This window comes from Promicromonospora iranensis (assembly GCF_028994805.1).
GTDB lineage: Bacteria > Actinomycetota > Actinomycetes > Actinomycetales > Cellulomonadaceae > Promicromonospora > Promicromonospora iranensis.
Genome location: NZ_JAJQQP010000003.1, coordinates 315057 through 428721 on the forward strand (window position 1 = coordinate 315057; position 113665 = coordinate 428721).

Consider the following 113665-nt stretch of genomic DNA (forward strand, 5'->3'; position numbering starts at 1 on the left):
GGCCTCGGGGGGTTCACCGGGGAGGACCGGGTCGACCTGCTGCTGATCCACCAGCCCGCCGTCGGCGACCCCGCGCTGGAGTCGGGCTGCGTGCCGTTCCAGATCTCGGGGCACATGCACAAGCGGATCGGGCCGGACGTCGTCGGGTACGGCGTGCGGTACGTGAACGCGAGCACCGGCGGGGCGACGAAGGGCAACACGTCGGTGGGGCCCCTGCGGGACTCCTCGGAGATGACGGTGCTGCGGTTCGACCCGGAGCGGCGTCGGTTCGTGGACTGGCAGCTGGTCGAGGTCACCCCGGAGGGCGAGGCGTCGGTGAGCGAGCGGCAGCCGATCCCGCCGCCCGTCCCGCTGCCCGACGAGGTACCGGGCGACGACGGTGTGACGTCCGGCACCGGGTCCACGCCGTCGACCTCGCCGTCACCGACGGGCAACTAGGCTCGGGGTGTGGAGATCGCAACCGACCCGGCCGAGCTGACGCCCGTCGCCCAGGACTACCTGAAGGCGGTGTGGTCCGCCCAGGAGTGGTCGGACGAAAAGGTGACCACGAAGCATCTCGCCGACCGGCTGGGTGTGGGCGCCTCCACGGTGTCGGAGACGGTGCGTCGCCTGTCGGGCCAGGGACTGCTGGAGCACGAGCGGTACGGCGCGATCCGGCTGACCGACGACGGGCGCCGTCTGGCGCTGGCGATGGTGCGCAGGCACCGGCTCCTGGAGACGTTCCTCGTGGACCACCTCGGGTACGGCTGGGACGAGGTGCACGACGAGGCGGAGGTGCTGGAGCACGCGGTCTCGGACGTCTTCGTGGAGCGGATGGCCGAGCGGCTCGGCAACCCGACGCGTGATCCGCACGGGGACCCGATCCCCGCCGCGGACGGCACGGTGGTGCGGCCCGACGCGGTGCCCCTGTCGGCCATGCACGCGGGCGACGTCGGCACGGTGGTCCGCATCTCGGACGCGGACCCCGAGGCGCTGCGCTATCTCGCCGAGCTCGGCCTGGACCTGGACATGCGGGTCGAGGTGACGACGCGGCGCGAGTTCGCCGGCACGGTAGCGGTGTCCTGGACCTGCCCGGAGCCCGGGAGGCCGCAGGACGGCGCGGCAGGGACCTCGGGCACCGGTGAGCGGTCCGGCTCGGCCGAGCGGGTCGCCGATCTCGGTCTGCTGGCGGCCTCCCGCGTGTGGGTGGCGCAGGGGTAGTCTCCTCCCCGTTCCCTCGTGCTCGTCGCCGGTGTCGCCGACGGTCCCCCCGAATCGATACGACACTCCTGGAGACCCCATGGCGACCAGCTCCCCGCAGCACGCCCCGGAAGAGGTGTCCGGCCAGAGCTCGATGCGCCGCGCGGCGCCCGCGCTCGTCGCCCTGGCCGTCGGCGGCTTCACCATCGGCACCACCGAGTTCGCCGCGATGGGTCTGCTGCCCGACGTCGGCGCCGACCTCGGCGCGACGGACCCGCAGGTGGGGCACACCATCACGGCGTACGCGCTCGGCGTAGTCGTCGGGGCGCCGCTGCTGACCGTCGCCGCCGCGCGGATGTCGCGCAAGCGGCTCCTGCTCCTGCTGATGGGCGCCTACACGCTCGCGAACGTCCTGTCGGCGGCGGCGCCGGACATCGGGTGGCTCGTCGTCGGCCGGTTCTTCGCGGGCCTGCCGCACGGGGCGTTCTTCGGCGTCGGCGCGGCGGTGGGTGCCGCCGTGGCGGGACCGGCCCAGCGCGGTCGGGCCGTCGCGATGATGATGACGGGCCTGACCATCGCGAACGTCATCGGCGTTCCCCTGTCCACCTGGGTGGGGCAGGTCTTCGGGTGGCGTACGTCGTACGTGCTGATCGGGGCGCTCGGGATCGTCACCCTGCTCGGCCTGTGGCGGCTCGTGCCGGACGCCGCCGGCGGCCCCGGCCGTTCCGTGCGGACCGAGCTGGCGACCCTGCGGAACGCGCCCCTGTGGTTCGCGTTCGTGGCGGGGGCGATCGGGTTCGGTGGCATGTTCGCGGTCTACACCTACGTGGCCCCCACCATGACGGGAGTGACCGGCCTGCCCGGCGGTGCGGTCCCCTGGGTCCTCGCGCTGTTCGGCGTCGGCATGACCGTGGGCACGCAGATCGGTGGACGTCTCGCCGACCGCGGAGTGCTGCGCGCGGTCGTGATCGGCTTCGTCGCGACCGCCGCCTCGCTCGTGCTGTTCGCCCTGACCGGCGCCTGGGTGGTCCCCGCGCTGGCCTCGCTGTTCCTGCTCGGCGTCACGTCGCAGATGCTCGGCCTCGCGTTCCAGACCCGGCTCATGGATCTGGCGCCCGGCGCGGCCTCGCTCGGGGCCGCGCTGTGCCACGCAGGGCTCAACGTGGCCAACGGTGCCGGGGCGTTCCTGGGCGGCGTCGTCATCGACGCCGGCTGGGGCTACCTCGCTCCCGCCTGGGCGGGTGTCGTGGTCACCGTGCTGGGGCTGGTCATGATCCTGGCGTTCGGGCGGCAGCGAGTCGTGCACCAGCCCGCGGAGACAACTCTGTGACCCAGATTCCAGCAATGTCCCAGACTTCGCCGGTAGCGTGGGTCAGGTGACCGATACCGGGGCGACCACGACGTCGTCGGACAGCTTGATGAACGACGAGAACGACGTCGCCGTGCCAGGCCCCAGGCCGCTCAGTGGGCGGACCATGGGGCTGCTCCTGGTGCTGCTCGGTGGCATCGGGTTCGCGGCCTCGATGTGGCTGGCGGTCGAGAAGTACCTGGCGTTCGTCGACCCTGAGCGGACGGCGTCGTGCACCATCAACCTGTTCGTCACCTGCAGTGCCGCCATGGACTCGTGGCAGGGCGCGCTGCTCGGGTTCCCGAACCCCTACCTCGGCCTGGCGGCGTTCCCCGTGGTCATCACCACGGGCGTCGTGGTGCTGGTCGGCGCGCGGCTGCCCCGCTGGTACTGGACGTCGCTGCTGATCGGGACCGTGCTGGGCCAGGCGCTCATCTTCTTCCTGATGGCGACCAGCTTCTACGTCATCGTCGCGCTGTGCCCGGCCTGCATGATCGTGTGGACGATCATGTGGCCGCTGCTCTGGTACCAGGTGGTGCGGGGCGTGCAGTCGGGCGACCTTCCCGTGGGTGCCGGCCTGCGGAGCGCCATAGCCGGCAACCACGTCATCATCCTGGTCATCGGCTACGTCGCGGCCGTGGCGTGGCTGATGCTCGCGGTGGGTTCCGACCTGGTCGCGTCGTTCTGACGGCCGCGCTGCCAGGCGACCGGGGCGAGGCAGCCGCCGTGCCGTGCGGCTGCCTCGCGGTCGCCGTTCAGCGGCGCAGCGCCTCGCGGAGCGTCCTGCCCTCGCTGCCCGACGGCGGGGCGTAGCCCAGCAGCGCCGAGATCGTCGGCGCGATGTCGATGTGGCGCGGCGCGTGCGGACGCGCTCCCGGTCGTACGCCCGCGCCGGCCAGGACCAGCGGCACGTGCAGCTCCGTGGTCGCGCCGTGCCGCCCGACCGGTCCCGCCGGCGTCGCGCCGAACGACCAGCCCGGCCTCGGCTCGACGACCAGGTCGCCGTAGTTCGGGCTCATGTGCATGCGGGCCTGGTCCGCCTTGTCGAAGACGTTCCGCACCTGAGGCAGCGCCTCCAGCGCGGCCCGCAGCTGTCGGACGGCGGCAGGGTCGCCCGCCCGGTCGCCGATGATCCGCACGTCCGCGACGCCGCCGACGACGATCACGACGTCCGTGCCGGGAGCAGGGGACCGGCCGCTGGTGAGGATCTGCGGGGTGAAGCCGGCGGCCTCGATCGCGGCGAGCCCCTCGGCGCCGAAGCCCTTGTCGAACGTGGTCATGCCGTGGTCGCCCGTGAGGACGAACGCCGTGCGGCCGTAGATGCCGGCGTCCTTCGTGGCCTGCACGATGCGCCCGAGCTGCCGGTCGATCTCCGTCAGGGTACCGGGGATGCGCGGGTCGACGTCGCCGCCCTCGTGCCCGATCGCGTCCAGCGTGTCGCAGTAGACGGTCATGAGCTCGGGGACGCCGTTCGTGGTCACCATCTGTCCGCCGGAGCTGACGGGCTCGCCGCGCAGCACGGCCACGGCGTCGTCGGTACGGCGGGCGCAGTCGCCACCCGGCTGGGTGTAGAGGCCGTCGGGGTCACCGAAGGTGACGCCGTAGTTCTGCAGGATGAACCACTGCGCGGAGAACACGGAGCCGCCCTGCTCGCGGACCGACTGGGCGATGGTCGGCACGGCGAGGTCGCGCTGCTGGCCCCGCGCCGTGTTCGTCTCGGTGTTGAACCAGTAGGCGGTGTTGCGATGGGTCTCCGGCCAGGCGCCCGTGGCCACCGATGACCAGGACGGGTTGGTGATGGAGGTCATCGTGCCGGTCGAGGTGGTGACGCTGCCCCGGCGCAGCAGGCGCTGCAGGTTCGGCATCGGCGCCGACCCGTTCCGGACGTGGTCGAGGTACTCGACGTCGAACCCGTCGAGCGCCAGGAAGACCACATGGTCCGCGGGGCCGTGCCCGGTGGTCTCGGACGTGGTCTCGGACGTGGACTCGGAGGTGGTGGCGGAGGGGGAGCCGGCGTCGTCCGCGGGCAACGGCGCGGCGGCGGCGGTCGAGGCCGTCCACACGACGGTGGCGGCGATGCTGGCGGCGAGGAGCTTTCGCAACGAGGGCATCATGCGGGCAATTCGAGCACCCGGGCAGAGAACTTCGGGGGAGGCGCGGGCGAATGTCGGATGAACCTTCACCCTGTGGACGACCGAGGGCCATGCACCGGCACGGTCGGTAGACTCGGCCGGGTGACCATGCCCGACGCACCCGAGCGCACCACGTCCACGGACGAGCCCCGTTTCCGCTACACCCCGACCCTCGCGCAGCAGATCGAGCTGCGCTGGCAGGACATCTGGGAAGAGCGCGGAACCTTCCACGCGGCGAACCCGCAGGGGCAACTTACGGGGCCGGGCGAGAGCCCGGCGAGCGGCAACCCGTACTTCATCATGGACATGTTCCCGTACCCCTCGGGCGCGGGCCTGCACGTCGGCCACCCGCTGGGCTTCATCGCCACCGACGTCGTCGGCCGGTTCCGTCGCATGTGCGGCGACAACGTGCTGCACACCATGGGCTTCGACGCGTTCGGCCTGCCGGCCGAGCAGTACGCGGTGCAGACGGGCGAGCACCCGCGCCTGGTGACCGAGCGCAACATCGTCACCTACAAGCGGCAGCTCCGCCGGGCGGGCCTCGCGCACGACCCGCGCCGCTCGTTCGCCACGATCGACCCTGAGTACGTCCGTTGGACGCAGTGGATCTTCCTGCAGATCTTCGACTCCTGGTACGACGAGGACGCGCAGCGGCCCGACGGCGGGCGCGGGCGCGCCCGGCGGATCAGCGAGCTGCGCGACGAGCTGGCCTCGGGCGCACGGCCCGTGCCCGGCCACGAGGGCGACAACACCGGTGGCGCCGTGTGGGCCGCGCTCGACGAGGGGCAGCAGCGCGACGTCCTGGACACGCAGCGGCTGGCCTACGTGGACTCCTCGCCGGTCAACTGGGCGCCCGGCCTCGGCACGGTGCTGGCGAACGAGGAGGTCACCAGCGACGGCCGGTCCGAGCGCGGCAACTTCCCGGTGTTCACCAAGAACCTGCGCCAGTGGAAGATGCGCATCACCGCGTACGCGGACCGGCTGACCGACGACCTGGGGCTCATCGACTGGCCGGAGAAGGTCAAGTCGATGCAGCGCAACTGGATCGGCCGCTCCACGGGCGCCAGCGTGCGGTTCGACGTCGTCGGTACCGCCGAGTACGACCCGGCGGGTGCGGGCGGCAGCCTCGAGGTGTTCACGACGCGTCCGGACACGCTGTTCGGCGCCACCTTCATGGTCGTGGCTCCCGAGCACCCGCTGCTCGACGAGGTGCCGGCCGCCTGGCCGGAGGGCACGCGTCCGGCATGGACCGGCGGTTACGAGACGCCGGGCGAGGCGGTCGCCGCCTACCGGCGCGAGTCCGCGGCGAAGACGGCCGTGGAGCGGCAGGCAGACGCGGGAAAGAAGACCGGTGTCTTCACGGGCCACCTGGCCGTGAACCCCGTGACCGGTACGTCCGTACCGGTGTTCACCGCCGACTACGTGCTCATGGGCTACGGCACCGGCGCGATCATGGCCGTGCCGGGCGGCGACGAGCGCGACTTCGCGTTCGCCGAGGCCTACGACCTGCCGGTGATCCACACGGTGGAGCCGGAGGGCGGCCTGCCCGAGGGGCACGTCGGCGCCTACACGGAGGACGGCGTCGCGGTCCGCTCCTCGAACGACGAGGTCTCCCTGGACGGGCTCGGCGTGACCGAGGCCAAGGCGCGGATCATCGAGTGGCTCGAGGCCAAGGGCATCGGCGAGGGCACCACCACCTACCGCCTGAACGACTGGCTGTTCTCCCGCCAGCGCTACTGGGGCGAGCCCTTCCCCGTGGTGTGGGACGAGCAGGACCGCCCGATGGCGCTGCCTGACGCGATGCTGCCCGTCGAGCTGCCCGAGGTGCCCGACTTCTCGCCGCGCACGTTCGAGCCCGACGACGCGGCCTCCGAGCCGGAGGCGCCGCTCGGCCGCAACGAGGACTGGGTCAGCGTCGAGCTCGACTTCGGCGACGGGGTCAAGACCTACCGCCGCGACACGAACACCATGCCGAACTGGGCCGGCTCGTGCTGGTACTACCTCCGGTACCTGGACCCGACCGACACGGCGCACGCCGTGGACCCGGAGCTCGAGAAGTACTGGATGGGGCCTCGGCACAACCCGACGTCGGGCCCGGCGGGTGGCGTCGACCTGTACGTCGGTGGCGTGGAGCACGCGGTGCTGCACCTGCTGTACGCGCGGTTCTGGCACAAGGTCCTGTTCGACCTGGGCTACGTGACGAGCCTCGAGCCGTTCGGCAAGCTCTTCAACCAGGGGTACATCCAGGCGTACGCGTTCACCGACGCACGCGGTGTGTACGTCCCGGCGGCCGAGGTCGAGGGCGACGAGCAGACCGGCTTCACCTGGCGCGGCGAGCCCGTGAACCGCGAGTACGGCAAGATCGGCAAGTCGCTGAAGAACGTCGTGTCGCCCGACGAGATGTACGAGGCGTACGGCGCCGACACGTTCCGTGTCTACGAGATGGCGATGGGCCCGCTCGACCAGTCACGTCCGTGGAACACGCGCGACGTCGTCGGCTCGCAGCGGTTCCTGCAGCGGCTGTGGCGCAACGTCGTCTCCGAGGAGACCGGCGAGGTCACGGTGACCGACGACGAGCCCGACACCGACACCCTGCGGGCCGTGCACCGCACCATCGCCGACGTTCGCGTCGAGATGGAGAACATGCGGCCCAACACGGCGATCGCGAAGCTCATCACCCTGAACAACCACCTCACGGGGCTGTCGTCCGTGCCGCGTTCCGCCGTGGAGCCGCTCGTCCTGATGACGGCGCCCGTCGCGCCGCACATCGCGGAGGAGCTGTGGTCCCGGCTCGGGCACGAGGAGTCGCTGGCACACGCGCCGTTCCCGACCGCCGACCCCGCGTACCTGGTCCAGGACACCGTGACCTGTGTGGTCCAGGTCCAGGGCAAGGTGCGTGCCCGGTTCGAGGTCGCCCCGGACGTCTCCGCGGAGGACCTGGAGGCAGCGGCGCTGAGCGAGCCGAACGTGGTCAAGTTCCTGGACGGCCGCGGCGTCCGCAAGGTCATAGTCCGCGCCCCCAAGCTGGTCAACATAGTCCCGGCCTGACCCACCTCCGTTGAGTGCTGGGTATTTGTGGGTTCTAGCCGCTAGAACCCACAAATACCCAGCACTCAACGTTCGAGTAGGGCGCGACGCTTGCGGAGGGCGGCGCGGATCCTGGCGATCAGACGTTCGGGGTAGCGGATCACGTCGTCCGCAGTGGCCGTGATGATCAGCCATCCGGCGTCCTCAAGGAGCTGCCGGCGCTCCACGTCACGACGCCAGGTCGCCTGGTCTGTCCGGTGATGATCACCGTCGTACTCGACGGCGATCCGAAGACGCGGATACGACAGATCGGGGAGGGCGAGGAACCGGCCCGCGTCGTCGAACGCCGGAACATTCACCACCGGCTCGGGCAGCCCGGCGTCGATCACCAGCAGCCGGAGCTGCGTCTCCATCCATGAGTCGGTTCCTGGCCGGACAAGGTCGGCCGCTTCCCGGCACAGGCTGAGCCCTCTCATCTTGAAGGTCTCGTGCATCAGAAATCGCAGCGCACCCAAGGTGGTCGCAGGGTTCTTGCGGCGTGTCATGGCGTCCCCGAGCCCGACGACGCTGTCCCGGGTCAGCCTGTGCGACACCTGGAGCCAGGTCTGCGGCGCCGACGTGATCCGCAGGCCGAACCGCTCGATGACGTCGAGGCGCTTCTGCCCGCAGAAGTGTGCCGTGACCGCATATCTTTGGGCCCGCTCACCACGGCGTGGTGTCACGATATGAATCGCGTGATCGTCCTCGAGCTGCCACGGGACGTCGACGCCGAGGAGCCGTAGCGCCGTCGTACGAGCGAATGCCGCATTCGGGTGCACAACCCGCGCGATCGCCCGGCAACGATCGATGAGTGACGGGTTGGCGTCGCAGATCCGCACGCCGGACGTCGGGGCCAGGAACCGGCTGTGCCGCAGAGCGTGTCTGCTGACGCCACGCGCGGGCGCTTCAGAAACCGTGAAGATGTTGGATGTCACGCCTTCATAGTCGAACGCACCCGTAGCCCTTGCTTGCTATCCACAGCCCACGTCGCACGTCCTCGTTGAGTGCTGGGTATTTGTGGTTTTGGGCCGCTGGAGCGCACAAATACCCAGCACTCAACGAGGAATTGGTGGGTGGTGCGGGAGGGGCAGCGGCGGCGGGTACCGAAGAGCGAGCGGGTCAGCTCGGTTTCGCCGTCCGGTTCCCCGCGCGGATAGAGTGGCGCGGTCATGCGCACCCGACGTCGTCCATCCCGCCCGGCACCCCAGGAGGTGCGGGTCGTCACCGACTCGACCGCCTGCCTGCCCGCCGGTCTGCCGGGCGGCCCGGTCGTGGTTCCTCTGCGCGTCCTCGTGGGCGACGAGGTCTACGCGGAGGGTGAGGACATCACCCCCGAGCGGCTGGCCGAGCTGGTCGCCGAGGGCGCGCAGATGTCGACGTCCCAGCCGCCACCGGAGGCGTTCGCCGCCGTCTACCGCACGCTCGGCGAGGAGGGCGCCCGGTCGATCGTCTCCGTGCACCTCTCGGGGGCGTTGTCCGGCACCGTCGGCTCCGCGGGCACGGCGGCCGCACGGTCGCCCCTGCAGGTACGCACGGTGGACTCGCGGACCGGCGCCGCGGGCCTCGGCTTCGCCGCGCGGGCCGCGGCCGAGTGCGCCGCGGCAGGGGCCGACGCCGCCCACGTCGCCGCCCGGGCCATCGAGGTCGCCGGGACGGCGCACGCGGTGTTCGTCGTCGACACCCTGGAGCACCTCCGCCGTGGCGGCCGGCTGTCCGGTCCGGCGGCAGCGCTCGGGACGGTCCTGGGAGTCAAGCCCATCCTGAAGCTGTCCGACGGCGCCGTCGAGCTCTCCCAGCGGGTGCGGACCCGCGCGGTCGGTGCCGAGCGGCTCCTGGACCAGGCCGCTAGTTTTGTCGCCGAGGCGACTCGGCCCGTGGTGGCGGTGCACCACTTCGGCGCGCACGACCGGGCGCTCGCGCTCGCGGGGCGCCTGCACACGCGCACCCGGGTGGACGTCGAGGTCACGCCGTTGAGCGCCGTGCTCGGTGTGCACGTCGGCCCGGGCACGCTGGCGGTCGTCGTCGCGGACCTGGGCGACCACACGCACTGAGGGTCGTGAACCCGGTCTGATCGGCAGGTCGTCAGACGGTCGGCACCTCGGAGTGCCGACCATCTGACAACCTGCCGAACACGCCTACCGCGGTCAGCCGGCCAGGACCGTGCGCAGCGTGGTCGCGAACTCGACGGGCTTGTCCGCCGGCTGGCCGTACTCGCCGCCGCTGAACCCGCCGTGGCCGCCCGGGAAGACGACTGGTTCGGTGCCCAGCCGCCCGGCGGCCCCGCGAGCGGCCCGGCCCGTCATCTGCTCGCCCGTGTCCGCTCCGACGGCGATCAGGACGCGGGGCGTGCCCGACCTGAGCACCTCGTACCGGGGCTCGTACGGCGGCAGCACCAGCATGTTCACGCCGAACATCAGGTCGTCGCGCGAGCCGTCGTCCTCGGTCGGCAGGCCGAACGCCGCCGGGTCCGGGTCGGGCTGATCCGTGTGGTCCGCGGTGAGCTCGCCCTCGGCCATGAGCACCGTGATGAACTTGGCCATCGCGGCGCCGAAGCCCTTCGCCTGGTAGGTGTCGTGCATGTCCGTCATGGCGGCGGCCATCGCCTCGCGGTCAGGGAGCACGCTGGCCAGGGGCGGCTCGTGCGCGACGACGGTCCGCACGTCCTCCGGGTAGGTCGCCGCGAGCTCGAGTGCGACCACGGCCCCGCCGCTGGACGCGAAGAGGTCGACCGGGCCGCCGCCGACGGACTCGATGACACGGTGCACGTCCTCGGCGTGGGTTGCGATACCGGGCAGCTCCGTCTCGGTCTCCAGGTCCCTGGTGCTGCGCTCGACCCCGCGGGGGTCATACGTCACCACCGTCCGGTCCGTGAAGTGGCTCGCCAGGGTGGTGAAGCCCTCCGCTCCCATGGGGAGACCGATCAGCACCAGGGGCGGCTCGTCGGTCGGTGCCCCTGCCTCGCGCACGTCATAGGTGAGGACGCCGCTCGGTACCTCGAGGGTGAGGGTCTTCTTGTCGGTCATGGTGTCTGCTCCTGGTTCGGTGGCGCACGGACCGGTCCGCGCCGGCCGGCCGGGGTCCTTGTGCTCTCTGCCAGGTCCGACGACGACGCCGTGGAAAACTCATCGGTGCCGGCCGGTGGATCATGTCGGGCGCGCACGCAGCCTCCCGCAACGGCGCGGTGCGGGTGCGAGCACGACCACAGGGGACGCTTTCTCTCGGCTGTGCACAGGTAGGCCGGCGGCCCCTCCGGAACGCTGCGCTGCCCGCCTAGCGTCCTGAGCCATGCAGCCAGAGACCGCGCAACAGCGACTTCCCGACCCGTGGCCGTTCAGCCCTGTGCACGGGTCGAGCGGTCGGGCTGAACCCGCGGCGACGTCCGCGCCCGTCACGAGCCCGTCGGCAGTGAGCCTGCCGGCCACGGATCCGTGGTCCTCCGCCTCAGCGGCGACGGCGACGGCGGCCCCCGCCGAGCAGAGCATCCGGGACGAGGTCCGGGCGGACGCCGACGAGCTCGTGGCCCGGCTGCGTGCCCGACGGTCGGCCTCCGGGGTGGCCGCGGCCTATGCCGCCGCGCACGGTCACCCGACCGACCCTCGGCCGGAGCAAGGTGCGCGCAGGTGGGCGTTGACGGGGACGACCGCGATGGTCGCCGTCGTGGCGGTGCTCCTGCTCGGCGTGGGCGTGGCGGCGCTGTCCCTCCGCGGCGACGGGGTCGAGCCGCTGACGCAGGTGGAGGCCCGCGGGGAGGGCGCGGGCACGCCGGAGGGCGGACCGGGGAGCATCCCGGCCACGACCGGCGTGGCGCCGACCGCACCGGGCTCCGGCATCGCGGCAGGAGCAGGTTCGGCCCCGGGCGAGACGGGCGCCGCCGACGCGCCGGCGGGAGGTGGGCTGCTCGTGCACGTCGTCGGCGAGGTGGCCGACCCGGGCCTGGTCACCGTGCCTGACGGTGCTCGTGTGGCCGACGCCCTGGAGGCGGCCGGCGGCGCGACCCGCAAGGCCGACCTGACCGCCGTGAACCTGGCGCGCACGGTGGTCGACGGCGAGCAGCTGTACGTGCCCAGGCCCGGGGAGCCGGTGCTCGGACCCGCGGCACCCGGCGCCGGCGGTGCCGCGTCAGGTACGGGTGGACAGGGCGCTCCGAGCGGAGGGTCGGCGACGGGCGCCACCGTCGACATCAACACGGCGGACGCGGCGGCGCTGGAGGCTCTCCCCGGCGTCGGGCCGTCGATCGCACAGGCGATCGTCGAGTGGCGGGAGGCCAACGGGCCGTTCGCGAACGTGGACGAGCTGGAGGACGTGCCGGGTATCGGCCCGGCCACGCTGGCCGAGCTCCGCGACACCGCGCGGGTGGGGCCGTGATCGACCTCCGGATGGTGCCGGCGGCCCTGGCGGTCTGGGTCGGGGCATGGCTGCTGACCGGACCGGCGGCCGGCTGGAGCGGCACGGCGATGTGGGTGACCGCAGCGCTGGTCGCGGCAGCCTGCCTCCACCTGGTGCGCGCGGTGGTCCGGACACCACGCCCCAGCTGGCCTGCCACGGCGGGCGCCACCGTCGCCCACGTGGCCCTCGCCGCGGCCTGCGTTCTCACGGTCACGGTCTCCGCGCACGTCCAGCTGGCCGGTCGCGCTCCGCTCGCCGACCTCGCGGAGCAGCGCGTGACCGCGACGCTCACCGGTGTCGTGGTCTCCCAGCCGGAGCCGTTCTCGTTCGCACCGGGGCCCTCCGCTCCGGGTGCGGGTCAGCATCGCTGGGTGCTCGCGGCCCGCGCGGTCGAGGCTCGGGGTGTCGGCTCGGCGGCGCGCGCGCACGTCCAGGTGCTGTCGAGCACCGCGCCCCGCTACGGGGCGACGGTGGTCGTGGCGGGCGCGCTGCGCCCCGCCGAGCCCGGCGAGGCGGAGACCGCCCGCCTGACCGCCGACGGCGCGAGCGAGATCCGTGCCCCACCGTCCGGCCTGCGCGTGCTCGACACCCACCGCACGGCGCTCCTCGAGGTGACGGAGCCGCTGCCCGCGCAGGGACGCGGGCTGGTCCCGGGCGCCGCCATCGGCGACACCACACGGCTCCCGGACGACCTCGCCGAGGAGATGCGAAGCGTCGGCCTGAGCCACATCACCGCCGTCTCTGGTGGCCACTTCGCCGTGGTCGTCGCGGTCCTGACGCTGCTCTGCTCGCTCGCCCGGCTCCCCAGGCCGGCCAGGGTGGCCCTCGTCGCGTTCGCGTCGTTCGCCTTCGTGGCGCTCGTCCGCCCGGAGCCGGCGGTGCTCCGCGCAGCGGTCATGGCGGCATTCGCCCTGACGGGGGTCGCGGTCGGACGACCGTCGCAGTCGGTCCCGGCGCTCGCGGGGTCGGTGGTGGGGCTGCTGGTGGTCGACCCGTGGCTGGCCCGTTCGTTCGGGTTCGCGCTCTCCGCCGCGGCGACCGGAGGCCTGGTGCTGCTCGCCGCGCCGCTGGCGGCCCGGATCGCGCCCTGGACGGGCGACGCCCTGGCGTTCGCCCTGGCGGTCCCGCTCGCCGCGCAGGCGGCGTGCGGTCCGGTGCTGGTGCTGCTCGATCCGGCGGTGTCCACGGTGTCGGTCCTCGCGAACCTGCTCGCCGCGCCGGCGCTGGTTCCGGCGACGGTCCTGGGCCTGCTCGCCACGGTCCTCGCGCCGGGGCTGCCGGTTTTCGCCGGGTTCGTGGCCTGGGCGGCGAGCGGCGCAACGTGGTGGATCGCGGCGGTCGCGCACTGGTGCGCCGCACTCCCGGGCGCCGTCCTGCCGTGGCTGGGCGGACCGCCGGGCGCGCTCCTGCTGGCGGTGCTCACCGGTGCCGTCCTGTGGGCGGTGCTACGGACGCCCCCGCGCCCGGGCTGGCCCGAGTCCTGGCGTACGGCGACCCGGTCGAGCCTGCGCGAGGCGCTCGCCAGGCGCCGCAGGCGGCTCACGCGGGCGCGCTGCGTGGTGATCCTGGCGGCGGCCTCGGTGGCGGCACTGGTCGTCGCGCTCGCGGTGCCGCGCCTTGCTGCACGCTCCGGGATGCCGCAGGACTGGCTGGTGGCGGCGTGCGACGTCGGGCAGGGCGACGCGCTGGTGCTGCGCACGGGGCCGTCGTCGGCGGTGGTGGTGGACGTGGGGCCGGACGGGCCCGCGGCAGCCCGCTGCCTCGACCAGTTCGGCGTGGCCCGGGTGGACCTGCTCGTGCTCAGCCACTTCCACGCGGACCACGTGGGCGGGCTCGGGCCCGTGCTGGCGGGGCGGGAGGTGAGCGCGGCGCTCGTGTCACCGGTGCCCGAGCCCGCAGCCGGTGCCGCGGCGACGGGGGCACTGCTCGCCGCCGCCGGTGTGCCGGTGCGGGCCGCGCGAGCGGGGGACCGGGGCACCGCCGGCACGCTCACGTGGCAGGTGCTGCTGGCGGGAGCGGGCGAGGGGGCGAACGACTCGAGCGTCGTGCTCGCCGCCCGGACCGGTGGGCTGGACGTGCTCACGCTCGGCGACCTGGAGGACGCCGGTCAGGCGGAGCTCGTGCCGCTGGCACGTCGGACCGACGTCGTCAAGGTCGCCCACCACGGCTCGGCGGTGCAGTCGCGTGCCCTGGCGGAGCGGCTGCGTCCGGCCGTGGCGCTCGTGTCGTCCGGCCGGGACAACGACTACGGCCATCCGACCGACGAGGCGCTCGATCTTTACGCGGGGGTCGGAGCCGCCGTCGTCCGGACCGACGAGTGCGGCACGGTGGCGCTCGTGCTGCGCGGTCAGGAGGTGGCGCTGGCAGGTTGCTGAAGGCGGTCCGCCGCGCGGGCGCCGCCCGACCCGTTGAACCTCTTGTACCAGGTCACACCGATACCTGGCCGCAGGCTCGCCACACTTCGCGAAACGTTGCGGATCCCGTGGGCCGCTCTAACGTGGGTGGAGTCGGAGAGTTCCGTCATCACGTACGAGGGGGGCTTCGTGGCTGATCTCAGGCTGACCGTCCGGCGGTATCGCCGGACCATCGCGGTGACCGCGGCGGCGGCCCTGCTCGTCCCGCTCGCGGCGCTGAGCGCCACGGGGCGCGACCAGGCGGCCGCGCAGCTCCAGCTCCGACAGGAGCTCCTGGCCGAGTCGGTGGTGACCGACGTCTCGGAGTCGGAGCAGACCGTGCGGGTGGATGTCGCCAAGGACCCGGCGGCAGCGGACGCCTGGCTCGAGGAGTCGGCGGAGGTCCTGGACGGCTGGACCGTCGTCGTGGCGGGTATGGAGACGACCTCCGGCGAGGAGCGCGCACAGCTCGACGCCGAGGCGGTGGCGGACGACCCGCCGCCCTCCGCAGAGCCGTGCCCGGAGACTCCGGCGGGCCCTCGTTCCGCCGACGGCGCCACTACTCCCTACCTGGGCTGCGAGCCGCAGGGCGGCGTCCAGGCCACCGCGCGGTCCGTCACGAAGGGACCCGCGACCACCACGCTGGGCACGGCGGTCGACGAGGTCCTCGCGTCCTACCTGCCCGGTGCGGAGCTGGCGCCCACCACGGTGCAGATCGACCAGGGCGAGGCGACCGTCGACGTGGCCGCCGGGTTCGAGCAGGCGCTGTCCGACTCCGGGGTCTATCCCGGAGACGTCTGGCAGGCCCTCCTCTTCACGGCCCACAGCAACGGCACCATCGACTCGGTGCAGTTCACGCTCGACGGGGACTGCCTCGCCTTCGCGTACGCGACGGGCGGCGACATGTGTGCGTCGACCGATCTTCCGATCGACCTGGGCTGAGGGGAACGATGATGCGCACGACACTCCGCCGGCTCCTGTCCGGCCTCGCGGCCCTCGCGCTGGTCTCGAGCGGGTTCCTGGCGCTGGCCCCCAGCGCGGCAGCCGACGTCACCTATGTGCCGGAGAGCTGGAACGGCAAGGTGATCTACCTGTCCCAGGCGTGCCACGACCGGGGCGACACCGTCTGTCACACGAACGTCGGCTGTGACGGATTCAGCGAGAACGCGAACTCCGCCCTGGTTGCGATATCCGCTGCCACCGGTCAGGGCTCCGACAAGCTGAACCTGTTGGAGCGGGGCTACAAGGTGGTGCGCGGTAACGGCCTGACCAGGTCGAACATCGCCAACTCGAACCGTGTGGGAGCGGACGTGCACGTGCCCATCCACTCGAACGCGATCGACCGGTCGTGCGAGACCACCTTCTCGCCCGCCCGGTACGGCACCCACGTGATGTACGTGTCCTCGGCCGGCCAGAGATGCGCGCAGATCATGACGACGCGCCTCGGCGGGGTGAGCCCCGGCACCAACGACGCCCGCCGGTACCGCACCGACCTGGGTGAGCTGAACCAGACCAACGCCGTGGCCTGCTATCTCGAGCAGGAGCACCACGTGTGGAACCGCGGCGTGAGCTGGATGCGTGACCGCAGCGCCTGGAGCTGGCGCATCGGCCTCAGCATCGACGTCTTCCTGGGATACCCGTGATGCGGCCGCCACGGCTCCTCCCGGTCATCGCCGTCGTGCTCGCGCTGGCTGCCTGCACGTCGGCCCCACCGAGCGCTGGTCCGTCCGGCCCGGCGGCCGGGACCGGCTCGACGAGCACCCCGGGACCGACGGCGTCGGGCAGCCCGGAGGCGTCGAGCGACGAGCCGACCGTGACGGTTCGCGCCGTCGACGGCGCCTGGGTGGTGCGCGGCACGGGTTTCACGGGCGGCAACCAGTACCTGGTCCAGTGCGTCGGCGGCACGACGGCGGGCGCGAAGGCGCTCGACGACTGCGACATGTCGACCAGCGAGCAGGTGGTGGCGGACGAGCGCGGACGTATCTCGGCGACACGACAGGCCAGGGCGTTCGTCAACGTCGGCTCGGTGTCCGAGGTGGACTGCGCGGCGGACCCGTGCGTGCTGGCCGTCGCCGACCTGTCCGACGTGGTGCTCGCTGCGGCTGCCGCCCCGCTGCCCGACGGCGCCGAGCCGCCCGACGCACCCACGCTCCTCCTGTCCGAGCAGGTGCTCGGTCCGGACAGGGGGCGTGTCACGGTGTCCGGCGAGGGTTATGCGTCGGGTGCGGCCGTCCGGATAGCCCAGTGCGCCACCGCGCCGGACGGCGGCGTGGACGGCGACAGCTGCCTGTACGACGACGGCAAGCGCGTGGTCGCCGACCGCTCCGGCGCCGTGTTCGCCCGGCTGGTCGTGGAGCGCGAGATCGAGCTGGCCGGCGGAGGGGTGGTGGACTGCGCGGTGGACGGTGCGTGCGTGGTCGCCAACGCGTGGACCGACGGCGGGCGGATCGCGGTGGCCGATCTGCTCTGGGAGTGATTGTCGGTGGTGCGTGGCAGGCTGTGTCCGTGCCTCCAGCGACCAAGCGCCGTACCGCCACACCTCTTGCCGGCCGTCACTGGGACGAGCCGACGCTCGCCCCGGTCGTGCTCGTGCGCGGGGCCGAACCGCTCCTGACCGAGCGTGCGGTGGACGGCGTGGTCGGGCTGGCGCGTGCGCGGGAGCCCGAGGTCGAGAAGGTGGAGCTGGAGGGCAGCACGTACGGTTCGGGCCAGCTGCTGGTCGCCGCGAGCCCGTCGCTGTTCGGTGAGGCCAAGGTGGTGGTGGTCCGATCGGCGGAGGCCGGTACCGAGGAGCTGATGGCCGACCTCATCACCTACGTCGGCTCGCCGGACGAGGAGACGACCGTCGTGGTGGTGCACGGCGGCGGACAGCGCGGCAAGAAGATGCTCGACACCCTCACGAAGGCGGGCGCGCCGGTCATGGTGTGCGAACCAGTGACCAAGGACGCCGAGAAGGCGTCGTTCGTGATGGGGGAGTTCAAGGCGGCCCGGCGCCGGGCCGACGCCGAGGCGGTACGTGCCCTCGTGGACGCGCTGGGGAGCGACCTGCGCGAGCTTGCGTCGGCCTGCTCGCAGCTGATCTCCGACACGACCGGGACCATCACGGCGGCCACCGTGGACAAGTACTACGGCGGGCGGGTCGAGGCCACGGGCTTCCGCGTCGCGGACGCCGCGGTGGCCGGTGACGCCGGTGGTGCCGTCGCGCTCCTGCGGCATGCGCTCGACACCGGGCTGGACCCGGTGCCCATCGTCGCTGCGCTGGCGCTGCGCCTTCGCAACCTCGCGAAGGTCGCCTCGATGCGCGGCGGCGGGCTCTCCGCGCGCGACCTCGGTATGGCGCCCTGGCAGGTGGACCGCGCCCGCAAGGACCTGCGGAGCTGGACGCCGGAGGGCCTGGCGGCGGCGATCTCCGCCGTCGCGCAGGCAGACGCGGACGTCAAGGGCGAGGCCCGGGACACGGTGTTCGCCGTGGAGCGCGCGGTCATGACCATCGCGCGTTCCCGTCGCTGAGCACTCCCGCTCGACAGGCAAGGAGCCCCTCGAGATGGACACGGTCATCACCGCCGTGCTGGATGACACCTGCGGCAACCTGGTGCAGCTCCAGCAGCTCCAGCAGCTCCAGCAGCTGAAGTAGCCGCTCCGCGTCGCACTGTGCGGCGCGCCCGGGCACACGAAAGACGCCGTCCACCCGGAAGGGCGGACGGCGTCTGACGAAGTGTGCTCAGAGAGCCGCGACCGACTTTGCGAGAGACGACTTGCGGTTCGCTGCCTGGTTCGTGTGGATGACGCCCTTGGCGACAGCCTTGTCGAGCTTGCGCGACGCGGTGGCAAGGGTGACCGTGGCGGCCTCCTTGTCGCCGGCTGCGACGGCCTCGCGCACCTTGCGCACGTGGGTCTTCAGCTCCGACTTGACGGACTTGTTGCGCAGACGAGCCTTCTCGTTCGTCTTGATGCGCTTCATCTGGGACTTGATGTTTGCCACGATGGGACTTCCTGGTGTGTTCGCCTGATGGCGAGCGGATAGGTCGTAGAGGGCGGTCACAGTTCCGGGACTGGGGTGGGGACCCGTGGAGAGGAACTGAGACTGTGCCCGCCGACCTGGGCGGACACGCGACCTCCAAGGCTACCAGAGGCTCAGCCACCTCGGGCGAGGCGTCCTGTGTGACACCGGCGACGCCCGCCGTCGGCCATCCAGGGCCGCTGGGGCGACATCTTAGAATCCGACCCATGACTACCGCGACACTGAGAGGCCGTTTCCAGTGGACCGTGGTGGTTCCAGTCCTGGCTGCGCTGCTCCTCGTGGTGACATGGAGCAGCCACGAGCACCCGGTGACCCTGGCCGCGATCGGCGCCGCGCTGGTAGGGGCCGTGCTCGCGGCGGTGCACCACGCCGAGGTGGTCGCGCACAAGGTCGGCGAGCCGTTCGGCTCCCTCATCCTCGCGGTGGCGGTCACCGTGATCGAGGTCGGGCTGATCCTCATGCTGATGAGCAGCGGCGGCGACGCGGCCAGCACGTACGCCCGGGACACGGTGTTCGCCGCCGTCATGATCACGTTCAACGGGATCGTCGGCCTGTCCCTGCTCGTGGGTGCGAGCAAGCACCACCTGGTCAGCTTCAATGCGTCGGGCACCGGGTCCGCGCTCGCGACGGTGATCGCGCTGGCCGGGGTCACGCTGGTCCTGCCCCGCTTCACGACGTCAGCGGACGGCGGCGCCTACACCCCGTTCCAGCTGGCCTTCGCGGCGGTGGCGTCGCTGGTGCTGTACGGGGCGTTCGTCTTCACGCAGACCGTGCGGCACCGCGACTTCTTCCTGCCGGTCACGAGCGACAGGTACGGCCGCGTCACCGGTGTTATCCGGGACGAGGACGGCGACGACCACGCCGACCCGCCGGCCGCGAAGGATGCGTGGTTCAGCCTCGTCCTGCTGGTCGTCGCGCTCGTCTCCGTGGTGTTCCTGGCCAAGCTGCTCTCGCCCACCATCGAGTACGGGGTGGCGGCGGCCGGCCTGCCGTACGGCGTGGTCGGCGTCGTGATCGCGCTCCTCGTGCTGGCGCCCGAGTCGATCGCCGCGGTCCGCAACGCCCTCCGCAACCGCGTCCAGACCAGCCTCAACCTGGCCTACGGCTCCGCGATGGCGTCGATCGGCCTGACCATCCCGACCATCGCTGTCGCGATGATCTGGATGGACGGGCCGCTCACCCTCGGCCTCGAGCCGGTGCAGATGGTGCTCCTCGTGGTCTCCGTGGCGGTGGCGATGCTGAGCATCGCGCCCGGCCGGGCGAAGACGCTGCAGGGCGTGGTGCACCTGGTGCTGCTCGCCGCGTTCCTCGTGGTGTCGATCCAGCCCTAGCTCGCCGGAGGTGTCAGAGCGCGGCCGCCACCTCGTCGAAGACCGCCTTGTCCAGGATGGCGCCCTCACGGCGGACGGCGTCCGGGTGGATGCGGATCACGCGGTTCAGGCGCACCTCGGAGGGGCGCCCGGACCTGTCCCAGGCACCGGTGCCGATGTCCATCCAGACGCGGCCGGCGCGTGCCTCCTGCTCGGCGTCGCGGTCGTGGTCCTGGCTGGTGAGCTGCAGCGCGAGCAGCCAGGGGCCGTCGTTTCCGATGATGAGCACCGGACGGTCCTTGCCCTGGCTGTGATCTTCTTCATAGGGCACCCACGACCAGACGACCTCGCCGGGGTCGGGCTCGCCGTTCATCTCGGGCCGGTAGACGGGCTTGACCCGCCCGACGAAGTCACCGGGGTAGCCCTCGGTGTCGGGCAGGTTCCGGCTCGAGGCCGGGCGGCGGTCCCGGGGCGCCTGCCCCGGTGCCGGCCGGCCGCCGCCGGTCTGCCGGTCGCTCGGGCGGTCGCCCTGGCCGAAGGCGGCGCGCGCCACAGCCTCGACGACGTCGCCGAGCAGCTTGATCCACGGGTTCTGGTTCACGCACGGCAGGGTAGCCCGGTGCCGGCCCACGAGCAGGGCGGCCGACGCCGGTGACCGTGCCCCGACGTCGGTCCCGCCCTCCGCTCAGGTGAGGTCGAGCGCCCGGTCCATGTACTTCACGACGTCGTTGAAGATGTCCTCGGCGAGGATGTCGCCCTCACGGCGCACGTCGTCGGGGTCGATGCGGATGACGCGGTTGATGCGGACCTCCGAGTCGCGGCCCTCTCCGTCCCACGCGCCGGTGCCGACGTCCATCCAGATGCGGCCGGCGCGTACCTCCTGGAGCATGTCGCGGTCGTGGTCCTGGCTGGTGAGCTGCAGGCCGAGCAGCCAGGGGCCGTCCTTGCCCACGAGCAGCACCGGACGGTCCTTGCCCTGGCTGTGGTCCTCCTCGTACGGGACCCAGGTCCAGACGACCTCGCCCGGGTCCGGGTCCCCGTCCAGCTCGGGGTTGTAGATCGGGTGGACCTCACCCTCGAAGTCGCCGGGATAGCTGCTGTCTGATGCGAAGGTCACGGCCGAAACCGTACCGGACCGGGTGAACCGCTCATCAGAGACTTAACCGGCGCACGCCCGCGTGAACTCGGCCAGCTCGGCCGCCATCGGCTCGGGTTCCCAGCTGTGCATCGCTCCCGGCATCTCCTTCTCCGTGCCCTGGGGCACCGCCGCCACGATGCTCGCCGCCGCGACCGGCATCTCCGGGAAGGTCTCCACGCCGTACATGGCGAGCACGGGGACCCTCACGTCCAGCGTGCCGTCCTCCAGTGCGTGCTGGGCCCAGGCCAGCGACTGCGCGTCGGCGCGGTAGGTGGCGACGGTCCGGGCGATCATCGGCCAGGCCGGGGACGACTCCATCCCGGCGAGCCACTCGGGCGGCATGTCCTTCATGTAGTGCCGCATCGCGTCCTCGTGGTCGCCGGCGTCGAGGAGCCGCTCGATCTCGTCGGACCACGCCTGCGTCGTCGCGGCGGCGTCGCCCAGTGGGGCCTCCCAGAGGGCGAGGCCGGTGACGGGCAGACCCGCCTCGGCGGCCCGAAGGCTGACCGAGCACCCCGACGAGTGCCCGACCAGCACCGCGGAACCGCCCGCTACCTCGATCATCGCGGCGACGGCGGCGAGCTCGCGGTCGAGGTCGAGGCGGCCCTCGGCCGGGCTCTCCCCACGTCCGAGCCGGTCGAACGTGACGGCGGTCAGCCCGGCGTCGGCGACCTGCTGGGCGGTCTCCGCGGTGATCGGGTCGTCGGCCCGGGTCGGTCCGGCGCCGGTCACGAAGACGACGGCCGGTCCGGAGCCGCGCAGGTCGTAGGCGACGCGGTCGCCCTGGCTGGTGGTTGCGTATTCAGTCATACGGGTCTGACGACGCAGCCTCCGGCAACTCATCGCTGATCCCGGCAACCCGGTGCCGAACGTAGGCTTGGTCGCTCTTCGAACGCGAACGTAGGGCTGGTCGCTCCATGAGTGCCCACAGAACGACCAGCCCTACGTTCGCCCGCCCCGAGCCCACCGGGCCCCGAGCGCAGCGGGCGAAAAGCGCTCGCCCGGGCGGTCGCGACGGTGTCACGGTGTGCGGATGAGCCTGCATGACGACGAGGTCGTCTCCACCCCCGAGCTGGTTCAGCGCCTGGTCGCGGACCAGTTCCCGCGCTGGGCCGACCTGCCGGTGACGCCGGGGCCTGCGGGCGGCACCGACCACCACCTGTTCCGCCTCGGGGACGACCGGCTGGTCCGAATGCCGAAGATCAGCTGGGCGCAGGAACAGGCGGTCAGCGACGCGCGCTGGTTGCCGCGGCTCGCGCCGCAGCTACCGCTCAGGCTCTCGACGCCCGAGGCCGTGGGGGAGCCCGGCCAGGGTTTTCCGTTCCGCTGGTCGGTGACACCGTGGCTCGCGGGTGCCTCGCCCGCCGTCGGCGAGCTGGGGACGGGCGCCGCCCGGCAGCTGGGCGAGTTCGTCGTGGCGCTCCGGTCGGTGAGCACGGAGGGCGGGCCCGTCGTCAGCGGCACCTCCCGCGGCGTCCCGCTCGCCCGTCTCGATGGCGCCGTCCGCACCGCGATCACGGAGGCAGGGAACCGGATGGACGGCCCCGCCGCGACGAAGGTCTGGGAGCTGGCGCTCGATGCCCGTCCAGCAGCCGAGGCCGCCTGGATCCACGGCGACCTGGCGCCCGGCAACCTGCTGGCAGATGGCGGCAGGCTCACCGCCGTCATCGACTGGGGTGCCGTCGGCGTGGGCGACCCGGCCGCCGACCTCATCGCGGTCTGGACCCAGTTCCGGGGCGAGCAGCGTGACGTCTTCCGCGCCGTGGCGACCGACGGGCTCACCGATCCCGACGACGCCTGGGCGCGCGGACGCGGCTGGATGCTCGTCCAGGCGGTGATCGCACTGCCGTACTACTGGGACCGCTGGCCCGAGTTCGCGCTCGCGTGCCAGGAACGGGTGGCCGCGGTGCTGGCGGACTGACCGTTACGGCACGATCGGCTCTGCCAGCGCCGCCTCGAGGTCGGCGCGGTCGCCCTCGACGGTCAGCCCTGCCTCGACGGGCGTGAGCCGACGCCACAGCGTCAGCGCGAGCGCCTCGGCCGGCCCGGAGACGACGACGTCGGGCGCCACCTCGTCCGCGCGCTGCCCCGGGGCTCCGAGCACCCATACGGGCGTGCCGGAGACGTCGGTCGCCACGAGCGCGACCGGATGGCGCAGCGGTGCCATGCGGCCCAGCCCCACCTGCCGCGGCTGGAGCACCGTCACGACCTCGTCGACCGTGTCCGCCCACACGTCGGGCGCGGCCCCGGCCAGCCCGACCGAGCCGGCTCCGGCGGTGGCCGCCAGCAGGTCGTGCAGGTGCACGAGCGTCTCGTGGGTCTGCCGGCGGTGCCAGAACCGCACGGGGCCGGGGCCCATGGGCTGTGGATGGGCGAGCACCCGGCCCACGCTGACGGGATCGAGCTCGGCCAGCGCCTGTCGCAGGGCCGCGGCCTGCGCCGCGTAGTGGGGCGCCAGGTCGAACGGCCCGTCGCCGAGCGGTTCGCCCTTGGCACCGCGGACGTTGCCCGCCGCCCAGTGATGTACCTCCGCGAGGTGCTCCACCAGCCCACGGACGGTCCAGTCGCCGCAGGCGGGCACTCGTGAGCCGGGGTCGGCGTCGGGCACCGCGGCGAGGAACTCGCCCTGGAAGCGGGCCAGCAACGAGAGGTGGTCGAGGGTCATGAGCCGAAAGGTACCGCTCACCACCGACACCACCAGAGCAGGTCCCGCAGTGCAGGACCTGCCTACCGCCGCCTCAGGCCGTACGCGCCAGGTCCGCCACGGAGTATGACGACGTGATGGGCTCGTCGACGCCGGGGACGTCGATCTGGATGCGGACTCGGTCGCCGTATCGCTCGATCACTGTCGCGTCGTAGCGGCGGACGCCGAACGGCACGGTGAGATGAGAACCCACCGGAAATGTCTCCGTGGTCCGAGGCCGTCGGCCAGTCCGAGTCTTCTTGCGTGCAGACATCGCCAGCCTCCTCACCATGGTTCTTCCCCGTTCAAGTCTTTCAAGTATGCGGCCACGACCTCGTCGATGCCAGATGCCATCTGGTCCAGTCCCGAACGCCACGCGCGGAAGGTAGCGAGAGTCAGCGGTTGTTCGGCGTGGGAGGCCGCAAGTTGTGCTGCGTTGTCATGCGCTATGGCGTTGCGGGCGTCGTTGAGCCGCTCGAGCTTCTTGGTCCACGGGCCAGATCTCTTCGGATATCGGCTGCTCAACTCCGTCTTGATGCTCATGCCGAGGCGCGCGAAGTCGTTGTTCACGTTGGCCCAGCTCGCGTTGCCGGAGTCGAGCTTGCGGCCGCCGGTGAGCAAGCGGCGCACGATGGGGGCAGCGGCGTGGCCGGCGTCGAACGTGGAGGCGAGAAAGGCGTCGATCGCTTGGTCATGCAGTTCCCGGCAGTAACCCTGAAACTCCGAAGCGAGGCGCACGATCAGCGCATGGTTGACCTCGACCGTCAACCACCGGCGTCCAGCGCCGTCACCGGCGACGGCTCGGTGCGCGGCGGCGAGATTGTCGAGGCGGGACGCACGCGCACCACGCCACTTCTCCAGAGCATCAGAAGACACGCGCAGACTCTAGAGTTGTTCCGTGGGGTGTGCATCTTGAGCCTTCGCTGCTCGGTGTCGGATCCCGCTCCGGATGACGACTGCGCCACGTCGTGGAACTGTAGAACCGCGTTCGTCGTTCTCCACGCGATGTCCCGACCGGACATGCGGCCAGAGACCCTCGGGCCGCTTCCGACCCGCACCACCTCCAGCGAAGGATCATGGACGCAGACAGTCATAGACCCCGCCCGCAGGCACGTCGTCGTAGCGCCGGCTGGGGGTGGGGGCATTGAGCTGGGTGCTCACCCTCCTCCTGGGGGTGCTGGTGATCCTGGTGATCACGGCGGTGACGGGCTACTTCGTCGCGCAGGAGTTCGCGTACATGGCGGTCGACCGCGCCCGCCTCGCGACCCGTGCGGAGGCCGGAAGCGCAGGCGCGCGGCGCGCGCTCGGCGTGACCCGGCGCACCAGCTTCATGCTCTCCGGGGCGCAGCTCGGCATCACGGTCACCGGCCTGCTCGTCGGTTACGTCGCGGAGCCCCTGGTCGGTGAGTCGCTGGGTGAGGCGCTCGGCGGCGTCGGCGTGCCGGTCGGGACGGGGGTCGCGATCGGCACCGTCCTCGCGCTCCTGTTCTCGACGCTGGTCCAGATGCTGTTCGGCGAGCTCGTCCCGAAGAACCTGGCGATCGCGCGGCCGGAGCCGGTGGCGCTGTGGCTGGCCCGCTCCACCACCGTCTACCTCGCGGCCTTCGGCTGGCTGATCAAGGTGTTCGACGCCGCGTCCAACCTGCTCCTGCGGATGCTGCGCATCGAGCCGGTGCACGACGTCGAGCACTCGGCGACCGTTCGCGACCTCGAGCACATCGTCGCGGACTCGCGGGCCAGCGGTGACCTTCCCGGCGACCTGTCGGTGCTGCTCGACCGCATCCTCGACTTCCCGCGGCAGGACGTGGAGCACGCCATGATCCCGCGAGCGCGGGTCGGTGTGGTGCACGCCGAGGACACCCTCGCCCAGGTGCGCGAGCTGATGGCCCGCGGGCACTCCCGCTACCCGGTGGTCGACGACGACGGCGAGGTGGTCGGCGTCGTGCACCTGGCGGACCTGCTGTCCGCCGGTCCTGCGGCGACCACCGTCGCGGACCTGCTCCGCCCGGCGCTGGTGCTGCCCACCGCGATGGCGCTGCCCGACGCACTGCGTGAGCTGTCGGCGACGCGGAACCAGATGGCGTGCGTCGTCGACGAGTACGGCGGCTTCGCCGGCGTGCTCACCGTCGAGGACCTCGCGGAGGAGCTCGTCGGCGAGATCACCGACGAGCACGACGACGAGATCGACCCCGTGACGGCCGCCTCGGACGGCGTCTGGGTCATGGCCGGCGACGTCCACCTCGACGAGGTGGAGCGGTCCGTCGAACGTGACCTGCCCGAGGGCGACCACGAGACGATCGCGGGACTCGCGATCGCCGTCCACGGCTCGCTGCCTGCGGCGGGTGACGTGGTCGACGTGCCACTGCCCGCCGACCCGGCCGACCTGGTCGCCACGCAGCCGCACGCGGCCGAGGTGCTGCGTATCGAGGTGCTCGAGGTGGAGCGGCACGTGCCGTCCCGTGTCCGGGTCACCGTCGTCGACGCACCGGCACATACCGAGAACGAGCGCGAGGAGGCCCGATGAGCAACCCCTGGGTAGTGGTCGCGGCCACCGTCGCCATCATCGCGCTGAGCGCGTTCTTCGTGGCCGTGGAGTTCGCGCTGCTCGCGGCCAAGCGGCACCGGCTCGAGGACGCGGCGTCCACCAGCCGCTCCGCGCGGGCCGCGCTGCGCAGCGCGAGCGAGCTCACGGTGCTCCTGGCGGGATCGCAGCTCGGCATCACCGTCTGCACCCTGGCCCTCGGTGCGATCACCAAGCCGGCGGTGCACCACTGGCTGACGCCGCTCTTCGAGACGTGGGGCGCGCCGTTCTGGGCGGCCGACGTCGCGGGCTTCGTGCTGGCGCTCATCATCGTCACGTTCCTGCACCTGGTGGTGGGGGAGATGGCGCCCAAGTCGTGGGCCATCGCCCACCCGGAGACGAGCGCCACGATGCTGGCGCTCCCGATGCGGGCGTTCATGGTCGTGACCCGGCCGCTGCTCGTGGCGCTGAACGGCGCGGCGAACTGGTGCCTGCGGCGCGTCGGCGTCGAGCCGGCGGACCAGGTGGCGTCCGGGCAGGGCCCGGACGACCTGAGGCACCTCGTCGAGCACTCCGTCAGCGTCGGTGCGCTCGACGTCGCCTACTCCGACCAGCTCTCCGGAGCGCTGGACCTGCGCCGGCTCACGGTGCACGACCTGCTGGCCGCACGCACGACGCCGGCCGCCGTCAGCCACGGTGCGACGGCCGCCGAGGTGCAGGAGGCGTCCCGGACGTCCGGCCACCTGCGGATCCTCGTGGGGGCGGACGGACGCCTGCCGGACGGCGTGGTGCACGTGCGGGACACGCTCCTGCTGGCCGACGACGCGTCCGTCGCGGACGTCACGCGGCCGGTCTTCGAGCTGGCCCCCGACGTGCCGCTGCACAGCGCGCTGACGAGCATGCGGGAGTCGGGCAACCTGCTCGCGATCGTGGCCCGGCCGGAGGGCGGCACCGCCGACTACGGCGTGGTGACGCTCGCCGACGTGCTGCGGAAGCTCCTGCCGCGCACCACGGCGGGCCGGGTCGGCTGACCCGGTCGAGTGCGGGACCTTCGTCCGTCCGACGGGCTCGGAGGGCGAAGGCCCCGCACTCAGGCGGCGTCCAGGACGGCGTCGATCTCGCGCAGGAAGTCCGGGAGGTCCTTGGGGTTGCGGGACGTGATCAGCGGGAAGCCCGCGCCGCTGTCCCGGACCACCGGCTCGTCCACCCAGGTGCCGCCCGCGTTCCGGACGTCCGTGGCCAGCGACGGGTAGCTGGTGAGCCTCGCGCCCGAGACCTTGCCCGCCTCGACGAGGGCCCACGGGCCGTGGCAGATGGCGGCCACCGGACGGCCGGAGGACGTGAACGCCTCGACCACCGAGACCGCCTTGTCCTGCAGGCGCAGCGTGTCGGCGTTGATCGTCCCGCCGGGCACGAGCAGCAGGTCGAAACCGGCCGGGTCCACCTCGTCGATGGTGGTGTCCGGCGCGACCGCCTCGCCCGGCTTCTCGTCGCCCACCAGCGTGCGCACGTCGTCCCGCGACACCGCGGCCAGGGTGACGACGGCCCCGCGGTCGCGCAGGTGGCGCATGGGCACGAGGAGCTCGTCCTGCTCGACGCCGTAGTTCGTCACGAGCGCCAGCACTTGCTTGCTCTTCAGGTGCGGCATGGTTCTCTCCTCCGATCGGGTTCGCTGCTCCACGACAGTAGGCACGACCGTGCCTCGCTCGCACGGGACGTGGGACAATGAGAGCTGGCCCAACCACCCTGACGACGGAGCGAGAACGCTTTGCCCATCCCCGGTCCTGCGCTCACCGCGCGCATCCAGCCGAACGCCACAGCGCCCGAGCTGATCCGCAACTTCTGCATCATCGCGCACATCGACCACGGCAAGTCGACGCTGGCCGACCGCATGCTGCAGCTGACCGGCGTGGTCCAGTCGCGCGACATGCGCGCCCAGTACCTCGACCGCATGGACATCGAGCGCGAGCGCGGCATCACCATCAAGTCGCAGGCCGTGCGGATGCCGTGGGCGCTCGCCGACGAGGCGGGTGTGCTGACCCCGCACGCGCTGAACATGATCGACACCCCCGGACACGTCGACTTCACGTACGAGGTCTCCCGCTCGCTGGCCGCGTGCGAGGGCGCCGTGCTGCTGGTCGATGCCGCCCAGGGCATCGAGGCGCAGACCCTGGCCAACCTGTACCTGGCCATGGAGAACGAGCTCGAGATCATCCCGGTCCTGAACAAGATCGACCTGCCGGCGGCGCAGCCGGAGAAGTACGGCGAGGAGCTCGCGAAGCTGGTGGGCTGCGAGCCCGAGGACGTGCTGAAGGTCAGCGGCAAGACCGGCGTCGGCGTGGAGCCGCTGCTCGACCGCATCGTGCAGAGAGTCCCGGCCCCGACCGGTGACCCGAACGCCCCGGCGCGAGCCATGATCTTCGACTCCGTCTACGACACCTACCGCGGCGTCGTGACCTATGTGCGCGTGATCGACGGCGACCTGAACCCGCGCGAGAAGATCGCGATGATGTCGACGAAGGCCACGCACGAGCTCCTCGAGATCGGGGTCAGCTCGCCCGAGCCGCACGCGACCAAGGGCCTCGGCGTCGGCGAGGTGGGCTACCTGATCACGGGCGTGAAGGACGTGCGCCAGTCCAAGGTCGGTGACACCGTGACCAACGCGGCCAAGCCCGCCGCCACCGCGCTCGCCGGCTACAGCGACCCCAAGCCCATGGTCTTCTCGGGCCTGTACCCGATCGACGGCTCCGACTACCCGGTGCTGCGCGACGCCTTGGACAAGCTCAAGCTCAGCGATGCCGCGCTCAACTACGAGCCCGAGACGTCGGTGGCCCTCGGCTTCGGCTTCCGCGTGGGCTTCCTCGGCCTGCTCCACCTCGAGATCGTGCGCGAGCGCCTCGAGCGGGAGTTCAACCTCGAGCTGATCTCCACCGCCCCGAACGTCGTCTACGAGGTGACGATGGAGGACGGCACGAAGGTCGAGGTGACCAACCCGTCGGAGTTCCCCGGGGGCAAGATCAAGGAGGTCCGCGAGCCGGTCGTCAAGGCCACGATCCTCACCCCGAGCGAGTTCGTGGGCGCGGTCATGGAGCTCGCGCAGTCCAAGCGCGGCGAGCTGCAGGGCATGGACTACCTGTCCGAGGAGCGCGTGGAGCTGCGTTACCACCTGCCGCTCGGCGAGATCGTCTTCGACTTCTTCGACCAGCTCAAGTCCAAGACCCGGGGTTACGCGTCCCTCGACTACGACACGACCGGCGACCAGGTGGCCGACCTCGTGAAGGTCGACATCCTGCTCCAGGGTGAGCACGTCGACGCGTTCAGCTCGATCGCGCACCGGGACAAGGCGTACTCGTACGGCGTCATGATGACTGCCAAGCTCAAGGAGCTCATCCCGCGCCAGCAGTTCGAGGTGCCGATCCAGGCCGCCATCGGCGCGCGCGTGATCGCCCGCGAGACCATCCGCGCCATGCGCAAGGACGTGCTCGCCAAGTGCTACGGCGGCGACATCAGCCGGAAGCGCAAGCTGCTGGAGAAGCAGAAGGAGGGCAAGAAGCGCATGAAGAACATCGGCTCCGTCGAGGTGCCGAAGGAGGCGTTCATCGCCGCGCTCTCCTCCGACTCCGACACGCCGAAGGACAAGAAGAAGTAGGTGCCCGCTCTTCCCTCCGGCATCCCCGTGCCCGACGACGGCGGGCTGCCCGACTGGGTGCGCCCGGCCGGGCAGCGACCGCTCGCCGGGCCGTTCGGCGTCTACGTGCACGTCCCGTTCTGCACGGTGCGCTGCGGCTACTGCGACTTCAACACCTACACGGCGTCGGAGCTGGGCGGCGGCGCCAACCAGGCACAGTACGCCGGCACGGCGCTGCTGGAGGTCGACCTCGCGGCCAAGGTGCTGGCCGACGCCGGGCGCTCGCCCGCCGCGGTCTCGACGGTCTTCTTCGGCGGCGGCACCCCCACGATGCTCCCGGCGGAGGATCTCGCCCGGGTGCTCGGCGGGATCAGGGACGCGTGGGGGCTGGCCGCCCCCTCGACGGGCTCAGGACGGGCCGCCGAGGTCACCACCGAGGCCAACCCGGACTCCGTGACGCCCGAGTCGTTGCGGGTCCTGGCCGACGCCGGGTTCACGCGCGTCTCCTTCGGGATGCAGTCGGCGGTGCCGCACGTGCTCGCGACGCTGGAGCGGACCCACGACCCGCTGCGCATCCCCGACGTCGTCCGGTGGGCACGTGACGCCGGGCTCGACGTCTCCCTCGACCTCATCTACGGCACCCCCGGTGAGTCGCTGGACGACTGGCGCGTCAGCGTGGAGACGGCGCTGGCCACCGGCGTCGACCACGTGTCCGCGTACGCGCTGGTGGTGGAGCCGGGCACGAAGATGGCAGCCCAGGTGCGCCGCGGCGAGGTGCGGCTGCCCGACGAGGACGACCAGGCCGCCAAGTACGAGCTGGTCGACGACCTGCTCACCGAGGCGGGCCTGCGCTGGTACGAGGTGTCGAACTGGGCCCGCGCCGGGCACGAGTGCCGCCACAACATCGGGTACTGGCGCGGCGACGACTGGTGGGGCATCGGCCCGGGTGCGCACAGCTACGTGTCGGCGTCGGCCACGGCGGACGAGGCCCCGGCCGGGGTTCGCTGGTGGAACGTGAAGCATCCCCGCGCTTATGCCACCCGGCTCGAAGCCGGGCAGAGCCCTGGCGCGGGGCGTGAGCTGCTCACGCACGAGGAGGCTCACCTGGAACGCGTCATGCTCGGGGTGCGGCTGCGAGAAGGACTCGACCTGGGAGTGCTGTCGGCCGCGGGCCGCACGGCGGTGGCGGGTCTGGTGGCCCGCGAGCTGCTCGACGGGCGGGCGGCGGTCGGCGCCGGGGGAGCGGCTCCACGGGCGGTGCTGACCCGCCGCGGACGCCTGCTGGCCGACACCGTCGTGCGCGAGCTCACGGCCTGAGTCCCGGCGACCGGTAGGCGGTATCGGTGAACCGCCCAGTTTGTTTGCGTGGCGGGCGAAATCGTCGATACCTTGTGCCGATTCACACCGTTGCGAGGCGGCACAGGCACGCCTGACGAGGGGTACGCGCATGAGCAACACCTACGGCGGCTGGAACCCACAGGATCCCTACCGTGGGCAGAACCCCGAGTCCCGGCCTGAGCAGGACCCGGACCCAGGCCCGGCCTGGCCTCCGCAGCCCCAGCCGTTCGACCCGTACGGCCCGCGCGACCCCTACGGGCGGCCCGCCAACCCGTACGGCCGGCCCGACTACCAGCCCCAGCAGCAGCCGGAGCAGCGTGACGGGCAGCCGGGCGTGTGGGGACAGTTCCAGACCCGCCCGCAGGCCCCGCAGCCGCAGGCCGCACCCGGCGTCCCGCAGTACTCGCCGGTCTCCGGTGCGGAGCACCGCCCGGGCGCGGACGGCCCCCCGACGATCGGCGGCGCGTGGCGCTGGGGCTGGGGCGCCTTCGGCGCGAGCTGGGGCGTCTGGGTGCTGATGAGCCTCCTGCTCGGTCTGGCGCAGCTCGCCGTCGTCCTCATGTTCAGCCCGGCCACCGTGGACGGCATCAGGTTCGCGACCGACCCGGCGGCGGTCGACGCCGCACAGGCCGCCGGGCAGACGCTCGAGGCCCGCGGTCTGGCCGCCGCCGGCACAGCGGTGTGCTTCCTGCTGCAGGCGCTCCTGTACGCCGGCGCGATCGCTGCCACGCGCACCCGCAAGGTCCGCTTCCGCGACTTCTTCGTGCTCCGCGGCTTCGGCGGGCTCGTGGGGTACGCGGTGATCACCGGGGCGCTCGGCTTCGCCGGCAGCGTGGTGCCCGTGTTCGGCTGGCTGGTGCAGCTGGTGTTCACGCTGCTCCTGCTCCCCGTGCCCTTCCTGCTCCTCAAGGGAGAGGGCTTCGGCAAGGCGTTGGGCGGTGGCATCGGGCTCGTGCTCTCGCACCTCGGGACCGCTCTCGCGGTCTTCGGCATCTTCGCCGGGCTGGCGCTCGCGTCACTCTTCACGTGCGGCATCGGCCTGGTCGTCGTGGCACCCGCGATGCTGCTGGTGGGGGCGTATCTCGTCCAGCGCTGGACCGGAGAAACCGTCCAGGGCCGACCATCTGGTAACAACTCGGCAATTGCACATGCGTAGATGCGGAGAAGAGGTGAAGGTGGGGCTGGATCACCGACCAGACAAGGGGAGCACATGAGCGAGAACACGCCTCAGGACCCGTACGAGCCGAACCAGGGTGGGGCGAACCCGCCGGCGGGCGGCCCGACGCCGCCGAACCCGGCCGAGCCGACGCCACCGTCGGGCGCGGCCCTGCCGCCGAACCCCGCCGGGGCCACGCCGCCGCCGTCGGGCGGCCCGACGCAGCCTCCCGTCTACGGTGGCGCGAGCCAGCCCCCGGCCTACGGCGGACCGGCGGCGCCGTACGGCACGCAGTCCTCGAAGCCGTTCCAGGTCGGTGAGGCGCTGAGCTTCGGGTGGGGCCGGTTCAAGGGGAACTGGCTGTTCTGGGTGCTGTTCGTGCTGCTGACGTTCGTGGTCGGCGCGATCTTCAACTCCGGCTCGGTCGGCGACATCCAGGATCAGATCAATGCGTCCTCCGACCCGGAGGCGATGCAGGAGCTCGCAGGCAGCATGTCGGGCGCGAGCTCGCTGCTCCAGTTCATCGGCTCGCTGGTGCTCGGTGTGCTGCAGGCACTCGGGATCAACGCTGCGCTCCGCGAGGTGTCCGGGGAGAAGGCCACCTGGGGCACCCTGTTCAAGGTGAACAACCTCGGGATGGTCATCCTGGCGGCCCTCCTGCTCATGGTGGCGAGCTTCGTGGGCGTGCTGCTCTGCGGGATCGGGCTCATCGCCGTGGCGATCTTCGGCGTGTTCACCTACCACAACGTGGTCGACAAGGGCCTGAACGCCTGGGCGGCCTTCACCTCGTCGTTCTCCCAGGTGGGCAAGAACTTCGGCGCCGTGTTCCTGCTGGAGCTCGCGCTCTTCGGCATCAACATCGTGGGCGCGCTGCTGTGCGGGCTCGGCCTGTTCATCACGATCCCGCTGTCGGTGCTCACGCTCGCGTTCGCGTACCGCCGGATCACGGGCGGCCCGGTGAGCACCGCCCCGGCCGTCTGACGGACCGGCGGAACGAAACGAAGGGCACCCCGCCGAGGCGGGGTGCCCTTCGTGCGTGCTGGACCGTCGCCGTTCCGTCGGTCTACTTGATGAGGCGGATGTTCAGCGGGTAGCGGTACGGCGCTCCCTTGCTGTTCTCCACGGCGGCCAGGATCATGAAGACCACCGCGGCGATGAACACCACGTACACGATCGAGCCGAGACCGAACGTGACGACGGAGATGATCGCGCAGGCGATGTGCACGAAGATCAGCGTGATCTGGAAGTTCAGCGCCTCCTTGCCCTCCTGGTCCACGAACCGGCTCCGGTCCCGGAACACCAGCCAGATCACCAGTGGTGCGATGAACGACAGCAGGACCGGGCCGATCTGGGCGAAGACCGTCCACATGCGCTCGTCCGACGGGTTCAGCGGCTGGGGCTGGTACGGGGCGCCGGGACCGTAGGGCGGGCCGTACCCCGTACCGGGCTGGGGCTGACCGGCCTGACCGGGCTGGTCCTGGTGGGGCGGCTGGCCGGGCGGGGGCGAGCCATAGGCGGGGGCCTGCTCCGGCTGCTGTGGCGGCGGGCCGGGCTGCTGGGGCGACTGCGGCTGCTGCGGGTTCTCGGACATGAGCCCCACCGTAGAGGCTGGACCTTACGACGTGGTCACGAAATCGATAAGTTCCTCCACCCGGCCCAGCAGCGCCGGGTCAAGGTCCCGGAAATCGCGCACGGTGCCGAGGATCCGCTGCCAGCCACGGGCGACGTCGGCCTGCGTCTCGGCAGGCCAGCCCAGGGAACGCAGGATGCCGAGCTTCCACTCGGTACCGCGGTCGACGACCGGCCAACGGTCCAGCCCGAGCCGTTCGGCACGCACCGCCTGCCACACGTCGACGTAAGGGTGGCCCAGCACCAGCACGGTGCCCTTCGGGACGTGGCGCAGCGCCTCGTCGGTCAGCCGCTGCTCCTTCGAGCCGGGGACCAGGTGGTCGACCAGCACGCCGACGCGGCGCTCGGCGTCGGGCCCGAACTCGGCGAGGCGCTCGGCGAGGTGGTCGACGCCGTCGAGCATCTCGACCACCACACCCTCGATGCGCAGGTCGTCGCCCCAGACCTTCTCGACGAGCTCGGCGTCGTGCTTGCCCTCCACCCAGATGCGGCTGCCCCGCGCCACGCGTGCCTTGGCGCCGTGCACCGCCACGGACCCGGAGGCCGTGCGCGTCGGCTGGGCGGGCGCGCGGTGCAGCACGGGTGCGGTGAGCACCACGGGCTTGCCCTCCACCCAGAAGCCTGGGCCGAGCGGGAAGGTGCGGGTGCGACCGCGGCGGTCCTCCAGGACGACGACGTGCATGCCACCCGACTTCTCGACCCGCACGACGGCACCGACCCAGCCGGTCTCGACCTCCTCCACCACCAGTCCTGGCTCGGCGGGCACGGGCTGCGACGTCGGCCGGCTCCGCCCTCGCTGCGCGCCAGGAAACGCGGGGGACAGCACGTCGGGTCCATACCGTTCGTCGAACACTCCGTGAGCGTAGATCCGCCACGGCGCCGAGTGCCGGATCTTCGCCCGTTCGGAGTGTCAACCCGGGCGACGTGCAGTACCGGACGAAGGGCTCAGCGGGAGGCGCGCAGGGCCGCCTCCGTGCGGCTCGCCACGCCCAGCTTGCGCAGGATCGCGGAGACTTGCACCGACGCGGTCTTGGCCGAGATGAACAGCCGCTCGGCGATCTGCCCGTTGGTCAGGCCCTCCGCGACGAGAGCGAGCACCTGCTGCTCACGTGGGGTGAGCGCGTCCGGCCCGCTGCCCGACGACGCCGGTGCGGCGGCCGGCCCGGCCGCGGCGACGACGGCCTCGCGGCCGACGGCCTGGACGATGCCGGCCTCGCCGGCGATCACGAGGGTGCGGTTGCCGCCCGCGCGGACGGCGTCGAGGGCGGTCCTGAGCTCACCGAGCTCGCGGGCTCGACCCACCAGGCGGGCGCGGGGAACCGGCATGGGCACATCGTCCCATGCCGGTCCTGTCGTCGATCCGCTGCTCATCGTTGCTGGTCATGGCGGTCCGTCACGGCTCGCGCCGTGCGTCAGGCGACGCGGGGGCGGGTCGCGGAGGTGCTCGTGGTCCGGCCGGCGCGCTGGGTGGCACGCTCCGTGCTGCGGCGCTCGGCCGCCTGTCGACGCGCGGTGTCCTTCTGCTCACGTGCTACTCGGGACTGCTCCGCGCGGCGGTCGATCTCCTGCTCGTTCCTGCGGTACTCGGCGTGGTCGGTGAAACCGAACATGGTGTTGCCTCCTGGTCGTCGCCGGCCCTTCGCCGGCGATGGCTCAAGGTTCGTCCGTGAGGCGCACCCGGCGGATCGGGCGGTCGCCGCATCTTGCGGACCGGGTTTCCTGAGGTGCGCGGCGGTCCCTAAGTCATTGCCGTAGTCCGCCGCTCGCGAACGTGGTGCACGCCTCCGTCACCCGCGTGACCTGCGTGTCCGGTGCGATCGGGGAAGGTCGGTGGGGACCGGCGGCGGGTCGGGGACTTGGCCCCTGGCGTGTGCCGCGTAGGATTGGCACTCGGTTGGCGAGAGTGCTGGAGAGCGGACCGGAACCCGGGTGCAGGTCCCGGACGTTCTACCGGGGACGGAGGTGAGCGCGGTGAGCGAAGAACGCAGGCTCGATGTCTTGCGAGCGATCGTGGAGGACTATGTCCGGACACGGGAGCCCGTGGGGTCCCGCATACTCACCGAGCGCCACAAGCTCGGTGTGTCCCCGGCGACGGTGCGCAACGACATGGCGGCGCTCGAGGAGGCCGGGCTCATCGCCCAGCCGCACACCTCGGCCGGCCGTATCCCCACGGACAAGGGCTACCGCCTGTTCGTGGACCAGCTCGCCGAGGTGCGGCCGCTGACCGTGCCCCAGAAGCGCGCCATCGAGACCTTCCTGTCCGAGGCCGTCGACCTGGACGACGTCGTGGCTCGCGCCGGGCGGCTCATCGCCCAGCTGACGGGCCAGGTCGCCGTCGTGCAGTACCCGTCGCTGCGCCGTTCCGGGCTGCGGCACCTGGAGCTCGTGCCCACGGCCGAGGGGCGGCTCCTCGTCGTCGTCATCACCGACACGGGACGGGTGGAGCAGCGCTTCCTCGACGTGCCCGTCGGGATGGACGACGGGACGCTGGGCGAGCTGCGCGCCCGCTTCAACGCCGCAGCCGCGGGCCACCGGCTCACCGAGATCGGCCACGCCTTCGCGCGGGTCACCGAGGCGATGCCGGACGAGCACCGGGCGCTGGCCACGGCGGTGGCCGAGGTCGTGACGGCGGCGCTCGCCGAGGAGAGCGAGGAACGCATCGTGCTGACCGGCCAGGCCAACCTGGCGCGGACCGGCATGCGGTTCGAACAGGGCCTGCGTCCCGTGCTCGAGGCGCTCGAGGAGCAGGTGGTCCTGCTCGGTCTCCTCACCGACATGACCGACGACGCCGGGGTGGCCGTGAGCATCGGCCACGAGAACCGGCTGGCGGGCCTCTCGGAGACCTCCGTCGTGACGTCCGGCTACGGCTCGTCCGACGGAGACACCGTCGCGATCCTGAGCTCGATCGGCCCCACCCGTATGGACTATCCGGGCACCATCGCCGCGGTGCGCGCTGTCGCGCGCTACCTGTCGCGAGTGCTGCCCAGCTGACTACTCACCTCATCACGAAGAGAGACCTGTGACCGACTACTACGAGATCCTCGGTGTCCCGCGCGACGCCTCGCCCGAGCAGATCAAGAAGGCATACCGCAAGCTGGCCCGTGAGCTGCACCCCGACGTGGCCGGCGACGTGGGCGAGGACCGGTTCAAGGACGTCGCGCGCGCCTACGAGGTCCTGTCCAACCCGGACAAGCGCCAGCAGTACGACATGGGCGTGGACCCGACCTCGCCCGGTGGCGGCGCGGGCGGCGGGTTCGGTGCCGGGTTCGGTTTCCAGGACATCTTCGAGACCTTCTTCGGCGGCGGCCAGCCCACCGGTCCGGTGCCGCGCGCCCGGCGTGGCAACGACGCGCTCGTGCGGCTCGACCTCGAGCTCGCCGAGGCGGTCTTCGGCGCCAAGCGCGAGATCCAGGTCGACACGGCGGTGGTCTGCACCACCTGCAGCGGCGACGGCGCGCGGCCGGGTACCCACGCGCGCACCTGCGACGTCTGCCACGGGCGCGGCTCCGTGCAGCGCGTGGCCCGCTCGTTCCTCGGCCAGGTCATGACGAACCAGCCGTGCTCCGCCTGCGGTGGCTTCGGCACCGTGATCCCCGAGCCCTGCACCGACTGCTCCGGCGAGGGCCGCGTGCGCTCGCGCCGCACCGTCTCGGTGAACGTGCCCGCGGGTGTCGACACCGGCACGCGCATCAAGCTGACCGGGCAGGGCGAGGTGGGCCCCGGTGGCGGCCCCGCCGGCGACCTGTACGTCGAGATCCGGGAGCGCGCCCACGACACGTTCGTGCGGCGTGGCGACGAGCTGCACTGCACCCTCCAGGTGCCGATGACGGCGGCCGCCCTCGGCACCGTCCTCGAGCTCGACACGCTGGACGGCCTGCAGGAGATCGACCTGCGCCCCGGCACGCAGCCCGGCCAGGTCATGACCCTCAAGGGCCTCGGCGTGGGGCACCTCCACTCGACCGGTCGCGGCGACCTCAACGTGCACATCGAGGTCCACGTGCCGACGGCACTGGACGAGGAGCAGACGGCACTCCTGCAGCAGCTCGCGGTCCTGCGTGGCGAGGAGCGGCCCGAGTCGCGGCTCGCCTCCGTGCACGGCGGCGTGTTCTCCCGCCTGCGCGACAAGCTCAGCGGGCGTTGACCGCCCACCCATGAGCGCGCCGGTTTTTCTCGCGGAGGCGTCCACCGCCCATCCGCTGTCGGAGTACGCCACGGGCTCGGTCTACGTGCTCGACGGCGCGGAGGGCCGGCACGCCGGCGTGGTCCAGCGGCGCGGCCCGGGGGAGCGGCTCGACGTGGTCGACGGCGCCGGGGTGCGCCTGCGGACGGTCGTCGAGTCGGTGGACGGCGCCGAGGTGCGCCTGCGGGTCGAGGAGGTGGTCGTCGAGCCGGAGCCCACCGTCGTCGTGACGCTCGTCCAGGCCCTCGCCAAGGGCGACCGCGACGAGATGGCCATCGAGGCCGCGACCGAGGTCGGCGCGGACGCGATCATCCCCTGGCAGGCGGAACGGTCCGTCGTCGTCTGGCGCGGGGACCGGGCGGCGAAGTCGCGGGCCCGCTGGGTCAGCACCGTGCGGGCCGCGACCAAGCAGGCCCGCCGCTGCCGCCTGCCCGACGTCGAGGTGCCGCTGAGCACCAAGCAGCTCGCCGCCCGGACCCGCGACGTGGTCGCCGCGGGCGGGACGGTCGCCGTGCTCCACGAGGAGGCGACGGCAGGCATCGCGACGGTGCCGCTGCCCGACGCCGGCGAGGTGCTCGTCGTCGTCGGACCGGAGGGCGGGATCTCCGAGGCCGAGGTCGCCCTGCTGACCGAGGCCGGCGCGGTCACCGCCCGGCTCGGGCCGCACGTGCTGCGCACGTCCACGGCCGGCCCGGTGGCGATAGCCCACCTGAGCGAACGCCTGGGCCGCTGGACCTGACCACCCGCCCACCTGACCACCCACCCTGCCGAGGTAGTCACGCAGCCAGATGACTACCTCGGCGGAGTGGGGCGTCAGGTGCGGACGACGAACTCCACGCGGCGGTTCTTCTCCAGGTCCGCGAAGGTCTTCGGGACGACCAGCGGGTCCGACTCGCCGTAGCCCTTCGCCGTCAGCCGGTCCTCGTCGACGCCGAGCTCCACCAGTCGGTCGAGCACCACGTCAGCCCGGCGCTCGCTGAGCTGCCGGTTGTCCGCCCGGGTCCCGCGCGAGTCGGTGTGCCCCTCGATGCGGACCTCGACCTCAGGGTGCTCCCCGAGCACCTCGGCGGCCTCCCGCACGACCCGGCGGCCGTCCTTGGTCAGGCGCGCGCTGTCCGTGACGAACGTGATGTTCGGGATCTCGACCAGGTCGTCCTGGGCCTTCTCCCGCTCCTCGCGCGTCGGGTTGCGCACCGGCTCGTCGTTCTCGGTCTCCTGACCGTCTGCACCTCCGGGCTGTGGCGATGACGACGGCGACGGTGAGGGCGCGGCGCTCACCTCGATGTCGTCCCCGCCGGGGGCAGCGCCCTCGGCGGTGTCGGCCCCCGCTTCACCCGCGTCCGCCGACGCCGGGCCGCCCGGCCCGAACGCCGTCGCCACGCGGACGCCGGTCACACCGCTCACGACGTCGGACGCGATCAGGGCGTCCGTGTCGGTCGGGGCGGTCACGTCGGCGTCCCGGCCGGTGATCTCGACGTCGACCTCGTCGAGGCCCGCCTCGGCGAGCGCGCTCAGCGCGCGCTCCGTCAGGTCCGCCTCGATCCGTTCGCGGAACCCCGTGTCCTGGACGCCCGACAGCGCGCCCAGCCCGAGGACCGCGACGATCACCGGGGGAAGGGCCGACCTCAGGTTCATGCCTTCGCCTCGGAAGCGGTGGGCTCGGTCCCGCCGTCGGCCGCCGCCACCTTCGCCTCGTCCGCGGCGATGGCCGAGGCCTTGGCGGAGGCGCCCTCGATCTCGTCGACGTCGGCGTAGTCGACATCCTTCCTGAACTTCGCCGCACGGTCCTGCCCGCCGACCAGGTAGTCCTGGAACTCCTGGAAGCCGTCCTCGTCGCCGTCCACGAGGTACCGCGCCTGGTCGGCCCAGCTCGCGGCAGCGGGCGCGAACTTGATGCCGCCGGTGGCGAGCGCCGCGCGCAGCTCCGCCTCGGACGCGCCGGCGATCTTGGCGTACGTCGTGTACCCGGCTGCCTGGAGCGTCGCCTCGATCTTGGGGCCGATGCCCTCGATACGGCGCAGGTCCTGAGGCTCGGGCTCGGGCTCGGGCTCAGCGGCGGCGGCCGCTGCGGCCGCCTGCTCGTCCTCCGCGAGGGCCTTGGCCCGGACGTCGGCGTCCGTGATCTCGTCGACGTCGGCGTAGTCGACGTTCTCGTGGAACTTCGCGCGCCGCTCCTGGCCCCCGACCAGGTAGTCCTGGTACTCGTCCAGGCCCTTCGGGTCGCTGTCCACCAGGTACTGGGCCTGGTCGGCCCAGCTGGCGGCCGACGGCGCGAACCTGATGCCCTGGCTCGCGACGGCCTTGCGCAGCTCGTCCTCGTTCGCGGCGGCGATGGAGGCGTACGTCGGGTAGCCGGCGGCCACCAGCGCGGAGGCGATCTTCGGACCGATGCCCTCGATCCGCTGCAGGTCGTCGGCCTGCAGGGTCGCGCCCTCTCCGGCCTCGGCCTCGGTGGCGCCCGCGTCGGCCTGGACCGCCGCGCTCGCCTCGGCGGCCCTGCGTGCGACGGCCTCGGCCTCGGCGACGACGTCGGCCTCGGTGAGGCCGTCGGGCGTGGCCTCGGCCTCGCCGGTGCCGGCGGACGAGGCGTCCGGCGTCTCGGCGCCGGCCTTCGCCCCGGCGTCGGTGGACGCGACCGCGAGGGTGGGAGCGGGCTCGGCGCCGGCCCTCTCCTCCTCGTCCTCCTCGGTGACGGCCTCGGCTGAATCGACCTCCGCTGCCTCGGCCTCAGCAGAATCGGCCTCGGCGCCCGACGCCGGAACAGCGACCGCAGCTGTGCTCGCAGCCTCCGCCGTCTCCGCCGAGTGCTTGTCCGTGGCGCGCCGGCCCCAGACGAGCCAGCCGATCCAGATGCCGATCGCGAGGCCGATCAGGGCCGCGATGATGATGAATGCGAGCGATTGGGCGATGAACCAACCCACGCGAACCTCCAGGTGACGACTGCTGTGTGTGGTGTGAGGGTGACGACGGGACCTGCGAGGAGGGCGGCGACAAAAGGTGTCGCAGCACGCCAATCTCCATCGAATGCCGCAAACTCTCCCACATCCCTTTCACCCGGGCATTTCCAGCCGTATAACGGTATGGAAAAACATCGAGGCATCCCGTGCGGTCGTCCCGGCGGCCTCCGGGAGTCGTCCGCCGGCCCCCGCCGGTAGCCTGCAGAGCATGACGAGTACCGACAGCCCTGACTGCCTCTTCTGCAAGATCGTGGCGGGGGACATCCCTGCGGACGTCGTGGCGTCGTCGGACACGGCGATCGCGTTCCGCGACATCGCGCCCAAGGCGCCCGTGCACGTGCTCGTGGTGCCGAAGGAGCACTACCCGGACGTGTCGGCGTTCGCCGCGACGGACACCGAGGGCCTGGCGGGCGTCATCGGGCTCGCGGACGGCGTCGCGAGCGAGCTCGCCGACGGCCAGTACCGCCTCATCTTCAACACCGGGCCCAAGGCCGGGCAGTCGGTCTTCCACGTGCACGCGCACCTGCTCGCGGGCGGGGAGCTCCCGGGCTTCGCCTGACGGGTCGGACACGTGCGCGAGGGAAGGGCGGGAAAGGCCGTGGCGTCGCCCCCGCCGGTCGATAGGATGGGGACCATCGTCATCCCTACCGCACAAAGGAGCGGATCGGCCCCGCGGGCCGGCTCATGACAACTTCGCCCAGCACACAGTCCCAGACCCGGATCGAGCACAAGATCGTCGTTCCGGCCCACATCCCGACGGTCGCGCTCCTCGGGAGCCGGGACTCGGTGCTGCGGGCCGTCGAAGAGGGCTTCCCCGGCGTCGACGTCCATGCCCGTGGCAACGAGATCGCAGTGAACGGACCGGCGGGCGACGTCGCCCTGGTCACGCAGCTGCTCGACGAGCTGATCGAGGTCGTCGAGGCGGGCACCCAGCTCACCCCCGAGGTCGTGAAGCGCTCGGTGGCGATGCTGAGCGACGCGTCGGCGTCGCGTCCGGCCGAGGTCCTCACGTTCAACATCCTGTCCAGCCGGGGCCGCACCATCCGGCCCAAGACGGTCGGGCAGAAGGTCTACGTGGACGCGATCGACACCAACACGATCACGTTCGGCATCGGCCCGGCCGGCACCGGCAAGACCTACCTCGCCATGGCCAAGGCCGTGCAGGCGCTCCAGGCCAAGCAGGTCAACCGGATCATCCTGACGCGCCCCGCCGTCGAGGCGGGGGAGCGGCTCGGCTTCCTGCCCGGCACGCTGTCCGAGAAGATCGACCCGTACCTGCGGCCGCTGTACGACGCGCTGCACGACATGGTCGATCCCGAGCAGGTGCCCAAGCTGATCGAGGCGGGCACCATCGAGGTGGCGCCCCTGGCCTATATGCGGGGCCGCTCCCTGAACGACTCCTTCATCGTCCTGGACGAGGCGCAGAACACCTCGACCGAGCAGATGAAGATGTTCCTGACCCGTCTCGGGTTCGGCTCCAAGATGGTGATCACCGGCGACGCCACGCAGGTCGACCTGCCGGGTGGCACCACGTCCGGCCTGCGCGTGGTCGAGGACATCCTGCTGGGCGTGGACGACGTGGAGTTCTGCCGCCTCACGTCCTCCGACGTCGTGCGGCACCGGCTCGTGAGCGACATCATCGACGCGTACGCACGGTGGGACGTCCTCACCGACGACCGTCGTCCGGGCCGTCAGCCGCAGGACTTCCGTCAGGGCGGCAACCAGGGGAGCAAGAGGCAGCGCCGGTGAGCACCGAGGTCAACAACGAGTCCGGGTTCGAGGTCGACGAGGCGGAGTTCGCCGCGCTCGGCCGGTTCGTCCTGGACGCCATGCGGGTCCACCCGCAGACAGAGCTGTCGATCATCTTCGTCGACACCACCGTCATGGCCGACCTGCACGTCCAGTGGATGGACGAGCCCGGCCCCACCGACGTCCTGTCCTTCCCGATGGACGAGCTGCGCCCCGGGCGCGACGGCGACGTCACCCCGCCCGGGACGCTCGGCGACATCGTGCTGTGCCCGGAGGTGGCCGTCACCCAGGCCAAGGCCGCCGGCCACTCCACCACCGAGGAGCTCCTGCTCCTGACGACGCACGGGATCCTGCACCTGCTCGGGTACGACCACGCCGAGCCCGAGGAGGAGAAGGAGATGTTCACGCTCCAGCGCAAGCTTCTCCTGACCTTCCTCGCGACTCGGTGACCGGCGTGATCGCTCTGCTCCTCACCCTGGTCATGCTCGTCGGCCTCTCCCTGGCCGGGATGCTCTCGGCCGGCGAGGCCGCTCTCCTGCGGGTCACCCGCGCCTCCCTCACGGAGGCGCTCGCGGAGGCCGAGCTCGGGCGGTCGCCCGACCCGGACCGCGCGTCCCGGATCCGGCGGGCCCAGGCGCTCGTCGTGGACCCGACGGCGATCGTCGCCTCCTTCGCGCTCGTGCGGGTCATGTCGGAGGTCGTCGCCATCGCGGCCGGGACCCTGCTCGTGCAGCAGACGATCCCGGGCGAGGGCGTGCCCGACGAGCTCCCCGTGATGCTCGTCGCGCTCGTCGTGGGCGTCGTCATCGGCGTGCTCTTCGTGCGGGTGTCGCCCCGCGCGCTCGGTTTCCGCAAGCCGGTGTCCGTACTGCTCGCCCTGGTGGGCCCGCTGACGGCGGTCTCGCGCGCGGTCGCGTGGCTGACCAGGTTCTCGGTGCCGCGGTACGACCCGTCGCCGCCCACGGAGGCCGAGCTGCGCGACATCGCCGACCGGGTCGGGGAGAGCCTCTCCGAGAGCAGTGCGTTCGAGGAGTCCGACCGCGAGCTCATCCGCTCGGTGATCGAGCTGGGCGGCACCATCACCCGTGAGGTCATGGTGCCCCGTACCGACATGGTGACCGTCACCGCCGACACCTCCCTCGACCGGGTGCTGCGTCTGTTCCTGCGCTCCGGCTTCTCGCGGGTGCCCGTGGTCGGCGAGTCGGTGGACGACATCGTCGGCGTCGCCTACCTCAAGGATGTCGTGGCCGCGTTGCACTGGCCCGTGGGCGACGGCGACAGCGGTGTGCGTGAGCCGTCGCAGCGCCCGGCCTCGGACGTGGCGCGCGACGCCGTCTTCGTGCCCGAGTCGAAGCCGATCGACGACCTCCTGCGCGAGATGCAGGCGTCGGCCAGCCACATCGCGCTCGTCGTCGACGAGTACGGTGGCGTGGCCGGGCTGGTGACCATCGAGGACCTCCTCGAGGAGGTGGTCGGTGAGCTCACCGACGAGCACGACACCGTGCCCGTCCAGGAGGTGGAGGATCTCGGCGGCGGCGTGCTCCGCGTCCCGGCCCGCCTCCCGGTGGACGAGCTCGGCGACCTGTTCGACCTGCGCCTGGACGACGACGACGTGGACACCGCCGGCGGCCTGCTCGCCAAGGTGCTGGGCAAGGTCCCGCTCGCGGGCTCGTCCGTCGAGGTGGGCGGCGTCCACCTCGAGGCGGAGCGGGTGGAGGGCCGGCGCAAGCAGATCTCGACGATACTCGTGCACCGTACGGAGCCGGCCGCCGAGCCGGACGACAGCAACGGTGGTCCCGATCAGCACGACCACCGTGATCAGAAGCGTGACCAGAAGGAAGTGACCTCGTGAGCGACCAGCCCGCAGTGCAACAGACCGCCATACACCGGAGCGGCTTCGCCTGCCTGGTGGGCCGACCCAATGCCGGCAAGTCCACCCTGACGAACGCGCTGGTGGGGCAGAAGGTCGCGATCATGTCGGCACGGCCGCAGACCACGCGGCACACGATCCGCGGCATCGTGCACCGCGAGGACGCCCAGCTCGTGCTGGTCGACACGCCGGGCCTGCACCGGCCGCGCACCCTGCTGGGGGAGCGGCTCAACGACCTGGTGCGGGACACGCTGTCCGAGGTGGACGTCATCGCGTTCTGCCTGCCCGCTGACCAGAAGGTGGGGCCCGGCGACCGCTACATCGCGGCGCAGCTGGCCGAGCTGATGAGCGGGCGCCGGAAGGTGCCCGTCGTCGCCGTCGTGACGAAGGCCGACCTCGTCTCGCGCGACGCCCTCATGCAGCACCTCGTCTCGGTGGACCAGCTCGCGCGGGCCGTGGACCGGGAGTGGGACGACATCGTCCCCGTCTCCGCGAAGGACGGGTACCAGGTGGAGGAGCTCGAGGCGGTGCTCATCTCGCACCTGCCCGAGGGCCCCGACCTGTACCCGGACGGCGAGCTGACCGACGAGCCGGAGGCCGTCATGGTGGCCGAGCTCGTGCGCGAGGCGGCCCTGGAGGGCGTGCGCGACGAGCTGCCGCACTCCCTCGCGGTGGTCGTGGACGAGATGGTTCCGCGCGAGGGCACCGGTGATCCCGAGAAGGGCAGGCCGCCGCTCCTGGACGTGCGGGTCAACCTGTTCGTGGAGCGCGACTCCCAGAAGGCGATCATCATCGGGCGCGGCGGCTCCCGGCTGCGGGCCGTGGGCACCGAGGCGCGCCAGGGCATCGAGAAGCTGCTCGGCCAGCGGATCTACCTCGACCTGCACGTCAAGGTGGCCAAGGACTGGCAGCGCGACCCGAAGCAGCTGCGCAAGCTGGGCTTCTAGTGTCCTGCGTCTGAGGTTCGCCGTGCACGTGGTACCGCGAGATCGGTCAGTTGCAGGTCACCGGGCGTAGCATCCGAAGGTGTTCTTCCGAACCGTCGCCACGTCTGCCGCGATCCTCGTCGCCCTGGCCCTGACCGGCGCCGTCGCCGGCCCGGTCTGGGAGCCGGAGCCCGTGACCACGCACCTGCACCTCGCCACCGAGTCGACGGCGATCGGCGGTGCCCCGCCGGACGGCGGAGCACCCGGTGACCACGAGGTGCGCGAGACCGAGGTGACGATCCCGCTCGCCGACGGGATCGAGGTGGGCGGGCTGCTCCGTGAGCCGGCCGACGCCGGCGAGGACCGCCCCGGGATCGTGTTCGTGCACGGCGCGGGCACCGGCAAGGCCGCGGACGCGTTCACGCTGGCCGCCACGGCGCTGGCGAGCGCGGGGATCACCACGCTGGTGCCGGACAAGCGGCTGGACAACTACTCCACACGGCACCGGGACTACGAGGAGATGGCGCGGGACTACTCCTGGTCGGTGCGCTTCCTCCGCGACGTCCCGGGCGTCGACCCGGACGACGTCGGGCTGTACGCCGAGTCGGAGGGCGCGTGGGTGTCGCCGGTGATGATGGTGGACGACCCTCGGCTCGCGTTCCAGATCCTGGTCTCCGCCCCCGTGGTGCCGCCACGGCAGCAGGCCGCGTACGCCGTCGACAACTACCTGCGGAACACCGACGTGCCGACCGGCGTCTTCCGCGCGATCCCGCGCGCCGTGGGGATGAAGCTGCCCGGCGGCGGGTTCGAGTACGCGGACTTCGACGTCCGCCCGTGGCTCGAGCGGCAGGAGGACCCGATCCTCGCGGTGTACGGCACCGACGACGCGTCGATGCCGCTCGAGCAGGGCACACGAGAGCTCCTGGACGACGCCGACGACGTCACCGTGCGGTTCTACGACCACGCGAACCACGGCATCAACGTCGAGACGCCCGAAGGGCTGGTGCTGCACCCCGACTTCGCGACCGACGTCGCCGACTGGGTGCTCGGGCTCCCCGGGACGGCCTCCGCCCCGCCCCAGCTCGCGGGCGCCCAGCCCGAGCAGCTCTACCTCACCGCACCGGTGCCGCAGCCGCACTGGTACGGCGACGGCGACTGGTTGGTCGGGGTCGTGATCGCCGCGGGCGCGCTGCTGATCGTGGGCCCGCTGCTCATCGGCGGTGCGGTGCTGGCGGGCCACCTCGCCGGACGTCGCTCCGGCCGCCCGGGCGCGCGCCTCGGGCTGGGCCTGCGTGCGCCGCTGGCCGGGCTGGGCGTCGGTGCCGCGGTCACGACGGTCGCGCTGGTCGCGTACCTCGCGGCCGTCGCGCGGCTCGCCCTCGACTACGAGAAGGACGCGCTGGTGGTGCAGGGCGGCTGGATCGGGGTCCGGCTCCTCGGCATCGCCACGGTCGTCGCGGCGGCGATCCTGCTCAACCGGCTCCGGGGCCTGCGAGGCGGCGTGGTGGTCACCGTCGCGACCGGCGCGTCCTCCCGGATCACCGTCCTCGAGAACGCCCGCGCCGCGACCGCCGTCGTCTCCACGGGCTTCTGGCTGACGGTGCTCGGGGCGACGGCACTGCTCGTGACCCTGGCGTACTGGGGCGTCTACCAGCTCGGCATCTGACCGGACAGCTCCAGTGCACCGCGTGCCGTCGGGAGCGGGACGACGACGTCGGGCACCGCGTCCGGGAGGACCAGGTGCCGCACCTGGTCCACGTGCGTGGTCGTCGCCAGCGCCGCGCTGTGGTTCGCCGGGGCCGGCACGTGCGTCAGGTAGGGCCGGGGGTAGGGGAGCCGGACCGCCGGGTCCCGGGTCAGGAGGGTCGGCCGCGGTCCGGTGACGTCGAGGTCGCGCAACGGGATCGTCAGGCCGTGCCCGGTCAGCTTGGTCGTCGCCTCCTTGCGCGTCCAGTACGCCAGCAGCGCGTCGGCTCGTTCGCGGGCCGGCAGGCGGCGCCAGGAACGCCGCTCCGCGGGTGTGAGCGCCGCGGCGGCCAGGTCGTCCAGGTCGCCGTCCGCCGGGCGCGCGTCGAGGTCCGCGCCGACCCGCCCGTCGCCGACCACGGCGACCAGCACCCAGGCCCGCGTGTGCGAGACCGAGTAGTCGAGGGCCGCACCCGGCACCTGCGGCCGCCCGTGCTGCGGGTCGCCGCAGCGCTCGCACGTCCGGTCCACGGTGATCTCGTCGGGCGCGACGCCGAGGTAGCGCGACAGGATCAGCCGCTGCGCGGCGCGTGACGTCAGGTGCACCTCCGTGGCCACCTGGTCGAGTCCCACGAGATGCTCGCGATCCGGTACGGTCAGCAGGCGCGTCCAGGCTTCCCGGCGTCGGACCGGAACGAGCCAGACGTCGCAGGTGCGGGGTGCCGGTGCGGCGTGCAGGTCCACTGCGTTCTCCTGTGACCTCGGCGTGCTGTCGGCTGCCGCCGACGGTGGTGTTCTACCCACGTCGAATGTGATGGACGTGCGCAGAAATGCAGGTGTGACCGGACTCGCCGTGGTTCGGCCTGACAGGCTCCCTCCCCAGCGGGTACAAACGTCGGGGACACCGCGCCGCCAGCCACACTTCCCCAGTCTCGACCAGCGGCGTTATCGAGGAGTGAACGGATGATGGACCAGCACGCTTCCGAGCGTGACGAGAGGGATTCGGCCGACCGCGCGCAGGACGCGAACGGCGCGCCGACCGAACGTCTCGACCACGAGTACGTCGCCACGATCTCGCCCGAGATCGGGTCCGGGCACGCGCCCGAGAGCTCCGATGACGTCAGCCCCTTCGCGAACATCGCGGTCGCCGACTACGTGCGGGACGCCATCGCCGCGCTCGCCCTGCTCGTGTCGCTCGCCCTGCCGTGGAACCTGGCCGACCGAGGGTCGGACCGCGTAGAGGTCGTCCTGGCCGTCGCCCTCTCCCTCGCCTCGCTGACCCTTCCCTACCTCGCGCGCTTCGGCGTGCTGCCCGCGACGTGGACCGTGCACTCCACCCGCCGGGCGCGCCTGCTCGCCGGGCTGCCGCTGGCCGTGATCGGCTTGCTGCACCTCATCTTCGACGTCCGTAGCGGTGCGGGCGTCGGCACGGGCCTGGGCCTCGCACTGGCAGGTGCGGCGCTCGCGGCCACCCCGCGCGACAGCGAGCTCGGGCCCATCGAGGAGGACGGTGCCGTCGTGCGCGCCTGGCGCCTCGGGCTCGCCGGCGTCGGCGTGCTGATCGCGGCGGGCGCCGTCACCTCCACCGCGCTCGCGGAGTTCTCCGCCGACGCGACGCTGGGCGACCGCCTGCTGGCGCCCGTGTGGCTCGCGCTGGTCGTCGGCCTGGTCTGGCTCCTGATCGGCGGGACCGTGCGGCACGACCGCCCCTCGCGGCTCGTGCTGGTCGCCGCGGGCCTCGTCCTCGCCCTGCTCTTCATCTTCACGTCCGGTGACTCGCTGACCGGCCTGGAGTCCATGCGCCCCGGTGTGACCGACCCGAGCCGGTTCGGCCTGGTGCTGCTGCCGCTCGCGGCGGCCATCGCCGGTGCGCCCGCCGTGCGGCGCGACCCCCAGGCCGAGGAGGACCTCAGCACCGAACGCGCCGCCGGTGTGTGGGTACGTGTCGCCCTGCGCGCGTTCGACGTCATCGTGCTGCTCGCCGTGTGCAGCGCGCTCGCCGCGCTGGTCCAGCTCATCGACCCCGGCTTCATCGGGTCCGGCGCCGGCGTGACGCTGGTCGTGCGGCTCGTGCTCGGCGTCGTCGTCGCCGGCATCGCCTGGTTCGCTCGCCGCTCCCTGCAGCGCGACCCCAGCACGGGGCACGTGCCGGCGGTCGGCGCGGCGTGCATCGCGGGCGTGCTCGGGATCGTCGTGGTCATCGCGACGTCCGGCGCGAGCCTCGGCGTGAACCTCGGCGACCTCCTGATGGCCCTGGGCCTGCCGGTGGTCGCGGCGTCCGCGCTGATGGTCCCCAAGGCCGTGCGCGAGCACTTCCAGACCGTCGGCATCGGTGGCGACACCGACGTCGACCGCAGCCAGGCCTACCTGTGGGCCCCGCCGCGACCCAAGGGTGACAAGGCCCCGCCGGCCACGCTCCCCGAGCAGCCCGTGCGCTCCACGCCCGAGCTGCGCCGGCCCGCCGAGCCGCGCCGGGTCAGCTCGACGGGTGCGGTGCGTACCGTCGCGGGTGCCGCAGCGTCCCAGCGCGGGGTGGTCCCCGTCCAGGCTCAGGCTGCCGAGCCCGCGTCGGGCGAGGTCCCGCTCAGCTCGATGCGTACCGTCGAGGACATGCCGGCAGCGGGCCCGCCCGCCGGCTCCACGAGCGAGACGGTCTCGATGCCCCCGGTGCGCTCGGGTGCGACGCCGGTGGCGTCCGTCCAGCCGGTCTCGCCCCAGCCGGTGTCGCCCCAGCCGGCGGCGCACGTCCAGCGGGTGGCCTCCGGACAGCAGACGGCGCGCATCCGGCCGGCGACCGGTCAGCAGGCCGCTCAGGCCGACGCCGGCGCCGCCGCGACGTCGGGCTACGGCGCCGAGTCCGGCCACACGGCCGTGATGCCGCCCGTGGGCGGCAGGTGGACCCCCGCGGTCGCGCTCGACCCGGCCACCCCGCTCGCGGACCTGGCGAAGATCGTGCAGGAGGCGCCGCACCTGCGTCCGCAGGTCGCCGCCAACCCGTCGACCTATCCCGCCCTGCTGGACTGGCTGGGCGCCCTCGGCGACCCGCAGGTCGACGCGGCGCTGCGCAGCCGCCGCTGACCGGACTCCCTGCCGCACCGGACCTCTGGCCGAGCCCGTCGAGACCCTTCGACGCGCTCGACCAGCGGTCTTGGTGTCGATCGCCGGGTGTCGAGACGCGGCTCGACAAGATCGACCGTCGCGGTACAGTGACAGCGTGCGCATGACGGTGATCCTTCTCCTTCCCTGCCGCGACGAGGCCTAGACAGGTCGGTCCCTCGTCGCGGAGGCTTGGTGTGCCGGCCAACCTCACCGAGCGAAGGACACATGATGGAGAACAGCATCACCGCCACCACCCCCGGCGGAGTTCACGACGTAGACGTGGCAGTGCACGGCGCAGCAGGCGGGATCATCGACGACAACCCGCAGCAGACGTCCGGCATGCCGATCCAGAAGTACCGCCCGTTCCACGAGCAGATCACCGTGGACATCCCCGACCGCACCTGGCCCGCCCAGCGCATCGAGAAGGCTCCGCGCTGGTGCGCGGTGGACCTGCGGGACGGCAACCAGGCCCTCATCGAACCGATGGACCCGGAGCGCAAGCTCCGCATGTTCGAGCTGCTGGTCTCGATGGGCTACAAGGAGATCGAGGTCGGGTTCCCCTCCGCGAGCCAGACCGACTACGACTTCGTCCGGAAGCTCATCGACGAGAACCGGATCCCCGATGACGTCGTGATCCAGGTCCTGACCCAGGCGCGGGCGCACCTGATCGAGCGCACCTACGAGGCGATCACCGGCGCCAAGCAGGCGATCGTGCACCTGTACAACTCGACGTCCGTGCTGCAGCGGGAGGTCGTGTTCCGGTCCGACCAGGACGGCATCGTCGGCATCGCGCTGGACGGTGCCAAGCTGTGCCGCAAGCTCGAGGAGACCATCCCGGACACGCGGATCTACTACGAGTACTCGCCCGAGTCGTACACCGGCACCGAGCTCGAGTTCGCCGCGCGCATCTGCAACGAGGTCATCGAGGTCTTCGAGCCGACGCCGGAGCGCAAGGTCATCATCAACCTGCCTGCGACCGTCGAGATGGCCACGCCCAACATCTACGCCGACTCGATCGAGTGGATGAGCCGGCACCTCAACCACCGCGAGAACGTCATCCTGTCGCTGCACCCGCACAACGACCGGGGTACCGCTGTCGCCGCCGCCGAGCTGGGCTACCTGGCCGGTGCCGACCGCATCGAGGGCTGCCTGTTCGGCAACGGTGAGCGCACCGGCAACGTCGACCTGGTGACCCTGGGCCTGAACCTGTTCTCCCAGGGCATCGACCCGCAGATCGACTTCCATGACATCGACGAGATCCGTCGGACCGTGGAGCACTGCAACCAGATGCCCGTCCACGAGCGGCACCCGTACGTGGGCGACCTCGTCTTCACCGCCTTCTCGGGCTCCCACCAGGACGCCATCAAGAAGGGCTTCGAGCACATGGCCGGGCGCGCGCAGGCCGCCGGGGTCACCGTCGACGACCTCGACTGGGGTGTGCCCTACCTGCCGATCGACCCGCGCGACGTCGGCCGCTCGTACGAGGCCGTGATCCGGGTCAACTCGCAGTCCGGCAAGGGTGGCGTGTCCTACCTGCTCAAGAGCGAGCACAACCTGGACCTGCCGCGCCGCCTGCAGATCGAGTTCTCCCACGCGGTGCAGAAGGTGACCGACGCCCAGGGCACCGAGGTGACCGGGGCCGATATCTGGCGCATCTTCACCGACGAGTACCTGCCCATCGAGGAGGGGGCGCCGTCCGGCCTGGAGCACTGGGGGCGGCTCACGCTGCGCGGCACCCGTGCCGTGTCGGCGGAGGGCGAGCAGGACACTCTCGAGGTGGACGTGCTGGACCGCGGCCAGGAGCTGACCCTGACCGGTACCGGCAACGGCCCCATCGACGCGTTCGTCAACGCGATCGCGCAGGTGGGCGTCGAGGTACGCGTGCTGGACTACACCGAGCACGCACTGTCCGAGGGGGGCGACGCCAGCGCGGCCGCCTACGTGGAGTGCGCGGTGGGTGACGACGTCCTGTGGGGTGTCGGCATCGACCCGTCGATCACGCTCTCGTCGCTCAAGGCGATCGTCTCGGCCGTCAACCGCGCGGAGCGCACGACCGCCTGACCCGCCGCCCTGTTGAGTGCTGGATATTCGCCCCTGAACCGGTCGGGAAAGGGCGAATATCCAGCACTCAACGGAGCTTGGTGTAGGTGGCTTTGAAGCCGTCGGCCTGTTCCGTGTAGGTCGTGCCGTCGCAGGTGTACTTCAGCTGCTGGGTCGGGGCGTTGGGCTGCCGGTCGGCGCTCTCCCCGGCGAGCGCGATCGTCACCTCGACGTCCCGGAAGTCCGATCCCGACGTCGTGAGGGTGCCGTCGTCCGTCGAGACGATGTACCTCGCGGTCCCGGTCCAGGTCTCCGTGAGCTCCCCGATCGAGGTCTCCGCGCGGGCCGGCTGGGCGTCGTCGTAGTGGACCAGCTGGGTCCCGTCCGCGAGGAACTCCGTCACGCGGCCGTCGAAGCCGGTGGCCTCGACCGTCTCGTCGAGGGCGTTGATGCGCATCTGGGTGGTCATGCTGTCCAGGCGCCACTCGCCCACGAGGCACTCGTCGATGGCCGCCGCCGACGGCTCGGCGGACGGATCCGCGGACGGCGACGCCGAGGTGTCGGCGCCCGCCTGGGGGCTGCCGGACGGCATGCCGAGCGTGACCGCGGTGGCGACCGCACCGATGACCAGCACGCTCGCGGCGGCGACGAGCCAGGTCACCGGCCGGGACAGTGCGCTCCGGCGTTGCGCCGGCTCGGCGGCGGGCTCGGCCTCCGGCTCCGCCGGGGACGCGGTGCGCTCCGCCTTGAGCACCGTGGCGTCGTCGTCCCGCAGCGCGGTCTGGTCGTCGTCCAGGGCGCCGACGGCGGGCCCCGGCGTGATCTTCGTGATCGCGGTCCGGACCCCTGCCGGGACCTCGTTGAGGAAGTCGAGCACCTCCTGCAGGTCCGGCCGGGCCTCGGGATCCTTGTCGAGGCACGCCCGGACGAGCGGGAGCAGCCAGGCGGGGCACGCGCTGAGGTCGGGCTCCTCGTGGACCACGCGGTAGTAGACGACGGTGGTGTCACCCTCGCCGAACGCGCGCTGGCCGGTGGCCGCGTAGAGCGCCACGGCGCCCAGCGCCCAGACGTCGGCGGCCGGTGTCGCGACGCTGCCGCGGATCTGCTCCGGCGCCATGAAGGAGGGCGTGCCGACCTTGAGCCCGGTGCGCGTCAGCGACGTCGAGTCCGATGCCTGCGCGATGCCGAAGTCGATGACGAACGGGCCGTCCTGGCCGATCAGGATGTTGGACGGCTTGAGGTCGCGGTGCACGATGCCGACCTGGTGCACGGCCCGCAGCGCCTCCGCCACGCCGGCCAGCACGCGGCGTACGTCGGGCTCCGGCAGCGGGCCCTGGGACCGCACGACGGCGGTGAGGGACGGCCCCTCGACGTACTCGACGGCCAGCCACGGCTGGGCGCCGTCCGGGTCGGCGTCGATCAGGGTGGCGAGACATCTGCCGCGCACCTTCATCGCTGCCGCGGCCTCTCGGCGGAACCGGGTGCGGAACTCCGGGTCCTGGACGAACTCCTTCAGGATGGCCTTGAGAGCAAGCTTCCGTCCGGTGCGTGTTTCTGCGAGGTACACCACTCCCATGCCGCCCGCGCCGATTCTTCCGAGAAGCTGATAACCGCCCAGCTCCTGCGGGTCGGACGACTCGAGCGGGTGGATCTGCGGGGCTGCCCCTGAGCCTGGCACGATCATGGGGGAAACATACCCGATGTCCTTGAATTCACCCGACGTATCAGTAAGGTGATTGCGCCTCTGTTCACAGAGCGCCAAAACCCAGACTTATCAGACCCAGACTTACCAGTTCCAGGGGGACACATGAAGAGGAAGTTCGTGAGCCGCGCGCTCCCGTCCGCGCTCGTCGCGGGTGGCCTGATCATCGCGGGTGCGACCTCCGCGACGGCGGCCGACGCGGGCGCGTCGAACGCCGAGCAGTCCACGGGCGGGCTCGGCGGCCTTCTCACGGGCACGGTCGACGCCGTCGCCGGCAAGGGCGGCGCGGTCGACAGCACGCTGAAGCAGGTGACCGAGACGGTCGGCCAGGTCACCAAGGAGGACGGTGCCGTCGACGACACCGTGCAGGGCGTCACGGGCGTCGTCGACTCGGTGGCCGGCAAGGACGGTGCGGTCGACGACGTGGTGAAGGGCGTGACGGGCGGTGCCGCGGCGTCGACCGGCAAGGCACCGGCCGACGAGGTGGTGGCCACGAAGGCGGCCCCGGCCTCGGCCAACTCCGGCGGTCCCGTCGAGGACGTGCTGAACGGCGTGTCCGGCGCGGTCAACGCGGTGGCCGGCGAGAACGGTGCCGTGGACGACGTCCTGGGCGCCGACGCACCCGAGCAGGGCGTGACCGACAACCTGCCCTCCGAGATCATCGAGGACATCGGCTCCATCGGCGAGAACGTCGGCAACGTCGACGTGCCGGGCACGATCGGCGCGGTCGCCGGCCCGGACGGCGTGGTGGACGACCTGCTGGAGAGCCCGACCTACACCAGCAACCCCGGCGGTGGCGACCCGGGTGACGGTGGCCCGGGTGACGGTGGCTCCGGCGACGGTGGCTCGGGTGACGACGGCGGTTCGGACGGCGGCTGGGGTGACGGCGGTTCGGGTGACGGCTCCGGCGACGGTGGCACGGTCCCGGTCGGCTACCCGGGCGGCGGTTCGGCTGCCGGTTGGGGTACGGGCGTCGACTCCGCGGCACCGATCCAGTCCGCCGGTGAGGCGCAGGCGCCGGGCGTGCTGGCGCAGACCGGTGGTCAGGTCGTCGGCGCGGCTGCCGCCGGCCTCGCCCTCACGGCGGCCGGCGCGGCCATGATCCGTGCGCGGCGCCGCATGCTCGAGGTCCAGGACTGACCCGAAGCACGTCCCGCGTGCCGGACGCCCAGGTCGCCTCGGCGGCCTGGGCGTCTGACGTGGGTGGCCCGTAGCCGGGTTAGCCTCCGGTCATGAGCTGGCCGGTCACCATCAACTTCCACCCCGACCGGCTGGTCGCCGACGAGAGCGAGACCCTGATCGAGCGCCTCGCGCACGACCGGGTCTGGCGTTCCCAGTTCGAGACGGGCACGAGCAACGGTGGCCTCACAGCGCACCCGGGCGGGGACCGATGGCGCTGGGAGCGGCGCATGTTCGACGGGCGGTACGACGACGGCCCGCCGCACGACCGTCCCCGCTACGGCGCGCTGAACCACCGGCGCCGGGCAGCGGGCGGCGCCGTCCGCTTCGGCTCCGCCCACCTGCGGCTCCGCCCGCACGTGCTGGCGCGCACCACCTTCTGCTACCCCGACTCCGTCCTGGAGCCCGAGCACTTCGCCGCCGTCGACCCGGCTCCACTGGTTGCCCTGGCCGATGCCGACGCGGCGGCCGGCGTGCACGACCTCCTCGACGACTACGTCGAGGCGCAGGTGCAGGGCACGGTGGTCCTGCCGGACGACGTCGCCGCGCTCGTCCTGGACCCTTGCTACCGCGGCGCCCCCGTGGCAGACGCCGCCCGCGGGCTCGGTGTGGCCGTCGAGTGGCACCACGGGTTCCGGCTGCACGTGGACGAGCTGGCGACACGGCAGGCGTTCCGCGGGCCGGGGATCGTGGCGGTGGCACGTGCGGTCGCCGTCGGGCACACGGAGGACGGATGGCTGGACGCGCGGGTGGTGGGGGAGGCGGTGTGCGCCGGTGAGCACGACCCGCAGGACCTGAAGAAGGTCTGGCACCACGTGGCCCGCTGGGGCTACGCCTGGTGACGCTTCCGGCCAGGGCCTACAGGGTGCGGTAGTACCCGGCCAGCGCCGGGTAGTAGCCGCCGAAGTCGATCGCCGCGGGATCGCCACCCGTCTCAGCGGCCACCAGCCGGTCCAGGTAGTACTCCCATCCGGGCCCGACGTTCTCGGCCATGGCGGGGTCGTCCATCGACTGGGCGAAGGTGAGCGTGGTGACGCCGTCCGTCTCGGCCAGGTCGAGCTTCAGGTGCCAGGTCGCGGGTGTGTCCTCGCCGTACGTCCCGCGCGAGGTGAGCTCAAGACGACGGGGAGCGTCGCACGCGTCGATCGCGTATTCCTCGGGTTCCACGTCGTCGCCCTCGTAGAGCATCTCGACATCGATCTTTCCCGTGGCCGGATCTCCGCTCCAGCGACCGATCCAGCGGGCCAGGCGGTCCGGCTCGGTGATCGCCGCCCACACGTCCTCGATCGGGGCGCGGAACGTGCGGGTGAGCGCGATGTACGTGCCGTCCGGGCGTCGCTCCTTGCGGCCGGTGGCCGTGATGTGGGTGCTCATGCTGTCTCCTCGTCGTTGTGCTCGCTCTCGAAGTGCTGAGCGCTCGGGGCCGCTCGGCGGTCCCGCCCCACGCGTCGTACCTCCAGCTCCAAGCCGTCGAACGCCTGCTCGGCGATCGGCGGCGCAGGGGCGGGCGGTGCCGGCGCGAGCTCGGCGAGGAGCGCGGACACCGGGGCGAGCCCGGCCCGGTCGAGCCGGTAGTGCCGCTCCCGGCCGACGTCGTCAGCCACCACGAGTCCCGCCGAGCCCAGGGCGCGCAGATGCTTGCTGATGGCGGGACGGCTGATGGGGTGGGCGGACGCCATGTCGACCACCCGGGCCGGACCGGCAGCCAGCCGCAGCAGCAGGTCCCGGCGGACCGGGTCGGCCAGTGCGGCGAAGACGTCCATGAAACCATTGGTAACCTGCCGGTTACCAATGTGTCAAGGCGCTGTGGCTGGTTCTCGCGACCTGCCAGGGTCCTTCGTGTGCTCGTTGCGGGCGCCGGACGGACGGGTGACGAGTACCCCCGCCAGGCTGACCGCGAACCCGACCACCGTGAGCAGGGGGAGGCGCTCGCCGAACATGGCCCAGGCCCACGCCGCGGAGACCGCCGGCGTCAGGTACAGCCAGGTGCTCACTGCCACCGGACCCCGCGTGCGCAGCACGTACAGGTACATGCCGTAGCCGCCCAGGAACGCCAGCCCTACCAGCCACACGACTGCCAGCCAGAACGACCGGTCGGCCGGGGGCGCCGCCTGTCCGCCCGCGAAGGCCACCACCGTGAAGAACGCCAGCGCGACGACACCCTGCACCGCCAGGGAGTCCAGCACGTCGTGCTCCTCGTCGGGCGCCGGCCACAGGTCGCCGAGCACGGCGGCGGCCGAGAGCGAGAGCATGCCCGCCAGCGCCCAGAGCGCTCCCTCGGAGCCCGTCCCCGCGACGGCGTCGGGTCCGACGGCGAGCGCCACCCCCACGAACCCGACGGCGAGGCCTGCTGCTTGGCGGCGTCCGCCCCGCTGCCCGAACCCGGACAGGACGACCGCGACCAGGGCGGGCTGCAGCGAGGCGAGCAGGGCGGCGGTCCCGGCCGGCAGCCCTGCCTCGACCGCGCGGAAGACACCGTAGAGGTAACCGGCCTGGCCGAGGATGCCGAGGACCGCCTCGCGCCGCAGGTAGCGCTGTCCGTAGCGGCGGCGCAGCACCAGGACGATCAGGAGCATCAGCGGTGCGGCGACGACGTAGCGCCACAGGAGCGTGGTGATGGCTGGGGCGACCGGTGCCGCGAAGGTGGCGCCGACGAAGCCGGAGCTCCACATCACCACGAGCAGCGCGGGGGCGAGGTGTCGGGGAAGGCTCGTTCGCATGACTGCGAGGCAACCACACAGGTCGGTATACTCGCAGTGCACCAGCGACCTCGGCCGGACGGGAAGGACCACCATGCCGCGACGTAGCCCCAACCCCCACACGCCGGCCGGCGAGAAGGTCCTCGCCACGGCGAGCGAGCTGTTCTACGAGCGAGGGATCCGCGGCGTCGGGGTCGATCTGATCGCCGACCAGGCGGGGGTCACGAAGAAGACGCTCTACGACCGGTTCGGGTCGAAGGACGCGCTGGTCGCCGCCTACCTGACGCGCCGGCACGAGCGTTGGGAGGAGTGGTTCAGTGAACGGCTCGCTGCGCGCGCCGCCGCGGGGGCCGCGCCGGGTGTCGACCGGGTGCTGGCCGCGCTGGAGCTCGCGGAGGAGTGGGCGGCGGAGAACGAGCGGGGCTGCGCGTTCGTGAACGCCCACGCGGAGATCGGCGGGAGCGGGCACCCCGGCAACGCGGTGATCCTGGCCGACAAGCTGTACATGCTCGGTGTGTTCACCGGCCTGCTGCGCGACGCCGGGAACCCTGCCGCGGAGGAGCTGGGTGCGCAGCTCCACCTGCTGTACGAGGGCGCGATCGTCGCGCACACGACCCGGGCGCAGCCGGACGCGTTCGCCACGGCCCGGGCGGCGGCGCGGGCCGTGCTCGCGCCGTCCGCCTGAGCGACCCACCCGCGCTGTCCCGCGCCGTCGGTGGCCCGGTGCATGACCGGGTGGGCGACCCGGTGGATACAGTCACCCCGTGCACCAGCAGACCATCCTCCAGCCCGGCAGCAACGTCCCTGACGCGGCCACCTACCTGCCGACCTCCGCCGGGACCGCCTACTGGGGCCGTCTGCCCTGCGGGGCGGACCGCGCGGTGCTGTCGGTGGACCCCGGGCAGGAGGTGGTGATCGACACCCTGTCCCACGAGGGCATCCTCGAGGACCAGGGCGGGGACCCGCTCGCGTACTTCGCGCAGCACGGCGTCGCCGGGGACGCCGTGCTGGCCGACGCCGTCGAGCTGGCCACCGCCCGCCGCTCCCTCCTGGGCGACCGCAGGCCGGGCCTGCCGGGTGTGGTCGGCGCGCACGGGGGCCATGTCGTGACCGGGCCGATCGAGGTCCGCGGCGCCCGGCCCGGCGACCTCCTCGCGATCCGGGTGCTGTCCACCGAGCCCCGCGTCCCCTACGGCGTCATCTCCAACCGGCACGGTCGCGGCGCGCTGCCGGACGAGTACCCGGCCCGTCGCGCGGCCGCCGTGAGCGTCTTCGCTGAGGTGGACTCCTGGGCCGACGGCGCAGGCCGCGGCAGCCTGCCGCTCTTCGAGGGGTCGGACCGGACCGTGCGCTTCGACCTGCACCCGTTCCTCGGCATCATGGGCGTCGCCGCGGCGGGGGACGAGCGACCGCACTCGGTGCCGCCCGGTCCGTTCGGCGGCAACATCGACATCAACCTCCTGGGCGCCGGGTCCACGCTCTACCTCCCGGTGCAGGTCGCGGGTGCGCTCGCCTACGTGGGCGACCCGCACTTCGCGCAGGGCGACGGCGAGGTGGCGCTCACCGCCTTCGAGGCGTCGCTGCGGGCGGGGCTGCGGTTCGACGTCATCCCGGCGTCGGACGCCGTCGCGACGTTCGGGAGGCTGGTCGGGCCGCTCGCCGAGACCGCCGAGTTCCTGGTCCCGACCGGCCTCGACCGCGACCTCGACGTCGCCGTGCAGAACTGCGTGAGGGCCGCGATCGCGCTGCTGGAGGTCCGGTACGGGATGTCGCCGGCACACGCCTACGCGTACCTGTCGGCAGCGACGGACTTCGACATCTCGCAGGTGGTGGACGTGGTCAAGGGCGTGCACGCGAGGATTCGCAAGGCCGACTTCGCCGCACCGGGATAACCGGCGCCCGCTTGCTGTCGGTCGGCGGTCCCTGCCCGGGCGGGCTGGCAGCATGTGCGGATGACCTTCGACCCCAGCGTCTGGCGTGTCCGACCCGAGCCCGGCCCGCTGACGGCGCCGACCGGCTCCGGCGTGCTCGACGGAGAGACCGTGGCCGTCAAGGACCTGTTCGCCGTCGCCGGGCAGCGGGTCGGCGCGGGAAACCCGGCCTGGCTCGCGGGGGCGGCCGTCGCCGAGGAGCACGCCGTCGCGGTCGCGCGGCTGCTGGACGCCGGGGCCGCGCTCGCCGGGATCGCGCGGACCGAGGAGTTCGCCTACTCGCTGACCGGCGCGAACGCCCACTACGGCACCCCGCCCAACCCGCGGGCAGCCGGGCGCATCAGCGGCGGTTCGACGTCGGGCCCGGCGACGGCGGTGACCGCCGGCCAGGCCGGCATCGCTCTCGGGACCGACACCGGCGGCTCGATCCGGGTGCCCGCCGCCTATCAGGGGCTGTGGGGCATCCGCCCGACGTACGGCGCGGTGCCGGCCGGCGGGCTGCTGCCGCTCGCGCCCTCGTTCGACGCGGTCGGCTGGCTCACCCGCGACGCCGCGACGCTGGTCCGGGTGGGTGACGTGCTCCTCCCGGCCGACTCGGCCGCACTGCCGGACCCGACACCCCTCGTGCTGAGCGACGCCCTGCTCGCCCTGGCCGCGCCCGAGGTGCGCTCCGCCGTCGGGCGCCTCGGGCGGGACGCCGGGGCCGAACCGGTCGACTGGGTGCCCGAGCCGACATGGCTCGCGGCCTTCCAGACCCTCCAGGCCGCTGAGGCCTGGGCGGTGCACGGGACGTGGCTCACCGGCCGGATGGACACGCTCGGACCGGCGGTACGCGGGCGGTTCGAGCGGGCGCGCGCCGTCGGTGCGGCGGACGCGGAGGCGGCGCGGGCCGCCGTCGACCAGGCCAGGGAGCAGATCCGGGAGCGGCTGGGGGAGCGGGTGCTCGTGCTGCCGTCGACGGCGACCGTCGCACCCCGACCCGAGGAGGCCGAGGCGGCGCGCGAGGCGACCATGCTGCTGACGTGCCTCGCGGGGATCGGCGGGCTGCCGGCGGTGTCGGTGCCGGTCACCACCGCGTCCGGACTCCCCGCGGGCGCGTCCCTCGTGGGGCCGGCCGGCTCGGACCGGGCACTGCTGGAGCTGGCTGCAACGACCAGCGTGCGAGTGGTCCCGAACGGCGTGACGGTGGAGAACACGGCATGACATGGACGGGAGAAGCATCATGGCCCACTCCACAGCACCTCGGATCGCCCGCGGCCCCCACCAGTGGCTCGCCCTCATCGTCGGGGTCGTCTACCTGCTGGTCGGCGCCGTCGGTTTCGCGGTGACCGGCTTCAGCGGCTTCATGGAGCACGACCACACCCAGACCCTCCTGGGCTTCGCCATCAACCCGCTGCACAACATCGTGCACCTGGTGATCGGAATCCTGGGTGTCTGCCTCTGGCCCACGTCCGGCGGCGCCCGCACCTTCGGCGTGCTCCTGCTGATCGGCTACGGCGCCGCCTTCGTCTACGGGCTGTTCGCCGTCGACAACCCGGACATCAACTACCTGAACATCAACGAGGCCGACAACTGGCTCCACCTCGGCAGCGCCGTGGTCGGCCTGCTGATCGCGGTATGGCCCCACCGTCGGCACGTGGTGGAGCAGCCCGGCACCTCGGAGACCCTGCCGCGCGACGTGAGGTGAGCGCGCGACACCTGGCCGGGCGGGCACCGGTGCACCAGCGCCAACGCCCGCCCGGCCGCTAGCCTGCCCGGATGACGCGCATCGCTGTCCTCTCCGACGTCCACGGCAACACCCCGGCGCTCGCGGCGGTCCTGGCCGCCATCGACGCCGAGGGGGCCGACCTCGTGCTGAACCTGGGCGACATCGTCTCCGGCGCCGTCGACCCCCGCGGCACCCTGGACCTGCTCGCGACCCGGCCGGACATCGTCACCGTCCGCGGCAACCACGAGCGGCAGGTGCTGGCACGACCGTCCGACGAGCTGGGCGGCGTCGACCGGATCGCCGCCGGCGTCCTGACCGAGGCTGACCGCGCGTGGCTCGGCTCGCTCCCGCTCACCGCCGAGCCGGTCCCCGGGGTGCTGGCCTTCCACGCGGTGCCCGACCATGACGCCACCTACCTCACCCAGACCGTCGTCGGGCCGACGGCGGAGCACCCGGACGGCGTGCGCGAGGCGGCCGCCGACGAGCTCGTCGAGCGTCTGGGGGCCGCCTACGGCGCGCACGCCCTGTACCTGTGCGGGCACACGCACCAGGCCCGGACCCGGCGGCTCCCGGACGGGTCGCTGCTGGTCAACCCTGGCAGCGTGGGCTGGCCCGCCTACGCCGACGACGCCCCGCGCCCGCACCGGGTCGAGGTCGGAGCGCCGGAGGCCCGGTACGCGATCGTGTCGGACACGGCGGACGGCTGGGCGGCCCGGCTCCTCGCCGTCCCGTACGACCACGAGGCGGCCGCTGCCTCGGCGGAGCGGCTGGGCCGCCCGGACATCGCCCACATGCTGCGGACGGGCCGGCTGGCCTGACGGCCGAGACCTGTCCGAGACGAAGACCGGGCCAGGTTTTACGCGTCTGAAACGCATGTCTCACCGCGGACGACACTTTGAAACTAAGTTTGTCCCCGTGGACCTCGCGACCTTCAACGCCCTGCCTCCGGCCGACGCCGCTGCGGCTGTCCGCCCGTGCGCCGACATCGGCCCCTGGGTCGACGACGTCGTGGCCGGCCGTCCCTACCGGTGCCGTGACTCGCTCCTGCTGCGGGCCATGCGGGCCGCCGCCGACTGGACGTCCGCCGACGTCGACGCCGCGCTCGCGCACCATCCCCGCATCGGCGAGCGCGCGTCCGGCGACAGCGCCGAGGCGCGGCTGTCCCGCACCGAGCAGCCGACGGCGGCCGAGGCGACCGCTGCCCGGATCGCTGACGGCAACGCCGCCTACGAGGCCGAGTTCGGCCGGATCTTCCTGGTCCGGGCCGCCGGGCGGACGGCGGAGGACATCCTCGCCAACCTGAGCGAGCGCCTCGCCAACGCCCCGGCCACCGAGGCCCTGGTGACCGCCGAGCAGCTGCGTCAGATCGCGCTCCTGCGCCTGGAGACGGTCGTCGAGGAGTCGGCGGCGCCTGCGGAGGTGACGCCATGAGCACCGCGTCGACCCATGTGCTCGACGCCGCGCGCGGCCTCCCCGCCGCGGGGCTGGCGGTCACCCTGGTCTCGACGGGCTCGGCCCCCGAGCGGCACGCCGTGACCGATGCCGACGGCCGCATCAGCTGGGGCGAGGTCACGCCCGGCCGGCACGTCCTGGCCTTCGCCACCGGTGACTGGTTCGGGGAACAGGACCGGGAGACGTTCTTCGGCCAGGTGGTGCTCGACGTCGTGCTCGGACCCGACCACACCCATGTCGCCCTGCTGCTGAGCCCGTTCGCCTACACGACCTACCGGGGGAGCTGAATGTCGATAGTCCTGGGACCCAACCAGTACGGCAAGGCGGAGGTGCGGCTGGTGCGCGTCGACCGTGACACCGCACGGCACCGCATCACCGACCTCGGCGTCACCTCGCTGCTCCGCGGAGACTTCGGGGCCACGCACGAGTCCGGGGACAACACGGGCGTCATCGCCACGGACACCCAGAAGAACACGATGCACGCGTTCGCGCGGGACGGCGTCGGCTCGCCGGAGACGTTCCTGCTGCGGCTGGCGCGGCACTTCCTGGCGGCGCCGCAGGTCACCGGCGGACGCTGGCTGGCCGAGCAGCACGGCTGGGAGCGCATAGCGGTCGGCGACGTCGGCCACGACCACGCGTTCGTGCGGGGCGCCGCCGAACGGCGCACCGCGCTGGTGCATGCGGACGACGCCGGCCTGACCGTGCTCGCGGGGCTGCGCGACGTCACGGTGCTGAAGTCGACCGGTTCGGAGTTCTCCGGGTTCGTGCGCGACCGGTACACGACGCTGCCCGAGACCGACGACCGTGTCCTCGCGACCGACGTCAGCGCCTGGTGGCGGTACGAGACGTCGTTCACCGAGGCAGCCGGCCCGGCCGAGTACGACGCCCGGTTCGCGGCCGTCCGCTCGATCCTGCTGAAGACGTTCGCCGAGCTCCATTCCCTCGCGCTGCAGCAGACGGTCTTCGCGATGGGCCGGGCGGTGCTGGAGGCGTACCCGGACATCGCCGAGATCCGGCTGTCGTGCCCGAACAACCACCACTTCCTCGTCGACCTGGAGCCGTTCGGCCTGGACAACCCCGGCGAGGTGTTCTTCGCCGCGGACCGGCCGTACGGGTTGATCGAGGCCGCGGTCCAGCGGTCCGAGCGCGCCGGGGAGCATCCCGTGTGGGCGACCATCGGAGGGTTCGTATGACCGACCGGCTGATCGGGTCCGAGCGGGTGCTGGTCGAGGGGGAGCTGCGCCCGGCGGTCGTGCGCACCGAGGGCGACCGGATCGCCCAGGTGTGGTGGGGCACCTCCGACCCCGACAGGGTCACGGCGCAGGACGACGGGATGCTCGGCGCCCCGCCCGCGCGGTCGGCGGCGGTGTGGAACCTGGGCGACCGCATCGTCCTGCCCGGGGGCGTCGACACCCACGTGCACGTCAACGAGCCGGGCCGGACCCACTGGGAGGGGTTCACGGCCGCGGCGCGCGCAGCGGCGTACGGCGGTGTGACGACCATCGTGGACATGCCGCTCAACTCCATCCCGCCCACCACCAGCGTCGAGGCGTTGCGGATCAAGCAGGCGGCGGCGCGGGCGGCGTCGGCCCGGCTGCCCGAGGATGCGGACCGGGAGTGGGGCCGCCTGCCGGTCGACGTCGCTTTCTGGGGTGGTGCCGTGCCCGGCAACGCCGACGACCTGGAGCCGCTCTGGGAGGCGGGCGTGCTCGGCTTCAAGTGCTTCCTGGCCGACTCCGGCGTCCCCGAGTTCCCGCCGCTCGACCCGGAGGAGCTGGTGGTGGTGATGGACCGCCTCGTCCGGTTCGACGGGCTGCTCGCGGTGCACGCCGAGGACCCGGCGGTCCTCGCCGCGGCCCCGCGCAGGCCGTCGCGCGCGTACGCGGACTTCCTGCTGTCCCGCCCCGACGAGGCCGAGACGGCGGCGGTGCGCACCGTGCTCGACGCCGTCCGCGAGACCGGTGCGCGCACGCACGTGCTGCACGTGTCCTCGGCGAAGGTGCTCGACCTGCTCGCGGAGGCGAAGGCGGAGGGCCTGCCCGTCACCGCCGAGACGTGCCACCACTACCTGGTGCTCGCCGCCGAGGACGTGCCCGACGGGGACGCCGCCTACAAGTGCTGCCCGCCGATCCGTGACCGCGGCAACCAGGACGCCCTGTGGGACGGTCTGCGCGACGGGATCCTGGACTGCGTGGTCAGCGACCACTCGCCGTCGTCGGTGGCGGAGAAGGTCCTCGGCGGCCAGGTCGGCGAGACCGATCTGCAGGCGGCCTGGGGTGGTATCTCCGGCCTCCAGACAGGCTTTGTCGCCCTGGCCGACGCCGCCCGCTGGCGCGGCGTGCCGTTGTCCGAGGTGTCCCGCTGGACGTCGACGAACACCGCCGCCCTGGTAGGTCTGGATCGCGGCGACCGCCCCAAGGGCGTCATCGCCGAGGGCGCGGCGGCGGACCTGGTGGTCTACGAGCCCGACAGCGTCGCGACCATCGACGCCGCGCAGCTCGCGCACCGGAATCCGGTCAGTGCCTATCACGGCCTGACCGTCACGGGAGCGGTGACCTTCACGGTGGTCGGCGGGCAGGCCGTGCTGCACGCGTTCTCCGAGGGTGTCGTGCACGGCCAGCTCGACGGCGGCACCTGGCGGCCCGCCAACGACGTCGAGCACATCCGCGGCGACGGCCGCCTGATCGCCCGCCCCGGTAGCGCCGCGGCCCAGGCCAGGAGGCCCGCATGACCCAGATCCATCCCCCCGCCCGCCTGCTGATGGGCCCCGGCCCGATCGACGCCGACCCGCGCGTCCTGCGCGCCATGGCCGCACCCCTGGTGGGCCAGTTCGACCCGTTCATGACCGACACGATGACCGAGGCCATGGGCCTGTGGCGCACGGTCTGGGACACCGCCAACGAGCAGACCTTCCTCGTGGACGGCACCGCACGCGCCGGCATCGAGGCAGCCCTCGTGTCCCTGCTGGAGCCGGGGGACCGGGTGCTGGTCCCGGTGTTCGGCAGGTTCGGGCACCTGCTCGCGGAGATCTGCGGCCGCGCCGGCGCCGAGGTGCACACGATCGAGACGGAGTGGGGCACGGTCTTCGACCCGGGCCAGGTCGAGGACGCCGTGCGCCGCGTCCGGCCGCGCGTCGTCGCCGTCGTGCACGGGGACACCTCCACGACCATGGCCCAGCCGCTCGCCGAGCTGGGCCGGATCGCGCACGAGCACGACGCCCTGCTGTACGTCGACGCCACCGCCACGCTCGGCGGCAATGCGTTCCACACCGACGAGTGGGGCATCGACGCCGCGACGGCCGGGCTGCAGAAGTGCCTGGGCGGCCCGTCGGGCAGCGCGCCCGTCACGCTCTCGCCCGCGGCCGTGGCGGCGATCGACCGCCGCAAGCAGGTCGAGGCCGGCTTGCGTACTGCCGACGACGTCGCGCCGCGGGGCGCGCCGATCGTCTCCAACTACCTCGACCTCGCGCAGATCATGGAGTACTGGGGACCGCGCCGTCTCAACCACCACACCGAGGCCACGTCCATGCTCTACGCGGCCCGCGAGTGCGCTCGGCTGCTGACAGCCGAGGGCGTGGGCACGGCAGTCGCCCGGCACGTCCGCCACGGCGCCGCCATGCTGGCCGGGGTGCGTGGACTCGGCCTGGAGGTCTACGGCGACGTCGGCCACAAGATGCACAACGTGGTCGCCGTACGTATCCCCGACCGTGTCGACGGGGACGCCGTCCGCGGCGCGCTCCTGGAGGACTTCGGCATCGAGATCGGTACGTCCTTCGGGCCGCTGCACGGCGTGGTCTGGCGGATCGGGACCATGGGCTTCAACGCCCGCCGGGACGCCGTGCTCACCACACTGGCCGCCCTGGAGCACGAGCTGCGCCGGGCGGGCCACCCGACCGAGCCGGGCAGCGGAGTGTCGGCTGCCCTCGCCTCGTACGAGGCGAACCGGGACGTCGGACCGTGACCGTGATCGGGACCGCTGGGTGGGTGCTGGAGCGGTGCGACGACCTGACGCGGCACTCGTCCCGGTCCGACGCGCTCGAGCGCGTCTACCTGTCGCCCGAGCACTCCGCGGCCAATACCGCGGTCCGGGCCTGGATGCTCGACGCGGGCCTCGACACCGAGACCGACGCGGCCGGCAACATCTGGGGCCGCCGCGCGGCCGACGGCACCCCGCAGCAGCCCGGCACACCGGGCGAGCCGGCGCTCGTGCTCGGGTCGCACCTGGACACCGTGCCCGACGCCGGGCGGTACGACGGCATGCTCGGCGTGGTGCTCGCGATCGCCGTCGCGCACCGGCTGCGGGATGTCCCGCTGCCGTTCGCCCTGGAGGTCGTGGGGTTCTCCGACGAGGAGGGCACCCGGTTCGGCAAGGCGCTGCTGGGCAGCTGCGCGGCGTCGGGCCAGTGGGACCCGGCCTGGTGGGAGCAGACGGACGCCGAGGGCATCACCCTGCGCGAGGCGTTCGCCCGGTTCGGCCTCGCCCCGGAGCGGGTCGGCGACGCCGCCCGCCGCCCCGAGGAGCTCGTCGGCTACCTGGAGGCGCACATCGAGCAGGGGCCGGTGCTGGAGTCGGCGGACCTGCCGCTCGGCTACGTCACGACCATCGCGGGGGCCCGCCGGTTCGTGCTCACGATCACCGGCGAGGCCCGGCACGCGGGCGGCACCCCTTTCAGCCGGCGGCGGGACGCGCTGGTCGCCGCCGCGCACCTCGTCACCCGGATCGAGGACCTGGCCAGGGCGACCGACTGCCTCGCTACCGTCGGCGACCTCCGGGTGGAGCCCGGCGCCGTGAACGTGATCCCCGGCCGGGCCGAGCTCACGCTCGACCTGCGCGGCCGGACCGACACCGGGCGCGACGCGCTGTGGGAGCAGATCGCGGCGGTCGGGCACGCCATCGCGCGGGAACGGGGCGTGACGTTCGAGGCCGTCGAGACGCACCGGGCGCCGTCGACCGGCTGCGCCGAGCGGCTGCGGGCCGCGGTGGCGACGGGCATCACGGAGGCGACGGGAGCGCCGTCGGGATCCGTGCTCGGGCTGTGGAGCCCCGCCGGGCACGACGGCATGGCGATGGCCGCCGTGACCGACGTCGGCATGCTGTTCGTGCGCTGCCGTGACGGGATCAGCCACCACCCCGACGAGCACGTGGACCCCGAGGACGTCGCCGTCGCGCTCGACGCGTTCACGGCGGCGGTGCTGGCACGGGCAGAGGAGGCACGATGAAGAGGGCGGCCACCCCGCTCGAGGACCGGATCGCCGCCGGCTACGGCGACCTGTCACCGCAGGAGCGGCGGGCCGCCGACGCCCTGCTGGACCACCTCGGCGACCTCGGCACGTACCGCGCGACCGAGCTCGCCGCGCTCGCCGGTGTCTCGAAGGCGACGATGAGCCGGCTGTTCCGCAAGCTCGGCTACGAGGACTTCGAAGGGCTGCGCGAGCACCTGCGCGTCCAGCGCGGGCGCGGGCTGCCGATAGCGGTCGACCCGTCGCCCGGCCTGCGCGAGCGGCTGGAGCAGGAGGTCAAGAACCTGGAGAAGGTCTACTCGGCACTCGACGAGACCCTGCTCGACGAGGTCGCCGAGGCGCTCGCCACGGCGCGCGACGTCGTGGTCGTCGGACGCCGGGGCTCGCTCGGGCCGGCCACCCAGCTGCGGCGCAACCTGATCCAGGTGCGTGGTCGCGTGCACCTCGCGCCCGGCCCCGGCCAGTCGCTCGCCGACGACCTCGTGGGCCTCGGGCCCGAGGACGTCGTGGTGGTGGTCTCGATCCGCCGGCACGCGTTCCAGGTGGCCGCGATGGTCAAGTCCCTGCTGGCCGACGGCGTCCGCGTGCTCCTGCTCGCCGACTCCAGCCTGCGGCGCCTCGCCAGCGGCGTGACCTGGTGGATCGAGTGCCCGATCGCCACCGAGGGCGCCTTCGACTCGATGGTGGCGCCCGTCAGCGTGGTCGCGATCCTGTCCGACCGGGTGCACGAGGTGCTCGACGGCGCGGCCGACCGCGTCGAGGCGATCGACGCCCGGTACGCACTGCTGCGCGAGATCGACGAGAGGTGACCGGCGCCCCATGGACCTCGACATCGACACCGTCCGGACGGCGCGGACCCGGGCCGACTGCACGCTGCGGCCCGGCGAGGTGTTCCTGGGCGGGGGGACGTTCCTGTACTCCGAACCGGTGCCCGCCGGGGTGACCGGCCTGGTGGACCTCACCGGGATGGGGTGGGAGCCGTGGTCGGTGGACGGTTCAGGGCTGCGGGTCGCCGGGACGTGCACGCTGGAGGAGCTCGTGTCCGGGCCGGGCGTGCTGGGTGCGGACGCGAGCGGGCCGTATCGCGCGCTCGGCATCGTCGGGCAGTGCGTGTCGGCGCTGACGCTGTCGGCGAAGGTTGCCCGGACGGCGACCGTGGGCGGGAACCTGGCGCTCGGGCTGCCTGTCGGCTCGATGATCGGGCTGTTCGCGGCGCTCTCTGCCCGGGCGGTCATCTGGACGCCCGACGGCGGGTCGCGGGAGGTCGCGGTGTCCGACCTGGTCACCCGCGCGGGCGTCGTCGAGCTGGCGCCGGGGGAGGTGATCCGCGAGACACGAGTGACCGCCGCCGTGCTCGGGCAGCGCACCGCGTTCCGGCGGGTGTCGCTGACCCCGACCGGCCGTACGGCGGCGATGGTGACCGGGCGTCGGAGGGGTGACGGCGTGGCGCTGGTGCTGACGGCCTCGGTGCCGGCGCCGCATGTGCTCCTGGTCAGGGCGAACGATCACGACGGGCTCGACCGGCGTCTCCGGTGGATCACCGGTCTTGGCGACGGTACCTGGTACGAGGACCCGCACGGGAGCCGCGAGTGGCGCGCCGCGATGACACGACGGCTCGCGCACGAGGCGCTCGACGAGCTGGGCGGCGCATGAGGATCGACGGCACCGAGACCACGGCGGAGCCGCGCCCCGGCCAGTGCCTCCGCACGTACCTGCGCGAGCAGGGCGCCACGGCGGTGAAGAAGGGCTGCGACGCGGGCGACTGCGGCGCGTGCACGGTGCTGCTCGACGGCGCGCCCGTGCCGTCGTGCCTGATCCCGGCGCACCGCGTGGCCGGCGCCGAGGTGGTCACGGCTGCGGGCCTGGCCCGGTTCGGCCCTGGTGGCGACCCCGATGCCGAACCGGGAGCCCTGCACCCGGTGCAGCGCGCGTTCGTCGAGGCCGCGGGGTTCCAGTGCGGTTTCTGCACGGCGGGCCTGGTCTGCACGGTCGCCGGCACGCCCCCACCGCTGGTCGACCTCAAGGGCAACCTCTGCCGGTGCACCGGGTACCGGTCGATCCGGGACGCCCTCGCCGGTCGCGTGAACACCGAGGTCGCGGAGCCGGGCCAGGCGTTCGGCCGTGCCGTCGTCGCGCCGGCCGCCGCCCGGGTGGTGAGCGGCCGCGAGGCATACACGCTGGACGAGCCCGCCCCGCCCGGCCTGCTGCACGTCGCGGTGCTCGGCAGCCCGCACCCGCACGCCCGGATCACCCGCATCGACCCGGCGGCGGCCCGCGCCGCGCCCGGCGTGCACCTCGTGCTCACCCACCACGACGTCCCCGACACCCTCTACTCGACCGCCCGGCACGAGAACCGACTCGACGACCCCGACGACACCCGCATCCTCGACCCCGTCCTGCGGTTCGTGGGCCAGCGGGTGGCCGTCGCCGTCGCCGAGACACCACGGCAGGCCCGCGCGGCGCTCGCGCTCGTGGACGTCGAGTACGAGACGCTGCCCGCCGTCTTCGACCCGGAGGCCGCCCGGCAGCCGGGTGCGCCCCTGGTCCACCCCGGCAGGACGCCGGACGAGCACCGCGTCGCGGAGGCGAGCCGGAACGTCGTCGCGCAGCTGCACGAGGAGTACGCGGAGCCCGGGCACGACGGCGTCGCAGCGGCCCTCGCCGCGTCGGCCGCCACCGTGGAGGGCACCTGGACCACCGACCGCGTGAACCACGTGGCCCTGGAGACGCACGGCGCCCGGGCCTGGCTCACGCCCGGTCCTGCGGCGGGGACAGGGCAGCCCGTCCTGCACGTGCGCACCTCCACGCAGGTGCCGTTCCTCGTGCGGGACGAGCTGGCCCGGCTGCTGGACCTCCCCGAGGAGCGGGTACGCGTGGTGGCGGGCCGTGTCGGCGGTGGGTTCGGCGGCAAGCAGGAGCTGCTCGTCGAGGACGTCGTGGCGCTCGCGGCCCTGCGCACCGGTAGGCCGGTGCAGTGGGAGCTCAGCCGTGAGCAGCAGTTCACCCTGGTGCCGTGCCGGCACCCGATGCGGATCGGCGTCCGCGCGGGCGCCGACGCCGACGGACACCTGACGGCGCTCGCCATCGACGTCCTGGCCGACACCGGCGCCTACGGCAACCACGCGCCCGGCGTGCTGTTCCACGGCGTGCACGAGTCCATGGCCGTGTACCGCGCCCCGAACAAGCGCGTGGACGCCGAGTCGGTCTACACCAACAACGTGCCGTCCGGAGCGTTCCGCGGGTACGGGCTGGGACAGGTGCAGTTCGCCATCGAGGGCGCCATCGACGAGCTGGCCGCGCGGCTCGGCATCGACCCCGTGGAGATGCGGCGGCGGAACGTCATCCGGCCGGGCGACCCGTTCGTCGTCGGGCGGCCCGTGGACGGGGACCTGGAGTACGGGTCCTACGGGCTGGACCAGTGCCTCGACCTGGTCGAGAAGGCGTTGGCCCGGGGGCCGTCGCCGGCCGAGACCGGACTGAGCGGGGAGTGGTCGGTCGGCCGCGGCGTAGCGCTCGCGATGATCGCGACCATCCCGCCGCGCGGGCACTTCACGCACGCCCGGATCACGCTGGGAGCCGACGGCGACTTCGTGGTCGACGTCGGCACCGCCGAGTTCGGCAACGGCACCACCACTGTCCACGCGCAGATCGCGGCCACGGAGCTCGGCGTGCCCGTCGACCGGGTGCGGGTACGCCCGTCGGACACGGCCACCGCCGGCTACGACACGGGCGCCTTCGGCTCGGCGGGCTCGGTGGTGGCAGGCCTGGCGGTCGGCCGAGCGGCGTCGGCCCTCAAGACCGAACTGGATTCGTTGAGTGCTGGGTATTTGTCGGGTCGAACCGATACGACCGCGCAAATACCCAGCACTCAGCTGGCCGGGGTGGGGGCCGAGGCTAGCCATGACGGGTCGCCGCGGTCTGTCGCGTTCAACGTGCACGGGTTTCGGGTCGCCGTGCATCGTGGGACCGGCGAGGTGCGGATCCTGCGGTCGGTGCACGCCGCGGACGCCGGAGTCGTGATCAACCCCGAGCAGCTGCGTGGGCAGATCGACGGCGGCGTGGCGCAGGCGCTCGGCTCCGCGATGACCGAGCGGATGGTGGTGCGTGACGGCGTCGTCGTGACGCGCACCCTGCGGCACTACCGGGTGCCGCAGCTGTCCGACGTCCCGGTCACGGAGGTGCTGTTCGCCGACACCGTCGACCGGCTGGGCCCGCGCGGCGCGAAGTCGATGAGCGAGGCTCCGTACAACCCGGTGGCCCCGGCGCTGGCGAACGCGATCGCGGACGCCACGGGGGTGCGTCCTCGCGACCTGCCGATCCAGCGGGACCGCCTGTGGGAGCTGCTGGCAGCGGCGTCGGGCAGATGATCGGCACTCCGTCAGGTGGTCGGCAGCTCGGAATGCCGACCACCTGACGGAATGCCGACCGCGCTCCCGGCTCGCTCGGGGTTTTGGAACGAGTGTTTCGTGCGGGTGACCTGCTGGGAACGCAATTGAAATCCGGTGGTGCGAGCATCGAGGAGTGATCAGCCCCAGCGAGCAGCCCGGCACCCGGCTCGGGCCCTCTGCCGGCCCCGACGACGAGGCGTGGCTCGTCCGCGCCGTCGAGGTCGCCACCCAGAACGTGGCCGACGGCGGTGGCCCCTTCGGGGCCGTCGTCGTGCGCGCCGGTGTCGAGGTGGCGGCAGCCGGGAACCGGGTGACCCGCGACCTGGACCCCACGGCGCACGCCGAGGTGGTGGCGATCCGGACCGCGTGCCAGGCCCTGAGCACGTTCTCGCTGGCCGGCGCTACGCTCTACGCGTCGTGCGAGCCCTGCCCGCTGTGCCTGTCGGCGGCGCTGTGGGCCCGGGTGGACCGTGTCGTCTTCGCCGCGGACCGGCACGACGCGGAGCGGGCCGGCTTCGACGACCGCGAGTTCTACGAGCTCCTCGCGCGGGACCGGTCGACGTGGCCCCACCCCGTCGTCGAGCAGCGGATCGCGCGGGCGGGGGAGCCGTTCGAGGCGTGGCAGGCGCACACCGAGCGCACCCCGTACTGACCTGATCGTCCAGCACAGCCAGGAGAACCACACATGATGCCGTTCTGTCCCGCCCGCTGCGCCACCGGGGCGAAACGGTGAGGGCGGTCGGGGTGGTGCTGGCAGGTGGGGCCGGGACCCGGTTCGGTATGCCCAAGGCGCTGGCCCGGGCCGACGACGGCACCCCGTGGCTCGACCTGGCCTGCCGGGCGCTGCTCGACGGCGGCTGCGCGGACGTCGTCGTGGTGCTCGGCGCGCGCGCCGACGAGGCTCGGGGGCTCGTCCCCGCTGGTGCCAGAGCCGTGGTCGCGGCCGACTGGGCGAGCGGGATCGCGGCGTCGCTGCGCGCCGGCCTCGCGGCGGTCGGGGAGACGGGGGCCGACGCCGCCGTCGTCTCGCTCGTGGACCTGCCCGGCCTGCGGGCCGACGCCGTCCGCCGGGTGCTCGGTGTGTCCCAGGACCGCGGTGCGTCCCAGCAGCCGGACGCCGTCCGCCGGCTGCTCGGCCGCGCCGTCTACGACGGCATGCCCGGGCACCCCGTGCTGGTGGGGCGCGAGCACTGGCGGCCGCTGGCCGACGCGGTGCGGGGCGACACGGGCGCGGGTCCGTATCTGCGCGCGCACGATGCCGTCGCCGTCGACTGCACCGACCTGGGCGGCGGGGACGACGTCGACCGGGCCGGTCCGGAGGCGCCGTCGGGCAGAAGGTAGGGCCTGACCTACTGGGCCCTCGGGGTCATCCCTGACCTTTCCCCAGTTCCGCCCGAATCGTGTCGCCGTGACCGGTCCGGCTACGTAGTCTCGGGTGCGTGGAGGCCACGGAGCTCGCTCGTCCGCAGTTCGCGCTGCTCGCTGTTGTCCATTTCCTGTTCGTGCTGCTCCTGCGCGACGACGACGCCGGACCGGACGTCCTGCTCCGCTTCGGCGCCGCAACCGCGCGCAGGCACGACGGCGGCGGCCTGGTCGGAGTGCCGGACGACCGACCCGAGCCGGAGGTGGCCCGATGAACGCGGCGGCCTGGGCCGTTCTCCTGACCGTCCTGGTGGCGGGGTGGGTGGTGCTCGACGGAGCCGTCCAGGGTACGGGGGCGACCCTGCTGCAGGAACGCGACCACGACGGCGGCTACCGGCGGCGCGAGCCGGCGGAGCGGCGCGTGGTGCTGGGCGCGGTCGGGCCGCTGCTCCTGCCCGGTGAGGTGTGGCTCGTGGCCGCGATCGGGGTGCTGGTCGGCGTGTTCCCGCACGCCGAGGCGGAGCTGCTGAACACGGGCCGTCCCGTCGCGATCACGCTGATCGCGTCGTGGGTGCTGCGCGACGCCGGGATCTGGCTGCGCAGCAGGCGGCCCGGCCGCATCTGGCGGGACGGGTGGGACGTCGTGCTCGTGGTCGCGAGCATCGTGCTCGCGGGGAGCTGGGGTGCGCTCCTCGGCGCGGCCTGGGGGAGCGGCCTGGCGGCGCTGGCCCTCGGCATCGTGGCGGTGGTGGTGACCCGGCTGCACGGTGACGCCGTCGTCGCGTGGCGCCTGCGCCGTACGGGGCCGCTGCCGGCGATCGTCACCTCGGTGATGATCGTGGCCCCCGTCGTCGGCACCGCCGTCGCCGCCTGGCCCCGCCTGGTCGCGGGCGGGATTTCCCCGGAGGCCATGGCCTCGCTCGGGATCGTGGCGATGGTGGTGCTGCCCGTGATCCTCGCGCTCCAGGTCCTCGCGTGGCGGCTCGTCGCACGCCCGCTGGGCCGACGGGACACGCTGTTCTTCTGACCGGCAGCCGGACCTTCGCCACCAGCCAGGGTGAGATGCCGGTAAAGTCCTGCTCACCATGACCATGAAGAACCGCATCGTCTGCGCGCTGCTCGGCGCGCTGGCGTTCGCCACCGCGACCCTGCTCCTGCCGTGGCTCCCGGACGCGCTCGTGGGGCTGCTCGGGACCAGCGGTGTACTGCTGTTCCTCGCTGCGCTCGCGCTGCCGACCAACACGCGCCAGCCGCCCGTGCACAGCCTCACGATCCTCGACAAGGGCTACCTCACGCCCGCCGAGATCCACCAGATCCTCGGGATCTGGCTGCCGGCAGGCAGTTCCTCCCTCGACGCCCGCGACGCGCAGTGGACCGTCGCCCGGCACGTCGCCAAGTGGCGGGCGGACCACGTGGTCAACGTGATGGACTACCACGGCGTCGTCGCCGAACGCCGGATCGAGCTGCTCTCGGTGATGCAGTGGATCGGCGTGCACCTGCTGCCCGCGTTCCTCGGCCTGATGTTCCTGATCCCCACGCTCGCCCTCACCGGGTTCGAGAAGATCAGCAACAACTTCCTGCAGACGGTCCTGCTCTTCGCGATCTGGGGCACCGTCGCGCTCATCGTCCGGGGCGTGCTCGAGAAGCACGTGATCCACCGGTTCGTGTGGGAGCCGGAGCTGACGCCAGACGGTACGCGGTTCGTCGAGCGCTGACGCGGAGTGCAGCGTCAGCGCGACCAGAAGATGGAGAGCGCTGAGGCCACGCCTGTGGCAGGCGCGGAGTGTCGGACGCACCTGGGATGATGGTGCTGTGCCCCTGTACCGAGACGATGCGATTGTCCTGCGCACCCACAAGCTGGGTGAGGCGGACCGCATCATCACGTTCCTGACGCGGGAGCACGGCAAGGTGCGCGGTGTGGGCAAGGGCGTACGGCGCACGTCGTCCAAGTTCGGCGCGCGGCTGGAGCCGTTCATGGCCGTCGACGTGCAGTTCCACACCGGCCGCAGCCCTCGGCCCGGCATGGGGCTCGACACCGTGACGCAGGTCGAGACCATCGGGGCATACGCCCGCGCCATCAGCCAGGACTACAACCTGTACACGGCAGGCGCCGTGATGCTGGAGGCCGCCGACCGGCTGGTCGCGCAGGAGCACGAGCCGTCGGTGCAGCAGTACTGGCTCCTCGCCGGCGGGCTGCGGGCGCTGTCGGAGCGGCACCACGACGCCAACCTGGTGCTCGACTCGTACCTGCTGCGGGCGCTCGCGGTGGCCGGCTGGGCGCCGTCGTTCGAGGACTGCGCGCGCTGCGGCGAGCCCGGGCCGCACCACTCGTTCAACGTGGCGCAGGGCGGCGCCGTCTGCCCGCGCTGCCGGCCGCCGGGCTCCACCGCGCCGGCCCCCGAGACCTTCGCCCTGCTGTCCTCGCTGCTCGCGGGCGACTGGGTGACCGCCGACGCGTCCGACGCTCGGCACCGCAAGGAGGCGAGCGGCCTCGTCGCCGCCTATGGCCAGTACTACCTGGAGAGAACGTTGCGATCGTTGAAGATGGTGGAGCGCTGATGGCCCGGACCGCGAGCCGTGACCTGGTGGCGCCCTTCCCGCATCCCTCCGGCGCCCGCGCCCCCCGGATCCCCCGGGAGTTCGTGCCGCGGCACGTCGCGATCGTCATGGACGGCAACGGGCGGTGGGCCAACGCCCGAGGCCTGCCTCGCATCGAGGGGCACCGCGCGGGCGAGAAGTCGCTGCTCGACGTCGTCGCCGGGGCCGTCGACGTCGGCGTCGAGTACGTCTCCGCGTATGCGTTCAGCACCGAGAACTGGAAGCGCTCGCCCGAGGAGGTGCACTTCCTGATGAACTTCACCCAGGAGGTGATGCAGCGCCAGTGCGACGTCATGGCGTCGTGGGGCGTGCGCATCCGCTGGGCCGGCCGCCGTCCCAAGCTGTGGAAGTCCGTGATCAACGTGCTCCAGGAGGCCGAGGAGCGCACCAAGGACAACGACCTCTGCACCCTGACGATGTGCGTCAACTACGGCGGCCGGGCCGAGCTGGCCGACGCCGCGGCCGCCATGGCGCGCGACGCCGCCTCCGGCAGGCTCGACCCGAAGCGGGTCAACGAGAAGACCGTGCAGAAGTATCTGTACCTGGCCGACCTGCCCGACGTGGACCTGTTCCTGCGCTCGTCCGGCGAGCAGCGCACGTCCAACTTCATGCTGTGGCAGGCGGCCTACGCCGAGATGGTGTTCCTCGACGAGCCGTGGCCGGACGTCGACCGCCGTCACCTCTGGCGCGCCGTCGAGGAGTACGCACAGCGTGACCGCCGCTACGGCGGCGCCCTGGACGCCCCCTCGCCGAAGTAGTCACTCCGCGAGGTAGTCACCCGGCATGAGCCGGGTGACTACCTCGCCAGATGACTACCTCGGCGGGATGGGCTACTCGGTGATGGTCGCCGCCAGGGCCTCGATCAGCTTCGGCATGCCCTCGGGGTACTGGACCGAGAGCGCGGTGGGCGGCGAGACCGCGGAGACCGCGACGGTCCCGATCTGCTGCACCACCATGCCGTCCTTGACGGCGGGCAGGGCCTGCAGCTCCTTCTTGGTCGGCAGCGCCTCCGCCGCCTCCTCGGTGTACGTGTAGGCGACCACGACGTCCGACTCGAGCTTGTCGAGCTCCTCGTACGACAGGGTGTAGAAGAACTCGCCGTCGTCGGGCGCGAGCTCCTCCACGGCCGGGGCGGTCTCCATGCCGAGGCCCTCGAGGAATCCGGCGCGCGGGTCGTCGGCCCGGTAGACGTAGACCAGGCCCTCGTCGGGCGAGTCCACGATCGCGGCGAACGTCTTGTCCGCGAACTCCGGGTGCGCCTCGGCCTCGTCGGCCAGGTACTGGTTGATCTCCTCGACCTTGGCCTCACCCGCGGCGCTGCGGCCGAGACCGTTCGCCGTCGCGGTGATGATCTCGTCCCACGGCGTCTGCCACGGCGTCTCCGGGTAGGCGACGACCGGGGCGATCTCGCTGAGCAGGTCGTACTGCTCCTGCGTGATGCCCGAGTAGGTGGCGACGATGACGTCGGGCTCGGCGGCCGCGAACTCCTCGTAGGGCACGGACGCGCCGGCCTCGGCGTCGGTCAGCACGGTGGGGTGGTCGACGCCGGCCTCGTCGTAGGCCTCCTCGACCCACGGCAGGAGGTTGCCCTCACCGACGGTCCAGGTCTGCTCGGCGACGGCCACGGGGTAGACGCCTGCCGCGATCGCGGCCTCGGTCGAGCCCCAGCCCCACGTGGCGACGCGCTCGGGCGCTTCCTCGATGGTCGTCTCGCCGAGGCCGTGCTCGATGGTCAGGGGGAACTCGTCGGTCGCGCCGGAGGCGTTGGCCGACGGCGTCGCACCGTCCGCGGCCTGGGTCTCGGACGCGCAGCCCGACAAGGCGAGGGCGGACGCGGCGACAAGGCCGACGGCCGCCGCGAGGGATCGGCGAGGGCGCACGGTTACTCCTGGGTTCAGTCGAACGACCGGCGGGCGCCGGTCGATGTGAGGTTAGCCTAACCACATTTGGTCACGGCAATGTTTCGGAATTGAGGAGTTCCCGGGTGATGTGGGCCACTCCCTGGTCGATCGAGGGAGTCGATCGAGGGAGGAGCGGCCGCTGGACGGCTCAGCTCGCGGACGGCTCGACCGCGGACGGCTCGACCGCGGAGGAGTGGAAGCGGCCCACAGGCACCACGAGCGGCGAGCCGGCCACCGGGTCGGGCACCACCTGGGCGCGCAGCCCGAACGCCTCGCTCACCACCTCGCGGGTCAGCACGTCCGCCGGCGCGCCCTCCGCGACGATCCGCCCCGCCGACATCACGACCAGGTGGTCGGCGTAGCGCGCGGCGAGGTTGAGCTCGTGCAGCACCATCGCGACGGTGGTGCCGCGGTCCCGGTTCAGCTCCGTGAGCAGGTCCAGCAGGTCGAGCTGATGGCGCACGTCGAGGAACGTCGTGGGCTCGTCGAGCAGCACGATGTCCGTCTGCTGCGCCAGGACCATGGCGATCCACACCCGCTGCCGCTGCCCGCCCGACAGCTCGGCGACGGGGCGGTCCGCGAGCTCCGCGACGCCGGTGGACCGCAGCGCGGTGGTGACCACCGCGTCGTCGTCGGACGAGTGCCTGCCGAACCAGCCCTGGTGCGGGTACCGGCCGCGGCTGACGAGCTCGGCGACCCGGACGCCGTCGGGCGCGATGGACGACTGCGGCAGCATGCCGACCCTGCGGGCCAGCTCCTTGCGGGGCATGGCGGTGATGTCGGTGCCGTCGAGCGTGATCCGGCCGCCGTCCAGCGGGTGCAGGCGGGCCAGGCCGCGCAGGAGGGTGGACTTTCCGCAGGCGTTCGGCCCGACGACGGCGGTGATCTTGCCGTCGGGCAGCGTCAGGTCGAGGCCCTCGATGACACGCAGTCCGTCGTAGCCCAGGCTGACGCCTTCGGCGCGCAGGTTGGTCATCGGCTCCTCTTCTCGGTGGTGGCGAGCAGCCACAGCAGGTAGGGGGCGCCCACGAGCCCCGTGACGATGCCCACGGGGGCGGCGACGCCGAGCAGCGCGTGCTGCCCGGCGACGTCCGCCACCAGGGTCAGGGCGGCGCCGGTGGCGGCGGACGCGACGAGAGCCGCGCCGCCGTCGTTCACCAGGCGGCGGGCGATGGCGGGGGCGACCAGCGCGACGAAGGCGATCGGGCCGGCCGCGCTGGTCGCGAGCGCGACGAGCGCCACGGCGAGCAGCAGCGTGCCGATGCGGGCGGCGTCCACGCCCACGCCCAGGGAGCGCGCGTTGTCGTCCCCGAGCGAGAGCGGCCCCTGCGTTCGCGAGACGGCGGCGACGGCGACGGACAGCACGAGCGTGCCGGTGGCGACGAGCGCGAGCTGGTCACCGCGGATGTCGGACACGGAGCCGACCGTCCAGATCAGGACCCCCGCCGCCTCGTTCTCCTCCGCCCGGGCCATGGACCAGGCGACCAGGGACGAGCACAGGTAGGCGAACCCGACGCCGACCAGCACGAACCGGATCGAGTGCAGGCCCTTGCGCCAGGCCAGCAGCCAGATCGCGAGCGCGACGAGGCCGGCGCCCGCGAACGCCATGGCGGACAGCACCACGCCGCTCAGGCCCAGGGCGAGCAGGCCGGTCACGGCTCCGAGGCTCGCGCCGCTGGAGATGCCGAGGATGTCGGGCGAGGCGAGAGGGTTGCGCAGGGTCGACTGGAACAGGGCGCCGGCCAGGCCGAACGCGGCACCGACCACGACGGCCGCCTCGATGCGGGGCAGGCGCAGCTTCTGGATGATGAAGACGTCACCCTTGTCGCCGAGGCCGACGGCGCCCGCGATGGCCTGGCCCGGCGTCAGCCCGGCGGCGCCGACCAGGAGGGCTCCCGTCCCGGCGACGAGCACGACGAGAGTCATGCCGGCCACGACGAGGACCCGACGGCGGCGTCGGACGGCGCGCAGGTCGGCGACGGTGGTCTCGACGGCGTCGGTGGTCATCACGCTCCCACCACGTTCCTGCTGCGGGCGACGGCGATCAGCACCGGCGCGCCGAGGAGCGCGGCGACCACGCCGGCCTCGAGCTCCGACCGGGGCAGGATGAGGCGGCCGAGGACGTCGGCGGCCAGCAGCATCACGGGGCCCAGCAGCACGGCGATGCCCATGATCCAGCGGTAGTCCGTGCCGATCAGGCGGCGTGCGGCGTGCGGCACCACGAGCCCGACCAGCGCGATCGGTCCGGCGAGCGACGTCGCCGTGCCTGCGAGCAGCACGATGGCGATCGCCGAGAGGGCGCGGGTGGTGCCCACCCGCTGGCCGAGCGCCGTCGCGACGTCCTCGCCGAGGGCCAGCATGTTGAGCCGGTGCGAGAGCACGGCCGCGAGGACGATGCCGACCACGATGAACGGCCACAACCAGGCGACGGTGTCCAGGCCACGGCCCGTCAGGGAGCCGACCGCCCAGAACCGGTACAGGTTGAACGCCTGCTGGTCCTGCAGCAGGACGAGCGTGATGAGCGGCGTGATGAGGGCCGTCACGGCGGCGCCGACCAGGGCCAGGCGCACAGGCTGCCCACGCCCCACGGAGAAGACGATCGCCGCCGCGCCCGCGGCGCCGACGAAGGCGAACCAGACGTAACCGATCGGCGAGGTGATGCCGAAGAGCCAGACCGCGCAGACCACGGCGAGCGAGGCGCCCGAGTTCAGGCCCAGCAGGCCGGGATCGGCGATCGGGTTGCGGGTGACCCCCTGGATCAGGGTGCCCGCCGTACCGAGCGCGACCCCGGCCGCCAGGCCCACGATGGTGCGCGGCAGCCGCTGGTCCAGCACCACGTCGTGGTCCACGAACCCGGCGACCGGTGCGGTCAGGGCACGCCAGACCTCCGCGGGGTTGATGTCGCGGACGCCGAGCGCCAGGCTCGCGAGGACGACGAGCAGCAGGGCGACGAGCGCCGTTGCCAGCGCGAGCGTCCTGCGTCGGGCGCGGTGAGCTACGGCTTCCGCACCCTCACGGCGTCCCGCGGGCGCAGCCGCAGGTGAGGTAAGCATTGCCTAAGTGTTCCACAATGCCTGGAGTGGTCGGTACGGCGTCCGGCCGGTGAGCGATCAGGAGTAGGACTCGCAGCCCCAGCCGTCGTTGTCGTTCCCGTCGAGGCGGTGGTAGTCGTTCGTTCCCACCCAGACGCGCTGGCGGACGTCGTCACAGTCGAGGTCGGGGTTGGTGGGCGAGACGGGGCACTGCCAGCGGCCGGAGCCGTAGACGCAGACGGCATCGGCCGCGCTGTCGGCCCGGTTGAACCTGTTGCCCGCGTACTTCGCGGTCCACTTGCCCGAACGGGCCGCCGTGAACGTGCGGGTGTAGCTGCCGGTGCGCGTCGTCCGGACCATGGCCACCTTGCGGGACCGGTCGCTGCCGGCGGGGTCGAAGTGGACCGTGACCAGCTGCGCGCCCAGCGGGCGCCACTGCCCGTTCTTCTTGTGCTTCAGGGTTCCCGTGACGGTGATCGTCTTGCCCTTGGCGACCGGTTCGGGTTTGGCGTTGGCCGTGACGTTCGTGGGGTTGGCGATCACTGCCGGCGCGGGGCCGGGGGCGGGGGCAGATCCGGCGTGCGCGGGCATGGATGCCGTGAGGGCGAGCGCGAGAACGCTCACGAGGGTGATGACGGTTCGGCGGATCATGGGGCCTCTGGGGCTCGGGGTGCGCTGGTTGCGGCACGCTACGAGTGACAGAGCCCTGGGAAGGCGGAATCTGACCCCGTTCGGACCTTTCTCACCCGGGTGAGGAAGCCGCAGGCCGCACCACCGACCGGCATGCCGCGCGCGTCCTGCGCCTGCTGCGGGAGCAGGCACAGGACGCGCGACTGACGGCGGTCGAGCCCGTCGAGACTCTCAGGCCCCGACGAGGTGACCGGCCAGGTAGCCGACCACCTTGTCCAGCGCCACGCGCTCCTGCTGCATGGAGTCACGGTGCCGGATGGTGACCGCCTGGTCGTCGAGCGTGTCGAAGTCGACGGTGATGCAGAACGGCGTGCCGATCTCGTCCTGACGGCGGTAGCGCTTGCCGATCGCCTGGGTCACGTCGTAGTCGACGTTCCAGTACTTGCGCAGCTCGGTGGCCAGGGCCTCCGACGCCGGGAGCAGGTCCGCCGTCTTGGACAGCGGCAGCACCGCGGCCTTGACGGGAGCCAGGCGCGGGTCGAGACGCAGCACCGTGCGCTTGTCGACGCCGCCCTTGGTGTTCGGCGCCTCGTCCTCGGCGTACGCCTCGACGAGGAAGGCCATGAGGGACCGGGTCAGGCCCGCGGCCGGCTCGATGACGTACGGGTAGTACTTCTCGTTCGTCACCGGGTCGCGGTACGCCAGGTCCTTGCCCGAGCTCTCCGTGTGGGTCTTCAGGTCGAAGTCCGTACGGTTCGCGATGCCCTCGAGCTCGCCCCACTCACTGCCCTGGAAGCCGAAGCGGTACTCGATGTCCACGGTGCGGGTCGAGTAGTGCGACAGCTTGTCCTTGGGGTGCTCGTAGTGGCGCAGGTTGTCGGCCGAGATGCCGAGGTCCGTGTACCAGGCGGTGCGCTGGTCGATCCAGTACTGGTGCCACTCCTCGTCCTCGCCGGGCTTGACGAAGAACTCCATCTCCATCTGCTCGAACTCGCGGGTGCGGAAGATGAAGTTGCCCGGCGTGATCTCGTTGCGGAACGACTTGCCGATCTGGCCGATGCCGAACGGCGGCTTCTTGCGGGCCGCCGCCGCGACGTTGGCGAAGTTCACGAAGATGCCCTGCGCCGTCTCGGGGCGCAGGTAGTGCAGGCCGGACTCGTCCTCGACCGGGCCGAGGTGCGTCTTCAGCATCATGTTGAAGTCGCGCGGCTCGGTCCACTGGCCGCGGGTGCCGCAGTTGACGCAGACCAGGTCGGTCAGCGGCACGGAGTCGGGGTCGTCGATGCCCTTCTTCTCCGCGTGCGCCTCCTGCATCTGGTCCACGCGGTAGCGCTTGTGGCACGAGAGGCACTCGGTGAGCGGGTCGGTGAACACGCCGACATGGCCCGAGGCGACCCACACCTGGCGGGGCAGGATGACCGAGGAGTCGAGGCCCACGATGTCGTCGCGGCTCGTGACGGTCGCGCGCCACCACTGGCGCTTGATGTTCTCCTTCAGCTCCACACCCAGGGGGCCGTAGTCCCACGCCGAACGCGTTCCGCCGTAGATCTCACCCGACGGGAAGACGAAACCTCGTCGCTTCGCGAGCGAGACGACGGCGTCGAGCTTGGCGGTCTGCGCAGAGCGCACTGACTTGTCGGACACGAGGGCTCTCTCCAGGGGAACAGGTGGAAACAATGTTGGCCCAGCCTACCGTCCGGGCAGGTTGGGGCCCGCGCGATCAAGCCAGTGACCGACCTCTCCCCGCCGATCTTTGACATCCGTTCTCATCAGGCGTGAGAATCATTCTCATGAACTCGACTCGCGCCTCAGGTGCTGCCCTGGCCGGCCTCGCTCTCGTCGCCACGGCGACTCTCGCGGGCTGCTCGACCGAGGGGGCGAGCGGCTCCACCGACGAGTCCGACGGCGTCCGGGTGCTCGCCTCGTTCTACCCGCTCCAGTACGTCACGGAGCAGATCGGCGGGGACCTGGTCACCGTCGACAACCTCACGCCCCCGGCCGCGGAGCCGCACGACCTCGAGCTCTCCCCGGCGCAGGTCCGCGAGATCGGCACCGCGGACCTCGTGGTCTACCTGTCCGGCTTCCAGAACGCCGTCGACGAGGGTGTCGAGGCGCGCGCCCCTGAGCACGTGATCGACGCCGCCGACGCGGCCGGACTCGTGGAGCACGCGGAGGAGACCGAGGAGGAGCACGCGGAGCACGCCGGCGAGACCGAGGAGGAGCACGCCGAGCACGCTGACGAGCACGCCGACGAGCACGACCACGGCGCCACCGACCCCCACTTCTGGCTCGACCCGAGCAAGCTCGCCACCGTCGGCCAGGCCGTCGCGGACGAGCTGGCCGCGGTGGACCCGGAGCACGCCGACGAGTACGCCGCCGGTGCCCAGCGCCTCGGCCAGCAGCTCGACGAGCTGGACCAGGAGTTCGCGGACGGCCTGGCCGCCTGCCAGGGCGCCACGCTGGTGACGAGCCACGCGGCGTTCGGATACCTCGCCGACCGGTACGCCCTGGAGCAGGTGGGCATCTCGGAGCTCGACCCCGAGGTCGAGCCCTCCCCGGCCCGCCTCCGCGAGATCGGTGACGTCGTCGAGGAGCGCGGCGTCAAGACGCTCTACTCCGAGACCCTCGTGAGCCCGAAGGTCACCGAGACGCTGGCCTCCGACCTGGGTGTCGAGACCGCGGTGCTCGACCCGCTGGAGGGCCTGTCCGAGGACGCCACGGCCGCCGGTGACGACTACATCTCCGTGATGCGGGCCAACCTGGCCGAGCTGGAGGAGGGCCTGGTCTGCGAATGACGGACACTAGGCAGGTGACCGAGACGAGCGAACCCGTCATCGAGGCCCGCGGCCTGCACTTTCGTGCGGGCGCGAGCCACATCCTGCGCGGCATCGACCTGACGGTGGACCGCGGCGAGGTCGTCGCGCTGCTGGGCGCGAACGGCTCGGGCAAGTCCACCCTCGTGCGGGCACTGGTCGGCATCAACACGCCGTCCGCGGGCACCGTGCGCCTGCTCGGCGCGCCTCTCGGCACCGGCCGCCGCACCGCCGCCGTCGACTGGAGCCGCATCGGCTACGTGCCGCAGCGAGCGAGCGCCGGCGGCGGCATCCCGTCCACCGCACAGGAGGTCGTCGCGTCCGGTCTGCTGCACGGCCGCCGGCTGCGGCTGCCGCGCGGCTGGCGCGACCAGGTCGAGGCGGCCCTCGAACAGGTGGGCCTCGCCGACCGGGTACGCGACCCCGTGCACCTCCTGTCGGGCGGCCAGCAGCAGCGCATCCTCATCGCGCGCGCCCTGGTCCGCGAGCCCGACCTCCTCGTCCTGGACGAGCCAGTCGCCGGCGTGGACGTCGCCAGCCAAGAGGCGTTCGCCGCCACCATGGAGCGGCTCGTCGACGGCGGCCTCACCGTGCTCGTCGTGCTGCACGAGCTCGGCGAGCTCGAGCCGCTGGTGACCCGCGCCGTCGTGCTGCGGCACGGCAAGGTGGTGCACGACGGCGCCCCGCCGCCCGCCCGGCACGACCACGACCGCGTCGGACACCGGCACCAGCACCCGCACGCCGACGACAACGCCCTCGGCGCCGAAGCCAGGGTTCTCGACCTGGAGGTGCGCCCATGATGCTCATGCTGACCGACCCGTTCATGCAGCGCGCCCTCATCGCCGCGCTCCTCGTCGGCATCACCGCGCCCGTCGTCGGCACCTACCTGGTGCAGCGCAAGCTCTCCCTGCTCGGCGACGGGATCGGGCACGTGGCCCTGACCGGCGTCGCGCTGGGCTGGCTCGTCGGCGCGGGCATGGGGCTGACGCCGAACGACGCGCTCGCCATCCCCGGCGCCGTGGTCGCCGCGGTGATCGGCGCCGTCCTCATCGAGGTGGTCCGGCGCCGCGGCCGCACCTCGGGCGACCTCGCGCTCGCCATCATGTTCTACGGCGGCATCGCCGGCGGCGTCTTTCTCATCGGGGTCGCCGGCGGCTCCTCCGGAAACCTCATGCAGTACCTGTTCGGCTCGATCTCCACGGTGACCGACGGCGACCTCTGGCTCACCGTCGTGCTCTCCCTCGTGGTGCTGGCTGTCGGCGTCGGCCTGCGGCACGCGCTGTTCTCGGTGAGCCACGACGAGGAGTTCGCCATCGCGTCCGGGCTGCCCGTCTGGGCGCTGAACATCATCGTCGCGGTCGTGTCGGCCCTCACCGTGACGGTCGCCATGCGCGTCGTCGGCCTGCTCCTCGTCAGCGCGCTCATGATCGTGCCCGTCGCCGTCGCGCAGCAGGTCACGCACGCCTTCGGGCGCACCATGTTCACCGCGTGCGTCGTCGGCGTGGTGGTCTGTGTGTCCGGCCTGACCATCACCTACTGGTACAACGTCTCGCCGGGCGCGACTATCGTGGTCCTTGCCATCGCGGTCTACGCGGTGGTCTCACTGGTGGCGCCGTTCCTGACCCGGCGGCGTCCCGCGCACGACCCACATCCAGATCTGCCCGACGACGTCGACCTGCCGGCTGCCGCAACGGAACGTGCGGTGGCCGCCGCGAAGGAGTGCCGCTGATGGCCGCACGTATGACCCGCCAGCGGACGGCTGTCGTCGAGGCGCTCGACGAGCTCGCGGACTTCCGCTCCGCCCAGCAGCTGCACGAGACCCTGCGCGCCCGCGGCGAGTCCGTGGGCCTCGCGACCGTGTACCGGGCGCTGCAGGCGCTCGCGGACGCGAGCGAGGTCGACGTGCTGCGCGCCGAGGACGGCGAGAGCCTCTACCGCCGGTGCGCGCGCCGTGAGCACCACCACCACCTGGTGTGCCGGCACTGCGGCAGGACCGTCGAGATCGACGGTCCCACCGTGGAGGCCTGGGCCTCGAAGGTGGCGGCCGCCCAGGGCTTCGACGACATCGAGCACACGATCGAGCTCTGGGGCACCTGCGCGGACTGCCGCGCCTCCGCAGCGACGAAGTAACTACCTGACTACCTCGGCAGAGGGGGCGGGGCGGGGTTTTCCGTCGGCTCGGGGAGTTATCGCAGGAAGAGTTCCGGCGGGTGTCCGCATTCGCAGGACGGCGTGGCAGGATGCGTGCATGACCTCAGCACGGCACGCCGCGGACCGGCGGGGCAGGCTCCCCTCGCGGGCCGAGGTGGTCGTGGTCGGCGGCGGTGCGATCGGTGCGTCGGTGGCGTTCCACCTCGCCGAGGACGGCGTCGACGTGCTGCTCCTGGAAGCCGACGAGCTTGCCTCCGGCAGCTCGGGCAAGCCCATCGGGGGAGTGCGGGCGCAGTTCTCCGACCCGGCGAACGTCGACCTCGGCAACCGCAGCCTCGAGCTGTACGAGGACTTCGCGAACCGCCCCGGGGCGGACATCGGGCTGCAGCAACCGGGGTACCTGTTCCTCCTGCCGGACGCCGACGACGTCGCGCTGTTCGAGGAGTCGGTGGCCATGCAGAACGAGCGCGGGGTGGCGAGCCGCATGCTCGGCCGCGACGCTGTGCACCGCCTCAACCCGTATGTCGACGTCGACCGGTACCAGGGCGCCGCGTACGCCGCCCGCGACGGGTTCGCCCACCCGCGCGCCGTCGTCGAGGGGTACGCCGCGGGCGTCGAGCGCCATGGCGGAACGGTCCGCACGCACGTCACCGCCACCGACGTCGAGACGAGGGGCGACGACGTCGTCGCGGTGTGGACGAGCCAGGGCCGGGTGCGGACGGGCGCCGTCGTGCTGTGCGCGGGGGCGTGGACCCGCGACGTGGCCGCGAAGGCAGGGCTCGACCTGCCCGTCGACCCGTACCGGCGGCAGATCGGCTTCACCCCGGCGCTGGACCCGGCGCCGCGGCGGATCCCGTTCACCATCGACTACGGCACCACCTTCTACTTCCACAACGCCGCACCCGACGGGCTGCTGGTCGGCATCGCCGACCCGGCCACCCCCATCGCCTTCGAGCGCACCTACGACCCGGCCTGGCTGCCGCTGCTGCGCGGGGCGCTGGGGGCCTGCGCCCCCGAGCTGGTCGACGTGCCCGTCGCGCGCGGCTGGGCGGGCCTCTACGAGATGACGCCGGACCACAACGCGCTCATCGGTGAGGCCACCGGTGTGCCGGGCCGCGTGCTGTACGCCGCCGGCTTCTCGGGCCACGGGTTCCTGCAGGCGCCCGCCGTCGGCGAGGCGGTGCGCGACCTGTACGCGGGCCGTACGCCCCCGACCGACGTGTCCGGGTTCGGTGCCGACCGGTTCGCCGACGGCACCGCGGACACGACCACCACCGGCCCGGGGCGACGAGGCCCCGAGTCGAACATCATCTGACGGACAGGAGAGACCTATGTCGGCAGCGACATTCCTCGAGCCCTGGCAGCTGAGGGCCGCGTTCGCGCGCAGCCTCTCGGACATGTACGGCAAGGAGGTGCCCGCCTACACCACGCTGCTGGACGTGTCGCACGAGGTCAACGCCGACTTCGTGGCGAAGCACGGGGCGGACGCCGAGCGGCTGGGCTCGGTCGCGCGCGTCACGGCGGAGCGGCACGGCGCGATCCGGGTGGGCACGCCCACCGAGATGGCGCAGGTCGCCCGCGTCTTCGGCGCGATGGGTATGCATCCCGTCGGGTTCTACGACCTGCGCGACGCGTCGTCCAGCTCGGTCCCCGTCATCTCGACCGCCTTCCGCCCGATCGAGCGCGCGGAGCTGGCCCGCAACCCGTTCCGGGTCTTCACGTCCATGCTCGTCACCGCGGACCGCCGGTTCTTCACCGCGGACCTGGAGCGGCGGCTGGAGAGCTTCCTCGCCGCGCGCACGCTGTTCGGCCCGGAGCTGCTCGCCCTCGCCGACCGAGCCGAGGCCGAGGGCGGCCTCCCCGAGGACCAGGCAGCTCAGTTCCTGCGCCTGGCGACCCAGGCGTTCGAGCTGTCGAGCGAGCCCGTCGACCAGGCCTGGTACCGCGAGCTGGAGGCCGTGAGCGCGGTCGCCGCCGACATCGGCGGCATCGCGTCCACGCACATCAACCACCTCACGCCCCGCGTGCTCGACATCGACGACCTGTACGCCCGCATGGAGGCCCGCGGCATCACGATGATCGACGCGATCCAGGGCCCGCCCCGCTGGGAGGGCCCGGACGTGCTGCTGCGCCAGACCTCGTTCCGCGCGCTCGCGGAGCCGCGGACGTTCCGCACCGCCGACGGCGAGATCGTGCGGGACGCCCTGCGCGTGCGCTTCGGCGAGGTGGAGGCGCGCGGCATCGCGCTGACCCGCGAGGGCCGCGCCGCGTACGACGCCGCGGTGCTCGAGATCGACGAGAAGGCCGCCGCGGCCCGCGCCGAGGACCCGGGTCTGACCGAGACGCGGCGCCAGGAGATCGCTCGCGGCGTCTGGCAGAAGACCTTCCCGGCGACGGAGACAGGGCTCGCGGCCCAGGGCCTCGGCTGGTTCACCTACGAGGTCGACCCGGCCGGCTTCACCCCCGAGGTCCGCCGGGAACCCGTCGTCTACGAGGACTTCCTCCCGCGCTCGGCGGCCGGCATCTTCCAGTCCAACCTGACCTCGGACGGCGCCAAGGACGCGAGCCAGGAGGGCATCAACCGCGACGCGGACTGGATGTCCGGCGCGCTCGGCCGCGAGCTCAACGACCCCTTCGACCTGTACGCCGACCAGGTGGACAGGTCGCTCGCCGGCGCCGCCGAGACCCTCGGCGTCGACCCGGCAACCCTCACCACGACCGACCGCACCACGGGAGCACCGCGATGACCAGCACCACCACCCACACCCCGCTGACGACCGAGCTGCGGGACGCCGCCCTCGCCGCGCTGGAGCGGCTGGGCGCCACGACACCGGTGGTCGAGCCCGCCCCGGGCGTCGAGCCCTCCTCGGTGGACGAGGAGACCCTCTCCGTCGTCTCCCCGTTGTCCGGTCAGCCGCTCCTGCGCCTGCGCCGCGACGGCGCCGCGGAGACGGCCGCCGCCGTCGGGCAGGCCGCGGAGGCCTTCACCACGTGGCGCTCCGTGCCCGCTCCCGTGCGCGGCCAGGTGATCAAGCGCCTGGGCGAGCTGCTGACCGAGCACAAGGCCGACCTGGCGGAGCTTGTCACCATCGAGGCGGGCAAGATCACCAGCGAGGCCCTGGGCGAGGTCCAGGAGATGATCGACATCTGCGACTTCGCCGTCGGGCTGTCGCGGCAGGTGGGCGGCCGGACCATGCCGTCCGAGCGCCCGGGGCACCGCCTCATGGAGACCTGGCACCCGATGGGCGTGGTCGGCGTGATCAGCGCGTTCAACTTCCCGGTGGCCGTGTGGTCCTGGAACACGGCGGTCGCGCTCGTCTGTGGCGACACCGTGGTGTGGAAGCCGAGCGAGAAGACCCTGCTGTCCGCGGTCGGCGCCTCCGCGCTGCTCGACCGGGCGCTCGCCGAGGCCGGGTTCCCGGCCGGCGTCTCGCAGCTCCTCCTCGGCGACCGCGAGGCGGGCGAGGCGCTCGTGGCCGACCCGCGCGTGGCGCTCGTCTCCGCGACCGGCTCGGAGCGGATGGGCCAGCAGGTCGCGCCCGTCGTCGCGGCGCGTGGCGGGCGGTACCTGCTGGAGCTGGGCGGCAACAACGCCGCGGTCGTGGCGCCGTCGGCGGACCTGGACCTCGCGGTGCGTGGCGCGGTCTTCGCCGCCGCGGGCACGGCGGGGCAGCGCTGCACGTCGCTGCGGCGCCTGATCGTGCACGAGTCGATCGTGGACGACGTCGTCGCGCGGCTCGCCAAGGTCTACACGGGCCTCCCGGTCGGTGACCCCCGTACCGAGGGCACGCTGGTGGGCCCGCTGGTCGACGCCGGTGCGCGGAGGAGCATGCTGGCCTCGATCGACGAGGCGGTGGCCGCGGGCGGCGAGCTGGTGGTGGGCGGCACGGCGGTGACCGTGGCCGGCGCCGAGGACGCGGCGTACGTGCAGCCGGCCATCGTGCGGATGCCGGTGCAGGCCGACGTCGTCAAGCGCGAGACGTTCGCCCCGATCCTGTACGTGCTGACCTACTCGGAGCTCCCCGAGGCGATCGCCGTCCACAACGACGTGCCCCAGGGTCTGTCGTCGGCGATCTTCACGCTGGACGTGCGCGAGGCCGAGACGTTCCTGTCCGAGGTCGGCTCGGACTGCGGCATCGTGAACGTCAACATCGGTACCTCCGGCGCCGAGATCGGCGGTGCGTTCGGCGGTGAGAAGTCGACCGGCGGCGGGCGCGAGTCCGGGTCGGACGCCTGGAAGCAGTACATGCGCCGCGCCACGAACACGGTCAACTACTCGACGGAGCTGCCGCTGGCGCAGGGCGTCAACTTCGGCTGACGAGCCACCGCTGGTCGAGCCCCACCCGCGGGCGGGCTCGACCAGCGACGGCCGCTCGACCGACGGTCACTCTCAGGAACGACCAGCCCCGACCTTCGCCACCGAACCCGTCTCGGTGGTCGGCACGTCGGTGCTGGGGGCGTACTTGTTCACCGCGCTGACGGAGACCCCCACCCGCTCCGCGACCTCGTCGAGGCTGAGGTTCTGCTCCCACCGGAGCACGCGGATCTCGCTGATCTGGTGCGTGCTGAGCGTCGGCGCGACGTCCGTGACCGCGGGCGTCGTGACGTCGGCCGAGCGAGCCTCCCAGTCCGTCACGGTGGCCGGGCGGCTCGCGGGCTCGCCACTCTTCACCGGCTCGGCCGCCACCGTCTTCACGGGCGTGTACTTGCGTTCCAGCTGCACGCGCTCGATCTCTCCGGTCAGAGCAGGCTCGGACCGGGCCCGCTCGGGGTCGGGGCTGCCGGGCAGAGCAGGCTCGTCGTGCGCGGACCTGTCGTGCTCGCCCCCGTCGGTCACGGCCAGGCCGAGCTGGACGCCGGCGGGAAGCGTGAGGTCGGGCAGGTTCACGCGGGTCAGTGTGCGGTCGGACGCGGCCCGCTCGAGCTCGCTCTGATCCGGCATCCACTCGCCGGCCAACGCCGCGGCCTCCTGGACGACGTCGCGGATCGTGCGCTCCGACTCCAGGTGCGGGCGTGTGACCTCCGCGGTGACACCGGCGGGCACGTGGCGGTGGACCCGGGTCACCGCGGCGTTCACGTCCGCGATGCGTGCGTCACGCTCGTCCTCGGGGGCGATCTGGGCCAGCCGCACCGCGTCGAGCATGTCCAGCACGGCGGTCTCGCGGTCGGTCTCGATCTTGGCCAGCCGGTCGAGGTTGCGCGCACTCGACGCCGACTGGAAGAACAGGTGTACCGCTACCGCCGCCAGGACGGGGGCCACGGCGCGGGAGGCGGCAAAGATGCCCTCACCGAGCAGCCAGCCGTGCCAGGCGGCGAGCGCGCCGGACAGGACGCCGACGATGATCGCGCCGCCGAGCCAGCGTCCGTGACCGGACGGCGGACGGCCGCTCTCGAGAGCTCGGTCGGCTCGGCGCCGTCCCTCCCAGGCCAGGCCGATCACCAGTGCCTCGTAGGCGACGCCCAGCGCGTAGCCGAGCTCGGGCCCCTCATAGGCGGCGATGGTGTGTGACATGCCGATGTAGGCCCAGGCCGAGAGGCCGAAGGCCCCCAGGAAGAAGCCTGGGTTTCTGCGAATGTCGGCGATGACCGCAGGAACGCGTCGGGGGCGTTTCTCCGATGCCATGATGGGTGTATCCCTTTCCGTCGGTACGGGTGGGTGAGGCGGGGACCGCCGGGGTGTGGTCGAGCCCGACGGTTCGAGTGGTGCAAGGCTGATCCTGGACTACCTTGGGCCCTTTGTGCTCTTTACGCAGAAGATCGACCTGAATCTCTTCGAGTTATCACCCCGCTCGTCGATGCGGCGGGATCTGTCCGAGCGGTCGAGGCAGCAGCGAAAGCGCCCCTGAGTTATCCACAGATGAGCCACCTTGACGCTCTTCGGCGGCCTTTCGTGTTGAATCATAAGCGCTATGACCCGGACACCGACGCCCGTCGACCACCTTGACCCGGACCTCGCCCCCGACCCGCTCGCCGGGCTGCCGCTGCGCGAACGCCTGGCCCTCGCGACCCGGCTGGAGGCTCGGCTGGTCGAGCACGTGCTGCGGCCCGCCAACGCCGAAGCGGTCCGGCGCCAGGCCGAGTACGTCGGCTCGCAGGTGCTCACCCACGACCCGGACGCCGACGACGACCCCGAGCTGCGCGGCGCGATGGTCCTGGACGGCGCCGTCGACATGCTCGTGCACTCGGGGCCGCGGGGCGTGGGCGGTTCGCTGGTGCAGCGCCTGCTGGGCGCGGAGCCGCCCGCGGACGCCGTCGGCAGCGCCCCGGCCGGCCTGGTCCTGACCGCCGCGGAGCGGGCGCTGCTCGAACCGTGGCGCGACGGCGGGGTGCTGGGCTACTTCATGGTGACCGACCTGGTGGACGAGCACGCCATGCTGCACAACCTCGAGGACGACCTGGACTACCGGGTGTACACCGGCTGCTCCGAGATCCGGTCGGCGGCGCTGGCCCCCGGCCTGCCGCTGTCCGGGCGCGTGCTGCCGGTCGGGGCGGCGTGGATCTTCGCGGACACCCCCTTCGTGTTCCCGCCGAGCGCCATGGTCGACGTCGTGCGCGGCGTCGTCACGCTGCTGTCGTCCACCCCGTGCCCGGCCTACCGCAACCCGCGCACGCTGGCCCGCGCCCGGGAGCTGGTCGCCGACCACCACCGCGCGTTCCGCGACCTGTTCGGGGACGTGCTGGTGGAGGGCACCGCGTCGCACGTCATGGACTGCTACCTGCGGTTCAAGCACCAGGTCGGGGCGCCGGCGGAGGAGTTCGCGCTGCTGCCCGCGCTCCGCGACGAGCGCTGGCTGCCGGACGACGCCGCGGACCCCGACGACGCGTCGTTCGCCCTGGCGCACCATCCGGTCAAGGGCCTGCGCCTGCTCGACTGGTACGGCCAGCTCCGCGAGGTGCACACCGCGCCGTGGCAGCCGTGGAAGCCTCAGCGGCTCGCCCAGGTGCTCGCCGACCCCGACGTCCCCTCGTGGGTGCTGGCCCTGCTCGCCGAGCGGCACCCGGACCACCTGGACGGGCTGTACGGGACGGCGGCGGGCCGGCCGGGCTTCGCCTGGGCGGACGACGGCGCGGCGCTGCTCGCCACTCGGGAACCGGCGGCGGGCCACGACGAGCCGGGGCTCGTCATGGCGTCGTCGGTCATGGGGCGGGTCCAGCCGCCGGACGAGCTCACCGGCGTCCGGCCGACCGCGTGACCCGTGGAAGCCAGGAAGCCGGGCAGCGGGTCGACGGCCGGCGGATCATTCGCCCGGGACCCACTCGCTCGGCATGGTCGACGTGGTGCTGAACTCGGCGGGACGATAGCCCGATCGCTGTGCCTGCACCGTCACGGTCACGCGGTTTCCCTTGTGGCTGCCGCGGACCCACATGCTCGGACCGACCGTGTACCCCGCCTCTCCCTCCTGCGTGATCGTCTCGCCGGTGTCGATGTCGACCCAGGTCCAGGTGTAGGTGACGTTCGGGTCCTGCTCGATGCCGCAGTGGGCCAGCCAGCCCGCGTGCTTCACGCCCGAGCGCAGGGTGATCGAGCACGACGGCCGCGGCACCGACGGCTGCGGCACCGTGTCGGTGGGGTCGGAGAGCGCCACGGACCTGGCGTACCCCGGTCGGGCGGCGGTCAGCCGGACCTGGACGGCCTTGCCGACGTCGTCCAGCGCGACGGTGTAGGTGCACGACCCGAGGTTGTCCCGCTCCTCGCCACCGATGCTCCACCGGCACGCGGTGGTGGTCGGCTGCGGTGCCCAGCCGGTCGCGCTCGCGGTGATCTTCTGGCCTACCTGGATCTGTGCCGGGATCGTCACGGCGCCCGGCCGGAACCGGGCCGGGGCCGCGTCCTGCTCGTCGGCGGGCGGGGTGTCCTGCTCGGCGACGGGCGTGGCGGAGGGCGAGCTCTCGGGCGTCGCCGAGGGCTTCACCTTCCGCTTCTTCGCGGTCTGGCTGGGGCTGGGTTCGGCGGACGGCTCGGCCGACGGGGACGACTCGGCCCCGGCCGTGGTGATCGCGGCGGGCTCGTCGTCGGGATCCAGGAAATGCGCGACCGCCGCCGCGCCGCCGCTGCCGGCCAGCACCAGGGCTGCCGCGACCAGGCCGGCCAGGACCCTGCGACGCGTCCGGCCGGACGGCCTCGGCTCCTCGAGGGGGCCAGGGGCGCTCAGGGCGGCGGCCGACGCCGTCGCGCGCCGCACCGTGTCGTCGTCGCGCAGCATGGTGTCGTCGTCGGGCGTGCCGGTGGCCGTGAGGCCGGTGCCGATCAGCTCGACGCGCGGCGGTTCGGCGAGCGACGCCAGCACCGCCGCCGTGGTCGGGCGCGCGGCGGGGTCCTTGGCCAGGCAGGCGCCGACCAGGGGGCGCAGGCCGGGCGGCAGGGTGTCGAGGCCGGGCTGCTCGTGCACGATCCGGTAGGTGAGCGTCGCGAGGCTGCCGGTCCCGAACGGGGGCGTCCCGGCCGCCGCGAGGTGGGCCACGGCGCCGAGGGACCACATGTCCGAGGCGGCGGTGACGGCCTCGCCGCGGGCCTGCTCGGGTGACATGAACTGCGGCGTGCCCGGCTGCATGCCCGTGGTGGTCAGCGACGTGGCGTCCGAGTCGGAGACGATGCCCATGTCGATCAGCACCGGCCCGTCGGGGCCGAGCAGCACGTTGGCGGGCTTGACGTCGCGGTGGACGAGGCCTTCGCGGTGGATCACGTCGAGCGCCTCGGCAAGGCCGGCCACGAGCTCGCGGACGGCAGCCTCGGGGAGGCTTCCCACCTCGGCGATGGCCTGCGCCAGGGTGGGCCCGGGCACGTACTCGGTGGCGAGCCAGGGCTGCGGGGCGTCGACGTCGAAGTCGACGACGGCCGCCGTGTGCCGGTTGCGGACCTTCGTCGCGGCCGAGACCTCGCGGCGGAAGCGAGCCCGGAACTCGCGCTCGTCGGTGCGCTCGGGGTGGATGACCTTGATCGCGAGCAGCCGGCCGCTCCGCGTGGCTCCCAGGTACACCATGCCCATGCCGCCCCGGCCGAGCCGGCCGCGGACCTCGTACCCGCCGAGCTCGGGCGGGTCGTCGGCGGTGGCTGGTGTGATCTCAGGTGCGCGGACACGCCGCACCACGTCGGACAGCACGGGGGAACTCCCTCGGGTCGGGTGGGCTCACTCGGGGAAAGCCGGCCGAACGGCGTGCGCACCGGACGGCGGAAGGAGCGTATCGGAACCGGTCCGAGCGCGATCGCACCGTCACCTCCGCGGACCGGCCCTCGTCGGGCCGCGCGTCAGGCGGGCTCCCGGCCCTCAGCCGCCGCTGACGCTCAGCTCGGCCTCGCGCAGCTTGGCCTCGAACTCCTCCGACAGGTCGCGTGAGTCGAGCCACCCGTACGGCAGGTGCGGCGTCTTCGGCGATCCGGCGCGGCCGCGGGGGCCCTCGGCGTCGTCCCCGGGGTAGGGGGCGTCCAGGTCCAGCGCGTCGAGGCGCTCGCGCAGCTCGGCGAGCGTGTTGATCAGGGCGAGCTCGTGCCGCTTCTCGCCGCCGACGGCGTAGCCCTTGAGGTACCAGGCCATGTGCTTGCGCAGGTCGCGCATGCCCTTGCCCTCGTCGCCGTCGAAGTACTCGACCATGAGCGTGCCGTGCCGGTAGACCGTGTCGGCGACCTCGCGCAGGCCCGGCCGGACCCGCAGGCCGGAACCGTTGAAGGCGGCGGCGAGGTCGGCGAACAGCCAGGGGCGGCCCTGGCAGCCCCGACCGACGACGACACCGTCGGCGCCGGTCTCCTCGACCATGCGCACGGCGTCCTCCGCGGACCAGATGTCGCCGTTGCCGAGCACGGGGACCGTCCGCACGGCCTCCTTGAGGCGGGCGATCGCCTCCCACTCGGCCTGCCCGGAGTAGTGCTGCGCGGCGGTCCGCGCGTGCAGCGCGACGGCGGCGACGCCGAGCGACTCCGCGATCCGGCCGGCCTCCAGGTAGGTCAGGTGGTCGTCGTCGATGCCCTTGCGCATCTTGATCGTCACGGGGACGCCGTGCGGCGCGGCGGCGTCGACGGCGGCCTTGACGATGTCCGTGAACAGCTGCCGCTTCCAGGGCAGTGCGGCGCCGCCGCCCTTGCGGGTCACCTTGGGCACCGGGCAGCCGAAGTTGAGGTCGATGTGGTCGGCGCGCTCCTCGCCCGCGATGATCTTCACGGCGGCGCCCACGGTGGCGGGGTCGACGCCGTACACCTGGGCGGAGCGGGGCGTCTCGTCCTCGCCGAACGTCACGATGCGCAGCGCCTCGACGTTGCGCTCCACGAGCGCCCGGCTGGTCACCATCTCGGCGACGTACAGGCCCGGGTCGAACCCGGTCGACCGCCCCGCCTCGCGGCACAGCGTGCGGAACGCGCGGTTGGTCACCCCCGCCATGGGCGCGAGCACCACGGGCGTGGCGACGGTGATGGGGCCGATCTGCAGGGGCGCGAGCAGGGGAGCGCTCGACGCCCGGCCGGATGCGGCGGGCGCCTGCGTGGCGGTGTCGAGGACGGAGTTCACGCTCCCATTGTTCCATCGGTGCCGGTGCACGCAGGCGTGGTGTGGTGGCCCTCACGCAGCCCGCCTCGCGCGGACTGCTATGGTTCAATGACTCAATACATTGATCCAATGAATGGAGCGGCCATGCACGCGGTGGTACTCGTGATCGTTCTCGGCCTGCCGGCCCTGCTCATCACCCTGATCGTGCTGCTGGTCACGAACCAGGGCGGCCCGCCGCGCGACCACGAGGCGACGGTCGTCGCGGCCCGCCGCCACGAGACCCGCATCTCGGCGGCAGCGGCGGCGGCGAGCGTCTGCTCCGCGCTGGCGCTCGGCAACCCCGCCGTGGTGACCTGGGGCCCGCCCGGCGTGCTGCTCGGCCTGGCGCCGTTCGTCGCGGCCCTGACGTTCTGCCTGGCGCGTCTCAGCGGTGAGACGCGCTGGCCGCGCCCCACCGGTGAGGTCCGCAGCGCGCCCCTCGTGCGGCGGAGCGTGCGGGACCAGGGCGGGTGGCGACTGCCGCTGTTCGTCGGCACCGCCGTGGGGCTCGCCGTCGCCCTCGTGGTGTTCGGGCTCACTGCCGCCGACGACGGACGCAGCGTCGAACGTGTCGTCACGAGTGCCGGCGGCGTCGTCGTGGAGACGCACGCGGCCGGCCCCTACCCCGACTGGGAGCTCGGCGGCCCCGCGCTCGTGGCCCTGCTGCTCGTGGTGGGCACGACGGTCCTGGCGCTGCGGGCGGTGACGCGGCGGCCACCGATCGGGCTGCTGTCCCCGGCGCAGGACGACGCGATCCGGCGAACCTCCGCGGCGCGTGTGCTCGGCGGGGCGCAGGCGTGGGTGGGGCTGGGAGCAGCCGGCTACCTGGCGTTCGCGGCCGGCGCGCTGCTGAGGGTCGACGAATTGGCCGGCGGCCTCGCCTGCCTCCTCCTGGCCGTGGTGGCCTTCGTCGGGTCCCTGGTGGTCGCGACCACTGCACTGACATCCCGGCGGGCCGGTGCCGCGGACGGCGTGCCGCGCACCGCCCCGGCAGAGCCCTCGGCATGACGGCGCTGCAGGTCGACCTGGCCTCGCCCGTCCCGGTCTACGAGCAGATCCGTAGCCAGGTCTCGGCCCTCGTCGCCGTGGGCGGTCTGCGTCCGGGGGATCGGCTGCCGGCCTCGCGGGATCTCGCGCGCGACCTGGGGATCGCCGTCGGTACGGTGCAGCGGGCCTACCGGGAGCTGGAGGCGAGCGGCGTGGTCACCAGCCGGCGCCGGGTGGGCACCGTGATCGCGGAGCCTCCGGCGACGGCCGGGTCGGGCGAGGTCTCCGGGGACGCCGCCCGGCCGGGCGGGGTGTCGCAGGGCCCGGCCGGGAAGCCGGCGTCGGACCCGAGCGGGCTGGTCGGCGAGGCTCGCGCGCTCGTGGCCCGGGCGCGTGAGCAGGGGCTGAGCGACGAGGCGGTCCTTGCCCTCGTCCGGGGAGCGCTGCTGCCGGAGTCGCGCTGAGCTCAGGGCTGACGGGTGAGGCCGGTCACCGACTGCTCGTCCTGCCAGCACTGGACGCCGCTGAGGTCGGGCAGCAGGTCGCGGGTGAACACCGGGTCGCGCCCGGCGCGCCGCTGTCGCGTGTAGTCGCGCAGCAGCCGGAACGCGATGCCCGAGAGCAGTGCGATGGCCACGAGGTTCACCAGGGCCATCACGCCCATGATCCCGTCGGCGGTGTTCCACACCAGCGACGAGTCCAGCACCGACCCGGCGAACACGGCCACCACCACGAGCGTGCGGTACCCGGCCAGGACAGCGGGTGAGTTGGTGATGAACTCGACGTTCGACTCGCCGTAGTAGTAGTTCCCGAGGATCGAGCTGAAGGCGAGCAGGAAGATGATCACCGCGAGCAACCAGTTCGACCAGGCGCCGAGGTTCGCGACGAGCGCCGTCTGGGTGAGCTCGATGCCGGCGGTCGCGCCGCTGAGGTCGGGGTTGGAGACCAGGATGATGAACGCGGTGACCGAGCACACGAGGAAGGTGTCGAAGTAGACGCCGAGGGTCTGCACGAGGCCCTGCTTCACGGGGTGCGTCACCGCGGCGCTGGCTCCCGCGTTCGGTGCCGAGCCCAGCCCAGCCTCGTTGGAGAACATGCCGCGCTTGACGCCCTGGAGGATGACCGTGCCGACAGCACCGCCGAAGACCTCCTGGGCGCCGAAGGCCTCGGTGAGGATCACGGCGAACACCTCGGGGACGCGCTGGACGTTCAGGGCCACGATCACGATCCCGGCCGCCAGGTAGAGCAGCGCCATCGTGGGCACCACGGCCTGGGTCACGTGGGCGATCCGCCGGATGCCGCCGAACACGACGAGACCGGACAGCACGGCCAGGACCACGGCGACCACCCAGACGACCGGGCTCGAGCCGTCTCCGGAGCCGGTGCCGACGGCGGCGTCGAGCGTCGTGGCGATCGTGTTGGCCTGCAGGGACGAGAACGCGAACGGGAAGCAGACGATGAGGATGACCGCGAAGACGATGCCCATCCACCGGGCCTTCAGACCGTGCTGCATGTAGTAGGCGGGGCCGCCGCGGAAGCCGTCGGCGTCGCGCACCTTGTAGAGCTGCCCCAGGGTCGACTCGACGAAGGACGACGCGCCGCCGACGAACGCCATGACCCACATCCAGAAGACCGCACCCGGTCCGCCGAGCGCGATCGCGGTGCCGACCCCCGCGATGTTGCCGACGCCGACCCGCGACGCCGCCGAGACCGTGAATGCCTGGAACGCCGACAGCGACTGCGGTTCGCCGTCCGCGTCCTTCGGTGTCTTGTCGGTCAGCGTGCGGAACATCTCCGGGATCAGCCGGAGCTGCACCGCCCTGCTGCGGATCGTGAACCAGAGACCGAGCACCGCCACGACGGGAAGCACGGCGTTGGTCCAGAGGATGTCACCGGCGTCGAGGACCCAGGCGTCGAGCATTTCCATCAGGACAGCATGCGGCCCCGGCCCGCCGTCTGCCCGGTCAGAGCGGACCCGGGCGCGGCCCTATCTTTTGCCGACCTCCGCCGTGCGTGTCTGTAATGGAAGCCGCCGGGGCATCGAGGGACGCGAGGCTGCCGGACGTGTGGACCGGGAGGCCGGGCCATGCTCGACCGCTCTGGGGGTCTCACGATGCAGGCTGACGACCGCACGCAGGAACGCACGGCGAAGATCAGCGTCGCCACGCTCACCGCGATGGTGGTGGGCTCGATGGTGGGGGCCGGTGTCTTCTCGCTCCCGAGCCGGTTCGCGGGCGAGACCGGCGTGCTCGGTGCTCTCATCTCGTGGGCCATCGCGGGCAGCGGCATGCTCATGCTCGCCTTCGTGTTCCAGCGGCTCGCGATGCGCAAGCCCGACCTCGACTCCGGTGTCTACGCCTACGCGAAGGCCGGTTTCGGCGAGTACCTCGGCTTCTTCTCGGCCTTCGGGTACTGGGCCAGCGCGTGCGTCGGCAACGTCACCTACTGGATCCTCATCATGTCGACGGTGGGCGCGATCCTGCCCGTGCTCGGGGAGGGCGACACCCTCGTCGCGTTCCTCGTGTCGTCGGCGTGCGTGTGGCTGTTCTACCTGCTGGTGCGGCGCGGGGTGAAGGAGGCCGCGGCCATCAACCGCATCGTCACGGTCGCCAAGGTCGTGCCGATCGTCATGTTCGTGCTCATCGCGGTCTTCCTGCTGGACCCGCAGGTGCTCAGGGACAACTTCGAGGGCTACGGCAGCACCGGCCCGCTGTTCGACCAGGTGCGCGGCACCATGCTCGCCACGGTCTTCGTCTTCCTCGGGGTCGAGGGCGCCAGCGTCTACTCGCGGCACGCGCGCCGCCGCGAGGACGTCGGCCGCGCGACGGTGCTGGGCTTCCTCATGGTGCTCGCGATCTTCGCGTCGGTGACCATCGTGTCGTACGGCATCCTCCCGATGGAGGAGCTCGCCGAGCTGCGCCAGCCGTCCATGGCGGGCGTGCTCGAGGCGGCGGTGGGCGGCTGGGGCGCGGTGTTCGTGAGCGTCGGCCTGATCGTGTCGGTGCTGGGCGCCTATCTGGCCTGGACCCTCATGTCGTCCGAGGTCCTGTTCGTCGCGGCCAAGGACCGGGACATGCCGCGGTTCCTCGCCCGGTCGGACGCGAACGACGTGCCGCGGGCGGCGCTCCTGCTGACGACGGCGCTCATCCAGGTGGTCCTGGTCGTCACCCTGCTGTCCGAGGACGCGTTCACCTTCGCGCTGGACCTGACCAGCGCGCTCTCGCTCGTCCCCTTCCTGCTCGCCGCCGGCTACGCGCTCAAGCTGGCCCTCGGGCGCGGCGGGCCGGCGGCGGGCAGCCCCACGACGCGCGACCTCGTCATCGCGGTGCTCGCCGTGCTCTACACGCTGTTCCTGCTGTTCGCGGCCGGGCTGACGTTCCTGCTCCTGTCGTTCGTCGTCTACGCCCCGGCGACCGTCCTGTTCGCGATGACCCGCCGTGAGCAGGGCCGACGGGTGTTCAGCAGGGGCGAGCTGGTGATCTTCGTCGTGTCGGTCATCGGCGCGGTGATCGGCGTCGTCGCCCTCGCCACGGGCGCGATCTCCATCTGAGGAAGGGACCCCATGACCATCCAGAGCAGCGACATGTCACTCCCCTCGGCGGCCTACGGAGTGCACTCCGAGGTGGGCCGCCTGCGCAAGGTGCTCGTCTGCCGGCCGGGGCTCGCCCACCGGCGGCTCACGCCCACCACGTCGGACGACCTGCTCTTCGACGACGTGCTCTGGGTGGACCGGGCGATCGAGCACCATGCCGGGTTCGTCGCGGACCTGCGGGCCCGGGGCGTCGAGGTCGTCGAGCTGCACGACGTCCTCGCCGAGACGGTGCGGGTGCCCGGGGCGCGGGACTGGCTGCTGGACCGGAAGATCGTCCCGGGCATCGTCGGGACCGGGCTCATCGACGCGACCCGCGAGTTCCTCGAGGGCCTGGTCCCCGAGCAGCTCGCCGAGTACCTGATCGGCGGGCTCGCGACGCACGACGTGCCCGACCTGCCGGCGGCGTACCGGTCCTTGGCGGAGTACACGGCGGACTCCCGGGAGTACCTCATGGCCCCGGTGCCCAACACGCTGTTCACGCGCGACACGACCTGCTGGCTCTACGGCGGCGTGACGCTGAACCCCCTGTACTGGCCGGCGCGGCACGACGAGACGCTGCTGATGAAGGCCGTCTACGAGTTCCACCCGGACTTCGTGGGGTCCACCGTCTGGTGGGGTGATCCGGAGACCGACCACCAGCGGGCGACGCTCGAGGGTGGCGACGTCATGCCCGTGGGCAACGGCACGGTGCTCGTGGGCATGAGCGAGCGGACGTCGCGCCAGGCGATCACGCAGGTCGCGACGGCGCTGTTCGAGCGGGGCGCCGCCGAGCAGGTGATCGTCGCGGGCATGCCCAAGCTGCGCGCGGCCATGCACCTCGACACGGTCATGACGTTCGCCGACGTCGACACGGTGACCGTCTACCCGCGCATCGTCGGCGCCATCCACCCGTTCGTGCTGCGCCCGGGCTCCGGCGGCGGCCTGTCGGTCACCGACGAGGGCGGCACGACGTTCCTGGAGGTCGTGGCGCGCGAGACGGGGCTCGGTGCGCTGCACGTCATCGAGACCGGCGGCGACGTCTACGAGTCGGAGCGGCAGCAGTGGGACAGCGGCAACAACGCCGTCGCGGTGGAGCCGGGTGTCGTGTTCACCTACGACCGGAACACCACGACGAACGACCTGCTGCGCAAGGCGGGCATCGAGGTGATCGAGATCAACGGTGCGGAGCTGGGCCGCGGACGCGGCGGTGGGCACTGCATGACGTGCCCGATCATCCGCGACCCAGCCACCTGACGGTTCGTCAGGCGTGGAGCCAGACCGTCGTGTCCGACGAGAGGGCGACGGCGTCCGACGACGTGTCGAGGTCACCCGAGGCCACCAGCACCTCCGCCTCGGCGGGCAGCGTGAGCGGCGCGGCACCGAGGTTGCTGATCACGACGACGCCGGCCACCCGGAAGGCGACGACGTCGGGGGAGTCCGACAGTGCGTCGACCCAGGAGAGGGCGCCCGCGCCGATCCGCTCGCTCCGGCGCAGCTCGAGCGCCGTCCGGTACATCTCGTAGGTCGAGCCCTTGACGCCGTACTGCCGGTCGGCGGCGAGGTCGGCGTAGACGTCGGGCTGCGGCAGCCACGTCGTGCCGGTGGGGCCGAACCCGTTGCCCGGCGCCCCACCGACCCAGGGCAGCGGCACGCGGCAGCCGTCCCGGCCGGGCTCGGCGCCGTCGGTCCGGAAGAAGGACGGGTCCTGGCGTACCTCGGCGGGCAGCGCGGTGTGGTCCGGCAGGCCGAGCTCCTCGCCCTGGTACAGGTACGCCGAGCCCGGCAGGGCCAGCATGAGCAGCGTCGCGGCCCGGGCGCGGCGCAGGCCGAGCTCGGCATCGGGCTGCGGGTCCGTCGCGGCGATGCCGTTGAGCTGGCGGCCGCCGATCTCGGCCAGGCCGAAGCGCGAGGCGTGCCGCACGACGTCGTGGTTCGACAGCACCCAGGTGGTCGGGGCGCTGACCGCGTCCATGGTGTCCAGCGACACGTCGACGACCGCGCGCATCTTCGCCGCGTCCCACGGTGCCGTGAGGAACGAGAAGTTGAACGCCTGGTGCATCTCGTCGGGCCGCACGTAGCGGGCCAGGCGGCTCAGCGGCTCCACCCAGGCCTCGGCGACCAGGCAGCGGTCACCCGGGTACTCCGCCAGGACGCGGTGCCAGGCGCGGTAGATCTCGTGCACGCCGTCCTGGTCGAACATCGGGCCCGCGTGGCCGGCGCCCGTCGAGCCGTCCTCGGGAGCGCTCGGGTCGGTGACCTGCTCGTGGCCGTCGTCGACGGTGCCCTCGACCATGGAGACGTGGCCCTCCCAGTCGGGCAGGCCGGGCGCCTTGACCATGCCGTGCGCGACGTCGACGCGGAAGCCGTCGACGCCCCGGTCCAGCCAGAACCGCAGCACCGCCTCGAACTCCGCGCGGACCTCCGGGTTCTCCCAGTTCAGGTCGGGCTGCGAGGAGTCGAACAGGTGCAGGTACCACTGCGGTCCCAGGGGGCCGTCGTGCTCAGCCGGTGCCAGCCGCGTCCAGGCCGGGCCGCCGAAGATCGACTGCCAGTTGTTCGGCGGCTCGTCGCCGGCCGGGCCGCGGCCCTCGCGGAACATGTAGCGCTCGCGGGCGTCCGAGCCGGGTGCCGCGGCCAGCGCTTCCTGGAACCAGACGTGCTGGTCGGAGGAGTGGTTCGGCACGAGGTCGACGATGATCCGCAGGCCGCGCTCGTGCGCGCCGGCGAGCATCTCGTCGAAGTCCTCGAGCGTGCCGAAGAGCGGGTCGATGTCGCGGTAGTCGGCGACGTCGTAGCCCGCGTCCTTCTGGGGGGAGCGGTAGAACGGGCTCAGCCAGACGGCGTCGACCCCCAGCTGCTGCAGATGGTCCAGCTTGGCGGTGACGCCCGGCAGGTCGCCGATCCCGTCGCCGTTGCCGTCCGCGAACGAGCGCGGGTAGACCTGGTAGATCACCGCGTCGCGCCACCACTCACCGCTGGCGGCGGGGGTGTGGACGGGTGCTCCGGCGCTGAGGTCGTCGGTGGTGAGCGGGGCAGTACGTGGCACGTGTCGCGTCCTCGTGGTCGGGGGTATGTCGGATGTAACGCTTGCTGCAAGCGTACGGGAGTTATTCCGCCCCCTGTGCCGGATGTGACCCGTCAGACGCGAGGCGCGGGTGCGGCACCGGTCGAGCCGCGGACCACCAGCTCGGGGGTGAACAGCAGCTCCGAGCGGGGCGCTCGCTCGCCGTGGATCTCGGTGAGCAGGGCGCTGACTGCGGCGTGCGCCATGTCGGCGACGGGCTGGCGCACCGTCGTCAGCGGCGGGTCGGTGAAGGCGACCAGCGGCGAGTCGTCGTAGCCGACCACGCTCACGTCGTCCGGCACGGACAGGCCGCGCGAGTGGGCGGCCCGGACGGCGCCGAGCGCCATCAGGTCGGACCCGCAGACGACGGCGGTGTGGCCGGCGTCGAACAGGTCGCCCGCCGCTGCCTGGCCACCCTCCAGCGTGTAGAGGGTGAGGGCCACGTGCTCGCGCGCCTCCTCCTCGGTGGCGGCGAGGCCGTGCCGTACGAGCTGGGCCGCGAAGGCCTCGATCTTGCGCTTGGCCGGCACGAACCGGTCGGGACCGATCGCCATGCCGATGCGCCGGTGGCCCAGGGTCACCAGGTGGCGGACCGACAGCTCGACGCTGGCGGCGTCGTCAGGGGAGACGAACGGCGCGTCGATGCCCGCCGCGTAGCCGTTGATCAGCACGATCGGCAGGCCGCGGCCGCGCAGCCGCTGGTAGCGCTCGGTCGACGCCCGGGTGTCGGCGTGCTTGCCGGACACGAAGACGATGCCGTCCACCGCGTGGTCGATCAGGGTCTCGACGTACTCGTCCTCGGTGGTGCCGCCCGGCGACTGGGTGCACAGCAACGGCGTGTAACCGCGCGAGGCGAGCTGCGACTCGATGGCCTGCGCGAACGCGGGGAACACCGGGTTCGACAGCTCGGGGACCACCAGGCCGATGAGTCCGGCGGGCCGGGCGCGCAGCGCGGACGGGCGCTCGTAGCCGAGCACGTCGAGGGCGGCGAGCACCGCCTGACGCGTCTCGCCGGCGACGCCGGGCTTGCCGTTGAGCACGCGCGACACGGTCGCGGTGGAGACCCCTGCCTGTTCGGCGAGGTCGGTCAGTCGGGTGCGCACGCCTGGCAGCCTAAGTGACATGCGACTCCTTCGTCGTGAGTGATCGCCCCAGGGGCTGGAGCAGTGTTGCAAGCGATGCTGAAACTTTATCGCAACGGCTTGCAAGTTTGCCGGACCCGGCCTTACGGTTCGTGGCATCGAACCAGGCCCGGCGTCGGGCCGTGAACACCGGGAGTGACGATGCGACGGAGCATCCTGACCGCCGCCGCGCTGACCGCGACGCTGGCGCTGGCCGCCTGCGCGGGCGGCGCCGACCAACCAGCCGGCGAGGAGTCGTCGGCACCGCCGGACGGGACGGGCGCCACCCTCACCGTCTGGGTCGACGAGACCCGCCAGGCCGCCGTGGAGGAGGCGGCAGCAGGCTTCGAGGAGTCGACGGGCGCCGAGGTGGACGTAGTCCTGAAGAACTTCGAGGACATCCGCCCCGACTTCCTGGCCCAGGTGCCCACGGGCAAGGGCCCCGACATCACCGTCGGCGCGCACGACTGGCTGGGCGAGCTCACGTCCAACGGCGTGGTGGCCCCGATCGAGCTCGGCGACACCGCCGACGCCTTCGAGCCGGTCTCCGTCACGGCGTTCACGCAGGACGACCAGGTCTACGGCCTGCCGTACGCGGTCGAGAACATCGCGCTGATCCGCAACACCGAGCTCGCCCCTGAGGCCCCTGCCACGTGGGACGACGCCATCGCGGCCGGCGAGGACGCAGGTACCAAGTACCCGCTGCTGATCCAGACCTCGACCGAGGGTGACCCCTACACGTACTACCCGCTGCAGACGTCGTTCGGCGCCCCGGTCTTCGAGCAGAACGAGGACGGCACCTACGCCCCCGAGCTCGCGCTCGGCGGCGAGGGCGGCACGAAGTTTGCCCAGTGGCTGGCCGAGCAGGGCGAGGCCGGCGTGCTGAGCACCGACGTCACCTACGACATCGCGGTGGCGGCCTTCGCCAAGGGCGAGTCGCCGTACATCGTCGGCGGCCCGTGGATGCTGGAGCAGTTCGGGGACCTCGACCTGGCGATCGACCCGATCCCGAGCGCCGGTGGCGAGCCTGCCCAGCCGTTCGTGGGCGTGGCCGGCTTCTACGTGAGCGCACAGAGCGAGAACGCGCTGCTGGCCAACGACTTCCTGGTCAACCACATGGCGACCTCCGAGGCGCAGCTCGCGCTCTACGAGGCGGGCGACCGCCCGCCGGCCCTGATCGAGGCCGCCGACACGGCGTCGGAGGACCCGATCACCGCCGGCTTCCGTGAGGTGGGTGCCGAGGCCGTGCCGATGCCGTCGCTGCCCGAGATGGGCGCCGTGTGGGCGTACTGGGGCGTCACCGAGGCCGCGATCATCTCCGGCAAGACCGACCCGGCCAAGGGCTGGGACAAGATGGTCGACGACATCCAGGGCGAGATCGGCTGATGTCGTTGCCTGCGACCCGGGGCTCCGGTCGGACCGGCTGGAGCCCCGGGTTTCTCGTCAAGCTCGCCCTGATCGCGCTGGTCGACGCCCTCGGCGTCTACGCGGTCCTGGCCGCGTGGAGCGCCGAGTCGTGGGGCCTCCTGGCCGCCATGGTGGCGCTGCTGCTCGCGGCGAACTGGGCGTACTTCAGCAAGCGGGCCCTGCCGTGGAAGTACATCCTCCCGGGCCTCGCCTTCCTGCTCGTCTACCAGGTGTACGTCGTGGCCTACACGGGCTACGTCGCGTTCACCAACTACGGCGACGGGCACAACTCCACCAAGGAGCAGGCGATCGAGGCCCTCCTGGTGCAGAACGAGCGCCGGGTGGAGGGATCGCCGTCGTCACCCCTGACCGTGGTCGCCCAGGGCGACACGCTCGGCTTCGCGGTCGTCTCGCCCGAGGGCGTGGTCGAGGCGGGCACGGCCGACGAGCCGCTCGCGGCGGTCGACGGCGCCTCCGTGGAGGCGGACCGGGTCACGGCGCTGCCCGGGTACGAGGTGCTGGAGTACGCGGCGGTCCTGGAACGGCAGCAGGAGGTCACCGACCTGCGCGTGCCGGTCTCCGAGGACCCGAACGACGGCTCGATCCGCACCCAGGACGCCCGCACCGGGTACGTGTTCACGTCCACGCTCACCTACGACGCGGCGTCCGACACCATGACGGACACCACGACCGGGGTGACCTACACGCCCAACGACGACGGCCAGTTCGAGGCCGCCGACGGCAGCACCCTGCCCGTGGGCTGGCGCGTGCTGGTGGGGCTGGACAACTTCGTGACCGCCTTCGGCGACGAGCGGTACGCGGGCCCGTTCGGCAAGATCCTGCTCTGGACGTTCGCGTTCGCGGTGATCTCGGTGGCGTCCACGTTCCTGCTCGGTCTGTTCCTGGCCATCGCGTTCAACGACGCGCGCCTGCGCGGACGGCGCGTCTACCGCACGCTGGTGATCCTGCCGTACGCGATCCCGGGGTTCCTCGCGGCCCTGCTGTGGTCGGGACTGCTCAACCGGTCGTACGGGTTCGTGAACCAGGTGCTGTTCGGCGGCGCGGAGATCCCGTGGCTCACCGACCCGCTGCTGGCCAAGCTGGCCGTGCTCGGTGTGAACCTGTGGCTCGGCTTCCCCTACATGTTCCTGATCTGCACGGGCGCCCTGCAGTCGCTGCCGGGCGACGTGCTGGAGGCCGCGAAGATCGACGGCGCCGGGCGGTGGCGTACCTGGCGGTCCATCACCCTGCCGCTGCTGCTGGTCGCGACGGCGCCGCTGCTCATCTCGTCGTTCGCGTTCAACTTCAACAACTTCACGCTGATCTACATGCTCACCGGCGGCGGACCCCGGTTCGACGACGCCTCGGTACCGCTCGGGCACACCGACATCCTGATCTCGATGGTCTACTCGGTCTCCGGGCTCGACGGGACCGCGGCCAAGGACTACGGCCTGGCGAGCGCGCTGTCGATCGTCATCTTCCTGGTGGTCGCCACCATCTCCGCCGTGGCGTTCCGACGTACCCGCTCGCTCGAGGAGATCGCCTGATGAGCACGACGATTCCCCCGGCCCGTCCGGCGGCGCCGCCCCGCCGGACCGCCCTTCCTCGCCGTGTGACGCCCGCCCGGTGGTTCTCCGACCTCGGCTGGCGCCACCTGGTCGGCGTGCTCGCGATCGTCTACGCGGGTTTCCCGCTGGTCTACGTCGTCTCGGCCTCCCTGGCCGACGCCGGCACGCTCACGGGCTCCAACGAGCTCTTCGCGTCGGTCTCCGGCGCCAACTACGTCGCGCTCGGCGGCACGAAGTTCTGGACCTGGATGGGCAACACCCTCGTGGTGGCGGTCGCCACCGGCGCCGGGACCGTGCTCATGGGGGCCGCGGCGGCCTACGCGTTCTCGCGCTTCCGGTTCAGCGGACGCCGGGTGGGGCTCACCGCGCTGCTCGTGATCCAGATGTTCCCGCAGATGCTCGCGTTCGTGGCGATCTTCCTGCTGTGCATCTCGCTCGGCAACGTCGTACCGGTGCTGGGGCTCGACTCCAAGCTGTCGCTGATCTGCGTGTACCTGGGCGGCGCGCTCGGGGTGAACACGTTCCTCATGTACGGGTTCTTCAACACCGTGCCGCGCGAGATCGACGAGGCCGCGAAGATCGACGGCGCCTCGCACGCGCAGATCTACTGGACCATCGTGCTGCGCCTGACCGCGCCGATCCTGGCGGTGGTGGGGCTGCTGAGCTTCATCGCGACGTTCGGCGAGTTCATCATCGCGCGCGTGCTGCTGCAGTCGGAGGAGAACTGGACGATCGCCGTCGGGCTCTACGGCTGGGTGTCGTCGCTGCAGGAGGCCAACTGGGGCCTGTTCACCGCGGGCGCCGTCGTCTCGGCGCTGCCGGTGCTCGCGCTGTTCCTGTTCCTGCAGAAGTACATCGTGGGCGGCCTGACGGCGGGGTCGGTCAAGGGCTGACCAGCCGGGCGTGCAGCGCCAGCGCCGACAGGTCCGTCAGGGACGAGACCTGGTCGACCACCACGCGCAGGCGGGCGGCGTCGTCGGGCGCCGCCCGCCAGTCGGCGGCGAACGGCGTCTCCAGCTCGTCGGGGGCGCGGTCGGCGAGCACGTGCACCAGCTCGGCCAGGATCTCCCGCTCGCGCAGGTAGCGGGGTTCCTGGCCGCGCGGCGCCATGACGTACGTGACGGCGATGCCCTTGAGCGCGAGGATCTCGTGCTCGGTCTCGGCCGGGACCACGAGCCGGGCGGCGTACCGCGTGAGCGGGCCCTCGCCGTACACGGCCCGCGTGGCCACGATCGCCGCGCCGATGAACCGGCCGATGAGCTGGCTGGTCATGTCCTTGAGCGAGGCCAGGGAGCGGCGCGACCCGTCATAGGCGCGCACCAGGTGGCCCTCGCCACGCAGGTAGTCCTGCAGCCGCCCGATGGCCGCGTCGATGGCGTCCTCGGTGTACCACTCGCCGTACCAGGCACGCACGTACTCGGCGACCCGCTGCCGCTCCCCGGCGTCCGCCATGAGGTCGAGGTCGATCCGGCCGGCCACCACGCCGTCCTCGACGTCGTGCACCGAGTAGCTGATGTCGTCGGCGAGGTCCATGACCTGGGCCTCGAGGCACTTCACGCCGTCCGGCGCGTCCTGGCGGAGCCACTCGAAGACCGGTAGGTCGTCGGTGTAGACGCCGAACTTGCGGCTGGCGGTGCCGTCGGGGCGGGCCGGGCCTGCCCCGTATGCCCAGGGGTACTTGACGCTCGCGTCGAGGCTCGCGCGGGTCAGGTTGAGGCCGGCCGGGGTGCCATCGTCGTCGAGCACCTTGGGCTCGAGGCGGGTCAGGAGGCGCAGGGTCTGGGCGTTGCCCTCGAAGCCGCCGATCGGCTGCGCGATCTCGGCCAGGGCCGTCTCGCCGTTGTGCCCGAACGGCGGGTGCCCGAGGTCGTGGGTGAGGCAGGCGGTGTCGACCACGTCGGGGTCGCAGCCCAGCGACCGGCCCATGCCGCGGCCGACCTGAGCGACCTCGAGGGAGTGGGTCAGGCGCGTGCGCACGAAGTCGTCGTGGCCCGCGCCGAGCACCTGGGTCTTGGCACCGAGGCGCCGCAGCGCGGAGGAGTGGACCACCCGCCCGCGGTCACGTTCGAACGGGGTCCGGGCCTGCGACTTGGGGGGTTCGGTCACCCAGCGCTCGACGTCCTGCGCGCTGTACGACGGCGGGATGCTCTTCCCGGCGGGTTGCTCCACGCCACCACTCTAGCCACGCGGACCGACATCCCCGGAATCCGGCCTCGTCGTCGTCGGCCGGGCGGGCTCGGGCCGCCGGTCAGGGCGTGCGGAGGCAGGTGCTCGGACCTGCCTCCGCCGGGGCAGCCCTACTTGTTGTTGCTGTACCAGCTCAGGCCGCCGGGCAGGTTGATCGAGTGCTTCTTGGTGCGCGAGTTCCAGGTCCAGGGACCGATCTTGAAGCTCATGGACGACAACCCCTTCTGGGTGATGTTGAACTTGAGCGGGCCGAGCGACAGCCTCTTGCGATATCGGATTCCCATGATTCCTGACTTTCCTCCTCGGGTCGGGGCAAAGCGTACCGAACCTCGCCACTCCGGCAAACCGCCTTCGCCCCTCGTTGAGTGCTGGATATTTGTCGGTCCCGCGGGCGAGATCGCACAGATAGCCAGCACTCAACAGGTCGGGAGGGTCAGTCGCGGTCCGCTACCCAGGCGTCGCTCGCGCGCTGGACGTCCGCCGCCGTCACCGACTCCGCCACCGTGACGAAGTACCAGCGGTGGCCGAACGGGCAGCGCACGGCCGCCTGCCGAAAGCCCTCGAACCAGTCCGCCGGCTCGGCGACGCTGCTCGCGCCGGCACCGATCGCGCGGGCGTACGCGGCATCCGTGTCCTCGACCGGGACGGTGAAGCTCGCATGGGTGGGCTCGCCGGGCTCGGGGGCCACGGAGTCCGGCGGGAACGCGGCGGCGACGGTGAACGTCGACTCGCCGGCGGCCGACCGCAGGATCAGGTCCGAGTGGATCACGGCGCCGCCGGCTGTGATCACGTCGAGCGTCTCGGCGCCGAGCGCCGCCTCGTAGAAGTCGATGGCCGCGCGGGCGTCGCTCACGGAGATGTTGGGGTGCAGGGCTGAGTTCTTCATGTGCCCGATGCTTCCGTGGCCCGGCTGTGCCAGTCTTGGAGATATGCGACAGGTGTTCGACGGCGATCGCGCGGTCACGCAGGCGCTCGACTCCGGGCCCACGCTCGGGATCGTGAACCCCGCGCGTGCGCGCGACCGGTTCGTGCTCGCGCGCGTCGAGCCCGACCCCGACCTCGCCGACCTGGTCGACTGGCACTGGGTGATCACCTGGGACCTGCCACCTGGCACCGCGTTCACGCAGACCGTCATGCCGCACCCCGTCGGGCACGTCGTCGCGGAGGACACCGGGTTCCTCGGCTACGCCATGCCCGCCGGCCTCTTCGAGCGCACGCTCTCCCGGTCCGGCGCCGTGGTCGGCACCAAGCTGCGTCCGGGCGGGTACCGGGCGCTGCTCGGCCTCGCGCACCCGGGCGAGCGGGGCGCCGTCGAGCCGGCGGACTTCCTCGGCCCGACGGCGGCGGGCGCCGGCGCCGAGGCGCGTGCCCAGGCGGCGGCCGGGCGGCCGGACGAGGCCGTCCGGACCGTCACCCCGCTGCTCCGTGCCGCCGCCGAACGGTCCCGGACGCCGCGCTCCACAGCCGCTCTCGCCGCCCTCCGTGAGGCCTTCGCGGTGATCGCCGACGCCGTGCCCGGCACCACGGTCGCGACGCTCGCCGCACGGCTCGGCACCACGCCGCGCTCGCTGCAGCGCCTGTTCGCGGACTGGGTGGGCGTGAGCCCCAAGTGGGTGCTGCAACGGCACCGGGTACACCTCGCCGCCGAGATGCTGGGCCGCGATCCGGGGCTGGAGCTCGCAGGGCTCGCGGCCGCCGTCGGCTACTACGACCAGGCGCACTTCACGGGGGACTTCGTGCGCGCCGTGGGCGTCGCGCCGGGTGAGTACGCCCGCAGCTGTGCGGCGGCGCGTTGGGCTTGAGGGTCTTAGCGCGACTCGATCCGACCCAGAGGGCTGGCGCTCTGGGCCAGAGCGGTGCGGGCAGCCGTCCAGCTGTCCGACTCGATGTCGAGCGCGTCGCGCAGGTAGGCCCAGCTGAGCCGCTGGACCAGGGCCACCCGCTCGGGGTGCTCGTCGGTGGTCTCGCTGATCGCGTAGCCGCCGATCCCGCCCAGCGAGTGCTCGGCCCGGAACAGGGTGAGCA

Annotated in this window: 108 protein-coding genes (2 of these 108 only partly in view); 70 read left to right on the forward strand and 38 right to left on the reverse strand. The window is 72.5% G+C overall.

What is annotated here, in order from left to right:
* From LUM46_RS06435 to LUM46_RS06450, 4 genes are all read left to right on the forward strand, one after another.
* On the forward strand, window positions 1–438 hold the final stretch of the coding sequence (locus LUM46_RS06435; RefSeq protein ID WP_274992949.1) for a metallophosphoesterase family protein. The gene continues 1233 nt to the left of window position 1, outside the view; 438 of the gene's 1671 nt are visible here — the last part of the coding sequence; its start codon lies beyond the left edge, outside the window; its stop codon occupies window positions 436–438.
* A gap of 9 nt (window positions 439–447) precedes the next feature.
* The gene (locus LUM46_RS06440; RefSeq protein ID WP_274992950.1) at window positions 448–1200 is read left to right on the forward strand and encodes a metal-dependent transcriptional regulator; all 753 of its coding nucleotides are present in this window, start codon (window positions 448–450) and stop codon (window positions 1198–1200) included.
* 79 nt (window positions 1201–1279) lie between these two features.
* Window positions 1280–2509 carry an MFS transporter gene (locus LUM46_RS06445; protein ID WP_274992951.1) on the forward strand — a complete coding sequence of 410 codons (1230 nt, stop codon included), beginning with the start codon at window positions 1280–1282 and terminating at the stop codon, window positions 2507–2509.
* A 145-nt stretch (window positions 2510–2654) separates the two neighbouring features.
* Complete coding sequence (locus LUM46_RS06450) at window positions 2655–3215, forward strand: vitamin K epoxide reductase family protein (RefSeq protein WP_274992952.1); 561 nt, start codon at window positions 2655–2657, stop codon at window positions 3213–3215.
* A gap of 67 nt (window positions 3216–3282) precedes the next feature.
* Here the strand turns inward: LUM46_RS06450 and LUM46_RS06455 are convergent, their stop codons facing one another.
* A complete protein-coding gene (locus tag LUM46_RS06455) occupies window positions 3283–4629 on the reverse strand; it encodes an alkaline phosphatase family protein (protein ID WP_274992953.1) in 1347 nt (448 codons plus the stop codon).
* 138 nt (window positions 4630–4767) lie between these two features.
* On the opposite strand from LUM46_RS06455, the gene leuS reads away from it, so the two are divergent.
* A complete protein-coding gene (leuS, locus tag LUM46_RS06460) occupies window positions 4768–7707 on the forward strand; it encodes a leucine--tRNA ligase (RefSeq protein WP_274993086.1) in 2940 nt (979 codons plus the stop codon).
* A 65-nt stretch (window positions 7708–7772) separates the two neighbouring features.
* On the opposite strand, the gene LUM46_RS06465 is transcribed toward leuS, so the two are convergent.
* Window positions 7773–8660 carry an endonuclease domain-containing protein gene (locus LUM46_RS06465; protein WP_274992954.1) on the reverse strand — a complete coding sequence of 296 codons (888 nt, stop codon included), beginning with the start codon at window positions 8658–8660 and terminating at the stop codon, window positions 7773–7775.
* A 276-nt stretch (window positions 8661–8936) separates the two neighbouring features.
* Between LUM46_RS06465 and LUM46_RS06470 the strand changes: the two genes are divergently transcribed.
* The gene (locus LUM46_RS06470; RefSeq protein ID WP_274992955.1) at window positions 8937–9776 is read left to right on the forward strand and encodes a DegV family protein; all 840 of its coding nucleotides are present in this window, start codon (window positions 8937–8939) and stop codon (window positions 9774–9776) included.
* A gap of 93 nt (window positions 9777–9869) precedes the next feature.
* On the opposite strand, the gene LUM46_RS06475 is transcribed toward LUM46_RS06470, so the two are convergent.
* On the reverse strand, window positions 9870–10748 hold the full coding sequence (locus LUM46_RS06475; RefSeq protein ID WP_274992956.1) for an alpha/beta fold hydrolase: 879 nt from the start codon (window positions 10746–10748) through the stop codon (window positions 9870–9872).
* Window positions 10749–11010: 262 nt separating this feature from the next.
* Between LUM46_RS06475 and LUM46_RS06480 the strand changes: the two genes are divergently transcribed.
* The 6 genes from LUM46_RS06480 to holA all read left to right on the forward strand — a co-directional run bounded on the left by LUM46_RS06480 (window position 11011) and on the right by holA (window position 18014).
* The gene (locus LUM46_RS06480) at window positions 11011–12090 is read left to right on the forward strand and encodes a ComEA family DNA-binding protein (protein ID WP_274992957.1); all 1080 of its coding nucleotides are present in this window, start codon (window positions 11011–11013) and stop codon (window positions 12088–12090) included.
* Window positions 12087–14486 (forward strand): ComEC/Rec2 family competence protein, encoded by a 2400-nt coding sequence (locus LUM46_RS06485; RefSeq protein ID WP_274992958.1) that lies wholly within the window; start codon window positions 12087–12089, stop codon window positions 14484–14486. Before LUM46_RS06480 ends, LUM46_RS06485 begins: the two co-directional genes overlap by 4 nt.
* A 168-nt stretch (window positions 14487–14654) precedes the next feature.
* The gene (locus LUM46_RS06490; protein ID WP_274992959.1) at window positions 14655–15446 is read left to right on the forward strand and encodes a GerMN domain-containing protein; all 792 of its coding nucleotides are present in this window, start codon (window positions 14655–14657) and stop codon (window positions 15444–15446) included.
* 11 nt (window positions 15447–15457) lie between these two features.
* The gene (locus tag LUM46_RS06495; RefSeq protein ID WP_274992960.1) at window positions 15458–16147 is read left to right on the forward strand and encodes an N-acetylmuramoyl-L-alanine amidase; all 690 of its coding nucleotides are present in this window, start codon (window positions 15458–15460) and stop codon (window positions 16145–16147) included.
* Window positions 16147–16980, forward strand: a complete 834-nt coding sequence (locus tag LUM46_RS06500; RefSeq protein ID WP_274992961.1) for a neocarzinostatin apoprotein domain-containing protein — start codon at window positions 16147–16149, stop codon at window positions 16978–16980. Before LUM46_RS06495 ends, LUM46_RS06500 begins: the two co-directional genes overlap by 1 nt.
* Window positions 16981–17009: 29 nt before the next feature.
* Window positions 17010–18014 (forward strand): DNA polymerase III subunit delta, encoded by a 1005-nt coding sequence (gene holA / locus LUM46_RS06505; RefSeq protein ID WP_274992962.1) that lies wholly within the window; start codon window positions 17010–17012, stop codon window positions 18012–18014.
* A 211-nt stretch (window positions 18015–18225) separates the two neighbouring features.
* Here the strand turns inward: holA and rpsT are convergent, their stop codons facing one another.
* Window positions 18226–18486 (reverse strand): 30S ribosomal protein S20, encoded by a 261-nt coding sequence (rpsT, locus tag LUM46_RS06510; RefSeq protein ID WP_274992963.1) that lies wholly within the window; start codon window positions 18484–18486, stop codon window positions 18226–18228.
* Between the two features lie 245 nt (window positions 18487–18731).
* On the opposite strand from rpsT, the gene LUM46_RS06515 reads away from it, so the two are divergent.
* On the forward strand, window positions 18732–19856 hold the full coding sequence (locus tag LUM46_RS06515) for a calcium:cation antiporter (protein WP_274992964.1): 1125 nt from the start codon (window positions 18732–18734) through the stop codon (window positions 19854–19856).
* Window positions 19857–19869: 13 nt separating this feature from the next.
* Here the strand turns inward: LUM46_RS06515 and LUM46_RS06520 are convergent, their stop codons facing one another.
* From LUM46_RS06520 to LUM46_RS06530, 3 genes are all read right to left on the reverse strand, one after another.
* On the reverse strand, window positions 19870–20436 hold the full coding sequence (locus tag LUM46_RS06520) for a type II toxin-antitoxin system PemK/MazF family toxin (RefSeq protein ID WP_274992965.1): 567 nt from the start codon (window positions 20434–20436) through the stop codon (window positions 19870–19872).
* An 84-nt stretch (window positions 20437–20520) separates the two neighbouring features.
* The gene (locus LUM46_RS06525; protein ID WP_310243106.1) at window positions 20521–20952 is read right to left on the reverse strand and encodes a type II toxin-antitoxin system PemK/MazF family toxin; all 432 of its coding nucleotides are present in this window, start codon (window positions 20950–20952) and stop codon (window positions 20521–20523) included.
* A gap of 42 nt (window positions 20953–20994) precedes the next feature.
* Window positions 20995–21783: an alpha/beta fold hydrolase gene (locus LUM46_RS06530; RefSeq protein ID WP_274992966.1), complete on the reverse strand. Its 789-nt coding sequence runs from the start codon at window positions 21781–21783 to the stop codon at window positions 20995–20997.
* Window positions 21784–22006: 223 nt separating this feature from the next.
* Here LUM46_RS06530 and LUM46_RS06535 point away from each other — a divergent pair, with 223 nt between their 5' ends.
* On the forward strand, window positions 22007–22894 hold the full coding sequence (locus tag LUM46_RS06535; protein WP_274992967.1) for an aminoglycoside phosphotransferase family protein: 888 nt from the start codon (window positions 22007–22009) through the stop codon (window positions 22892–22894).
* A 3-nt stretch (window positions 22895–22897) separates the two neighbouring features.
* Here the strand turns inward: LUM46_RS06535 and LUM46_RS06540 are convergent, their stop codons facing one another.
* From LUM46_RS06540 to LUM46_RS06550, 3 genes are all read right to left on the reverse strand, one after another.
* Entirely contained in the window at window positions 22898–23638 is a 741-nt protein-coding gene (locus tag LUM46_RS06540) for a maleylpyruvate isomerase N-terminal domain-containing protein (RefSeq protein ID WP_274992968.1), read from the reverse strand.
* Between the two features lie 73 nt (window positions 23639–23711).
* Window positions 23712–23870 (reverse strand): hypothetical protein, encoded by a 159-nt coding sequence (locus LUM46_RS06545; protein ID WP_274992969.1) that lies wholly within the window; start codon window positions 23868–23870, stop codon window positions 23712–23714.
* A 71-nt stretch (window positions 23871–23941) separates the two neighbouring features.
* Window positions 23942–24532, reverse strand: a complete 591-nt coding sequence (locus LUM46_RS06550; protein WP_274992970.1) for a hypothetical protein — start codon at window positions 24530–24532, stop codon at window positions 23942–23944.
* 268 nt (window positions 24533–24800) lie between these two features.
* On the opposite strand from LUM46_RS06550, the gene LUM46_RS06555 reads away from it, so the two are divergent.
* Window positions 24801–26180, forward strand: coding sequence for a hemolysin family protein (locus tag LUM46_RS06555; protein ID WP_274992971.1), 1380 nt, complete (start codon window positions 24801–24803; stop codon window positions 26178–26180).
* On the forward strand, window positions 26177–27208 hold the full coding sequence (locus tag LUM46_RS06560; RefSeq protein ID WP_274992972.1) for a hemolysin family protein: 1032 nt from the start codon (window positions 26177–26179) through the stop codon (window positions 27206–27208). The genes LUM46_RS06555 and LUM46_RS06560 overlap by 4 nt, the downstream gene beginning before the upstream one ends.
* A gap of 59 nt (window positions 27209–27267) precedes the next feature.
* Here the strand turns inward: LUM46_RS06560 and LUM46_RS06565 are convergent, their stop codons facing one another.
* Entirely contained in the window at window positions 27268–27825 is a 558-nt protein-coding gene (locus tag LUM46_RS06565) for a type 1 glutamine amidotransferase domain-containing protein (RefSeq protein WP_274992973.1), read from the reverse strand.
* A gap of 120 nt (window positions 27826–27945) precedes the next feature.
* Here LUM46_RS06565 and lepA point away from each other — a divergent pair, with 120 nt between their 5' ends.
* The 4 genes from lepA to LUM46_RS06585 all read left to right on the forward strand — a co-directional run bounded on the left by lepA (window position 27946) and on the right by LUM46_RS06585 (window position 33280).
* The gene (lepA, locus tag LUM46_RS06570; RefSeq protein ID WP_274992974.1) at window positions 27946–29826 is read left to right on the forward strand and encodes a translation elongation factor 4; all 1881 of its coding nucleotides are present in this window, start codon (window positions 27946–27948) and stop codon (window positions 29824–29826) included.
* Entirely contained in the window at window positions 29827–31122 is a 1296-nt protein-coding gene (hemW, locus tag LUM46_RS06575) for a radical SAM family heme chaperone HemW (RefSeq protein WP_274992975.1), read from the forward strand.
* Window positions 31123–31252: 130 nt separating this feature from the next.
* Window positions 31253–32299 (forward strand): hypothetical protein, encoded by a 1047-nt coding sequence (locus LUM46_RS06580; protein WP_274992976.1) that lies wholly within the window; start codon window positions 31253–31255, stop codon window positions 32297–32299.
* A 54-nt stretch (window positions 32300–32353) separates the two neighbouring features.
* On the forward strand, window positions 32354–33280 hold the full coding sequence (locus LUM46_RS06585) for a DUF2189 domain-containing protein (protein ID WP_274992977.1): 927 nt from the start codon (window positions 32354–32356) through the stop codon (window positions 33278–33280).
* Window positions 33281–33362: 82 nt separating this feature from the next.
* On the opposite strand, the gene LUM46_RS06590 is transcribed toward LUM46_RS06585, so the two are convergent.
* The 4 genes from LUM46_RS06590 to LUM46_RS06605 all read right to left on the reverse strand — a co-directional run bounded on the left by LUM46_RS06590 (window position 33363) and on the right by LUM46_RS06605 (window position 35538).
* A complete protein-coding gene (locus LUM46_RS06590) occupies window positions 33363–33890 on the reverse strand; it encodes a DUF4870 domain-containing protein (protein WP_274992978.1) in 528 nt (175 codons plus the stop codon).
* A gap of 24 nt (window positions 33891–33914) precedes the next feature.
* Entirely contained in the window at window positions 33915–34781 is an 867-nt protein-coding gene (locus LUM46_RS06595; RefSeq protein ID WP_274992979.1) for a DUF3097 domain-containing protein, read from the reverse strand.
* Window positions 34782–34873: 92 nt separating this feature from the next.
* Entirely contained in the window at window positions 34874–35254 is a 381-nt protein-coding gene (locus LUM46_RS26615) for a helix-turn-helix transcriptional regulator (RefSeq protein ID WP_310243109.1), read from the reverse strand.
* A gap of 86 nt (window positions 35255–35340) precedes the next feature.
* Window positions 35341–35538 carry a hypothetical protein gene (locus LUM46_RS06605; RefSeq protein WP_274992980.1) on the reverse strand — a complete coding sequence of 66 codons (198 nt, stop codon included), beginning with the start codon at window positions 35536–35538 and terminating at the stop codon, window positions 35341–35343.
* Between the two features lie 361 nt (window positions 35539–35899).
* Here LUM46_RS06605 and hrcA point away from each other — a divergent pair, with 361 nt between their 5' ends.
* Genes hrcA through LUM46_RS06620 form a run of 3 tightly spaced genes read left to right on the forward strand, consistent with a single transcriptional unit; the run spans window position 35900 to window position 38847 of the window.
* Entirely contained in the window at window positions 35900–36919 is a 1020-nt protein-coding gene (hrcA, locus tag LUM46_RS06610) for a heat-inducible transcriptional repressor HrcA (RefSeq protein WP_274992981.1), read from the forward strand.
* 28 nt (window positions 36920–36947) lie between these two features.
* Window positions 36948–38069: a molecular chaperone DnaJ gene (gene dnaJ / locus LUM46_RS06615; RefSeq protein WP_274992982.1), complete on the forward strand. Its 1122-nt coding sequence runs from the start codon at window positions 36948–36950 to the stop codon at window positions 38067–38069.
* Window positions 38070–38079: 10 nt separating this feature from the next.
* Window positions 38080–38847: a 16S rRNA (uracil(1498)-N(3))-methyltransferase gene (locus LUM46_RS06620; RefSeq protein ID WP_274992983.1), complete on the forward strand. Its 768-nt coding sequence runs from the start codon at window positions 38080–38082 to the stop codon at window positions 38845–38847.
* 74 nt (window positions 38848–38921) lie between these two features.
* Here the strand turns inward: LUM46_RS06620 and LUM46_RS06625 are convergent, their stop codons facing one another.
* A complete protein-coding gene (locus LUM46_RS06625; protein ID WP_274992984.1) occupies window positions 38922–39743 on the reverse strand; it encodes an OmpA family protein in 822 nt (273 codons plus the stop codon).
* Window positions 39740–41029, reverse strand: a complete 1290-nt coding sequence (locus LUM46_RS06630; protein ID WP_274992985.1) for a helix-hairpin-helix domain-containing protein — start codon at window positions 41027–41029, stop codon at window positions 39740–39742. The genes LUM46_RS06625 and LUM46_RS06630 overlap by 4 nt, the downstream gene beginning before the upstream one ends.
* 244 nt (window positions 41030–41273) lie before the next feature.
* Between LUM46_RS06630 and LUM46_RS06635 the strand changes: the two genes are divergently transcribed.
* The 6 genes from LUM46_RS06635 (at window position 41274) to LUM46_RS06660 (ending at window position 47276) form a co-directional block, all read left to right on the forward strand.
* A complete protein-coding gene (locus tag LUM46_RS06635) occupies window positions 41274–41624 on the forward strand; it encodes a histidine triad nucleotide-binding protein (protein WP_274992986.1) in 351 nt (116 codons plus the stop codon).
* Between the two features lie 125 nt (window positions 41625–41749).
* Window positions 41750–42814, forward strand: a complete 1065-nt coding sequence (locus LUM46_RS06640) for a PhoH family protein (protein WP_274992987.1) — start codon at window positions 41750–41752, stop codon at window positions 42812–42814.
* Window positions 42811–43263 (forward strand): rRNA maturation RNase YbeY, encoded by a 453-nt coding sequence (gene ybeY, locus LUM46_RS06645; RefSeq protein WP_274992988.1) that lies wholly within the window; start codon window positions 42811–42813, stop codon window positions 43261–43263. Before LUM46_RS06640 ends, ybeY begins: the two co-directional genes overlap by 4 nt.
* Window positions 43264–43268: 5 nt before the next feature.
* Window positions 43269–44666, forward strand: coding sequence for a hemolysin family protein (locus LUM46_RS06650; RefSeq protein WP_274992989.1), 1398 nt, complete (start codon window positions 43269–43271; stop codon window positions 44664–44666).
* Window positions 44663–45631, forward strand: a complete 969-nt coding sequence (gene era, locus LUM46_RS06655; RefSeq protein ID WP_274992990.1) for a GTPase Era — start codon at window positions 44663–44665, stop codon at window positions 45629–45631. Before LUM46_RS06650 ends, era begins: the two co-directional genes overlap by 4 nt.
* A 79-nt stretch (window positions 45632–45710) precedes the next feature.
* Window positions 45711–47276: an alpha/beta hydrolase family protein gene (locus LUM46_RS06660; protein ID WP_274992991.1), complete on the forward strand. Its 1566-nt coding sequence runs from the start codon at window positions 45711–45713 to the stop codon at window positions 47274–47276.
* Here LUM46_RS06660 and LUM46_RS06665 read toward each other — a convergent pair.
* Window positions 47258–48040 carry a 4'-phosphopantetheinyl transferase family protein gene (locus LUM46_RS06665; protein ID WP_274992992.1) on the reverse strand — a complete coding sequence of 261 codons (783 nt, stop codon included), beginning with the start codon at window positions 48038–48040 and terminating at the stop codon, window positions 47258–47260. The genes LUM46_RS06660 and LUM46_RS06665 overlap by 19 nt on opposite strands.
* Window positions 48041–48259: 219 nt before the next feature.
* Here LUM46_RS06665 and LUM46_RS06670 point away from each other — a divergent pair, with 219 nt between their 5' ends.
* Window positions 48260–50374, forward strand: a complete 2115-nt coding sequence (locus tag LUM46_RS06670) for a DUF7937 domain-containing protein (RefSeq protein ID WP_274992993.1) — start codon at window positions 48260–48262, stop codon at window positions 50372–50374.
* Window positions 50375–50734: 360 nt separating this feature from the next.
* Window positions 50735–52456: a 2-isopropylmalate synthase gene (gene leuA, locus LUM46_RS06675; protein ID WP_274993087.1), complete on the forward strand. Its 1722-nt coding sequence runs from the start codon at window positions 50735–50737 to the stop codon at window positions 52454–52456.
* Window positions 52457–52523: 67 nt separating this feature from the next.
* On the opposite strand, the gene LUM46_RS06680 is transcribed toward leuA, so the two are convergent.
* Complete coding sequence (locus LUM46_RS06680; RefSeq protein WP_274992994.1) at window positions 52524–54119, reverse strand: serine/threonine-protein kinase; 1596 nt, start codon at window positions 54117–54119, stop codon at window positions 52524–52526.
* A gap of 123 nt (window positions 54120–54242) precedes the next feature.
* On the opposite strand from LUM46_RS06680, the gene LUM46_RS06685 reads away from it, so the two are divergent.
* Both LUM46_RS06685 and LUM46_RS06690 read left to right on the forward strand, forming a co-directional pair.
* Entirely contained in the window at window positions 54243–55277 is a 1035-nt protein-coding gene (locus LUM46_RS06685) for a hypothetical protein (RefSeq protein ID WP_274992995.1), read from the forward strand.
* 92 nt (window positions 55278–55369) lie between these two features.
* Window positions 55370–56158, forward strand: coding sequence for a DUF3626 domain-containing protein (locus tag LUM46_RS06690; protein ID WP_274992996.1), 789 nt, complete (start codon window positions 55370–55372; stop codon window positions 56156–56158).
* Window positions 56159–56174: 16 nt separating this feature from the next.
* Here LUM46_RS06690 and LUM46_RS06695 read toward each other — a convergent pair whose 3' ends face one another.
* From LUM46_RS06695 to LUM46_RS06705, 3 genes are read right to left on the reverse strand one after another with little or no spacing between them, the layout of a single operon-like run.
* Window positions 56175–56690 (reverse strand): SRPBCC family protein, encoded by a 516-nt coding sequence (locus LUM46_RS06695; RefSeq protein ID WP_274992997.1) that lies wholly within the window; start codon window positions 56688–56690, stop codon window positions 56175–56177.
* A complete protein-coding gene (locus tag LUM46_RS06700; protein ID WP_274992998.1) occupies window positions 56687–57079 on the reverse strand; it encodes an ArsR/SmtB family transcription factor in 393 nt (130 codons plus the stop codon). The genes LUM46_RS06695 and LUM46_RS06700 overlap by 4 nt, the downstream gene beginning before the upstream one ends.
* 33 nt (window positions 57080–57112) lie before the next feature.
* The gene (locus tag LUM46_RS06705) at window positions 57113–58036 is read right to left on the reverse strand and encodes a DMT family transporter (RefSeq protein WP_274992999.1); all 924 of its coding nucleotides are present in this window, start codon (window positions 58034–58036) and stop codon (window positions 57113–57115) included.
* A 73-nt stretch (window positions 58037–58109) separates the two neighbouring features.
* On the opposite strand from LUM46_RS06705, the gene LUM46_RS06710 reads away from it, so the two are divergent.
* The 21 genes from LUM46_RS06710 (at window position 58110) to LUM46_RS06810 (ending at window position 77452) form a co-directional block, all read left to right on the forward strand.
* Window positions 58110–58700 carry a TetR/AcrR family transcriptional regulator gene (locus tag LUM46_RS06710; RefSeq protein ID WP_274993000.1) on the forward strand — a complete coding sequence of 197 codons (591 nt, stop codon included), beginning with the start codon at window positions 58110–58112 and terminating at the stop codon, window positions 58698–58700.
* Window positions 58701–58779: 79 nt separating this feature from the next.
* A complete protein-coding gene (locus LUM46_RS06715) occupies window positions 58780–59907 on the forward strand; it encodes an acetamidase/formamidase family protein (protein WP_274993001.1) in 1128 nt (375 codons plus the stop codon).
* A 60-nt stretch (window positions 59908–59967) separates the two neighbouring features.
* Window positions 59968–61149 (forward strand): amidase family protein, encoded by a 1182-nt coding sequence (locus LUM46_RS06720; protein WP_274993002.1) that lies wholly within the window; start codon window positions 59968–59970, stop codon window positions 61147–61149.
* 19 nt (window positions 61150–61168) lie between these two features.
* Complete coding sequence (locus LUM46_RS06725; protein WP_274993003.1) at window positions 61169–61633, forward strand: DUF4383 domain-containing protein; 465 nt, start codon at window positions 61169–61171, stop codon at window positions 61631–61633.
* Between the two features lie 71 nt (window positions 61634–61704).
* Window positions 61705–62472, forward strand: a complete 768-nt coding sequence (locus LUM46_RS06730; RefSeq protein ID WP_274993004.1) for a metallophosphoesterase family protein — start codon at window positions 61705–61707, stop codon at window positions 62470–62472.
* 97 nt (window positions 62473–62569) lie between these two features.
* Window positions 62570–63085 carry a 2-oxo-4-hydroxy-4-carboxy-5-ureidoimidazoline decarboxylase gene (gene uraD, locus LUM46_RS06735; RefSeq protein WP_274993005.1) on the forward strand — a complete coding sequence of 172 codons (516 nt, stop codon included), beginning with the start codon at window positions 62570–62572 and terminating at the stop codon, window positions 63083–63085.
* Window positions 63082–63393 (forward strand): hydroxyisourate hydrolase, encoded by a 312-nt coding sequence (locus tag LUM46_RS06740; RefSeq protein WP_274993006.1) that lies wholly within the window; start codon window positions 63082–63084, stop codon window positions 63391–63393. Before uraD ends, LUM46_RS06740 begins: the two co-directional genes overlap by 4 nt.
* Window positions 63394–64299 carry a factor-independent urate hydroxylase gene (pucL, locus tag LUM46_RS06745; RefSeq protein WP_274993007.1) on the forward strand — a complete coding sequence of 302 codons (906 nt, stop codon included), beginning with the start codon at window positions 63394–63396 and terminating at the stop codon, window positions 64297–64299.
* Window positions 64296–65837: an allantoinase AllB gene (gene allB, locus LUM46_RS06750; RefSeq protein WP_274993008.1), complete on the forward strand. Its 1542-nt coding sequence runs from the start codon at window positions 64296–64298 to the stop codon at window positions 65835–65837. The genes pucL and allB overlap by 4 nt, the downstream gene beginning before the upstream one ends.
* Window positions 65834–67066: a pyridoxal-phosphate-dependent aminotransferase family protein gene (locus LUM46_RS06755; protein WP_274993009.1), complete on the forward strand. Its 1233-nt coding sequence runs from the start codon at window positions 65834–65836 to the stop codon at window positions 67064–67066. Before allB ends, LUM46_RS06755 begins: the two co-directional genes overlap by 4 nt.
* A 2-nt stretch (window positions 67067–67068) precedes the next feature.
* A complete protein-coding gene (locus tag LUM46_RS06760) occupies window positions 67069–68325 on the forward strand; it encodes an allantoate amidohydrolase (protein WP_274993010.1) in 1257 nt (418 codons plus the stop codon).
* A complete protein-coding gene (locus LUM46_RS06765) occupies window positions 68322–69155 on the forward strand; it encodes a MurR/RpiR family transcriptional regulator (RefSeq protein ID WP_274993011.1) in 834 nt (277 codons plus the stop codon). The genes LUM46_RS06760 and LUM46_RS06765 overlap by 4 nt, the downstream gene beginning before the upstream one ends.
* Before the next feature lie 10 nt (window positions 69156–69165).
* The gene (locus LUM46_RS06770) at window positions 69166–69999 is read left to right on the forward strand and encodes an FAD binding domain-containing protein (protein WP_274993012.1); all 834 of its coding nucleotides are present in this window, start codon (window positions 69166–69168) and stop codon (window positions 69997–69999) included.
* Window positions 69996–72713 carry a molybdopterin-dependent oxidoreductase gene (locus LUM46_RS06775; protein WP_274993013.1) on the forward strand — a complete coding sequence of 906 codons (2718 nt, stop codon included), beginning with the start codon at window positions 69996–69998 and terminating at the stop codon, window positions 72711–72713. Before LUM46_RS06770 ends, LUM46_RS06775 begins: the two co-directional genes overlap by 4 nt.
* Window positions 72714–72867: 154 nt before the next feature.
* Entirely contained in the window at window positions 72868–73386 is a 519-nt protein-coding gene (locus LUM46_RS06780) for a nucleoside deaminase (RefSeq protein ID WP_274993014.1), read from the forward strand.
* 77 nt (window positions 73387–73463) lie between these two features.
* On the forward strand, window positions 73464–74075 hold the full coding sequence (locus tag LUM46_RS06785) for a nucleotidyltransferase family protein (RefSeq protein ID WP_274993015.1): 612 nt from the start codon (window positions 73464–73466) through the stop codon (window positions 74073–74075).
* A gap of 98 nt (window positions 74076–74173) precedes the next feature.
* The gene (locus LUM46_RS06790; protein ID WP_274993016.1) at window positions 74174–74371 is read left to right on the forward strand and encodes a hypothetical protein; all 198 of its coding nucleotides are present in this window, start codon (window positions 74174–74176) and stop codon (window positions 74369–74371) included.
* Entirely contained in the window at window positions 74368–75123 is a 756-nt protein-coding gene (locus tag LUM46_RS06795; RefSeq protein ID WP_274993017.1) for a cytochrome d ubiquinol oxidase subunit II, read from the forward strand. The genes LUM46_RS06790 and LUM46_RS06795 overlap by 4 nt, the downstream gene beginning before the upstream one ends.
* A gap of 58 nt (window positions 75124–75181) precedes the next feature.
* Window positions 75182–75811, forward strand: a complete 630-nt coding sequence (locus LUM46_RS06800; RefSeq protein ID WP_274993018.1) for a hypothetical protein — start codon at window positions 75182–75184, stop codon at window positions 75809–75811.
* A gap of 97 nt (window positions 75812–75908) precedes the next feature.
* Complete coding sequence (recO, locus tag LUM46_RS06805) at window positions 75909–76655, forward strand: DNA repair protein RecO (protein ID WP_274993019.1); 747 nt, start codon at window positions 75909–75911, stop codon at window positions 76653–76655.
* The gene (locus LUM46_RS06810; RefSeq protein WP_274993020.1) at window positions 76655–77452 is read left to right on the forward strand and encodes an isoprenyl transferase; all 798 of its coding nucleotides are present in this window, start codon (window positions 76655–76657) and stop codon (window positions 77450–77452) included. Before recO ends, LUM46_RS06810 begins: the two co-directional genes overlap by 1 nt.
* Window positions 77453–77524: 72 nt before the next feature.
* Here the strand turns inward: LUM46_RS06810 and LUM46_RS06815 are convergent, their stop codons facing one another.
* The 6 genes from LUM46_RS06815 to LUM46_RS06840 all read right to left on the reverse strand — a co-directional run bounded on the left by LUM46_RS06815 (window position 77525) and on the right by LUM46_RS06840 (window position 83901).
* On the reverse strand, window positions 77525–78574 hold the full coding sequence (locus LUM46_RS06815) for an ABC transporter substrate-binding protein (RefSeq protein WP_274993021.1): 1050 nt from the start codon (window positions 78572–78574) through the stop codon (window positions 77525–77527).
* 169 nt (window positions 78575–78743) lie between these two features.
* Window positions 78744–79571: an ABC transporter ATP-binding protein gene (locus LUM46_RS06820; protein WP_274993022.1), complete on the reverse strand. Its 828-nt coding sequence runs from the start codon at window positions 79569–79571 to the stop codon at window positions 78744–78746.
* Window positions 79568–80602, reverse strand: a complete 1035-nt coding sequence (locus LUM46_RS06825) for a FecCD family ABC transporter permease (RefSeq protein ID WP_274993023.1) — start codon at window positions 80600–80602, stop codon at window positions 79568–79570. Before LUM46_RS06825 ends, LUM46_RS06820 begins: the two co-directional genes overlap by 4 nt.
* Window positions 80602–81648: a FecCD family ABC transporter permease gene (locus tag LUM46_RS06830; protein ID WP_274993024.1), complete on the reverse strand. Its 1047-nt coding sequence runs from the start codon at window positions 81646–81648 to the stop codon at window positions 80602–80604. The genes LUM46_RS06825 and LUM46_RS06830 overlap by 1 nt, the downstream gene beginning before the upstream one ends.
* 57 nt (window positions 81649–81705) lie before the next feature.
* On the reverse strand, window positions 81706–82278 hold the full coding sequence (locus LUM46_RS06835; protein WP_274993025.1) for a hypothetical protein: 573 nt from the start codon (window positions 82276–82278) through the stop codon (window positions 81706–81708).
* A gap of 210 nt (window positions 82279–82488) precedes the next feature.
* Window positions 82489–83901: a glycine--tRNA ligase gene (locus tag LUM46_RS06840; RefSeq protein ID WP_274993026.1), complete on the reverse strand. Its 1413-nt coding sequence runs from the start codon at window positions 83899–83901 to the stop codon at window positions 82489–82491.
* A 146-nt stretch (window positions 83902–84047) separates the two neighbouring features.
* Between LUM46_RS06840 and LUM46_RS06845 the strand changes: the two genes are divergently transcribed.
* The 7 genes from LUM46_RS06845 to amaB all read left to right on the forward strand — a co-directional run bounded on the left by LUM46_RS06845 (window position 84048) and on the right by amaB (window position 91539).
* Window positions 84048–85052: a metal ABC transporter substrate-binding protein gene (locus LUM46_RS06845; RefSeq protein ID WP_274993027.1), complete on the forward strand. Its 1005-nt coding sequence runs from the start codon at window positions 84048–84050 to the stop codon at window positions 85050–85052.
* Window positions 85053–85066: 14 nt separating this feature from the next.
* Window positions 85067–85870, forward strand: a complete 804-nt coding sequence (locus LUM46_RS06850; protein ID WP_274993028.1) for a metal ABC transporter ATP-binding protein — start codon at window positions 85067–85069, stop codon at window positions 85868–85870.
* Window positions 85867–86799, forward strand: a complete 933-nt coding sequence (locus LUM46_RS06855) for a metal ABC transporter permease (protein ID WP_274993029.1) — start codon at window positions 85867–85869, stop codon at window positions 86797–86799. Before LUM46_RS06850 ends, LUM46_RS06855 begins: the two co-directional genes overlap by 4 nt.
* On the forward strand, window positions 86799–87200 hold the full coding sequence (locus LUM46_RS06860; RefSeq protein ID WP_274993030.1) for a Fur family transcriptional regulator: 402 nt from the start codon (window positions 86799–86801) through the stop codon (window positions 87198–87200). Before LUM46_RS06855 ends, LUM46_RS06860 begins: the two co-directional genes overlap by 1 nt.
* Window positions 87201–87318: 118 nt before the next feature.
* Window positions 87319–88536, forward strand: a complete 1218-nt coding sequence (locus LUM46_RS06865) for an NAD(P)/FAD-dependent oxidoreductase (protein WP_274993031.1) — start codon at window positions 87319–87321, stop codon at window positions 88534–88536.
* Window positions 88537–88552: 16 nt separating this feature from the next.
* Window positions 88553–89968 (forward strand): 2-oxoadipate dioxygenase/decarboxylase, encoded by a 1416-nt coding sequence (gene hglS, locus LUM46_RS06870; protein ID WP_274993032.1) that lies wholly within the window; start codon window positions 88553–88555, stop codon window positions 89966–89968.
* On the forward strand, window positions 89965–91539 hold the full coding sequence (gene amaB / locus LUM46_RS06875; RefSeq protein ID WP_274993033.1) for an L-piperidine-6-carboxylate dehydrogenase: 1575 nt from the start codon (window positions 89965–89967) through the stop codon (window positions 91537–91539). The genes hglS and amaB overlap by 4 nt, the downstream gene beginning before the upstream one ends.
* 72 nt (window positions 91540–91611) lie before the next feature.
* On the opposite strand, the gene LUM46_RS06880 is transcribed toward amaB, so the two are convergent.
* Window positions 91612–92844 (reverse strand): helix-turn-helix domain-containing protein, encoded by a 1233-nt coding sequence (locus tag LUM46_RS06880; protein ID WP_274993034.1) that lies wholly within the window; start codon window positions 92842–92844, stop codon window positions 91612–91614.
* Window positions 92845–93130: 286 nt separating this feature from the next.
* Here LUM46_RS06880 and LUM46_RS06885 point away from each other — a divergent pair, with 286 nt between their 5' ends.
* On the forward strand, window positions 93131–94414 hold the full coding sequence (locus LUM46_RS06885) for a hypothetical protein (protein ID WP_274993035.1): 1284 nt from the start codon (window positions 93131–93133) through the stop codon (window positions 94412–94414).
* A 45-nt stretch (window positions 94415–94459) separates the two neighbouring features.
* On the opposite strand, the gene LUM46_RS06890 is transcribed toward LUM46_RS06885, so the two are convergent.
* Together LUM46_RS06890 and dusB are read right to left on the reverse strand one after the other, a co-directional pair.
* Window positions 94460–96322: a serine/threonine-protein kinase gene (locus tag LUM46_RS06890; protein WP_274993036.1), complete on the reverse strand. Its 1863-nt coding sequence runs from the start codon at window positions 96320–96322 to the stop codon at window positions 94460–94462.
* Between the two features lie 165 nt (window positions 96323–96487).
* Window positions 96488–97651, reverse strand: a complete 1164-nt coding sequence (gene dusB / locus LUM46_RS06895; protein ID WP_274993088.1) for a tRNA dihydrouridine synthase DusB — start codon at window positions 97649–97651, stop codon at window positions 96488–96490.
* 189 nt (window positions 97652–97840) lie between these two features.
* On the opposite strand from dusB, the gene LUM46_RS06900 reads away from it, so the two are divergent.
* Window positions 97841–98743, forward strand: coding sequence for a hypothetical protein (locus LUM46_RS06900; protein ID WP_274993037.1), 903 nt, complete (start codon window positions 97841–97843; stop codon window positions 98741–98743).
* Window positions 98740–99186, forward strand: coding sequence for a GntR family transcriptional regulator (locus LUM46_RS06905; RefSeq protein ID WP_274993038.1), 447 nt, complete (start codon window positions 98740–98742; stop codon window positions 99184–99186). Before LUM46_RS06900 ends, LUM46_RS06905 begins: the two co-directional genes overlap by 4 nt.
* Window positions 99187–99188: 2 nt before the next feature.
* Here the strand turns inward: LUM46_RS06905 and LUM46_RS06910 are convergent, their stop codons facing one another.
* Window positions 99189–100649, reverse strand: a complete 1461-nt coding sequence (locus tag LUM46_RS06910; RefSeq protein WP_274993039.1) for an alanine/glycine:cation symporter family protein — start codon at window positions 100647–100649, stop codon at window positions 99189–99191.
* A gap of 186 nt (window positions 100650–100835) precedes the next feature.
* On the opposite strand from LUM46_RS06910, the gene LUM46_RS06915 reads away from it, so the two are divergent.
* Both LUM46_RS06915 and LUM46_RS06920 read left to right on the forward strand, forming a co-directional pair.
* A complete protein-coding gene (locus LUM46_RS06915) occupies window positions 100836–102272 on the forward strand; it encodes a basic amino acid/polyamine antiporter (protein WP_274993040.1) in 1437 nt (478 codons plus the stop codon).
* Window positions 102273–102284: 12 nt separating this feature from the next.
* Entirely contained in the window at window positions 102285–103547 is a 1263-nt protein-coding gene (locus LUM46_RS06920) for an arginine deiminase (protein ID WP_274993041.1), read from the forward strand.
* A 7-nt stretch (window positions 103548–103554) separates the two neighbouring features.
* Here the strand turns inward: LUM46_RS06920 and LUM46_RS06925 are convergent, their stop codons facing one another.
* Window positions 103555–105339 carry a glycoside hydrolase family 13 protein gene (locus LUM46_RS06925; RefSeq protein ID WP_274993042.1) on the reverse strand — a complete coding sequence of 595 codons (1785 nt, stop codon included), beginning with the start codon at window positions 105337–105339 and terminating at the stop codon, window positions 103555–103557.
* Window positions 105340–105431: 92 nt separating this feature from the next.
* The gene (locus LUM46_RS06930) at window positions 105432–106481 is read right to left on the reverse strand and encodes a LacI family DNA-binding transcriptional regulator (protein WP_274993043.1); all 1050 of its coding nucleotides are present in this window, start codon (window positions 106479–106481) and stop codon (window positions 105432–105434) included.
* A 159-nt stretch (window positions 106482–106640) separates the two neighbouring features.
* Here LUM46_RS06930 and LUM46_RS06935 point away from each other — a divergent pair, with 159 nt between their 5' ends.
* From LUM46_RS06935 to LUM46_RS06945, 3 genes are read left to right on the forward strand one after another with little or no spacing between them, the layout of a single operon-like run.
* A complete protein-coding gene (locus LUM46_RS06935; RefSeq protein ID WP_274993044.1) occupies window positions 106641–107864 on the forward strand; it encodes a sugar ABC transporter substrate-binding protein in 1224 nt (407 codons plus the stop codon).
* Window positions 107864–109432 carry an ABC transporter permease subunit gene (locus LUM46_RS06940; protein ID WP_274993045.1) on the forward strand — a complete coding sequence of 523 codons (1569 nt, stop codon included), beginning with the start codon at window positions 107864–107866 and terminating at the stop codon, window positions 109430–109432. The genes LUM46_RS06935 and LUM46_RS06940 overlap by 1 nt, the downstream gene beginning before the upstream one ends.
* Window positions 109432–110346: a sugar ABC transporter permease gene (locus tag LUM46_RS06945; RefSeq protein ID WP_274993046.1), complete on the forward strand. Its 915-nt coding sequence runs from the start codon at window positions 109432–109434 to the stop codon at window positions 110344–110346. The genes LUM46_RS06940 and LUM46_RS06945 overlap by 1 nt, the downstream gene beginning before the upstream one ends.
* Here LUM46_RS06945 and LUM46_RS06950 read toward each other — a convergent pair.
* The 3 genes from LUM46_RS06950 to LUM46_RS06960 form a co-directional block, all read right to left on the reverse strand.
* On the reverse strand, window positions 110336–111622 hold the full coding sequence (locus LUM46_RS06950) for a deoxyguanosinetriphosphate triphosphohydrolase (RefSeq protein ID WP_274993047.1): 1287 nt from the start codon (window positions 111620–111622) through the stop codon (window positions 110336–110338). The two genes, LUM46_RS06945 and LUM46_RS06950, sit on opposite strands and share 11 nt — an antisense overlap.
* Window positions 111623–111750: 128 nt before the next feature.
* Complete coding sequence (locus LUM46_RS06955; protein WP_171104560.1) at window positions 111751–111924, reverse strand: DUF4236 domain-containing protein; 174 nt, start codon at window positions 111922–111924, stop codon at window positions 111751–111753.
* A gap of 149 nt (window positions 111925–112073) precedes the next feature.
* A complete protein-coding gene (locus LUM46_RS06960) occupies window positions 112074–112526 on the reverse strand; it encodes a VOC family protein (protein WP_274993048.1) in 453 nt (150 codons plus the stop codon).
* Between the two features lie 43 nt (window positions 112527–112569).
* Between LUM46_RS06960 and LUM46_RS06965 the strand changes: the two genes are divergently transcribed.
* Window positions 112570–113442: an AraC family transcriptional regulator gene (locus tag LUM46_RS06965; protein ID WP_274993049.1), complete on the forward strand. Its 873-nt coding sequence runs from the start codon at window positions 112570–112572 to the stop codon at window positions 113440–113442.
* A gap of 5 nt (window positions 113443–113447) precedes the next feature.
* On the opposite strand, the gene LUM46_RS06970 is transcribed toward LUM46_RS06965, so the two are convergent.
* On the reverse strand, window positions 113448–113665 hold the final stretch of the coding sequence (locus tag LUM46_RS06970) for an alpha/beta hydrolase family protein (RefSeq protein WP_274993050.1). Its footprint extends 745 nt past the window's final position; the window shows 218 of its 963 coding nt (coding positions 746–963); its start codon lies beyond the right edge, outside the window; its stop codon occupies window positions 113448–113450.

Excerpts from the sequence above, each read along its gene's own strand:
- LUM46_RS06820 (WP_274993022.1), bottom strand. The coding sequence starts at position 79,571 with ATGACCAACCTGCGCGCCGAAGGCGTCAGCCTGGGCTACGACGGACTG.
- LUM46_RS06880 (WP_274993034.1), bottom strand. The coding sequence starts at position 92,844 with ATGGCATCGGAGAAACGCCCCCGACGCGTTCCTGCGGTCATCGCCGAC.
- LUM46_RS06845 (WP_274993027.1), top strand. The coding sequence starts at position 84,048 with ATGAACTCGACTCGCGCCTCAGGTGCTGCCCTGGCCGGCCTCGCTCTC.
- LUM46_RS06705 (WP_274992999.1), bottom strand. The coding sequence starts at position 58,036 with ATGCGAACGAGCCTTCCCCGACACCTCGCCCCCGCGCTGCTCGTGGTG.
- LUM46_RS06475 (WP_274992956.1), bottom strand. The coding sequence starts at position 10,748 with ATGACCGACAAGAAGACCCTCACCCTCGAGGTACCGAGCGGCGTCCTC.
- LUM46_RS06930 (WP_274993043.1), bottom strand. The coding sequence starts at position 106,481 with ATGTCACTTAGGCTGCCAGGCGTGCGCACCCGACTGACCGACCTCGCC.
- LUM46_RS06450 (WP_274992952.1), top strand. The coding sequence starts at position 2,655 with ATGGGGCTGCTCCTGGTGCTGCTCGGTGGCATCGGGTTCGCGGCCTCG.
- LUM46_RS06515 (WP_274992964.1), top strand. The coding sequence starts at position 18,732 with ATGACTACCGCGACACTGAGAGGCCGTTTCCAGTGGACCGTGGTGGTT.
- LUM46_RS06535 (WP_274992967.1), top strand. The coding sequence starts at position 22,007 with ATGAGCCTGCATGACGACGAGGTCGTCTCCACCCCCGAGCTGGTTCAG.
- LUM46_RS06865 (WP_274993031.1), top strand. The coding sequence starts at position 87,319 with ATGACCTCAGCACGGCACGCCGCGGACCGGCGGGGCAGGCTCCCCTCG.
- LUM46_RS06910 (WP_274993039.1), bottom strand. The coding sequence starts at position 100,649 with ATGGAAATGCTCGACGCCTGGGTCCTCGACGCCGGTGACATCCTCTGG.
- LUM46_RS06855 (WP_274993029.1), top strand. The coding sequence starts at position 85,867 with ATGATGCTCATGCTGACCGACCCGTTCATGCAGCGCGCCCTCATCGCC.
- LUM46_RS06940 (WP_274993045.1), top strand. The coding sequence starts at position 107,864 with ATGTCGTTGCCTGCGACCCGGGGCTCCGGTCGGACCGGCTGGAGCCCC.
- LUM46_RS06480 (WP_274992957.1), top strand. The coding sequence starts at position 11,011 with ATGCAGCCAGAGACCGCGCAACAGCGACTTCCCGACCCGTGGCCGTTC.
- hglS (WP_274993032.1), top strand. The coding sequence starts at position 88,553 with ATGTCGGCAGCGACATTCCTCGAGCCCTGGCAGCTGAGGGCCGCGTTC.
- LUM46_RS06770 (WP_274993012.1), top strand. The coding sequence starts at position 69,166 with ATGGACCTCGACATCGACACCGTCCGGACGGCGCGGACCCGGGCCGAC.
- LUM46_RS06945 (WP_274993046.1), top strand. The coding sequence starts at position 109,432 with ATGAGCACGACGATTCCCCCGGCCCGTCCGGCGGCGCCGCCCCGCCGG.
- LUM46_RS06670 (WP_274992993.1), top strand. The coding sequence starts at position 48,260 with ATGATGGACCAGCACGCTTCCGAGCGTGACGAGAGGGATTCGGCCGAC.
- LUM46_RS06585 (WP_274992977.1), top strand. The coding sequence starts at position 32,354 with ATGAGCGAGAACACGCCTCAGGACCCGTACGAGCCGAACCAGGGTGGG.
- LUM46_RS06700 (WP_274992998.1), bottom strand. The coding sequence starts at position 57,079 with ATGGACGTCTTCGCCGCACTGGCCGACCCGGTCCGCCGGGACCTGCTG.
- leuS (WP_274993086.1), top strand. The coding sequence starts at position 4,768 with ATGCCCGACGCACCCGAGCGCACCACGTCCACGGACGAGCCCCGTTTC.
- LUM46_RS06625 (WP_274992984.1), bottom strand. The coding sequence starts at position 39,743 with ATGAACCTGAGGTCGGCCCTTCCCCCGGTGATCGTCGCGGTCCTCGGG.
- LUM46_RS06580 (WP_274992976.1), top strand. The coding sequence starts at position 31,253 with ATGAGCAACACCTACGGCGGCTGGAACCCACAGGATCCCTACCGTGGG.
- LUM46_RS06530 (WP_274992966.1), bottom strand. The coding sequence starts at position 21,783 with ATGACTGAATACGCAACCACCAGCCAGGGCGACCGCGTCGCCTACGAC.
- LUM46_RS06640 (WP_274992987.1), top strand. The coding sequence starts at position 41,750 with ATGACAACTTCGCCCAGCACACAGTCCCAGACCCGGATCGAGCACAAG.
- LUM46_RS06680 (WP_274992994.1), bottom strand. The coding sequence starts at position 54,119 with ATGATCGTGCCAGGCTCAGGGGCAGCCCCGCAGATCCACCCGCTCGAG.
- LUM46_RS06835 (WP_274993025.1), bottom strand. The coding sequence starts at position 82,278 with ATGATCCGCCGAACCGTCATCACCCTCGTGAGCGTTCTCGCGCTCGCC.
- LUM46_RS06500 (WP_274992961.1), top strand. The coding sequence starts at position 16,147 with ATGCGGCCGCCACGGCTCCTCCCGGTCATCGCCGTCGTGCTCGCGCTG.
- LUM46_RS06730 (WP_274993004.1), top strand. The coding sequence starts at position 61,705 with ATGACGCGCATCGCTGTCCTCTCCGACGTCCACGGCAACACCCCGGCG.
- LUM46_RS06605 (WP_274992980.1), bottom strand. The coding sequence starts at position 35,538 with ATGTTCGGTTTCACCGACCACGCCGAGTACCGCAGGAACGAGCAGGAG.
- LUM46_RS06905 (WP_274993038.1), top strand. The coding sequence starts at position 98,740 with ATGACGGCGCTGCAGGTCGACCTGGCCTCGCCCGTCCCGGTCTACGAG.
- LUM46_RS06725 (WP_274993003.1), top strand. The coding sequence starts at position 61,169 with ATGGCCCACTCCACAGCACCTCGGATCGCCCGCGGCCCCCACCAGTGG.
- LUM46_RS06710 (WP_274993000.1), top strand. The coding sequence starts at position 58,110 with ATGCCGCGACGTAGCCCCAACCCCCACACGCCGGCCGGCGAGAAGGTC.
- LUM46_RS06960 (WP_274993048.1), bottom strand. The coding sequence starts at position 112,526 with ATGAAGAACTCAGCCCTGCACCCCAACATCTCCGTGAGCGACGCCCGC.
- LUM46_RS06795 (WP_274993017.1), top strand. The coding sequence starts at position 74,368 with ATGAACGCGGCGGCCTGGGCCGTTCTCCTGACCGTCCTGGTGGCGGGG.
- LUM46_RS06860 (WP_274993030.1), top strand. The coding sequence starts at position 86,799 with ATGGCCGCACGTATGACCCGCCAGCGGACGGCTGTCGTCGAGGCGCTC.
- LUM46_RS06825 (WP_274993023.1), bottom strand. The coding sequence starts at position 80,602 with ATGACCACCGACGCCGTCGAGACCACCGTCGCCGACCTGCGCGCCGTC.
- LUM46_RS06695 (WP_274992997.1), bottom strand. The coding sequence starts at position 56,690 with ATGAGCACCCACATCACGGCCACCGGCCGCAAGGAGCGACGCCCGGAC.
- amaB (WP_274993033.1), top strand. The coding sequence starts at position 89,965 with ATGACCAGCACCACCACCCACACCCCGCTGACGACCGAGCTGCGGGAC.
- LUM46_RS06885 (WP_274993035.1), top strand. The coding sequence starts at position 93,131 with ATGACCCGGACACCGACGCCCGTCGACCACCTTGACCCGGACCTCGCC.
- LUM46_RS06740 (WP_274993006.1), top strand. The coding sequence starts at position 63,082 with ATGAGCACCGCGTCGACCCATGTGCTCGACGCCGCGCGCGGCCTCCCC.
- pucL (WP_274993007.1), top strand. The coding sequence starts at position 63,394 with ATGTCGATAGTCCTGGGACCCAACCAGTACGGCAAGGCGGAGGTGCGG.
- LUM46_RS06755 (WP_274993009.1), top strand. The coding sequence starts at position 65,834 with ATGACCCAGATCCATCCCCCCGCCCGCCTGCTGATGGGCCCCGGCCCG.
- LUM46_RS06965 (WP_274993049.1), top strand. The coding sequence starts at position 112,570 with ATGCGACAGGTGTTCGACGGCGATCGCGCGGTCACGCAGGCGCTCGAC.
- LUM46_RS06810 (WP_274993020.1), top strand. The coding sequence starts at position 76,655 with ATGGCCCGGACCGCGAGCCGTGACCTGGTGGCGCCCTTCCCGCATCCC.
- LUM46_RS06685 (WP_274992995.1), top strand. The coding sequence starts at position 54,243 with ATGAAGAGGAAGTTCGTGAGCCGCGCGCTCCCGTCCGCGCTCGTCGCG.
- LUM46_RS06690 (WP_274992996.1), top strand. The coding sequence starts at position 55,370 with ATGAGCTGGCCGGTCACCATCAACTTCCACCCCGACCGGCTGGTCGCC.
- LUM46_RS06445 (WP_274992951.1), top strand. The coding sequence starts at position 1,280 with ATGGCGACCAGCTCCCCGCAGCACGCCCCGGAAGAGGTGTCCGGCCAG.
- LUM46_RS06830 (WP_274993024.1), bottom strand. The coding sequence starts at position 81,648 with ATGCTTACCTCACCTGCGGCTGCGCCCGCGGGACGCCGTGAGGGTGCG.
- LUM46_RS06590 (WP_274992978.1), bottom strand. The coding sequence starts at position 33,890 with ATGTCCGAGAACCCGCAGCAGCCGCAGTCGCCCCAGCAGCCCGGCCCG.
- allB (WP_274993008.1), top strand. The coding sequence starts at position 64,296 with ATGACCGACCGGCTGATCGGGTCCGAGCGGGTGCTGGTCGAGGGGGAG.
- LUM46_RS06560 (WP_274992972.1), top strand. The coding sequence starts at position 26,177 with ATGAGCAACCCCTGGGTAGTGGTCGCGGCCACCGTCGCCATCATCGCG.
- LUM46_RS06900 (WP_274993037.1), top strand. The coding sequence starts at position 97,841 with ATGCACGCGGTGGTACTCGTGATCGTTCTCGGCCTGCCGGCCCTGCTC.
- LUM46_RS26615 (WP_310243109.1), bottom strand. The coding sequence starts at position 35,254 with ATGCCGGTTCCCCGCGCCCGCCTGGTGGGTCGAGCCCGCGAGCTCGGT.
- LUM46_RS06915 (WP_274993040.1), top strand. The coding sequence starts at position 100,836 with ATGCAGGCTGACGACCGCACGCAGGAACGCACGGCGAAGATCAGCGTC.
- LUM46_RS06765 (WP_274993011.1), top strand. The coding sequence starts at position 68,322 with ATGAAGAGGGCGGCCACCCCGCTCGAGGACCGGATCGCCGCCGGCTAC.
- LUM46_RS06565 (WP_274992973.1), bottom strand. The coding sequence starts at position 27,825 with ATGCCGCACCTGAAGAGCAAGCAAGTGCTGGCGCTCGTGACGAACTAC.
- LUM46_RS06540 (WP_274992968.1), bottom strand. The coding sequence starts at position 23,638 with ATGACCCTCGACCACCTCTCGTTGCTGGCCCGCTTCCAGGGCGAGTTC.
- LUM46_RS06775 (WP_274993013.1), top strand. The coding sequence starts at position 69,996 with ATGAGGATCGACGGCACCGAGACCACGGCGGAGCCGCGCCCCGGCCAG.
- LUM46_RS06495 (WP_274992960.1), top strand. The coding sequence starts at position 15,458 with ATGCGCACGACACTCCGCCGGCTCCTGTCCGGCCTCGCGGCCCTCGCG.
- LUM46_RS06635 (WP_274992986.1), top strand. The coding sequence starts at position 41,274 with ATGACGAGTACCGACAGCCCTGACTGCCTCTTCTGCAAGATCGTGGCG.
- LUM46_RS06720 (WP_274993002.1), top strand. The coding sequence starts at position 59,968 with ATGACCTTCGACCCCAGCGTCTGGCGTGTCCGACCCGAGCCCGGCCCG.
- LUM46_RS06935 (WP_274993044.1), top strand. The coding sequence starts at position 106,641 with ATGCGACGGAGCATCCTGACCGCCGCCGCGCTGACCGCGACGCTGGCG.
- LUM46_RS06920 (WP_274993041.1), top strand. The coding sequence starts at position 102,285 with ATGACCATCCAGAGCAGCGACATGTCACTCCCCTCGGCGGCCTACGGA.
- LUM46_RS06800 (WP_274993018.1), top strand. The coding sequence starts at position 75,182 with ATGACCATGAAGAACCGCATCGTCTGCGCGCTGCTCGGCGCGCTGGCG.
- LUM46_RS06955 (WP_171104560.1), bottom strand. The coding sequence starts at position 111,924 with ATGGGAATCCGATATCGCAAGAGGCTGTCGCTCGGCCCGCTCAAGTTC.
- LUM46_RS06620 (WP_274992983.1), top strand. The coding sequence starts at position 38,080 with ATGAGCGCGCCGGTTTTTCTCGCGGAGGCGTCCACCGCCCATCCGCTG.
- leuA (WP_274993087.1), top strand. The coding sequence starts at position 50,735 with ATGCCGATCCAGAAGTACCGCCCGTTCCACGAGCAGATCACCGTGGAC.